Raw genomic sequence first — 113,257 nt, forward strand, 5'->3', positions numbered from 1 at the left:
CCGGCAGACCGTGGCGTGCTCGCTGCGGCCGGCCGAGACCCCGGACTGGAGGTGCGCCACCGCCCGCCGCGCCTCCGGCCGCTCGGCGCGGAGCAGCTCGCCCGCCGCGTGGATGCTGTGGAAGGTGGTGCGCTCCACCTCGACCGCGTCGACGAGCCGCGAGACGCGCGAGTGGGTGGGCGCGGGCCAGACCCGCGCGTCGAGCTGGATCTCGCTCGCGGCGCGCCGGCGGCGGGCGACGAGGGAGTGGAAGGCCTCCTCCCCGATGAAGGCGACCAGCTCCTCGTTGCCGAGCCACAGCGCCGGCCGCGCCAGCAGCGCGCCGAAGTCGAAGACCGAGGCCGGCACCGTGTAGGCGAGATCGCCGAGCCGCATCGCCCCGGGGGCGGCGGGGTCGGCGCCCACCCGCATCGAGCGCGCGCCCGCCTGGAGCCGCCCGTCCTCCAGCCGCACCTCGTGCTGGAGCACGCCCATCTCGCGCAGCACCCAGTTCGGGATGCGCAGGAACATCCCGTCCACGGTCAGCGCGAGGTGCTTCTGGACGTACATCCGCTCGACGAGCTCCGACCAGTTGCGCTCGACCACCTCGCGCTTGAACGACAGCTTGTGGGTGAGCTCGCCGTGCGCCTCGTCGAGCGCGCGCGGCAGCACCTGGAACGCCACCACCCGCTCGAAGGGCGCCAGGAAGCGGTTGGCCGAGGCGACGAGCGAGGAGAGGAGCTCGTTGAGGTCGGCCGGGGAGAGGTCGCGCAGCGCCGGCTGGGTGGCGTAGTTCGGCCAGATGAGGAGCGTGTTGTACTCGCGGTGATCGCCGACCAGGAACGCCTGCGCCACCGCGTCGAAGTCGCGGAACAGGTTCTCCACCCGCTGCGGGGCGATCGTCTGCCCGGCGCGGTTCTTGTAGATCTCCTTCTTGCGGCCGACGATCCGGAAGTGGCCGAGCGCGTCCTCTGAGACCAGGTCGCCGGTGCCGAACCAGCCGTCCGCGTCGAGCCCGCGGTCGATCCCGCCGGGTCCCCAGTACCCCTCGCTCACGTACGGCCCGCGGATGAGCAGCTCGCCGTCCTCGGCGCGGCGGCACTCGACGCCCGGCAGCGCGGTCCCGATCGACTGGTCGAAGTACTCCCCGGGCGGCGTCATGGTGACGCCGCCGGTGGCCTCGGTCATGCCGTAGCCGGAGCAGAGCTCGATCCCGGCGCGGTGGAAGGCCTTGAAGACGAGGGGGTCGAGGTAGCCGGCGGCGGAGAGGCCGTAGCGGAGCCGCCCCCCGGTGAGCGCCTTGAGGTGGGCGGCGGTCTCCTCCAGGTCGTCCGAGGCGGCCTCCTGCACCGCGGTGTCGTGCAGCTCGATCCACTTCTTCGGCACGCTGATGAAGAGGGTGGGGCGGACGGCCTTGAAGTCCTCGAGGAGCGAGGCGTGCGAGGTGCTGCGCGCGAAGACGTAGGTGGCGCCCCACCACAGCGAGGCGCACAGCTCCAGGTACCGGCCGAACGTGTGGTAGAGCGGCAGGTAGCTGAGGAAGACGTCGCCCTCGCCCACCTGCGGCAGCGCGAAGCCGCGGCAGAGGCGCTTCGAGACCACGTTGAGCTGCGAGAAGGCGATGCCCTTCGGCCGCCCGGTGGTGCCGGAGGTGTACATCACGGTCGCGAGGTCGCGGCTCCGCACCTCGGCGGCGCGGGTGACGCGCACCACGTCGTCGAAGGCGCCCCCGCCCTGGCCCACCATCTGCTCCAGGGAGAGGAGCCCGTGCCGGTCGGCGCAGCCCGGCGAGACCACCACCACCTCGCGCAGCTCGGGCAGGCTCGAGAGCGCCGGCAGGACCTTCGCCAGCTGCTCCTCGTCGGAGGCGACGAGGACGCGCGCGCCGGAGTGGCGCAGCATGTACACCACGTGCTCCGCCACCGCGTTGGCGGGGAGCGGGAAGTCGACGATGCCGTTCGTCAGGCACGCCAGATCGCACAGCGCCGTCTCGAGCGAGTTCTCGGACAGGATGGCGACCTTCCCGTCCGGCTCGTCGCGCATGAGCGACAGGATGCCGCGCGCGATGGAGCGGGTCCGGCGCGCCACGTCGGCCACGGTGAGCTCGGTCGCGTCCGCGCCCAGCACGCGCATGGCGACGGTGCGCGGGTCGGTCTCCTCGCGCGAGCGCAGCACCTCGCCGAGCGTGTAGTCGGCGCGGTCGATCACGCCGACGAGGAGGCGGGTCCAGTCGGGCACCTGCTCCGCCGGCAGCGCCTGGGTGAAGAAGCGGCGGCGGCTGGCGTCGAGCAGCGTGAAGAGCGCCCGCCGGGCCGGCAGGCGCGCCTCGGGGGAGCGCGTGCGGCCGAGCAGCGTCTCCACCAGCGCGGCGACGTGGGGGAGCTCGGCCGGGTGCACCCCGGCCAGCGCGTCGCGGGTCTCGGCGAGCAGGTCCTGGGCCACCGGACCGGGCCGGGACCAGTGCGAGGCCAGCCTCGCCAGCGTGGAAGCCTGCTCGTGAGCCATCGTGCGGTGCCTCGATCGTGACGTCGGCGGGGGCCGGAAGCACGAAGAAATCACGCTTCGAGCGCCGAGTCACCCGCGGCGCCACCGGGCGACGAAGAAGGCGTCGGCCCCGTCTCGGTGCGGCCAGGTCCGCCGCCAGGCCTCGCGGGCGAAGGCGGGGTGCGCGCGCTCGAACGCCTCCGCCACCTCCTCGTTCTCCTCGCGGCGGAAGGTGCAGGTGGCGTAGACGAGCCGGCCGCCCGGCCGGACGCGGACGGCGGCGCGCGCGAGCAGCCCGAGCTGCAGCCCGGGCAGCGGCGCGAAGGCCGCGGGGTCGAGGCGGAAGCGCTGGTCGGGGCCGCGCCGCAGCGCGCCGAGCTCGGAGCAGGGCGCGTCCACGAGCGCGGCGTCGTAGGTGGCGCCGGCCGGCGGCGCCGCGCCGGCCACGCGCACGAGCTCCCCCGCGCCCGCCCTTCGCGCGCGCTCGGAGAGCCGGCGCAGCCGCTCCGGGTCGAGGTCGCAGGCGTCCACGGCGCCGCCCGGCGCGACCGCCGCGGCGAGCAGGAGCGTCTTCCCGCCCGCGCCGGCGCACAGGTCGAGGAGCTCCTCGCCCGGCCGCGCCTCTACCAGCGCGCCGGCGAGCTGGCTCGCCTCGTCCTGGACCTCGAGGAGCCCCTCGCGCCAGGCGGCGAGCCCGTAGACGTTCGGGCGCGGCGAGGTGACGAGGAGCGCGGAGGGGGCGAGCCGGCCCGGCGCGGTGGCGACGCCTTCGGCGGCGAGCCGCGCCGCCAGCGCGGCGGGCGTGGTCCGGAGCCCGTTCGGCCGCAGGCACACCGGCCCCGGGAGGTCGAGCGCGTCGGCGAGCCGCGGCGCCTCCGGGCCGAGCTCGCGCTCCATCGCCGCCCACAGCCAGTCCGGGAAGGAGAAGCGGATCGCCGGGTCGTCCGGCGGCGGGCGCGGCGGCGGGAGCGTCCCGGGGCGCAGCTCCAGCAGCTCCTCCGCGCCGGCGACGCCGCCCAGGTCGCGCACGAGCGCGGCGAGGAGCAGGCGGGACGGCCCCCTCTCCCTGCCCTTTCCCCCGGTGGGGCAGAGGGGCTGCGACGCCTCGGGCACTTCGGCCCCCGCGTGCCACCCGAGCCGCCTCCGCCACACCGCCACCCCGTAGATCGCCTCCTTGGCAGCGGCGCGCGCCTCGGCCGGAAGCTCGCGGTGCGCGCGCAGGAAGCGGTCCACCACCCGCTCCGCCGGCTCGCTCGCCAGCACGGCCGCGAGCGGCGCGTCGAGCGCGGGGGCGAGGCCCTGGAGCGCGCGCCACGGCACCGCGGCGAGGCGCGCCTCGGAGGCGAAGGTCACAGGAGCACGAGCCCCGCCGGCAGGCTCTCGCCGAAGACGCGCTGCTCGTCCGCCACCTCGAGCGCCACCGGCTCCTCCACCGTCCGGAGCAGCGCCGGCGAGGCCCCAGCGCGCCGCAGCGCCGCGAGCGCCTCGTCGCGCGCCTCGGGCGCGAGGTCGCGCGCGCGGTCGCCCGACATGCGCGCCAGCTGCGCGACGGGGAAGACCAGATCCGCCGGCCGCGCCGGCACTGCGAGGAGCCGCGCCAGCCACGCCTCGGCCACCTCGGGGGCGACGCAGGCGTGGCCGCTGCCGTGGAAGGGGACCCGCGCCCCCAGCCGGCCCACCGCCCACAGGAGGTGCGGCGCCGGTCCCTCGCGGTCGAGCCGCTCCAGCACCGCCTCGCCCGCGGCGCGCTTGCGGGCGGGCGCGACGCGCTCGAGGCTGGCGGCGAGCCGCACCATCTCGTCCACCGCCTCCGGGCGCACCCCGGCCACCTTGGGCTTGGCGCGGCGCGGGTCGGGCGGCGCGAGGAACGGCAGGACGGCCTCGAGGACGCGCTCCTGCGCCGCCTCGTCGAGGCCGCCCGCGATGCGCCGCCACAGGATCCACCAGGCCTGCCAGTTGTGGGGCTCGGCCTGGAACTGGAGCCCCTCGCCGAAGGCGGCGAAGGTGCGGGCGGCGCGCCAGGCGTCGAGCGGCGCGCCGAAGCCGGGGCGGAGCGCGTAGCCGGTGAGCGTGAGCCACTGCCGCTCGTGGTCGGCGCTGCGCCGGCGCCGCGCCATGCCGGCGTGGAGCGCGGCCCACAGCTCGCGCAGGAGCGGCAGGCCCCACTGCTCGCGCGGCCCGAGCGCCTTCTCGAGCGCGCGCGCCAGGCCCTTCACCTCGCGCCGGTCCACCGGCGCCGCCTTCTTGCCATAGCAGCGGTCCACGAGCTCCCGCGCCTCCTCGAAGCGCCGGGGGAGCGCCGCCACCTCCGAGGGGGCCTCGTCGCCCGCGCCGCCGCGCAGCCCGAACTCGAGCTTCCACCGCGCGTCGCGGTCCTCCGCCACGCAGAACACCTCCAGCGTGCCGATCTCGGTCAGCGCCGCCCGCAGCCGCACCGGCAGGTGGGCTGGCGCGCCCGGCCTGGCGCCGCCGGGGCCGCCGGCCACGTCCGAGCGCAGCACCGTCTCGACCGGCGGCAGCGGCTGCAGCCCGGCGCCCTCCACCGCCACCGCGTCCCCGGGGCGCTCGAAGCGGGCGCGGGTGGTGGCGTAGAGTGGGAAGCGCACCGGCTGGTCGAGGCGCAGCGCGAAGGTGCGCGGCACCTCGATCTCCGCGCCCTCCTCGGCGTGGCGCGGGACGAGGCAGATCGCCTGCGCCTGCTCGCCGGCCGTGTCCACCCCGACGTAGTAGGCGCGCGGGGCGCCGCCGCCGATGCGCAGGCCGAGCCCGCGCCGCACCAGCGCGAAGGCGGCGGCGCCGCGCGCCACCGCCAGGTCGAGCGCCTCCGCGTCGAGCAGGTCCACCGGCGGCGCGCCCGGGAACCAGCTCGACACCACCTCGCGCAGCCGCTCGCGGACGGCCGGCGGCGTGAAGACGCCGCCGTTGAGGAGCAGCGCGTCGGGGCGGGGGAGGGCGGCGGCGCGGCCGGTGGCGGCGGCCACCTCCTCGGCGTGGTCGCGGAGGAAGGCGAGCGCGTGGCGCGTCACCGCCGGCTCGGCCTCGTAGGGGAGGCCGAGCTCGAGCAGCCCCCCCCGCCCGCGCTGCCGCGGCAGCTCGTCCGGCCCGGTGCGCGGGAAGAACCCGTCCAGGAGGACCGCCAGGACCTCGGGGCGGGTGAGCTCCGCCGAGAGCGTCCCGCCCACGAGCCGGCTGCCGCGCCCGGGGATCGCGATCGTGAGGGCCTCCGGCGGCGCCCCCTCCGCGGCGGCTCGACCCTCTCCCCCGCCGGTCTCCCGGAACGGTAGGGCGGGGGCTCGTCGCCCGCCTCCGGGCGAGAGGAGCCTCTCCTTCGCCTCCCGGCACGCCTGCACCAGCAGGGACCACTGCACCGCGTCGAGGCGCGCCCCGAGCCGCGCCTCGACCTGCCGCGCCAGGGTGACGTCCACGTTGTCGCCGCCGAGGAGGAGGTGGTCGCCGACCGCCAGGCGCGTCAGCCGCGGGGCCGCGCCCTCGCCCGGCGCGGCGTGGATGAGCGTGAGATCGGTCGTCCCGCCCCCGACGTCGCAGACGAGCACCAGCCGCCGCCCGCCCAGCGCGCCCGCCAGATCGGCGCGGTGCCGGGTGGCGAAGTCGTAGAACGCCGCCTGCGGCTCCTCGAGCAGCGTCACGCGGTCGAGCCCCGCCTCGCGGGCCGCGCGCAGGGTGAGCTCCCGGGCCACCTCGTCGAACGAGGCGGGCACCGTGAGCACCACCTCCTGCTCGGGCAGCGGGTGCTCCGGGAAGCTCCACGCCCAGGCGTCGCGCAGGTGGCCGAGGTAGAGCGCCGAGGCGGCCACCGGCGAGAGCCGCGGGACGCCCTCGGGCGCGCCCCAGGGCAGGATGGCGGCGGTGCGGTCCACCCGCGGGTGGCTGAGCCAGCTCTTGGCGGAGGCGACGAGCCGCCCGGGGACGCGCGCCCCCTGCGCCCGCGCCAGCTCCCCCACCACCACGTCCGGCTCGCCCCAGGGCAGGCGGCGCGCGCCGGGCGGCAGCTCGTGCTCACCGGGGAGGTACGCGCTCGAGGGCAGGAGGCGCCGCTCGCCCACCTCGCCCGGCGCCACGAGCTGCGGGACGGCCAGCACGCGCAGCGCCTCGGCCGGATCCCCCTCGGCGGCGAGGTCGACGTAGGCGAGCGCGGTGTGGATGGTCCCGAGGTCGATGCCGACGAGAAAGCGCGATGGCGTGGCGGACACGGCCCCTCTTCCCCGCCCTCGCCGGCGCCGCCGGCGGAGGGGGCGGACATCCTAAGCCTGCGGCTGCTCCGCCGCGCGGAGGTTGAACTCCACCCTCCAGGCGCGGCCCTGCGCGTCGGCGGCCTCGAGCTCGAGCGTGCCGAGCTCGGTGACGTGCGCCCGCAGCGCGACCGGCACCACCTGCCCCGCCTCGCCGCTGGCGGCGGGCAGCGTCGTCTCGATGGGCGGCAGCTCCTCCAGCTCCGCCTCGCGCTCCACCACCGCGCCCACCCGGTCGTCGCGCCGCAGGGACGACGCGAAGAAGCGGAAGCGGGCCGGCTCGCCCACCACGAGCCCCAGCTCGCGCCGCGGCAGCTCGGCGGCCGTGCCCTCCTCCATGCCCATGGGCGCGACGCAGAGCGCCTCGACCGGCGGCGGGAGCCCGGGCACGGCCGGCGCCGCGGTCTCGACGCCCACGTAGTAGGCGCGGGCGGTGCCGCCGCGGATGCGGATGCCGCGGCCGCCGCGGACCCGGCCGTAGCTGGCGGCCCCCTTCGCCACCGCCAGGTCGAGGTCCACGCCCGGCAGCGCGCGCGGCGCCGCGCCGCCCTCGGCCGCCACCCAGCCGGCGACCACCTCACGCACGCGCTCCTCGAGCTCGGCCGCCTTCATGACGCCGCCGTTGAAGAGGAGCGCGGTGGGGTGGAGGAACGCCTTCCCGGAGAGCCGCGGCACCGGCGCGGACGAGGCGTCGAGCGCCTCGCGCTGCCGCGACAGGAAGGCCGCCAGCTGGCGGGTGATGGCCGGGTCCGAGGCGTAGGGGAGCCCGAGGGTGGTGAGCGCGGCCCGGCGCTGGGCCGCGGGCCGGGCGGTGACGTCGACCCGTGGCAGGAAGCCGTCCACCAGCGTGGAGTTGAGCTCGCCGCGGGTGAGCTCCACCCGCAGCGCGCCGCCCATGAGGCTCGAGCCGCGCCCGGGGATGGTCACCGGGACGCTCATCCTGGCGCGGTCGGCGAAGAGCAGCTCCTTCGCCTGCCGCGCGCCGTGGGTGAGGGCGAGGAGCTGCCAGCGGTCGATGGTCTTCCCGGCGTCGGCCAGCTTCTGCTGCAGCCGGTGGGCGAGCGCGAGGTCCATGTTGTCGCCGCCGAGCAGGAGGTGGTCCCCCACCGCCACCCGCTCCAGCCCCAGCTCGCCGTCGCGGTCCACCACCGCGATGAGGCTGAAGTCGGTGGTGCCGCCGCCGACGTCGACGACCAGGATGAGGTCGCCGACCTGGACCAGCTTGCGCCAGCCGTCCCCCATCGCCTCGACCCAGGCGTAGAGCGCCGCCTGCGGCTCCTCCAGCAGCACCGGCTCGGAGAGGCCCGCCTGCCGCGCCGCCTCCACCGTGAGCTCGCGCGCCACCGCGTCGAACGAGGCGGGCACGGTGAGCGTCACCGCCTGCCGGTCGAGCGCCAGCGCCGGGTCGCCCTTCGCCACCTCGGCGTCCCAGGCCGCCCGCAGGTGGGCGAGGTAGCGGGCCGACGCGTCCAGCGGGGAGATGCGCGGCACCTCCTCCGGGCTGCCGACCGGGAGCGACGCCGCGCGCCGGTCGAGGGTGGGGTGGCAGAGCCAGCTCTTCGCGGAGGAGACGAGGCGGATGGGGGTGAGCGCGCCCTGGGCGCGGGCGAGCTCGCCCACCACCTCGCGCGGCGCGGGGCCGGGCGGGGTCCAGGGGAGCCGCAGCGCCTCGTCGGCCAGCTCGGCGGCGTGCGGCAGGTAGAGGTAGGAGGGCAGGAGGGGGCGGTCCGCCACCTCGCCGGGGTGGACGAGCTGCGGGATGCCGAGCACCCGCGGGGCGGCGCGCTCCTCGCCGAGGGGGAGGTAGGCGAGCGCGGAGTGGGTCGTGCCGAGGTCGATCCCGACCGCGTAGGCCGCCCCTCGCTTCACAGCTCGACCTCGGCCGCGGCCAGGATGCGCGGGTCGTGGCCGGGCAGCGGCGGGAAGCTGGTGCGGGCGGCGCGCCAGCCGTGGTGGCGCAGGGCGCCCTTGAAGGGCGGCTGGCCGACCACGTTCCCGGTGAGCCGCACCGCCGCCGGATCGAACCCGGCCGCCACCGTCACGCGCGCGCCCTCCGGCTCGCGCAGCACCGGCTCGAGCTCGAGGTAGGCCGCGAGCGCCTTCTTGCACCCCGCGTGCACGGTGCGCGCGGCCGCGCCGATCTCGGAGTCGGAGAAGCCCTCCAGCGACTCCTCCAGGAAGTCGAGGAGGCGGCCGTCGCGCTGCAGGAGCGCGATGACCTGCAAGGACTCGGCGTGTTCGGGCGCCGCCTTTGCGGCCGGCTTCGGCGCGGGGATGGGCGGAGGAGCGGCGGCGGCTGGCGGCGCCGCCGCGGGCGCGGCGCTGGGGGCGGGCGCGGTCCGTCCCGCCTCGCTCGCGCCGGCGCGCGGGGCGGGGACGGCCGGGGAGGGGGGCTGCGCCTCGGGGAGAGGGGGCGCCCCCGGCGGCAGCGCGCGCTGGCGCTCCCTGAGCAGGTGGACCTCCTCCGCGAAGCGCCGGTTGAACAGCACGGCGAAGAAGGCGACGAAGGCGAGGAAGAACCGCTGCAGCGGCGTGAGGGTCCCGTCCATGGCGGGGAGAGTTAGTCGCGCCGGCCCCTCGCCGCATCGCTCGAGGGTCGCAGCCCAAACGAAAGCCCCTCCCCCGGGGCGCGGGGGAGGGGCCGAGAGCCTTCAGCAGCGCGGCGCGGACGCTAGTTGAACGTCCACTGCACCATCGCCTGCGGCGCGCTCACCGTGTGCGCCTCGTGCACGCCGCCGTGGGCGAAGCCGCTCGGGTACTTGTGGACGATCCACTCGACGCCGGCGTAGAGGCGGTTGCTCTTCCCGCCGAACGGCGCCAGCACGTCCACGAGGAGCTCGGGCTCCGCGAGGATGTCGATGGCGTTGTCGCCGTTGAGGTCCTTGGTGCCGGCGATGTCGACGAAGCCGGTGAAGAGGAACGGCACCGGGCCGATGGCGAACGGGATGGTCCAGGACGGGCTGATCTGCCACACGTGCGTGTCGAACTTGTCGTACCGGTAGTAGATGTTGCAGCTCACCGTGTACGGCTGGGGGAGCGCGAGGTCGAACCCGACGCCGCCCAGGTACGCGTAGAACGCCGGCCCGACGTTGACCTCACCGGCGAGGCCCCAGTTCTGGAAGATGCCGAACAGCGGCCCCTTCTGCCCGAGGACCTTGTTGAGGAACAGGCGCGGGTGCCACTCGGTGTAGGCCTGCGCGCCCGTGCCGAAGCGGCCGGCCTGCGAGCCGAACTCGGGGGCGCCGGTCGCGTCGCGGAAGTCGCCGATGTACATGTCGACGAAGGCGAAGTTGTCGCCGTACTCCCACGTCGAGTAGTGGTTCAGCGTGATGGTCGTCATCGCGCCGTCCTTCGTGTTGTAGCCGTACTTCTTGTCGTCGAAGTCCCAGCCCTGCAGGAGCTGGATGTTCGTGGTCGAGAAGCCGTCGGCGTGGGCGACCGACGGGAGCGCGGACGCGACGAGCGCGGCGCCGGCGACGAGCGAGGCGAAGAGTCGAGAGCTGCGGTGCATGGGCCTTGTTCCCTCCCTGAGAGGTGAGGGGGGGCACCCTACCCGGGTGGGCTGACAGCGAGCAGTCGCTTGGTCACGGGAGAGGTGCGACAAGAAGCCACACGGTGCCCCGTCCTTCGGGTGGCGGTCCGGCGCCGACCCAGGGTGGCGGGGGACGTAACCAGCATCTACGCTGGAGCGGCAATTTGTCACGGTACGTCACATGCATACAGCGAAAATCATGTTTCGGATCAAGACACGGGATCGGGTGCTCGCCTTCGCGGCGTTCGCGCTCGCGGTGACGCTCGCGGTGGGGGCGGTGGCGCGGCACGCCCTGGCGCAGGTCGCGGATCAGTTCCAGTCGGTCGCCGACGTCCAGTTCGCCGGCGCGCTGGCGCTCGACGCAGTGGAGAACGGTCACCAGCTCGCCATGCGGGCGTTCAACGCGCTCCTCATCGAGCGGGGGGACGAGGGCGTCCGCCAGCGGTCCTACCAGCGGATCGCCGAGGCCACCGCGTCCGCCGAGCAGGCCCGGAGCGCCTTCGAGGCGCTGCCGCTCGACGCCGGCACGCGGCAGCTCTACGCCGAGACCGGCGGCCCCTGGCACGGGTGGCGCGAGAGCGGGGAGCGCTTCGTCCAGCTGGCGCGGCAGCGCGACGGCCTGCTCGCGGCCGGCCGCTCCCCGACCGACCCCGAGGTGAAGGCCGCCGCGGACGCCGCGTACACGACCTGGCAGGCGACGACGAAGCTCGAGCGCACGCTCACCCCGGCCCTCGCTGCGGTGACCCGGCGGAACACGGAGCAGGTGGCCGAGGCCAAGGTGAAGGCCGCCGCCGCCGTCCGCGCGGGCGACCGCGCGGCGCTGGCGGTCCTCGTCGCGGGCGCCGCGCTCCTGGCGCTGCTCGCGCTCGTCATCGCCCGCTCGCTCCAGCGCGCCATCACGACCTTCCAGCAGGAGACCGCGGCCCTGTGCGACGCGGTCCACCGCGGCGACCTGCACCACCGGGCGGACGCGGACCGCGTGCACTTCGAGCTCCGGGGCGCGATCGTGGGCCTGCAGGCGGCCGTCGACGCCTTCGGCGTGCCGTTCCAGGCCGCGGTCCGGTGCGCGGAGCGCCTGGCCGACGGCGAGGCGGTGGCGCCGATCGAGGCCGAGTACCAGGGCGAGTTCGCGGCGCTCAAGCGCAGCCTCAACCACCTCATCGAGGTGACCGGCCGCCGCGAGCGCGACATGGAGGCGCTCATCGAGGCGGCGGTGCGGGGGCGGCTCGACGCCCGCGGCGACCCGAGCGCGTACCGGGGGCGCGACGCGCACCTCATCGCCGGGATGAACCAGGTGCTGGACGCGGTGGCCGCTCCCATCGCCGAGGTGTCCGCCGCGCTGGACCGGCTGGCGCGGCGCGACCTGGCGGTGCGCGTGACCGGCAGCTACCAGGGCGAGCACGCCCGGATCAAGGACGCCCTCAACGCGACCACCGAGGCGCTGCACGACGCCATGGGGCAGGTGTCGCTGGCGGTGACCCAGGTGGCGGCGGCCGCGGGCCAGATCGCCTCGTCCAGCCAGGCCGTCGCGGCGGGCGCGTCCGAGCAGGCGTCGAGCCTGGAGGAGACGTCGTCGAGCCTGAGCTCGATGTCCAGCATGACGAAGGGCACGGCGGACAGCGCGCACGAGGCGGAGCGCCTCGCCCAGCGCGCCCAGAGCGCCGCGGCCGACGGCGGCAGCGCGACCGCGCAGATGAGCCGCGCCATGGAGCGGATCAAGGCGGCCGCCGAGGGCACCTCGGAGATCATCAAGGTCATCAACGAGATCGCCTTCCAGACCAACCTGCTCGCCCTGAACGCGGCGGTGGAGGCGGCGCGCGCGGGCGAGGCGGGGCGGGGGTTTGCGGTGGTGGCGGAGGAGGTGCGCTCGCTGGCGCTCCGCTCGAAGGAGGCCGCCGCCAAGACCGAGGAGCTCATCCGCGGCTCGGTCCAGCAGGCGCAGGCGGGAGAGGTCACCGCGAAGCACGTGGCCGAGGTGCTGGGCGAGATCACCGCCTCGGTCACCGGCGTCACCGGCCTCCTCGGCGAGATCGCCGCCTCGTCGCGCGAGCAGGCCGCCGGCATCGACCAGGTGGAGCAGGCCGTCACCCAGGTGAGCCAGGTCACCCAGCAGAACGCGGCCAGCTCCGAGGAGTCCTCCTCGGCGGCGGTCGAGCTGCTCCGCCAATCGGAGGACCTGGCGGCGGTGGTGGGGTCGTTCGAGCTGGGCGGCGGCGGCCCGGCGACCGGCGCCGGCCACGCCGCTCACCTGCCGAAGAACTCGAGGGCCGGCGCCGCGGCGCGGGCCTGACGGCGGGGGACAGGGCCGAACCAGCGGTCCCTCCACCCTCGCCCCGCGCAGCGGGGAGGCTGGGGAGAGGGGCCGCGCAACCACGCTCGGCCGCCCCGTCTACTCGAGCTTCCCCGGGTACACCGGCAGGCTCTCCCGCCCCTCGGCGTCCACCGTCGCGACGGCGAAGACGAAGTTGTCCGGCACCACGTCCGGGAGCACCAGCTCGGCCTGGCGCGGGTAGCGCGTCGCGCGCTGCCAGGTGACGCCGTCCGCCCGGCGGCGGTAGAGCACGAGCGCGGCCGCGCGCGGATCCGCCGGCAGGGCGAGCCGGAGGTGCGTGTCCGGGCTCACCGCGCCCCCGAGGCGCACCTCCGCCGGCGGCGCCGGCGCCGCGGCCAGCTCGGCCACCGCGGCGAGGAGCGCGCGCCCGAGCCGCGCGGCGTAGGCGAAGTCGACGTGTGCGAGCACGTCCCCGTAGGCGCGCCCGCCCACCGCCCGCAGGTCCTGGTGCTGGCGATCCCAGTGCTCGTGCGCCTCGACGAGGCGGATGGCCGGGAACCCCTCCTTCGAGAAGGCCAGGTGATCCGAGCCGCGCGCGATGCGGTCGCGCCGCAGCATGAGCCACAGGTCCAGGTTCTCCACGTACCGCTCGCCGACGCGCTTCACGTAGCGCGCCCACTCGCGCGCCGCGCCGTCGTTCTCGCCGCCCAGCGCCTCCCGGAGCTTCCGCTGCGGCTCGGTCTCGGCGGCGGGCACCCCCTCGCTGAAGAGGCGCGCCGAGACGTCGTCGTGCACGCCGTCCTGGCCCGCGCTGCTGCCGATCATGTCGACGGCGGTCATCGCGACCACCCGCACCCCCTCCTGCTTCAGGCGCTGCGCGAGGTGCGTCGAGCCGTTCAGCCCCTGCTCCTCGCCGGCGACCGCCACGAAGTAGACGGCGATGGCCGGCTGCTCGCGCGAGAGCACCCGCGCCAGCTCCAGCATGAGCGCGGTGCCGCTGCCGTCGTCGTCGGCGCCGGGGGCGTCCACCTCCGCGTTCGCGACGTCCGAGCCGCGCGAGTCGTAGTGGCCGGTGAGGACGATGGCCTCCTTCGCGCGGGCCGGGTCGGTGCCGGGCAGCACCGCCCCGACGTTCCAGATCTCGACCGCCCGCGGGATGCGCGGGGCCGGGGGCTGGGTGAAGCGGTCCTCGAACGGCTGGAGCCGCGCCCCGGGCTGCCGCGCCAAGGCCGCGAACTCGCCGGCGAGCCAGCGCCGCGCGGCGCCGATGCCGCGCACCGGCGACTGCGCCTCGGAGAGCGTGTGGCGGGTGCCGAAGGAGACGAGCTTCGCCACCGTGGCCTGCATGCGCGCCGGGTCGACGGCGGCGGCGAGCTGGGTGACGTGGGGATCGACCGAGGTGGCCGACAGCGCGGCCGCGAGCGCGAGCGGGGCGATGGGCGTCATGGGCCGCCATCCTATCGAAAGCGCGGGAGCCGAGGTCGAAGTCGAAGTCACATGTCGCGGTCGCGGTCGAAGTCGCGGTCGAAGTCGCGGTCGAGGTCGCGGTCGAGGTCGCGGTCGCGGTCGCGGTCGCGGTCGCGGTCGGGGTCGGGGTCGGGGTCGGGGTCGGGGTCGGGGTCGGGGTCGGGGTCGGGGTCGCGGTCGGGGTCGCGGTCGGCTTTCGCCCGCCTGCGCGGGGGCCCTCTGCGCTAGAGTCCCCCGCGTGGGATCCCCCGCGCTCGCCCTCGCCTGCGCGCTCGCCGCCGCCTCGCCGGCGCTCGCGCGCGAGGCGCGGGAGCCCGCCCCGGCGCGCCGTTACGCGCTCACCATCAGCGGCGGGGCGAGCCTCGGCGCCTACGAGGCCGGGGCCACCTGGGCCTTCGTCCGTTACCTGCGGCAGCTCGAGGCGCAGGCGCCGGCCGGCGTCGCGCCGCGCCTGGCGGTCGCCACCGGCGCCTCGGCCGGCAGCCTCAACGCGGCCCTGGCGGCGGTGGGCTGGTGCGCCGCGACCGAGGGCTCGACGGTGGACGACAACCCGTTCCGGCGCGCCTGGCGCGGCCTCGACCTCGACGCGCTCCTGCCCGCGGTGCCGACCTCGTACCAGCGGGACGACGCGCTCCTGGCGCGGGCGGCGCTCGGGCCGGCCGAGCGCGAGCTGCGGGAGGCGCTCACCGCGCCCGGCGCGCGGGGGTGCCGCGTCGCGCTCGGCATGACCGCCACCGCGGAGCAGCCGCTCGTGACCTACGTCGCCGGGCTCCCGGCGCGCGACCAGACGGTGGCGCTGCCGCTGCAGATCGTGGCGGAGCCGGGCGGGGCGCCCGAGGTGCGGAGCCAGCGGCTGCCGCACCAGCGCGTCGCCGGCGACCGCGTGCTGCACCTGTCGGGCCGCGCCGCGGCGCCCGGCGGGGAGGTGCAGGTGGAGCCGGAGGTGGTCATCACCGCCATGAAGGCCTCCGGCGCCTTCCCGTTCGCCTTCGGCGCCGTCGCGCTGCCCATGTGCGTCGAGGCCTGCCCGGCGGCGAGCGCGGCGCCCCTCCGGCTGTGCCCGGCGCCGGACGGACCGCCCGTGCCGGGCCGCGCCTGCGCGGGCGCCTACCGCGACGGCGGGGTCTTCGACAACACGCCGCTCCAGCTGGCGGTGGCGCTCTCGGAGGCGCAGCCGGGCGCGGCGCAGGAGCCCACCGCCTACCTCTACGTCGACCCCGACCTGCGGCGGACCCAGACCCGGGAGGCGCGGCGCGAGCTCGCGCCCGCCGCGGGCGCCGCGCGCGAGCTGGCCTTCCTCGCCGGCGCCGCCACCTTCGCCCGCGAGCGGTCGCTGTACGAGGCGCTGCACGGCTCGCGCTGGGGGGAGGCGGCGGGGCCGCAGCCGGAGGGCGCCTCCGCCGCGGCCGGCGGCCAGGCGCCGGCGCGGGCGCTCATCCTGTCCCGCCGCTTCGCGCCGCTCACCGCCAGCCTCTTCCTCAACTTCGGCGCCTTCATCGAGGCCCCCTTCGCCGAGGCCGACTACCTGGTCGGCGTGTACGACGCCGGCTACGGGCTCGCCTCGTTCCGCTGCGGGCAGGGGAGCGTGGCGGCGGGCGCCACCGCCTTCGCGCGCGACGGGGCGGTCGACCTGCGCTGCCTCGGCGCGGAGCTGGAGCGCGCGGGGCGCGCCCTGGAGCTGCCGGGCTCGCCGGTGGCGTGGGCGGTGTATCGGCGGCTCGCCCGCGCCGAGGCGCGCGCGCTGGCGGGCGCGGAGCCGGGGGCGGGCTGGGCCTGGACGGCGGACGGGGCCCCCGGGCCGCTCGCCCCGGCGGCGCAGGTGGTGGAGGCGCTCCTGTCGCAGCCGCGCCGCTGCGACCCGGCCGACGCGGAGCCGTGGTGCTTCGCCGATCCCACCGCCGACCAGTTCGTCGAGGCGCTCCGGGCGCGGGGGTACGCCAGCGACTTCGCCGACAGCCCCGAGCGCTGGGCCGACGAGCGGCTGGTCCGGCTCGCCAACCGCGGCCTGGCGCTGGAGCGAGAGCCGGGGTTCGGCCGGGTGGCCTGGGCCGGGACGCAGCTCCTCGTGCGCAGCGCCTACCGCGGGCCGGGGCTGCACGATCCCTCGACCCTGCCGGCGCTGTCGGAGGTGGGCCTCACCCCGGCGCGCCTCGCCGCCGCGGCGCTCCCGCACCGCCTCTCCGTCTCGGTCACCACCACCCAGCTCGCCGCCGCCTGGTGGGAGCCGGTGCTCGACCTCGACGCCCGGTTCGCGCTGGAGCTCCGCGGCGACCTCGCCACCGACTTCGTGCACGGGCCGATGGTGTCCTTGCGGCCCGGGGTGGTGGTGAATCGGACCGGCCTCCTCTCGGCGTCGCTGGGCCCCGCGGCCGGGCGCACCTGGCCGTGGTGGCCGGCCGCCGCCAGCACCACGCGCCTCGGGGTGGAGCTCGGGGTGGGGGTGGCGCGCGACCGGCTGCGGCTCGTCCTCACCTCGCTCTCCGGACCGGGCGAGCGCGCGGGGGCGGGCTGGGACGTGCGCCTCGACGTGAGCGACGTCGCGGGCATCGTCTACTGGCTGACGCGCATGTGACCGGCGGACTAGGATGCGCCTCCATGGCCCTCCACCTGGCTCGTGCAACCCGCGCCGCGCTCGCCGCCGCGCTGGCGCTCCTGGCGCTCCCCGCCGCCGCCGCCCCGTCCTTCACCCCGGCCGAGCAGGCCGCTGCTGCGCGCGTGCGCGCCGACGAGATCTCCGGCCACCTCCGCTTCCTGGCCGACGATCTGCTCGAGGGGCGCGCGCCGGGCGAGCGCGGGGACGACCTCGCCGTCCGCTACCTGGCCGCGCAGCTCGAGGCGGCCGGGCTCGAGCCGGGCGTGCCGGCCGAGGGCGGGAAGCCCGCCTCGTGGTTCCAGAGCGTGCCGCTGGTGAAGCTCACCGGCGCGGTGCCGCCCGAGGTCGAGGTGCGCGGCGCCCGCGGCGCGCTGGCGCTCTCGACCCGCCCGTCGAAGGAGATGGACCTCATCGTCGCGCCGAGCGCCGAGGTGGACCGGGTGAAGCTCGCGGGCGCCGGGCTGGTCTTCGTGGGCTACGGCATCACCGCGCCCGAGCACGGCTGGGACGACTACCGGGGCGCCGACGTCCGGGGCAAGGTGGTGGTGATCCTCAACTTCAACCCGCCCTTCGCCGGGGAGGGCGTGCGCCTCTGGTACGGGCGCTGGGACTACAAGTACGAGAACGCCGCCCGCCACGGCGCCGCCGGGGCCATCATCGTCCACACCACGCCCTCGGCCAGCTACCCGTGGCAGGTGCTCACCGCCTCCGCGGACGGGACCGAGATGGCGCTGCCGCAGGAGCCCGGCGAGGCGCGGCTCCTCGCCAAGATGTGGGTGAGCGAGGCCGCCGCGCGGCGCGTGTTCGCGCTCGCCGGCCAGGACCTCGACGAGCGCACCCGCGCCGCGCAGGACCCGCAGCGGCGGGGCCTGGGCGCCGCGCCGCTCGGGCTCGGGCTCTCGCTCGACATGCCGGTCGCGCGCGCCGTGACGCCGAGCGCGAACGTGGTGGGCCTGCTCCGCGGGACCGACGCGAAGCTCGCGCAGGAGTACGTCCTCTACAGCGCGCACCACGACCACCTGGGGCAGCGGGCGCCCGTGCCGCCCGCGACCGACGGCATCTACAACGGCGCGCTCGACAACGCCTCCGGCTGCGCCACCGTGCTCGCCATCGCCCGCGCGGCCGCCCCCGCGCCGGCCCGGCGCTCCCTCCTGTTCGTCTTCTTCACCGCCGAGGAGAAGGGGCTCCTCGGCGCCCGCTGGTTCGCGCAGCACCCGCCGGCGCCGGCCGGGCGCCTCGCCGCCACCATCAACCTCGACGCGGTGAACATCCTCGGCCGGACGAGCGATCTCGCCATGCTCGGGCTCGGCAAGTCGTCGGTCTCCGAGGTCGTCCGCGAGGTGGCGGCGGCGCAGGGCCGCACCGTGCACGGCGACGCGTTCCCCGACCGTGGCTCCTACTACCGGTCCGATCACTTCGAGCTGGCGCGGGTGGGCGTCCCCGACGTCTCCGTGAAGGGCGGCCCGCACTACCTCGGCCGGCCCGAGGCCTGGGGCCGCGAGCAGCAGACCGCCTACGAGCAGCGGAACTACCACCAGCCGTCGGACGAGTACCCGCCCGCGCCGGGCCGGTGGGACCTGTCCGGCGCGGTCGAGGACGCGCAGCTGCAGCTCGTGGTGGGCCTGCGGCTCGCCGACGCGCCCGGGCTGCCGCGCTGGAACGCGGGCGACGAGTTCGAGCCGGCGCGGAGCGCGGCGCTCCGGGCGCTCACTTCACGGTGAACGGGATGGCGACCGTGCCGAACGCCTCGCCGGTGTTGCCGTCCACCAGCGCCGCGTAGAACGTGAGCGCGGTCCCGGGCGGCTGGTCCTTGAAGTAGAGGAACCCGCTCACCTTCCCGCCGGCCTGGAGCACGCCCTCGGGGAGGGCGTGGCGGAGGACCTCGTCGTTCGGGAGGTTGGTGGGCCACGCCCCGTACCACCGGTCGTAGTAGAGGGGGTCGTACGGGAAGGGCCCGTACCAGGGCGCCACGCCGCGGTAGAAGCGGGCCGCCCACGGCGCGACGAAGTAGTTCTGGCCGACGAAGCCGGGCGGCACCGCGGCGCCGCTCGCGGCGACGTCCTGCGCCACCACCTGGTATGGCGGCAGGGCGGCCAGCCGGAAGCCGGAGGGTCCACCCAGCGTGAACTGACCGTAGGAGACGCGGAGCGCCCGCGCGCTGCCGTTCTCGAGCGTGACGCGGACCGGCGAGAGGACCTCGCGCACCGGGCTCGAGCGCCAGGCGTCCGAGTCCACCTGGACGTGCACGCCCTCGACCGTCTCCTCGGCGGTGCGGGGGCGGCCGGGGGCGGTCTGAGCACCGGGGCCGGGGACGAGCTCGCGCGGATGCGTGCAGGCGAGCGCGGCCACGGCCAGCGCGAGCGACAGGAGGCGCCCCACGCGCTGACGGTGAGGGCGCCCGCGGCTCCCCGCAAGGGGCACGCCCTCGCTCCCAGGCCTGCTTCTCCGGGCGTACGAAAACACGCTCAGTCTGTGCCAACTTGACGCACCTGGTTCCAAAAATCCCCCGCAAAGTCGCGCCCCAGCGCCCCAAGTTGGTGCCGGCTTCGCTGCTGGCGCTCGCCCGCTCGCTCCTGCTAGGTGAGGAAGCTGCCTACCTCGGGGGACACACGCCCCCCTGGCTGCCGTCCTACCGGCTTCACCAGGAGGAGTCATGCGCCGATCAGCTCTCGCCGTACTCACCGTCGCGGCCGCGGCCGCGGCGAGCTCGGTCGCAGCCGCCGACCGCTCGAGCCGCCTCACGCTCACGCCGATCCAGGGCGAGTTCCAGCCGGCCTACGTCCCGATCCCGCTCGGCGGCGGTCCGCTCGTCACCGTCGTGGTGGAGGTCGGCGGCGACTCGGTCGCGGCCGCCCAGGCGGCGGCCGGGAAGAAGCTCGACGACGCCACGAAGCAGCGCATCGCCGGCGATCTCGCGACGCGGCAGGCGCCGGTGGCGGATCACATCCGCGCCCACGGCGGCCGGGTGCTGGCGCAGTTCCAGCACGCCCTCAACGGCGTCAAGGCGCGCGTCCCGCTGGCGGAGGTGGCGAAGCTCGCGGGCCTCCCCGGCGTCGTCGCGGTCCGCCCGGTCTCGGTGGTGAAGCCGGACGTCGACGGCCCCGCCAACACGGTCGGCGTGCCCTTCATCGGCGCGCCCCAGGCCTGGAGCGGCGTGGACGGCGTCCACGGCGAGAAGATCAAGGTGGCGGTCATCGACACCGGCATCGACTTCACGCACGCCAACTTCGGCGGCCCCGGCACGCCCGCCGCCTACCAGGCCGCGTTCGCCGCCAACACCGCGCCGGCCGATCCGAAGCTGTTCGGCCCCGGGGCGCCCAAGGTGAAGGGCGGCATCGACCTCGTCGGCGACGCGTACGACGCGTCCGCGCCCGCGACGCTGCCCGACGGCACCCCCAACCCGGCCCTCACGCCGGTCCCCGACCCGAACCCGCTCGACTGCTACCTGGCCGGCCACGGCAGCCACGTCTCCGGCACCATCGCCGGCTTCGGCGTGACCGCCGCCGGGGCGACGTACCGCGGCGCCTACGACGCGAGCACCATCGGCTCGCAGAGCTGGAACGTCGGCCCGGGCGTGGCGCCCAAGGCCGACCTCTACGCGGTGCGCGTGTTCGGCTGCGAGGGCTCGACGGACGTGGTGGTCGACGCCATCGACTGGGCGGTGAAGCACGACATGGACGTCATCAACATGTCGCTCGGCTCGTCCTTCGGGACGCCCGACAGCGCCGACGCCATCGCCGCCGAGAACGCCGCCAGAGCCGGCGTCATCGTGGTGGCCTCGGCCGGCAACTCCGGGTTCGCGCCCTACATCACCGGCTCCCCCGCCACCGGCAACCGGGTCATCTCGGTGGCCGCGCTCGACGCGATCGCGTCCTTCCCCGGCGCGGTGCTGGGCCTCTCCACCGGCGCCACCGTGGACGCCATCGACGCCAACGGGGCGACGCTGCCCGGGGGCGCGCTCGGGCTCTACGTGCTGCGCAACGCCGACGGGACCGTCTCGCTCGGCTGCAACGACGCCGAGTACGCGGCGGTCGAGCCGCAGCTCGCCGGCAAGATCGTGGTCTCGGTGCGCGGCCTCTGCCCGCGCGTGGACCGCGCCATCCTGGCCGGCAAGCACGGCGCCGCGGCGGCGCTCATGATCAACACCTCCGACGCCTTCCCGCCCTTCGAGGGCGCCATCCCGGGCGCCACCATCCCGTTCCTGGGCGTCAAGTCGAGCAGCCGGGCGGCGGTGCTGGCCGCCAGCTCGACCACGCTGACCGCCGCCTCGATCGCGAACCCCGGCTTCTCGCAGTTCGCGAGCTTCAGCTCGGGCGGCCCGCGCATGAACGACTCGGCCCTGAAGCCGAGCGTCACCGCGCCCGGCGTCTCGGTGCTCTCGACCTGGGTGGGGACCGGCGACCAGGGTGAGCGGATGAGCGGCACGTCGATGGCCTCGCCCCACGTCGCCGGCGTGGCGGCGCTCACGCTGCAGGCGCACCGCGGGTGGAGCGCGGAGGAGATCCGGGCCGCCATCCTCGGGACCGCCGACGCGACGAAGGTGCTCGACTACGAGGCGCGGATCGGCGGCGCCGGCCTGGTGCAGGCGGCGCCGGCCGTGAAGACCCAGGTGGTCCCGCTGGCCCAGCCGTTCGGGCCGATGAACCTCTCCTACGGCTTCGCCGAGCTCACCCGCGACCTCGATCGCGGCCAGATCGTGCTCGTGAAGAACAACGGCAAGGAGTGGGCGACGTTCGACGTGACCACCACCCCGACCGGCGGCAGCCCGCACACCGCCACCGCCTTCCCGTCGCGGGTGCGGGTGCCGCCGCACGGCGTGTTCCCGGTGGCGGTGCGGCTGCAGGTCGCCGCCGGCGCCGCCGGCAACACCGACCTGTTCCGGGACGCGGCCGGCCTGGTGACGCTCACGCCGGTGTCGGGCTCGAACGGCGGCATCGGCCTCGCCGTCCCGTACTACCTCGTCGCGTACTCGCGCGCCGAGCTCGAGGCCCGGGCGACCGGGCTGAACGGGTCCAGCACCTCCGCCACCGTGGCGCTCGCGAACGAGGAGGGCGCCATCCCGGTCAACGCCGACTTCTACGCCTGGGGCGCCTCCGGGACGCCGAACGGCAAGGGCTCGATCGACCTGCGCGCGGCGGGCGTGCAGGCCTTCACCTCGGGCGGCCGCCGCTACCTGGTGTTCGCGGTGAACACCTTCAACCGCTTCTCGAGCGCGGCCGTGAACGAGTACGACGTCCTCGTCGACACGAACGGCGACGGGGCGCCGGACTACGCGGTGAGCGCCATCGACTACGGCCTCGTCACGGCGGGATCCTTCAGCGGCGACGTGGCGGTGGTGGTCCAGAACCTCGCCACCGGCGCGGCGTCCATCCGCTTCTTCGCCAACGCGCCCACCGACGGCTCCACGCTGGAGCTGCCGGTCCGCGCCTCGGACCTGGGGCTCACCCCGGCCGCGCCGCGCTTCACCTACAGCGTCCAGGCGTTCGACCTCTTCACCGGGGACTCGGACGCGACCAGCGACGCCGGTGCGTTCAACGCCTTCGCGAGCGCGGTCGCCACCGGCGACTACGTGACCGTCGCCCCGGCCGGGAACGCCTCCGTGTCCGTGGCGGTGGATCCGGCTGAGTGGGCGCAGACCGCGCCCAAGGGGCTCATGATCGTGAACCTGGACGGCAAGGCCGGGCGAGACCAGGCGGTCCTCGTCCCCGCCCGGTAGCGCGGGGCGCAGCGTCGGAGGGGCCGGCCTCGCGCTCGCGGGGCCGGCCCCCACGAGCTCCGCGTCTTCACGCCGGCCCGCGCGCCGGCCTGCGCGTGATCGTCACCGCGGCGCTGCGCGCGAAGCGGAGCGAGCCCGGCTTCTCCACGACGACGTCGACGCGCCGCACGCCCGCGTGTCCGAGGCAGAGCGCGGCGACGCGCTCGGCGAGCGCCTCGACGAGCCGGTGGCGCGAGCCCTCCGCCGCGCCCAGGATCTCCTTCTTGATGGACCGGTAGTCGATGGCGTCCTCGAGGCGATCGCTCGCCCCGGCCTTGCGGAGGTCGGCGTGGAGCGTCACGCTGATGAGGACGTCCTGCAGCTCCCGGCGCTCCTCGTCGTCGACGCCGAGGACGCAGCGGACCAGCAGCTCGTTGATCGCGATCCGATCCATGGTGCTCCCCTCAGCTCCTCCTCACAGGTGCCGCCGGCCGATGAGCGTCAGGAACTCGGCCCTGGTCGCCGTCGAGCGGCGGAAGCTGCCCAGCACCGCCGAGGTGGTCATCATCGAGTTCTGCTTCTCGACCCCGCGCATCATCATGCACAGGTGCTGCGCCTCGACGACGACGCCCACGCCGTCCGCCTTCACCGCTTCCTGCACCGCGCCGGCGACCTCCTCCGTCAGGCGCTCCTGGATCTGGAGCCGCCGCGCGAAGTGGTCGACGAGGCGCGCCAGCTTGGAGACGCCGATGACCCGCCCCTGGGCGACGTAGCCGATGTGGGCGCGGCCGAAGAAGGGCAGCAGGTGGTGCTCGCACAAGCTGTAGAGCTCGATGTCGCGGGCGATCACCATGTGGTTCGTCGGCTGCGCGAAGACCGCCCGGTGCACGACCTCCGCGGCGTCGCCGCGGTAGCCCGAGGTGAGGAACGCGAGCGCGCGGGCCACGCGGGCCGGCGTCTGGAGGAGCCCCTCGCGCGCGGGGTCCTCCCCGATCTCCCGGAGCAGCTCGCGCACGAGGCCCTCAACCTTCGCCGCGTCCATGGGCGAACCTCCTTCCGAGCTGGCGGGTGAGCTCCGGGGCCGGCGCCATGGGGTGGGGCGGGAGCGCCGGCGCCACCGCCGAGAGGCGCTTCCCGGCGCCGGGGAGCACCAGGTCGGGCGCGAGCTCGAGCAGGGGCAGCGCGACGAACCGGCGGCGGGTGACGTCGGGGTGGGGCAGGGGGAGGTCCGGCGCGCACGACACCGCCTCGCCGTGGAGGAGGAGGTCGAGGTCGATGGGACGCGGCGCGAAGCGATCGCCGTCCCGCCGGCGGCCCTCGCCCTCCTCGATCCGCCCGAGCAGCGCCTTCAGCGGGGCCGGCGCGAGGAGGTCGCGCACCTCGACCACGCCGTTCACGAACGGCGGATCGGCCGGCCGCTCCAGGGCGGGCGTGGCGTAGAAGGTCGAGACGGCGAGGAGGCCGACCGCCTCGTCGAGGCGCGCCAGCGCCCGCGGGACGTGCACCTCCGGCGCGACGCTCGACCCGACGCCGACGAAGACGCGCGCCATCAGGGGACGGTCTCCAGGAGGTCGATCGGCACGGATCCAGGGTAGGTCCTCGCCGGCGCCGCGATAAGGGCGGCTGCGCGCCGCCGCCCGATGCGCATCTTCAGGCCTGCCGCTTCTTGTCCGCCAGGGCGTCGAGCGCGACCACCGCGTGCGCGAACGCCCCGCCGGCGCGCATCTCGGCGGCGACCCAGATGGCCTCCATGATCTCGCGCTCGCTCGCCCCGTCGCGGAGGGCGCCGAGCGTGTGCCCGCGGATGCAGTAGGGGCACTGGGTGGTGTGGGCGACGGCGACCGCGATGAGCTGCTTCACCTTGCGCGCCAGAGCCCCCTCGGCGAACGCGGCCTTGCTGAACGCGTGGAACGCGTCGTCGATCTCCGGCGCCAGCTCGTGCCGGTGCCGCGACAGCTCCGCGCTGGGGACGGGATAGACCTGATCGTGATCGTGATCGTGCATGCGCTCCTCCTCGGGTGGTCCTACTCGGCGTCCAGCGGCGGGGCACCGCGGCTCGGCGCGGGAGCCCCCAGCGTGAGCGCCCGGCCGGACGAGGCGCTCATCGTGCGATCGAGCACGGGGAAGAGGACCTCCTCCTCCAGCTCGAAATGAGCGAGGACGACGCCCAGCAGGTTGTCGGCGCGCCGCGAGAAGGCGACGGCGGCCGAAGCCTCGCCCGCCTGACGTCCGAGCTCCGCGAGCCAGCGGTAGATGATGACGTGCTCGTACCGCATGGAGGCGCTGAACGCGGCCGGACCCTCGCAGGCGAACTTGTCCACCACCGGGTGGATGGTGCGCTCCTCGAACTCGAGGTGCGGGCGGAGGCGCTCGTCGAGCTCGGCGACCACCCGCCCCATGGCGGCGGCGCGCTGCTCGAGCGGCAGGGAGGGCAAGGCGCCCACGCGCTCGGCCAGCGCGGCGAGCGCCTGCCGGAGCTGAGCGCGCGCTGCGCGCAGCGGAGCGGTGACCGGCGGCGCGCTCGGCCGGGGCGCTCCGCTCTGGGCGATGAGGTCGGCCCCTCGCGGGCTGAAGCTCGTGGTCTCGGACCTTGGCACGACGTGCCTCCTGAGATGGCCGGGCCGTGCAGCCAGCGTGCCGGCGGGCGCGCCTGCACGCCGACGTGCGCCGCAGACGATTGGAGATCCCATGAGGCGGAGGTCCAACCAGGATTGGGTGCGCCCCACCGCGATGTGGGTGGCGCACCGGCATTTGGGTCGCGGAGCCGCCCTACGGGGCGTGCGCGCCCGCACCCGCCTCCGACGCCCGCCGCGCCTCGATGGTGGCCAGCAGCTTGGCGAACGGCTCCGCGAACAGCCGCACGCCGTCCGCGAGCAGGCGGTCGGTGACGTCGTCGATCGAGATCCCGAGGTCGGCGAGCTCGGTCATCGCCTGCCGCGCCGCTCCGACGTCGGCCTCGAGCGTCGGCCGCACCCGGCCGTGGTCGCGGAAGGCGTCGAAGGTGGCGGGCGGCATGGTGTCGATGGTCTCGGGGCCGATCAGCTCCTCCACGTACATGACGTCGCGGTAGCGGGCGTTCTTGGTGCTGGTGCTCGCCCAGAGGAGCCGCTGCGGCCGCGCGCCGAGCGAACGGAGCCGCGCCCACCGCGGCGAGGCCGTGAGCGCGCGCCAGTCCTGGTAGACCAGCTTGGCGTTGGCGATGCCCACCCGGCCCCGCAGCGCCTCGGCGCGCACCTGGACCTCGCGCCGGGAGCTGCTGGCGCACTGCTCCTCGAGCAGGCCGTCCACGAGCGTGTCGACGCGCGACACGAAGAAGCTCGCCACGCTCGCCAGCCGCGACAGATCCTCGCCGCGCGCCGCCCGATCCTCCAGCGCGGTGAGGTAGGCCTCGGCGACGCGGGCGTACGTCGCGCGCGAGAAGAGCAGCGTCACGTTGACGTTGACGCCCTCCGAGAGGAGCTGGCGGATGGCCGGGAGGGCCTCGGGCGTCCCCGGCACCTTGATCAGGACGTTCTCGCGCCCGAGCGCGCGCCACAGCCGCCGCGCCTCGGCCTGCGTCGCGGCGGCGTTGCGCGCGACCACCGGCGAGACCTCGAGGCTCACGAAGCCGTCGCCCCGCGCGGTCCGCGCGTAGACGGGGCGCAGGAGATCGGCGGCGGCCCGGATGTCGTGGAGCGCCAGCTCCTCGTAGATGGCCTTGGCGTCGAGGTCGCGCCGCGGCAGGAGCCGCAGCAGCTCGGCGTCGTAGTCGCGGCTCTGCCCGATGGCCTTCTCGTAGATGGCGGGGTTGGTGGTGAGCCCGGTGAGCCCATCCTCCGCGATGAAGCGCGCCAGCTCCCCCGAGGCGAGGATCCCCCGCCGCAGGCTGTCGTACCAGACGCTCTGCCCGAAGCGGGCCAGCTCACGCAGTGGGTTCGCCATCGCCGGATCCTCCGGGAGGAGGATAACCGCGGCCGGCGAGAGGAGCCGCGGGGCCGCGCGGAGGGGACGGCGAGCGGGCCTCCCAGCTGCCGGGAGGTGGGCAGGGGGCTGCCGCCGGCGGCGCGGCGAACGCTGCCGCGCGGGTGGGCAGGCACTACCGTCAGGCAGCAACGCTCACGCTCGGCTGGAAGACGATGGGCGCCGCGAGGAGGCCGCGGATGGCGAGCACTTCCGACAGGTGGCGAGCGCTGGCGACCCGGCTCCGCGCCGACAGCATCCGCGCCACGACCGCGGCCGGCTCGGGGCACCCCACCTCCAGCATGTCGGCGGCGGATCTGATGGCCGTCCTGCTGTCGGATCACCTCCACTACGACTGGAAGGCCCCCCACGGCCCGGACAACGACCGGCTCGTCTTCTCGAAGGGCCACGCCGCGCCGCTCCTCTACGCCATGTTCAAGGCGGCCGGTGCCATCGCCGACGAGGAGCTGCTCACGCTGCGCAAGCGCGGCAGCCGGCTCGAGGGACACCCGACGCCAGGCCTGCCCTGGGTCGACGTGGCGACGGGGTCGCTCGGGCAGGGGATCCCGGCGGCGGTGGGGATGGCCCTGGCCGCGCGCCTGCTGGACCTCGACCTGCGCTGCTGGGTGCTCCTCGGCGACAGCGAGATGGCCGAGGGGAGCGTGTACGAGGCCTTCGAGCTGGCGGGGTTCTACAGGCTGAGCTCGATCATCGCGATCGTCGACATGAACCGCCTCGGGCAGCGCGGCCCCACGATGGCGCAGTGGGACGGGGAGCCGTACGCCGCGCGAGCGCGCGCCTTCGGCTGGAACGCCCAGATCCTGGACGGCCACGACCGGGAGGCCATCCACCGTGCGTACCAGGAGGCGGAGGCCTCGTCGCGGCCGACGTGCCTCGTGGCGCGCACGAGGAAGGGCGCCGGAGTCTCCTTCCTGGAGGACAAGGAGGGCTGGCACGGCAAGGCGCTCTCCGCGGACGAGGCGAAGCGGGCGCTGGCCGAGCTGGGCGACCCCGCGGGCGACCTCGTCGTCGAGACGCGGAGGCCGCGGCAGGCCTCGGCGCCGCGCACGCCTTCCGCCGGCGCGTTCACGCCGCCTCGCTACGAGGTCGGGACGAAGGTGGCGACGCGCGAGGCGTTCGGCGACGCGCTCCGGGCGCTCGGCGCGGCGCGCGGGGACGTGGTGGTGCTGGACGGGGAGGTGAGCAACTCCACCTTCTCGGAGAGGTTCCTGAAGGCGGACGCCGCCCGCTTCTTCGAGATCTACATCGCGGAGCAGCAGCTGGTGAGCGCGGCGGTGGGCATGCAGGTGCTCGGCCTCAGGCCCTTCGCGGCCACCTTCGCCGCGTTCTTCTCGCGCGCCTACGACCAGGTCCGCATGGCCGCGATCTCGCGGGCCCACCTCGGCCTGGTGGGCTCGCACGCGGGCGTCTCGATCGGCGAGGACGGGCCCTCGCAGATGGCCCTCGAGGACCTCGCCATGATGCGCGCCGTGCACGGCAGCACCGTCCTCTACCCGTCGTGCGCCACCACCGCCGCGGAGCTGACGCGGCAGATGGCGAGCCGCGACGGGATCACCTACCTGCGCACGACGCGGGAGAAGACGCCGGTCCTCTACGGGAGCGAGGAGCGCTTCGCCATCGGCGGGAGCAAGGTCCTGCGCCAGTCCCCGCGCGACGTGGCGGCCGTCCTCGCCGCCGGCGTCACGCTCCACGAGGCGCTCCGGGCCCACGCGCTGCTCGAGGGCGAGGGGCTGGCGGTCCGCGTCGTCGACCTCTACTCGGTGAAGCCGATCGACGCGGTGACGGTCGAGGCCTGCGCCCGCGAGTGCGGCGGCCAGCTCGTCGTCGTGGAGGATCACTGGCCGCAGGGCGGGCTGGGCGACGCGGTCTGCGAGGTGTTCGCGGGCCGCCCCTCGCCGCCGTCCGTCGCGCGGCTGGGGGTGCGGGACATGCCCGGCTCGGGGACCCCGGCGCAGCTGCTCGACGCCGCGGGCATCAGCGCCGAGCACATCGCGGCGGCGGTGCGGCGCATCGGCCGAGGGGGCACGGGTCCCGGCGGCGGGTGACGCGCCCCCTGGAGCGGCCTCGCCAGGCCAGGTGCGCCACCCCCACGCCCGCGGGGACGGCCCGCTCGCCTTCAGCGGCGCAGCGGCGGCAGGTCGGCGTAGTCGGCCGCGCGCGGCGCCGCGCGCAGCACCTCGAGCAGCGACGGCGGGGCGACCACCAGCCGCCGCGCCTCGAGGTCGATCCAGCCGCCCAGCACCACGAGCTGCGCCGCCACCTCGCCGTCCTCCTTGCGGACGGTGTGGCGCAGCTTCCAGCGGCCGCCGTCGGGCGAGAGGCCCACCGCCTCGTTGTCGATCTCGACCGAGCCGTTGAGGCCCACCTCGCGCCGGTAGTCGATCTCCTCGCGCAGCAGCACCGGGCCGATGCGCTCCCGCTCGAAGCGCTTCCAGTCCCAGCCCGCCTCCGCCAGCCAGGCGAGCCGCACCTCGGCGCCGAGCTCGGGGTAGACGGTGTGGCGGACGTGCCCGTTGGCGTCGGCGTCCGACCAGCGCACGACGTAGCGGCGAGAGAAGGCCATGCGGTCCCGATATCACGCCTTCGGGCCGAGCCACTCCGGATTCTGGAACGTGCCGTCGAACTCGCGGGCGGTCTTGTACTTCTCCCATTTCCCGCCCTGCGCGGCCGCGGCGGTGCGCGCGAGCAGCGCGGCGCGCTCGGTGGCGCCGAGCGGCTGGAAGCCGCGCGCCAGGCGAAGATCCTGCTCGAGCACCCGGCGCGAGTCGATGCCGGTGATGGTGACGCTCACCCCGGGCACGCTCATCGCGTAGCGCAGGCACTCCTCGGCGCCGGCGGCCCGCGACTCGAGGATGAGCCCGTCCGCCATCGGCTTCATGCCGAGGACGCCCATCCCCTTCGCCACCGCCACCGGCAGCACCTTCCGCTCGAAGCTGTCGTGGTGCGCGTCGAGCACGTTGAGCGGCAGCTGCACCGTGTCGAAGGCGAAGCCGTGCGCGTCGGCCGCCCGGAGCATGGCGAGGTGGAGGTCGGGCGACTTGTGCCCGGTGAAGCCCAGGAACCGCGCCTTGCCCGCCTGGCGCGCCGCGGCGAGCGCCTCCATCGCGCCCCCCTCCGCGAACGCGCGCCCCGGGTCCTCGGAGTAGATGACCTCGTGGAGCTGCAGGAGGTCCAGGTGATCGGTCTGCAGCCGCCGCAGGGACTCGTCGAGCTGCTTCGCGGCGGTGGCGCGATCCCGGCCGTCGATCTTGCTCATGAGGAAGACGCGGGCGCGGTAGCCGTCCCTTAGCGCCTTCCCCATCCGCAGCTCGCTCTCGCCGCCGTTGTAGTCCCAGCAGTTGTCGAGGAAGGTGATCCCGCCGTCGATCGCCGCGCGCACGAGGCGCACGCTCTCCTGGGGGTCCTCCTGCTTCCCGATGTGGAACCCGCCCAGCCCCACGATCGAGACCTCGGCGCCGGTGCGGCCCAGCGTGCGGTGGGGCAGGGGGCCCGCGGCCGCCGCCCTGCCGCCCGGCAGCGCGGGCGTCACGCCTGCCGCCACCGTCACCTGGAGGAACTCGCGCCGGGTCATGGGATCTCCTCGCCTCGAGCCAGGGTGTGCATCGCCCGACCAGGCCGCGACGCCTTCCGCAGGCCGCGCGCGGGCCGCAACGTGAGGGCATGGCGCGCGCCAGGCCGCCCGGGCAGGAGGAGCCCCCGCGCGCCGGGCGGCGCCCGCTGCTCGTGGTCGTCGCCGCCCACCCGGACGACGAGACCCTGGGCGCGGCCGGCCTCCTCGTCCGGCGCGGCCGGGCGGCGCTCGTGCACCTCACCGACGGGGCGCCGGACGACCGGCGCTGGTGGCCCGCCGCGTGGTCCGGCCCCGCGCCCGCGACCCGCGCCGCTTACGCCGCCCTTCGCCGGCGCGAGCTGGAGCGCGCGCTGGCGGTGGCCGGCCTCGCGCCCGGGGCGGCGCGCGCGCTGGGGGCGGGCGATCAGGAGGCGGCGCTCCACCTCGCCCCGCTGGCGCTCGCGGTGCGCGATGTGCTCCTCGAGGAGGCCCCCGCCGCCGTGCTCACCCATCCGTACGAGGGCGGTCACCCCGACCACGACGCCGCAGCCTTCGCCGCGCGCGCCGCGGTGGCGCTCGTCGCCCGGGCGGGCCGCCGCCCGCCGCGGCTGTGCGAGATGACGAGCTACCACGCCGAAGGCGGCGAGCTCACCACCGGCCGGTTCCTGCCGGCGCCCGGCGTCCCCGAGCTGGTCCACCGGCTCTCGCCGCGCGAGCGCGAGGCGAAGCTCCGGATGCTCGCCGCCTTCGAGAGCCAGCGGGCGGTGCTGGCGAGCTTCCGGGCGGACGAGGAGCGCTTCCGGCGCGCTCCGCCCGCCGACGTCGGGCGGCCGCCGCACCCCGGCCCGCTCTGGTACGAGCGCCTCGGGTTCACCATGACGGGGGCGCGCTTCCAGGAGCTGGCGCGGCGGGCGATGGCCGAGCTGCGGCTCGCGGGGTGAGGACGAGCCGCCAGGTGGTACGGGGCTGCGCGCCCCAGCGCCGCTTGTAGGGCTCCCGCCCGCGCAGGAAGTCGAGCTCCCGGGCGCCCTCCGCGATCGCCTCCTCGGCCGCGTGCGCGAAGAGCACGCTCCCCGGGCTGCGCGGGGCCGCCTCCGGCGCGAAGCCGGTGAGGTAGGCGTAGGCGCGGCCGCGCGCGGTGAAGCCGTGGAGCACGCCCAGCGTGCGGCCGGCGAGGCGCAGCGCGTGCAGCCGGAGGACGCCGGCGGCGAGGAGCCCGCGCGCCGCCGCCGCGTGGAACGCCTCCAGCCGGCCGGAGGCGAGGAGCCCCGGGCGCCCTCGCGAGGCCCAGCGCGCGCGGTGCAGCCGGAACAGGTCGGCGAGCAGGTCGGGCAGCGAGGCCGCGTCGGCCCGGACGAACGCGACGTCCCCGTCGCGCCCCAGCCGGCGGAGCTGGTAGCGAGCGCCGGCGAGGAGGCCGGGCGAGACGCCGGCGGCGGCGAGGCCGGCGGCGCGCGAGGGCAGGGCGAGCACCGAGCAGAGGTCGTCCTCGGCGCGCGCCGCGGCGAGCGGCGCGGCCTCGGCCGCCGGGAGCAGCAGCGACGAGCGGGGCAGGGCGCGGAGGTCGCAGCGGTCGAAGGCCGCGCCCTGCCGGTCGGCGAGCCAGCCCAGCGCCGCCTCCGCCGCGGCGCCGTCCTCCGCCACGAGGTCCTGGTAGTCGGAGACCCCGCCGCCGAGGAGCCCCAGCACCCGCGCCGCGCCGTCGCGGTAGGTGAAAACGGGGAGGAGCGCGGCGAGATCCCGCCCCCGCCAGGCGAGCAGCGCGCGCGGCGGGCCGGTGGCGAGGTGCTCGCACCAGGGGAGGAGCCAGGCCGGCGAGGAGAACGGCGTCGCGCCCGGGGCGCGCGCCCAGAGCTCCTCCCACGCGCCGCGCGCCGCCGCGAGCTGTTCGAAACGCCCGACCTCCTCCAGGCGCAGGGCGGCCCGCGGCGCGGCGGGGGGCGCGGGGACCGCGCGGCGCGGCGAGGCCGGCGCGCCGTCCCGCCCCGCGAGCCGGTCGTAGAGCGCCAGATAGCGGCGGACCGTCTCGGCGAGCGGGAAGCGCTCCTCCGCGGCGCGGCGGCAGTCGGCGGGCGAGAGCGCCGACGCCTGCAGGATGGCGGCGGCCAGCTCCTCGGGCCGGTCGACCAGGAACCCCGTCCGCCCGTGCTCCACCACCTCCCGCAGCGCCCCGCGGCCGAGCGCCACCACCGGCGTGCCCGAGGCGAGCGCCTCCAGCGCCACGAGGGAGGTCGTCTCCGCGACCTGGCTCGCCACCACCAGGCACCGGGCGCGCGCGAGCAGGGCGCGCTTGCGCGCGCCGCCGACCGGCCCGACGAAGCGCCGCCGGCGGTCGAGCCGGGGGCGCACCTCCTCCTCGAAGTACCGGAGGTGCTCGGGGAAGGGGTGCACCGCGCCCGCGACCACGAGGTCCACCCCCGCCCGCGCCGCCGCGTCGAGCGCCAGGTGGACCCCCTTGTCCGGGCAGACGCGCCCGAGCGCGAGCGCGTAGGACCCCTTGCCCAGGGCGGGGTGGAACGCCCCCAGGTCCACGCCGTTCGGCACGTCGTCGAGGAGCGCCGTGCCGGGCGGGAAGGCCGCGCGCTGGGAGGCCGAGACGCAGTGCAGGAACGTGCGCGGCCGGGCCGGGTGCAGCGCGTGGCCGGGGTAGGAGGCGGCGGGCAGGTGCAGCGTCGCCAGCGCGGGCGGGCCGGGCGGCGGCAGGTAGGCGTGGAAGTCGACCCCGTGGAGGTGGACGACGTCGATCGGCTCGCGCGCCAGCGCGGCGCGCAGCGCCGCCCGGTGCGCCTCGTGCGCGCGGTGCCACGCCGCGACGTCCAGCGGCGGCGCCTGGAGCGGGACGGTCAGCAGCTCCCCCGCCACCCGCGAGCCCTCCGGCGCGAGGACGAGCGAGCGGTGGCCGGCCGCCGCGAGGGCGCGATCGAGCTGCCACAGCACCTGCTCGGCGCCGCCCACGGCGTCGGGGCCGACCCGGGCGAGCGGAAATCCCACGTTGAGGACGGTGAGCGGCATGCGGGGGGAGCGGGGCCGGCGCGACCCGGGAAAAGTACGGGGCGCCGCGCGGCCATGCCGAGGCGACCGCACGCTCTCCGGCCGAGCAGCGCGGCGCGGGAGGCCCGCGAGGCACACCTTCGCGTGAGGCTCGAGGAGGAGCGGCGCCATGCTGAAGGGGATGCTGGTGGGGCTGTGCGTGGCGTTCGCGCTCGACGAGCGCCAGCGGCGCCGCCGCGGCCGCCGGCACCCCGCCGCCGGGCGCACGGCCGAGCCGCCGAGCGCCGCCCGGGCGCTGGCGCAGGCCGGCGCGGGCCCGCTGCTGCCCGGCCCCCGGACCGAGGGCGATCTCTCGGACGAGCAGCTCGTCGCGAGGGTGCAGGCGATGGTCGACATTCCGCCCGGGGTGGAGGTCACCGCGGTCGAGGGGGCGGTGGTCCTCTTCGGGCGCGTGCCGCGGTTCGCCTTCGCGGCGCTCCTCTCCCGCGTGGCGCGCGTGCCCGGGGTGGCCGACGTCGAGGACCGGCTGACGCCGGTGGACGATCTGGGCGGGGGCGCCGGCGAGCAGCTCTGACGAGGGCCCCAATTCGGGCCTCCGCGCCGGGCGAGGACGTGCCAGGATCGCGCCGCATGCCTCATCCGCTCGCAGGAAAGCCGGCGCCCCCCTCCCTGCTGGTGAACGTCGCGCGCCTCCTGGCGGCGTACCAGGACGAGCGGCCGGATCCCGCCCGGCCGGAGGAGCGGGTCGCCTTCGGGACCTCCGGCCACCGCGGCTCCTCCTTGCGGCGCAGCTTCAACGAGGCGCACGTGCTGGCGGTGGTGCAGGCGATCTGCGAGCACCGCGCGGCGCAGGGGGTGTCCGGCCCGCTGTTCCTGGGCAAGGACACCCACGCCCTCTCCGAGCCGGCCCAGCGCACCGCACTCGAGGTGCTGGCCGCGAATGGCGCCGACGTCTTCCTGGCGGCGGGCGACGCGGCCACGCCGACGCCGGTCGTCTCGCACGCCATCCTGGCGCACAACCGCGGGCGCACCACCGGCCTCGCCGACGGCATCGTCATCACCCCGTCGCACAATCCCCCGGAGGACGGCGGCATCAAGTACAACCCGCCCGACGGGGGCCCCGCCGGCACGGAGGTGACCGGCGCCATCGAGCGGCGCGCGAACGAGCTGCTCGCCGCCGGCAACGCCGCCGTGAGGCGGCTCCCGTACCCGGCGGCCCTCCGCGCCCCCACCACCCACGCGCGCGACTTCGTGACGCCCTACGTCGAGGACCTCGAGTCCGTCGTCGACCTCGCGGCCGTGAAGCGCGCCGGGCTGCGGCTCGGCGCCGATCCCCTCGGCGGCTCCAACCTCCGCTACTGGGAGCCGATCGCCAGCCGGTACGGGCTCTCCGTCGAGGTGGTGAACCCGAGGCTCGATCCCACCTTCGGCTTCATGACGGTGGACCACGACGGCAAGATCCGGATGGACTGCTCCTCGCCGTACGCCATGGCGGGCCTGGTCGGCCTCAAGGACCGGTTCGACGTGGCCTTCGGCAACGACGCCGACTCCGACCGGCACGGGATCGTGACGCCGGCGGGCGGGCTCATGAACCCGAACCACTTCCTCTGCGTGGCCATCGACTGGCTCTTCGCCCACCGCCCCGGCTGGCGGGCCTCGGCGGGGGTGGGGAAGACGCTCGTCTCGTCGGCGCTCGTGGACCGCGTGGCGGCGCGCCTGGGCCGGCCGCTGCTCGAGGTGCCGGTCGGCTTCAAGTGGTTCGTCCCGGGGCTCCTCGACGGCTCGCTCGGCTTCGGGGGCGAGGAGAGCGCCGGCGCCTCGTTCCTCCGGCGCGACGGCACCGCCTGGTCCACGGACAAGGACGGGATCATCATGGACCTGCTGGCGGCCGAGATCCGCGCCGTCTCCGGCCGCGATCCCGCCGCCCGCTACGAGGAGCTGGCGGCGGCCCTCGGCCGCCCGGTCTACGCGCGCGTCGACGCCCCCGCCACGCCGGCCGAGAAGGCGCGCCTCAAGCGGCTCTCCCCCGCCGCGGTGCGCGCCGACCGGCTGGCGGGCGAGCCGATCCTGGCGAAGCTGACGCGCGCCCCCGGAAACGGGGCGGAGGTGGGCGGCCTCAAGGTGGTGGCGGAGGGCGGCTGGTTCGCGGCCCGGCCGTCGGGCACGGAGGACGTCTACAAGATCTACGCGGAGAGCTTCCAGGGCGAGGCGCACCTGGCGCGCATCCTCGACGAGGCGCGCGCCATCGTGACCGAGGCGCTGGCCGCCTGATGCACGTGCTCGTGGCCGGCGCAGGGTGGCTCGGGGCGGCGCTCTGCGAGGCGCTCGTCGCCCGCGGCGACCGCGTGACCGCGGTGCGGCGCGACCCGGCCCGCGCCGCCGAGCTCTCCCGGCTCGGCGCCTCGCCGCTGGCGCTCGACCTGGCGGCGCCGGGCGCGGCGGCGCGGCTCCCCGCCGGCCTCGACGCGGTGCTGGCCTGCCAGGCGGCGTCCGGCGACGGCGAGGCGCCCTACCGCCGCGCCTACCTCGACGCGAACCGGACCCTGCTGGAGGCGGCCGCGCGCTGCGGCGCCCGCGCCTTCGTCTACACCGGGTCGACGGGGGTGTTCGGCCAGCGGGACGGGAGCGACGTCGACGAGGCGACGCCCCCCGCGCCCGCCTCGGCCGCGGCGGAGGTGCTGGTGGCGGCCGAGGCGCTGGTCCGCTCGCTGGGCGCGGCCGCGCGGGTGGTGCGCCTCTCCGGCCTCTACGGCCCAGGCCGGACAGGCCTCGTCGAGCGGGTGCGCGCGGGCGCGCTCGCCCTCGGCCCGGACGACGGCGCCTGGATGAACTTCTGCCACCGGGCGGACGCGGTGAGCGCGGTGCTGGCCGCCCTCGACCGCGGGGCGCCGGGGGCCGTGTACCACGCCAGCGACGCCGGCCCGGCGCCCCGGCGCGAGGTCGTGCGCTTCGTCGCGGAGCGGCTCGGGATCGAGCCCGCTCGCCGCGACGCCCCCGCGGCCGGGGCGAACCGCCGGGTGCTGGCCGAGCGGACCCGCGCCGCGCTCGGCCTCGCGCTCGCCTTCCCCACCTTTCGCGAGGGGCTCGCGCCGCTCCTCGCCCAGGCAGGCGGGCGATGACGGCGCGCGTCCGGGCGCTCCTCGAGCACCTGCGCACCCACGCGGCGGCCTACCTCGTGCTCGCCGTCGCGCTCTCCGCGGCGATGGCGGTGCGGATGTACGTGGCGAGCGCCATCGCGCACCAGGTCCGCTCCCGCTTCGACGAGCGGGTCACCGCCGCGGTGGAGGCGGTGAGGGACCGGATGGACGCCTACGTCGCCACGCTCCGCGCGACCCGCGGGCTGTTCGTGAGCGGGCGGCGGCCGTCGCGCGAGGAGTTCCGCCTCTTCGTGCAGAACCTGCGGCTCGAGCGGCACTACCCCGGGATCCAGGGCATCGGCTTCGCGGAGCTCCTCGCTCCCCAGGAGGTCGCGCGCCACGAGGAGGCGGTGCGCCGGGAGGGCTTCCCCGGCTACAGCCTCTGGCCGGGCGGGGGGCGCGAGGCGTACACGGCCATCGTCTACCTGGAGCCGTTCGACGCCCGCAACCAGCGCGCGTTCGGCTTCGACATGCTCTCCGAGCCGACGCGGCGCGAGGCCATGCTGCGGGCCCTCGCCACGGGGAAGGCCGCCTGCTCGGCGCGCGTCGAGCTGGTCCAGGAGACGGACCAGGATCGCCAGCCCGGGTTCCTCATCTACCTGCCGGTCTCGGCGAGCGCGCGCGGCGGGCTCGAGCAGCGCACGGGCGGCTTCGTCTACGCGCCGTTCCGCGCCGGCGACCTTTTCGCGGCCACCCTCCCGCCCGAGAGCCTGGCCGAGATCCACCTCGACCTCCTCGACGGGCCCTCCGGAGATCCGGCCCAGCTCCTGTACGCCTCCGCCGCGCCGGCGGGCGGCACCCTCGAGGCGGTGCGGGGGCTCACGGTGGCGGGCCGGCCCTGGACCGTGCGCTTCCGGAGCTCGCCGGGGTTCGTCGCGCCGTGGGAGCGGTGGCTCCCGCGGTGGGCGGCCCTCGCCGGGGTGATCGTCAGCCTGCTGCTCTTCCAGGTCACGCGGCGCGAGGTGCGCGGGGCGGCCGAGGCGCGCCGGTCGGCGGAGCGCGCCAGCTTCCTGGCCGAGGCGGGCCGCGCGCTGTCCTCCTCGCTCGACTACGTCACCACCCTGGCCGAGGTGGCGCGGCGGGCCGCGGAGGGGCCTTGCGACTGGTGCGTCATCCTGGTGGTCGAGCCGGGCGGACCGGTGCGGCTGGTCGGCCACCGCGACCCCGCGCTCGCGCGCGCCACCGGGCAGGCGCTGGTGGAGGTGACCCTCGACCCGGAGGCGCGCTTCGCCGCGGCGGCCGCCATCCAGTCCAGCGAGCCGTTCGTGACGGACGCGGTGAGCGAGGCGGACCTCGCCCGCGTGGCCCGCGACGCGGAGCACCTGGCCCGGCTCCGGGCGACCGGCGTCCGCGCGCTCGCCACCGTGCCGCTGCGCGCCCGCGGCGAGGCGCTCGGCGCCATCAGCTTCGCCTCCACCACCCGGCGCCGCCTCGACGCGAGCGACGTCCGGCTCATGCAGGACCTGGCGCGGCTGGCGGTGGCGGCCATCGACACGGCGCGCCTCTACCGCAGGGCCCAGGAGGCGGTGAAGCTCCGGGACGAGTTCCTCTCCATCGCCTCGCACGAGCTCAAGACCCCGCTCACCTCGCTCGCGCTGCAGGCGGACAGCCTGCGCCAGGCCGCGGTGCGCGGGTTCGTGCCCGAGCCGCTGGCGCACAAGACGGAGGTGATCCGCCGCAACGTCGAGCGGCTCTCGCGCCTCATCACGAACCTCCTCGACATCTCGCGCATCGGCGAGGGCCGCCTCGCCATCGAGCTCGAGCCGGTGGACCTGTCGGACGTGGTGTGCGAGGTGGCGGGGCGGTTCGAGGACGAGCTGGCGCGCGCCGGCTCCACGCTGCAGCTCGACGTACCGGGCCCGGTGGTGGGCCGCTGGGACCGGCTGCGCCTCGACCAGGTGGTGACGAACCTCGTCGCCAACGCCGTGAAGTACGGCCCGGGCAAGCCCATCGCGGTGGCGCTCCGCGTGGACGGCGACCGGGTCGCGCTCACGGTGCGCGACCAAGGCATCGGCATCCCGCGCGAGGCGCAGCAGCGGATCTTCGAGCGGTTCGAGCGGGCCGTCTCCGACCGCCACTTCGGCGGCTTCGGGCTGGGGCTGTGGATCGCGCGCCGGATCGTGGAGGCGCTGGGCGGGACGATCGCGGTCGAGAGCGAGCCCGGCCAGGGGGCCACCTTCACGGTCGAGCTCCGGCGCGCGCCTCCCCCGGAGCCGCCCGCGGCGCCCGCCCCCGGGGCCCCCCTTTAGGCTACTTTCCCGCTTGAGGGGCCGCCGGCGGTTCGTCTACCGTCGCGCGCCATGCCGACCCCCGCGCTCGCGCTCCTCGTGCTCCTCGCCGCTTCGCCCGCCGCCCCCGCCGCGCCCACCGCCGCCGAGGCGCGGGCGTTCGTCGCGCGCGCGAACGCCGAGGCGAAGGACCTCCTCACCCGGCAGTCGACCGCCGACTGGGTGCGCCAGACGTACATCACGGACGACACCGAGCGGCTGTCCGCCTGGGCGAGCGAGGCGCTCATGGCGTTCCAGTCGCGCGCCGTGCCCGAGGCGAGCCGGCTGGCCCAGGCGAAGGGGCTCGACGCCGAGACGGCGCGGGCGCTCTACCTCGTCCGCACCGCGAGCACGCTCCCGGCGCCGAGCGATCCCGCCAAGCGCGCGGAGCTGGCGACCCTGGCCGCGCGGCTCGACTCCGCCTACGGCAAGGGGAAGTGGTGCGGGAAGGACGGGCACGCCCCCTGCCGCGACCTCGAGCAGCTCTCGGAGGTCATGCGCAAGAGCCGGAGCTGGGACGAGCTCCTCGATGCCTGGTACGGCTGGCACACCATCGCCCCGGCCATGCGCGCCGACTACACGCGCCTGGTGGCGCTGGGCAACGAGGGCGCGCGCGAGATCGGCTTCGGCGACCTGGGGGAGCTGTGGCGGGCCGGCTACGACATGACCCCGGCAGAGTTCGCGCAGGAGACGGACCGGCTGTGGGCCCAGGTGAAGCCGCTCTACGACGAGCTGCACTGCTACGTGCGCGGCAAGCTGCAGGAGCGCTACGGCAAGGACCGCGTCCCCGACGGCAAGCCGATCCCCGCCCACCTGCTCGGCAACATGTGGGCGCAGGAGTGGGGCAACGTGTACGACCTGGCGGCCCCGCCCGGCGCGGCCGCCTCGGTGGCGAAGCTCGACGTCTCCGGCGCGCTCGAGCGCAAGGGGTTCGACCCGGTGAGGATGGTGAAGCTGGGCGAGGGGTTCTACACCTCGCTCGGGCTCGACCCGCTGCCGGCGTCCTTCTGGGAGCGCTCGATGTTCGTGAAGCCGCGCGACCGGGAGGTGGTCTGCCACGCCAGCGCGTGGGACGTCACCTTCTCCGACGACCTGCGCGTGAAGATGTGCATCAAGCCGACCGCCGACGATCTCGTCACCATCCACCACGAGCTCGGCCACGACTATTACTTCCAGTCGTACTGGCGGCTGCCGGTGATCTTCCAGCAGGGCGCGAACGACGGCTTCCACGAGGCCATCGGGGACGCCATCGCGCTCTCCGTCACGCCGGCCTATCTGAAGAGGGTCGGCGTGCTCGACGAGCTGCCGCCCACCGACGAGGCCGGCCTGGTCGCGATCCAGCTGCGGGAGGCGATGGACAAGGTCGCCTTCCTGCCCTTCGGCCTGCTCATCGATCGGTGGCGGTGGGACGTGTTCTCCGGGAAGACGCCGCCCGCGCAGTACGACGCGGCCTGGTGGGCGCTCCGGCGCAAGTACCAGGGCGTGGACGCGCCGGTGGCGCGCAGCGAGGCCGACTTCGACCCTGGCGCGAAGTACCACATCCCGGCCAACGTGCCCTACACGCGCTACTTCCTGGCGCGCATCTATCAGTTCCAGTTCCACCGCGCGCTGTGCCAGGCGGCGGGCCAGCAGGGGCCGCTCCACGCCTGCTCCATCTACGGGAACAAGGCGGCCGGGAAGCGCCTGCACGAGATGCTCGCGCTGGGCGCGTCGAAGCCGTGGCCGGAGGCGATGTACGCGCTCACCGGACAGCGGCAGGCCGACGCGTCCGCCCTCCTCGACTACTTCGCCCCGCTGCGGAGCTGGCTCCAGGCGCAGAACCGCGGGCGAAAGTGCGGGTGGTAGCCGGCCGGGGGTGAGCGGAGGGCCTGCGGCGGGACCGCACGCCCCGCCGCGCGTCGTGGGGCTTCGGGGCTGGTGGTCACGTCCGCGGTGAATGAGCCTCTATCACGTGCCGTCCATGTCGCGTGGAGGACAGGACCTTGCTGGAGCCGGCGACACAGCGCGAGCAGGTGACCCTGGCGGTCTTGCCGCAGGGGGCCTCGCTCGCCGTGGTGGTCCCGCCCGGCCTGGTCGGGGTCCCCATCTACCGGGGGCCGGGCTGGGTGGACTACCTGTGCGGCCAGTGCGGGACGGTGCTGTGTCACGGCGTGAGCCGCGGCATGTTCGTCTCGCTCGCCTTCGCCTGCCGCTGCGGGGCGGTGAACGCGCTGCGCTGAGCTGAGGCTCGGGGCTCAGCCGCCAGTGGCGAGGGCGCGGCGGACCGCCTCCGCCGCCGCCACCACCCGCCAGGCCGGGAGGGCGTCCTCCGGGCGCGCGTCGAAGGCGCCGCGGCCGCGGAGCCGCGCGGGGGTGTCCGCGAAGCGGGGCACGAGGTGCAGGTGGAAGTGGCGGAGCACGTCGCCCAGCGCGAGCGCGTACACGTGCTCGGCGCCGAGCGCCGCCTGCTGGGCCCGCATGACGCGCGCCGCGGCCGGCCCGAGCGCGGCGAGCTCGGCGGGCTGCAGGTCGTAGAGCGCCCGCGCGTGCCGGTCGCTCGTCAGGACCAGCCAGCCCGGGATGGGACAGGCGTCGGCCACGCCGTGGACGGTGAGCCCGTCGCCACGCCAGACGATCCCGCCGGCCGGGCGCGCTTCTCCGGCCACGATCCGGCAGGCCAGGCACGGGTGGTTGGGGTCGGCGGCCACGGGGCCAGCGTACGACAGCCGGCCCCCGGGCGAAACCGGCGCGGCTCCGCCTCAGGGCTGCGGGCCGGGGGGCGGCAGCTTCTGGGCGCTCGACTCGGGCTGGGAGAGCCCCGACTCCTCGCGCTCGTCCTCGAGGTTCCCGTCGGGCGCTCCGCGGCGCTCCGGCGCCTGCTCCACGGTCGGCTCGAGCGGCTCGTTCTTGGGTTCCATGCGCGGCTCCCTCCCGCGGCCTCGAGGCCGCCCGCTGGAACCTTGGCGACGCGCCGGCGGCGGCGGAAGGGGCGCCGGGCCCGCGCTACGCGGCCTCGCCGCGCAGGATGGCGTCGAGCTTGCCCTGCCGGTCGAGCGCGTCCACGTCGGAGAAGCCGCCGAGCGGCCGGCCGTCCACGAAGATCTGCGGCACCGTGCGCTGGCCGCTCGCCTCCACCAGCCAGGCGCGCTTCGCGTCGTCGTGCTCGACGTCGATCTCCTCGTAGGCGACGCCCTTCTTCTGCAGGAGCGCCTTGGCGCGGACGCAGTAGGGGCACTGCTGCTTGCTGTAGACCTGGACCTTGGGCATCGCCCTCACTTAACGTCGGCGGCGTGATCCCGCAAACGGCCGCCGAGAAGCTGCTCGTCCCCGGGGAGGACGCCGGCGAGCGCCTCGACCGATTCCTGGCGCGCGCGCTGTCGGTCCAGGTGGAGCGCGCCCGCGCGCTGGTGGCGCAGGGGCGAGTGCGCATCCGGGGCCGCACCTGCTCGCCCCACCGCAAGCTCTTCGGCGGCGAGGAGGTGGAGGTGACGCGGCCCGCGCCGCGGGCCGCGGCGGCGGCGGCGGACGAGCCGGCGCTGGCGGCGCTCTTCGACGACCCCGACTGCCTGGTGGTGGACAAGCCGGCCGGGCTGCCGGTGGAGCCCGCGCGGCCGGGGGCGCCCTCGGCGGTCGGCGCGGCGAGCCGGCTCGGCCGCTTCGACGTCGCCGGGCGGGCGCTCCCGGGGCTCGCCCACCGGCTCGACCGCGACACGAGCGGCTGCCTCCTGCTCGCCCGGCACGACCGGGCGCTGGCCGCGCTCAAGGGCGCCTTCGAGGCGGGCCGCGTGGAGAAGAGCTACCTCGCGCTGGTGGCGGGGACGCCGCCGGACGAGGGCCGTCTCGACACGCCCTACGCGCGCGACCCCGCCGACCCGCGCCGCTTCACCGGCCGGGTCGCCTCCGCGCGCCGGGCCCGCCTCCGATACCGGGTGCGGGAGCGGCTCCGCGGCGCGGCGCTCGTGGAGGTGCGGCTCGAGACCGGGCGCACGCACCAGATCCGGGTCCAGCTCTCCGAGGCGGGCTACCCGGTGCTGGGGGACGCGGTGTACGGAGTCGCCGCGCCGGGGCTCGCGCGGCAGGCGCTGCACGCCTGGCGGCTGGCGTTCCCGGCGCCCTCCGGAGCGGCGGTGGCGGTGGAGGCGCCCGTCCCGGCGGACCTGGCGCGGGCGGTGGCGGCCTTGCGAGAGGAGCCTCGCGGTTGAGGGCGCCGCCCGGTCACCGGAAGGTGCGCGACCGCGCGGCGTCCGCCAGCGCCACCACCGCCGGGTGGCGCAGCCGCCGCTCCACCGACACCGCGAAGTAGCGCTCGCGCACCTCCTCCGCGCGGCCGACCGGCGCCACCCGGAGCTGCGCGCACACCTCCGCCGCGATCACCGTGGGCGCGGCGAAGAAGCCGAGGCCCCGCCGCCCGAAGGCGGTGAGCAGGGCGGTGTCGTCGAACTCGGCCACCGCCAGCGGCCGCACCCCCTCGCCCTCGAACCAGGCCTCGAGGTCGCGGCGCAGCGCGGTCCCGCGCGCGGGGAGCAGCGCCGGCGCGCCGTCGAGCGAGCGGGGGAAGCGCCGCCGCAGGCCGGCCGCGAGCTGCGGCTCGGCCAGGAAGCTCACCCCCGACTCGCCGAGCGGGTGGCTGAAGGCCTTCACCTGGGTCTCGGCCGCCGGCGTGTCCGAGAGCACCACGTCGAGCTCGTGCAGCGAGAGCGCGGCCATGAGCTGGGGGAGCGGCCCCTCGCGGCAGGCGAGGGTGAGGTCGGGGACGGCCTCCAGCGCGGGGCGCAGCAGCAGCTCGGCCATGATCTTGGGGATGACGTCCGCCACCCCGGCCGCCAGGCGCGGCCGCTGGCCGGTCGGGAGCCCCTTCACCGCCAGCTGCAGCTCGCGGCCGGTGCGGAAGATCTCGTCCGCGTAGCGCTGCACGGTGCGCCCGACGTCGGTGAGCACGAGGCGCCGGCCCTGCCGCTCGAAGAGCTTCACGCCCAGCGTCTCCTCGAGCTTCTTGATCTGGGTCGAGAGCGTCGGCTGCGAGAGCCGCAGCTCCTCCCCGGCGCGGGCGATGCTGCCGTTGCGCGCCACGGTCCAGAAGTAGAGCAGGTGGTGGTAGTTGAGCCACTCCATCCCATCCTTTTAGGAAGCCGAAGGCTGGCACGCGACCCTCCGTTTCGAGAAAGCCAGCCCAGCCGCGCCCGGTCCGCCCGGGGGCGCGCGATCCGGCGCGACGCCGCCCGCCGCGGCGGTTACCCTGCGGCGGCCATGCCCAGCCGCCGCCTCCGCGCCGCCCTGCTCCTCACCGCCCCCCTCGCGCTCCTCGCCCCCGCGCTCGCCGCCGCCGCCGCCGGCGGGGGCGGGCAGGCCGACCCCATCGCGCGCGTCGCGCTCGACCTGGCGCTCATCCTGGTCGGCGCGAAGCTCGGCGGCGAGCTGGCGACCCGGCTCGGCCAGCCCGCGGTGCTGGGCGAGCTCCTCATCGGCGTCGCGCTCGGCAACCTGGGCCTCCTCGGGTACGCGGAGCTCGAGGGGATGAAGCAGGACGCGGCGCTCGACACGCTGTCGCGGCTGGGGGTGCTGCTCCTCCTCTTCGAGGTGGGGCTCGAGTCCACGGTCCGCCAGATGCTCCAGGTCGGGCTCTCGGCGCTGCTGGTGGCGACCCTGGGGGTGGCGGCGCCGTTCGCGCTGGGCTGGGGGGCGGGCGCGCTGCTCGTCCCGGCCGGCGGCCCCTACCTCCACGCCTTCCTCGGCGCCGCGCTGACCGCCACCAGCGTCGGGATCACCGCCCGCGTCCTGCAGGACCTCGGCCGGTCGCGGTCGCCGGAGGCGCGCATCATCCTCGGCGCGGCGGTGATCGACGACGTGCTCGGGCTCATCATCCTGGCGGTGGTGAGCGGGGTCATCGCCGCGGCCGGCCGGGGCGGGGCGGTCTCCGGGCTGGAGATCGCCGCCATCGTGGCCAAGGCGGCCGCCTTCCTCGTCGGGGCGCTCGCGCTCGGCGTCTGGCTCGCGCCGCGCGTCCTGAGGGGCGCCTCGCGGCTGCAGACGCGCGGGGTGCTGCTGGCGGCCGGGCTCGCCTTCTGCTTCTCCCTCTCCTGGCTCTCGGCCGCCCTCGGGCTCGCGCCGATCGTGGGCGCCTTCGCCGCCGGGCTCGTGCTGGAGGACGTCCACTACCGCGACTTCGTCGACCGCGGCGAGCACGGCCTCGAGGAGCTGGTGAAGCCCATCGGCGCCTTCCTGGTGCCCGTGTTCTTCGTGGTGATGGGCCTGCGCACCGACCTGCGCGCCTTCGCCGACCCCTCCGTCCTCGGGCTGGCGGGCGCGCTCACGCTGGCGGCGGTGGTGGGCAAGCAGGTGTGCGCGGCGGGGGTGCTCGGCGGCGCCGATCGGCTCAGCGTCGGCATCGGGATGGTGCCCCGGGGCGAGGTGGGCCTCATCTTCGCCAACATCGGCTTGACGCTCCAGCTCGGGGGCCACCCGGTGCTGTCGCCCGCGCTGTACTCCGCGCTGGTGATCGTGGTGGTGGTGACGACGCTCGTCACCCCGCCCGCGCTGCGGTGGAGCCTGGGCCGGCGGCGCGCGGGATCCATCGAGAAAACCGAAGCCTCGCCCTGAAACGACGTCCTGGTGAAAGCGTCCACCACCGCTTAGGTTCCGTCCCCGACCCGGCCGGCGCCGGACGGAGGGGATCGATGGCACACGGGTGGGCGCACTGGGCGGGTTTCCTGGGGTTCGTGGCGGCCATGCTGGCGCTCGACCTCGGCGTCTTCCACCGCAAGGAGCACGTGGTGCGGGCGCGCGAGGCCCTCGCCTGGTCCGCGGTGTGGGTCGGGCTCGCGCTCGCGTTCGCGGGGCTGGTGTGGAAGGTGGAGGGGCCGGGGCGCGGCCTCGAGTTCCTGACCGGCTACGTGATCGAGAAGTCGCTCTCGGTCGACAACCTGTTCGTCTTCGTGGTGCTGTTCGGCGCGCTCGGGATCCCGCCCGTCCACCAGCACCGGGTCCTGTTCTGGGGCATCCTCTCGGCGCTCGTGCTGCGCGGTGCGATGATCGGGGCCGGCGCGGCGCTCCTGGCGCGCTTCCACTTCGTCGTCTACCTGTTCGGCGGCTTCCTGGTGCTCACCGCGATCCGGCTCGCCCTGGCGGGCCGCGCCGGGCACGACCCCGGCCAGAGCCGGCTGCTGGCGGCGCTGCACCGGGTGGTGCCCGGCACCACCCGCTTCGAGGGGCACCGGTTCTTCACGCGCGAGGGCGGGCGGCGCGTCGCGACGCCGCTCTTCTTCGCGCTGGCGGTGATCGAGCTGTCCGACGTGCTGTTCGCGGTGGACTCGATCCCGGCCATCTTCGCGGTGACGAGCGACCCGTTCATCGTCTTCACCTCCAACGTCTTCGCCATCCTGGGGCTGCGCTCGCTCTACTTCCTGGTGGCGGGGGCGGTGGCGCGCTTCGTCTACCTCAAGCCGTCGCTGGCGGCGGTGCTCGGCTTCGTCGGCGTCAAGATGATCCTCGCCGACGTGGTCCACGTCCCGGCCGCGATCTCGCTGGCGGTGGTGGTCGCGATCCTGGCCGCCGGGGCCGCCGCGTCGGTCGTCCAGGCGCGGCGGCAGGCGGCGCGCCTCAGGCCCAAGAGCGAGGCCGCCGCAGCACCTCGATGAGGCGCGCCTCCTCGCTCCCGGGCGCGGGGTGGTGGTCGTAGGCCCAGCGCACGCGCGGCGGCATCGACATGAGGATCGACTCGGTGCGCCCGCCGGTCTCGAGGCCGAAGACGGTCCCGCGGTCGTGGAGCAGGTTGAACTCGACGTAGCGCCCGCGGCGGAGCTCCTGCCAGGCGCGCTGCGCGGCGCCGTACGGCGTCGCCCGCCGGCGCTCGGCGAGGGGCAGCCAGGCCGGGAGGAACGCCTCGGCCAGGTCCTTCACGAGCGCCAGCGACGGCCCGAGCTCGCCCGCCAGGTCGTCGAAGAAGACGCCGCCCACGCCGCGCGCCTCGCCGCGGTGGGGCAGGAAGAAGTACCGGTCGCAGCGCTCCTTGAACTGCGGGTAGAGCGCGGGGTCATGGCGATCGCAGGCGTCGCGCCAGGTCCGGTGGAAGTGCGCCGCGTCCTCGTCGAAGAGGTAGTAGGGCGTGAGGTCGCTCCCCCCGCCGAACCACGCCTTCGGCCCCTGCGCGATGAAGCGCAGGTTGGCGTGCGTCGCCGGGACCATGGGGCTCAGCGGGTGGAGCACCACGGAGAGCCCGGCGGCCGCGAAGGCGCGCCCCTCGCCCGGGAGACGGCGCGCGAACGCCTCGGGGAGCTCGCCGTGCACGTGCGAGAACGCCACGCCCGCCCGCTCCAGCACGGCCCCGCCCTCCAGCATGCGCGTGAGGCCGCCGCCGCCGCCGGCGCGCTGCCAGGGGTCGCGGCCGAACCGCGCGGCGCCGTCGAGGCGCTCGAGCTCCGCGCAGAGCCGCTCCTGCCACGCCTGCAGGAACGGGACGAGCTCCGCCAGGACGGCGCCGGCGCCGGGGTGGTCCACCGGCGGGACCTAACGCCGCGCCTCGCCCGGCGCCGCCCGGCGCAGCTCGAGCCACGCCCCCTGCGCGCCGACCGCGCTCCACCCCGGGGGCACCGGCCAGCGGCGGTCCCACAGCGAGACGCCGAGCTCCGGCCGCGCCTCCAGCTCCGCCGCGGAGCGCAGCGGGACCGCCTCCAGCCCGGCGTGGTCGGCGAGGATGCCCGCCTCGGCGAGCGCCACCCGGTCCGTGGCGAGCCCCACCCGCGTCCCGGGGGGCGGGCGCGCGGTCGTGAGCAACGGCAGCGCGCCCAGGCCGCACCCCTTCACGAGCAGGCGCGCCGGCCGGAGCGGCAGCGCGAGGGCGAGGACCAGCGCGGCGCCCGCGGCGGCCCGGTGCGCGGCGCGGAAGGCGCGCTCCCCGGGGCCGAGCAGCGCGTCGAGCCCCGCGCCCGCGAGGAGCGCCAGCGGCACGTAGGCGGGCATGGCGTAGTGCCACCAGGCGCGGCCGGCGAGCGCGTAGCCGCCCACCACCACCGCCGCCCAGGCGAGGAGGGCCAGCGCGGCGCGCGCCCGCGGCGCCGGCCACCCGCGCGCGGCGCGGAAGAGCGCCCACGCGGCGAGGAGCGCCCACGGCCCCATGCGCCCGGCGGCCGAGCGGACGAGGAAGAGCAGGCCCACGGCGCCGTCCTGGCGCTGCCCGAGCGCCGAGGCGAGCACCTGGCCGCCGACGTAGCCGCGCCACCAGCTGCCGCCCAGCGCCAGCCGGTCGCAGGCGAGGAAGAGGGCGGGCGGGAGGAGCGCGGCCGCCCCGGCCGCGAGCCAGGCGCGCGCGCTCGCGAGCTCGCCGCGCCGGCCCAGCGCGACCAGCGCCAGGGCTGCGGCGAGCGGCGCGCCCAGCGCGGGCGGGCCCTTCACCAGCGCGCCGAGCCCCGCGCACAGCCCGCCCGCCGCGAGCCAGGCGGTCCGGCCGCGCGCGGCGACGAGCAGGGCCACCGAGGCGGTGAAGAGGAGGGTGAGGGGCGGGTCGAGCCGCGGGCGGGCCTGGTAGCGGAAGAACGACTCGACCGTGGCGAGCGCCACCGCGCCGAGGAAGGCGGCGCGCGCCCCGAGGAGCGTTCGCCCGGCGGCGAACGCGACCGCGACGGTGGCGAGGCCGCAGGCGGCGCCGAGGAGCGGCAGCGCGGGCGGGCCGGCCAGGCGCAGCGCCGCCGCCCAGAGCCAGAAGAAGAACGGCGGGTGCTCGCGGAAGTGCGGGAAGAGCTCGGGCAGGAAGCGGAGGTCGAACAGGCGCCCGTCGGCGGCCAGGTGGCGCGCCACCACCCCGTAGACGACCCCGTCGGCGTCGTCGAGGTGGACGAGCGCGAAGGGCAGGATCAGCCCGGCGGCGAGCGCGAGCGCCGTGAGGAGCAGCCTCCGGTCCGCGGCCGGAGCGGCCGCGGGGCCGCCCCCGGGCGGCGGGCGAAGGCCGAGAGGCGGGAGCGCCATGGGCCGTCTTACCGCGCCCCGCCGGGCCGGTCGAGCGCCCGGCGCCGGGCGGTGGCCGGCGCGCCGCCGCGTGGCGACCTTCCAGCCGGAGGGAGCCCCATGGCCCACGCCGCCCACGTCCGATCATCCGCCGCGCTGCTCGGCGCCGGGCTGCTCGCCGGCCTCGCGCTGGCGAGGCGGCGGCGCCCGGCGTCCTTGCGCGGGGCGTGCGCGCTCGTCACCGGCGGCTCGCGCGGGCTCGGGCTCCTCGTCGCGCGCGAGCTGGCCGCGCGCGGGGCGCGGCTCGTGCTCTGCGCGCGCGACGAGGAGGAGCTGGAGCGGGCGCGGCGCGAGCTCGAGCGGGCGGGCGCCGAGGTGCTGGCGGTGGCCTGCGACGTGTCGGACCCGGCCGCGGTGGAGCGGCTCGTGGCGCGGGCCGAGGCGCGCTTCGGCCCGGTGGACGTGCTCGTGAACGACGCCAGCATCATCCAGGTGGCCCCGGCGGAGGCGCTGTCGCTCGAGGACCTGCGCGCCGCCTTGGCGGTGAACTTCTGGGGCACCGTGCACTGCACGCTGGCGGTGCTGCCGGGCATGCGCGCCCGGCGGGCGGGCCGCATCGTCGACGTGACCTCCATCGGCGGCACCGTGGCGGTGCCCCACCTGCTCGGCTACTCGAGCGCCAAGTTCGCGGCGGTGGGGTTCTCGACCGGGCTGGCCGCGGAGGTGGGCCGGGACGGGGTCCGGGTCACCACGGTCGTCCCGGGGCTCATGCGCACCGGCTCCTTCCTGCACGCGCTCGTGAAGGGGCAGCGGCGGGAGGAGGCGCGCCTGTTCGCGGTCGTCTCGAGCCTGCCCCTCCTCACGCTGGACGCCGGTCGCGCCGCGCGGCGGATCGTGCGGGCCTGCGAGCGGGGCGAGCGGTTCGTGACGCTCGGCTGGCCGTGGAAGGCGCTGCGCGTCGCCCACGCGCTCGCGCCGGGGCTGAGCGTCGTGCTGCTCGCGCTGGTGAGCCGGCTCCTGCCGCGGGCCGGCGGCGAGCGGCCGGAGGCCGCGCCGGACCCCGTGTGGCGCCAGCGCCCGGGCCGCTCGGCGGCGACCGCGCTGGGAGACGCGGCCGCGGCGGAGAACAACGAGCGCCCCGCCCACCCGTAGGCAGGCGGCCGGCGCCGGTCAGCTGAACACGACCGTCTTGTTGCCGTGGACGATGACGCGGTCCTCGCAGTGCCACTTCACGGCGCGCGCGAGCACCCGCCGCTCGAGCTCGCGGCCCATGCGCTTCAGGTCCTCCACCGCGTGGCGGTGCGAGACGCGCGCCACGTCCTGCTCGATGATGGGCCCCGCGTCCAGGTCGGCGGTCACGTAGTGCGCGGTGGCCCCGACGATCTTCACCCCGCGCTGCCAGGCCTGGCGGTACGGGTCGGCGCCGGCGAAGGCGGGCAGGAACGAGTGGTGGATGTTGATGATCCGGTCGGGGAAGCGCGCCACGAACTCGCCCGAGACGATCTGCATGTAGCGGGCGAGCACCACCAGGTCGACCTTCCCCTCGAGCAGCGCCAGCATCTCGCGCTCGGCCTCGGCCCGCCGGTCCCGGTCGTTCGGCACGTGGTGGAACGGGATCCCGAACCCCTCCACCGCGCCGCGCAGGTCGGGGTGGTTCGAGACCACGGCCGCCACGTCGGCGGCGAGGTCGCCGCGCCGCCACGCCCACAGGAGCTCCATGAGCGCGTGATCGTGCCGCGACACGAGCACGGCCACCCGCTTGCGCGCCTGGGCCGCCTCGAGGCGCCAGGTCATGGCGAAGGGGGCGGCCACCTCGGCCGCGAAGGCGCTCCGGAGCTCGGGCAGGGGCACGTCGAGCCGCGCCGTCTGCAGCTCGAGCCGCATGAAGTAGGTGCCGGGCTCGTCGTCCGTCGAGTGCTGATCGAGGTCGGTGATGTTGGCGCCGCGCCGGAAGAGGAAGCTGGAGATGGCCGCCACGATGCCGGGGCGGTCGGGGCAGCGGATGAGGAGGTTGGCGAGGGTGTCTGAGCTCACGAGGCCGCCGAACCTAGCAGACCCGCCCCGTTTCGGTCAGTGGGCGGCGGCGTGAACCCTCGCGCGCACCCCGGATCAGGGTGAGGCGGTTGGTCGCGGCTTGATGCCGCGCAACGATCTGGTCGGCCGGTCTGCTCCAACCTCTCACTCCAGCGCGCGGCTTCACGCTTGGGGGGCGATGGGCGACGCGAGCATCACGTCCAGGGGAGCGCCCGAGCCGGTCGCCAGCGGCGAGCCGGGCGGCCAGCCGTCGCATTCCTCGACGGCTTCGCGCGCGGTGCGCATCCCCCATGTCGAGCGCGTCATCCCGTGGCGCCACCGGATCAAGACGAAGCTGCTGCTCGTCACCGTCGTGATCTGCGTCGGAGGGGTGACGATCTTCGCCCTCGCCGAGGGCCGGATGGCCGACCAGTTCTTCGAGACCCAGGCCGCCGGCGCCGCGCTCTTCAGCAACACCATCGAGCGCGCCACGCTGCGCGCGATGCTGGAGAACCGGCGCGGCGACGTCTTCGACACCATGCGCGACATCGGCCGCCAGGAGGGGGTCGAGGGCGTGCGGCTCCTCGCCAAGGACGGGCGGGTGGCGTACTCCACCGTCGAGCGCGAGGTGGGCACCATCCTCGAGCAGCGCTCCGACGCCTGCCGGCCCTGCCATGCCGCCGGCCGGCCGCGCCTCCACGCCCCGCTGCTCGAGCGCACCCGCGTCTTCGAGCGCGGCGGCCGGCGGGTGCTCGGGCTCGTCACCCCCATCCGCAACGAGCCGCGCTGCGCCACCGCCGAGTGCCACGTCCACCGCGCCGACGAAGACGTGCTGGGGCTGCTCGACGTGAGCCTCTCGCTCGCCTCCTCGGACGCGCGCATCGCCGACTTCCGGCGGGGGAGCCTGGTGCTGACCGGCGTGGGCGTGCTCCTGCTCTGCTCGTTCTTCTTCGCGTTCGCGCGCTTACACGTGGTCCGCCCGGTCCAGGCGCTCGTCGAGGGGACGCGGCGGGTGGCGGGGGACCAGCTCGACACCGAGATCCGCGTCCGCTCCAAGGGCGAGCTGGGGCTCCTGGCCGCCTCCTTCAACGACATGACGCGCTCGCTCCGGCGCACCGAGGGGGAGCTGAAGGACCTGAACCTCGGGCTGGAGCGGCAGGTCGAGGAGCGGACGGCGGACCTCCAGAAGGCGCAGAACGCGCTCGTCCACAACGAGAAGATGTCGTCCCTGGGCCAGCTCGCCGCCTCGATCGCGCACGAGATCAACAACCCGCTGGCGGGCATCCTCACCTTCGCCAAGCTCGTCATCCGCACGCTCGAGCAGGGACCCCCGGACGACGCGACCCGCCGCGACCTCGTGCGCAACCTCGCCCTGGTGCAGCGGGAGACCGAGCGCTGCAGCGCGATCGTGCGCAACCTCCTCGACTTCGCGCGCGACCGCCCGGTGGCGCTGCGCGAGCTGCAGGTGAACGCGGTGGTCGAGGAGGCGCTCCAGCTCATCGCGCACCAGCTCGCCATCCAGGGGCTCACGCTGGAGAGGGACCTGCAGCCGACCGCCGCGGTGCGCGCCGACTTCGGCCAGCTGCGACAGGCGGTGGTGAACGTGGCGCTGAACGCGGTCGAGGCCATGGGCAAGCGCGGCACCCTGTCGGTGCGGACGCGCGCCGCGGCGGACGGCGGCGTGGAGATCGTCCTCGCCGACACCGGCCCGGGCATCACCCCGGAGAACCTGAAGCACGTCTTCGAGCCGTTCTTCACCACCAAGGAGAAGGGGACCGGCCTCGGCCTCTCCGTGGTGTACGGGATCATGCAGCGGCACCAGGGCCGGGTGGACGTGCAGAGCGAGCCCGGGCGCGGGACGACGTTCGTCCTCGCCCTGCCGCCGCTCGGCGCCGGGGAGGGACAGGCGTGAACGGGGCAGGCACGGCAGGCACCATGAACGACGCGGTCCACGTCCTCGTCGTCGACGACGAGGAGATCGTGCGCGAGTCGCTGTCGGGCTGGCTGCGCAAGGACGGGTACACGGTCCAGACGGCGCCCGACGGCCGGGCCGCGGTCGAGGCGCTGCAGCGCGCGCGCTGGTCGGTCGTCCTGCTCGACCTGAAGATGCCCGGGATGGACGGGCTCCAGGTGCTCGAGGAGGCGCGCCGCCTCCGCCCCGAGGCCGCCTACGTGCTCATGACGGCCTACGCCACCGTGGACACGGCGGTCGCCGCCATGAAGCTCGGCGCCTTCGACTACCTGGTGAAGCCGTTCGACCCGGAGGAGCTCTCGGTCCTCGTCCAGCGCATCGTCGCCCAGCAGGAGCTCCTGCAGGAGAACGCGTCGCTGCGGCAGGCGCTCAAGCGCGAGTACGGGTTCCACGACCTCGTCTCGAAGAGCCCCGCCATGCAGCGGGTCTTCGACCTGGCCCGGGTGGCGGCCCGGAGCGCCTCCACCATCCTGGTGCTGGGAGAGAGCGGCAGCGGCAAGGAGGTGCTCGCGAGGGCCGTGCACGCCGAGAGCCCGCGCGCCGGCGGGCCGTTCGTCGCCATCTCCTGCGCCGCCCTGACCGAGACCCTGCTGGAGTCCGAGCTGTTCGGGCACGAGAAGGGGGCCTTCACGGGCGCGGTCGCCCGCCGCAAAGGCAAGTTCGAGGCGGCGGCGGGAGGCACGCTCTTCCTCGACGAGGTGGGCGACATCTCGCCCAAGCTCCAGCTCGACCTCCTGCGGGTGCTGGAGGAGCGCCGGTTCCAGCGGGTGGGCGGCACGGAGAGCCTCGCCGCGGACGTGCGGGTGATCGCGGCCACGAACCGCGACCTCGCCAAGGCGGTGGCGGATGGCAGCTTCCGCGAGGACCTCTTCTACCGGCTGAACGTCATCGCCGTCACGCTGCCGCCGCTCCGCGAGCGCCCGGAGGACATCCCGCTGCTGGTGCAGCATTTCCTCGACCGCCTCACGAAGGACCTGGCGCGCCGGCTCGACGGGGTCTCCCCCGAAGCCATGGCGGCGCTCGTCGCGCACGGCTGGCCCGGGAACGTCCGCGAGCTGCGCAACGTGCTCGAGCGCGGGGCGGTGGTGGCGAAGGGGAACGTGATCCAGCTGGCCGACCTCGGCCTGCCGGCCCCCGACCCGGCGCGCGCCGCGCCGCCCAGCGGCGATCCGCTCCCCCTGGAGGAGGTCGAGCGGCGCCACGTGGCCGACGTCCTCTCCTGGGCCGGCGGCAACGTCACGCACGCCGCGCGCGTCCTCGGCATCGACCGGATGACCCTCTACAACAAGATGAAGCGCTGGGGACTGCAGCGCCCCGAACAGGAAGTGGCCGCCCACGCCCGGCGGTGAGCAGAGCTCCCCCGTCGCACGATCGAGCTGCGCGCCAGCGCGCAGCTCACGCCCTCCCGAGCCCTTCGTTCGACGGTCGCCCTCACCCGAGGGCGCCGACTTCCTCGACAGCCGCCGAGAAACCCAGCGCCGGCCGCTCGGCCGCCGATTCGCTCCGATTTCCGGGCCGTTGAGCCCTGCCGGCCCCTGCGGGGCGCCGAACAACTCGACGACTGGCCGCCGCGGCGCAGCGCCGTCGAGATCCTCGACGTCGACAGAACGTGAAGAGTGGCCGGCGGTTACGCACCCGCTCGCACCTCGGCGGCCCTGGCCCGTTCCTTGGATTGGTGAAGGGCAGGAGGCGCACGATGAGCTGCCCCTACCTCACCGAAGTCACCATGTCGTTCTGCCGGGCCTTCCCGGTGAAGAAGCTGGTCCCGAGCGACCGCGTCGTCACCACCAGCCCTTGCGACGGCGAGTGCTACGGCGAGTGCCCGGTCTACCGCGAGGCGGCGGCGCGGCTGGGCGGCGGCTCCGGCGATCTCGCGAGGGCGTCTCACGCGTCATCCAACAAGGGAGGGCGGCCATGATGCTCGCGTTCGCGCTCAGCTTCTTCGCAGCAGCTTTCCTCGGAGCCGTCAGCCGAGCCGCCCGGTAGCGCAGGTCAACCCACGGTACGGAGAGCCACCATGAAGCTCAGTCGGAGAGGCTTCTTGCAGGTCGCCGGGATCGCCGGAACGGCGGCCGCCGGTCTCGGGGCCAGCACGGCCCGTGCGTCGTTCCACACCTCGCTCGACGCGAAGGGTGAGAACGAGAACGCGATGCTGGTCGACACGACCCTGTGCGCCGGCTGCCGCGGCTGCGAGGCGGCCTGCGCGGAGGCGAACGGCCTGCCGGCGCCCGCCTCGGACGAGGCCGTGAAGGGCGCCCGGCGCGAGACCGCGCCCGAGGTGTTCACGGTGGTGAACGCGTTCGGGCCCATCGGCCACGACGGCGACGACCGGTTCGCGAAGCGCCAGTGCATGCACTGCCTCGAGCCGGCGTGCGCGTCCGTGTGCATGGTCCGCGCGCTCGACAAGACGCCCACGGGCCCGGTCGTCTACCACGGAGAGCGCTGCCTGGGCTGCCGCTACTGCATGGTGGCCTGCCCGTTCGAGGTGCCGAAGTACCAGTACGACAAGCTCGCGCCGCTGGTCCGCAAGTGCACCTTCTGCCCCTCGCGCCAGGCGGAGGGGAAGAAGCCGGCTTGCGCCTCGGTCTGCCCCACCGGCGCGCTCACCTTCGGCAAGCGCCGCGCGCTCATCGAGCTCGCCAAGGGCCGCATCTACCGCAACCCCGAGAAGTACCTCCACCACGTCTACGGCGAGCACGAGGCCGGCGGCACGGACTGGCTGTACATCTCGGACGTCCCCTTCGAGCAGCTCGGCATGAAGGCGGTCCGCGACGAGCCGTATCCGGACAAGGTGCAGGGCGCGCTCTCGGCGCCGCCGTTCGTCATGACGCTCTGGCCGCCGCTGCTCATGGGCCTCTACGCCTTCTCGAAGCGCCGCGACGCGCTGAACGGGAACCACCACGAACCTGGCGGCGCGGCCGCCGAAGCGAAGAAGGAGGACCGCCATGGCTAGCACCGCCCTCACCGCCCCCGCGCGGAGCGACTGGTTCCGCGAGAAGATCCTGCTCGGGATGGACCTGCGCACCTACCTGCGCTCGCTCGCCACCCCGCTCAACGCGCTCGCCGCCGTGCTGATCGGGCTCGGCTTCACGGTGCTGGTGTACCGGTTCGCCGCCGGCCTCGCCTCGGCGACCAACCTGTCGCAGGCGCAGCCGTGGGGGCTCTGGATCGGCTTCGACATGATGAGCGGCATCGTCCTCGCCGCCGGCGGGTTCACGCTCGGCTCGGCCGTCCACCTCTTCGGGATGCACGAGTACCACCCGATCGTGCGCCCGGCGATCCTGACCGCCTTCCTCGGCTACGTGCTGGCGGTGGTGGGCCTCATGGCCGACCTCGGCAAGCCGTGGAACTTCTTCAACATGATGCTCACGCCCGGCTCCACCTCCGCGCTCTTCGAGGTCGCCTGCTGCGTGTTGATGTACACGACCGTGCTGCTGCTCGAGTTCCTGGTGCCGGTCTTCGAGTGGCTCGGCTGGCGCAAGGTGCACGCCCGGCTGGAGCAGGCGATGCTCGCGCTGACCGTGCTGTCGGTCGTCTTCTCGACCATGCACCAGTCGGCGCTCGGCTCGCTCTTCCTCATCGCGCCTGCCAAGCTCCACCCGCTCTGGTACTCGCCCTACATCTTCATCTTCTTCTTCATCTCGGCCATCTGCGCCGGCATCTCGATGGTCATCGTCGAGGGGTCGCTCACGCACCGCATCTTCCAGCACCGCATCACCGGCGCCCACGCCGACATGAACAAGCTGCAGCTCGGCCTGGGCAAGGCCGGCGCCATCGTCCTCTTCGCCTACTTCTTCCTCAAGCTGCAGGGGGTGGCCGAGGGCGAGCACTGGGACCTGCTCCTCACCGGGTGGGGCGCCTGGTTCCTGCTCGAGACGGTCGGGTTCGTGCTGGTGCCCTCGCTCCTCTACGGCTACGGCGCCCGCTACAAGAGGGTGAAGTTCGTCCGCGCCGGCGCGGTGCTGACGGTCATCGGCATCGTCCTCAACCGGCTGAACGTCTCGGTCATCGCCTACAACTGGGACAAGCCCACGCACTACGTCCCGAGCTGGATGGAGGTCTCCGTCTCCATCGGCCTCGTCACCCTGGGTGTGGTCGCCTTCCGCTGGATCGCGAACCGGATGCCCATCATGTCGGAAGACCCGAACTTCGCCGGCAGCGAGTTCTAGGAGGAAAGCCATGGAGAACGAGTTCCTGAGCCTCTACGGAGCGAAGCTGGTCGAGTACGGCCTGGCCGTCGTCTACATGGTCATCTTCGTCAGCTACTGGCGCTGGGTGCAGGGCGAGCCCGCGCCGGGCAAGAACCCCGACCCGAAGCACGCTGGGAGGACGGCATGATCCGGCACGCGAGCGGAGCGGTGAGAGCGGCGCTGGCGGTCGGGGTGCTCCTCGCGGCGGGCCCCGCGCTCGCCGGCAGCAAGCTGCAGAAGCTGCCCACCGACTACGTCTTCCCGCGCGGCGACGGCAGCCCGGGCCCGGTGATGTTCAGCCACGAGAGCCACGTCGACGCGGCGAAGCCCAGCTGCACGACCTGCCACCCGCGGGAGTTCCGGGTGCTGGAGGCGGGGCGGACCGCCAGCCGCGAGCCGATCCGGCACGACCGGATGCAGGCGGGGGCGGCCTGCGGCGCGTGCCACGGCAAGACCGCCTTCGGGTTCGACTCCTGCGACATGTGTCACAAGTAGCCGGCCGCGGAGGCGCGTCATGAGCGCGACGTTCGTCGGCGTCCTGCAGGCGGCCGGGGCCTTCCTGGGCGGACTCCTGGTGAGGCTCGGCGTGGTGCTCCTGGTCGTGCTGGCCTTCCTCGTGCCGGTCGCGCTCGTGCTCGGCGCCGTCCGCCTGTGGCGGGGCCTCGCCCCCGCCGCCCGCGGGCTGCGCCGGGCCGGGCACGTCCTCTACCGCCCGGGCGTGCGCTACGCCGCCGGCCACACCTGGATCGAGCGGGAGCCGGGCCGGGTGAAGGTGGGGATCGACGGGGTGGTGCAGGAGATCCTGCCCTGGGCGCTCTCGGTCGAGCTGCCGAGGCCCGGCCAGCGGCTCTTCGAGGGCGAGGTGGCGGCCACCATCTCCTGCGGCCACGAGGAGGCGCGCATCGCGGCGCCGGTGGCGGGCCGGGTGGTGGCCGTGAACGCCGAGGTCGAGCGCGATCCCTCGCTGGTGAAGGAGGACGGCTACGGGCGCGGCTGGCTCTTCGCGATGGAGCCGCTCGACACGCGCTGGTCGACGTTGCCCGCCGGCGACGTGGCGCGCGACTGGATGCGGCAGGAGTCGGAGCGGCTGGACGACTTCCTGGAGTCGCGGCTGGGCTTCGCCGGCATGGCCGCTCGCGCGGGCCCCGCGCCGCCGCTCCTGTCGCCGGGAGCGTGGCGCGAGCTCACGCGCTCGTTCCTTCACGCCTGATGCGGGGGAGGGCGCGCTCCGGCGCGCCCTTTTTCTTCGTCCTGCCGGCGCCGCACGGGTGCTGCTCCACTCGTGCGGTATTTTGTCATGCCCTGGACGGACGCCACCCCTCGAATCTCCCCGGCGCAGTCCGTGCGGCGGCAGGTTTTGCGCGACACAAGGCGGGGGAGGTGGCCGGTGCGGGGCCTTTCGCCCATGTGCGGCGTCTTGACGCGGAGTATGTGGACGCTGCCAATCCACGATTGATTTTCCTCAGGCAATACGAGCTTGGATTGCCTCAGACCTGGTTGGACAACCCTTCAAAGCAGGCGTAAGAAACTCCCCAGGAGCGTCCGCGGCTCCGTCTGCAAAGGGCGCGAAAGGGCCAGCTCGCGATGAGACGAACGCTACTTTGGGTGATGATGTGGGTGGGTGCCGGCCCAGCCTGGGCGGGGATCCCAGCCGAGCAGGACGATTGCCTCGGCTGTCACGGGGGCGACGCCACCATGTCGATGGACCTGCCCAGCGGTGAGAAGCTGGGCGTGTACGTCGACGCGGCGGTCTTCGGCAAGTCGGTGCACGGCGAGATCCTGCGCTGCACCGACTGCCACACCGAGAAGACCGGGTATCCGCACGAGTCGAAGCCGTTCGCCTCGAAGCGCGACGTGCAGGTCGCCTATTACGAGCAGTGCAAGAGCTGCCACTTCGCGAACTACACGAAGACGCTCGACGGCGTGCACTACGCGGTGATGGCGAAGGGCAACCGCAAGGCGGCGCTCTGCGTCGACTGCCACGGCTCGCACGACATCCAGCGCGCGAGCGAGCCGCGCACTCGCATCTCGCAGACCTGCGCCAAGTGCCACGACGGCGTGTTCAAGGTCTACGCGTCCAGCGTGCACGGCCGCGACGCCGAGGCGGGCAACCAGGACGTCCCGGTCTGCACCGACTGCCACAAGGCGCACGACATCCTCGATCCGAAGAACGGCGCCCTCTCGATGAGGACGCCGGAGATCTGCGGCCGCTGCCACACCAGCGAGAAGATGATGTCGAAGTACAAGCTGTCGACGAAGGTGGTCGACACCTACCTCAAGGACTTCCACGGCATGTCGGCCACGCTCCAGCGCGGCACGAAGGCCGACCGGAAGAGCTTCGCCGCCGTCTGCACCGACTGCCACGGCGTACACGACATCCAGAAGTCGTCCGACCCGACCTCGCACACGATGCGGGCGAACCTGGTCCAGACCTGCCAGAAGTGCCACCCCGGGGCGACCAAGAACTTCCCGGACGCCTGGCTCTCGCACTACGAGCCGACGCCGCAGAAGGCCACCCTGGTGTGGTCCGTCCAGCTCTTCTACAAGCTGATCATCCCCTTCATGGTCGGCGGCCTCGTCCTTCAGATCGCGCTGCACCTCTGGCGCGTCGTGGTGAATCGATGAGCACCAGCACGATGGCGGACTCGAACGTGAGCACCTCGTACCTCGTCCGCTTCACCGGCAAGCAGCGCGCCGAGCACCTCGTCACGATGGTCGTCTTCACCATGCTGTGCCTCACCGGCCTGCCGCAGAAGTTCTACGGGGCCGCCTGGGCGCACCGGATGGTGAACCTGTTCGGCGGGATCGACGCCGCCCGCTGGATCCACCGCTTCTGCGGGTGGACGCTGGCCCTGTCCACCGTGGTCCACTTCGCCAGCGCGCTGGTGACCATCGCCGGGCGCAAGACGCGGCTGACGATGATCCCCACCAAGCACGACTTCGACGACGCGGTCGCGACCCTCAAGTACTACCTGGGCCTGCGCGATCACGGCCCGAAGTACGACCGGTACGACTACAAGCAGAAGTTCGAGTACTGGGGCCTGGTGATGGGCAACGTCATCATGGTGCTCACCGGGATCATCCTCATCTACCCGACGGTCCTGGCGCGCTTCCTGCCCGGGGAGCTCGTCCCGGCGGCCAAGGTGGCGCACTCGAACGAGGGCCTGATGGCCTTCCTCGTCATCACCATCTGGCACATCTACAACGCGCACCTCAACCCGGACGTCTTCCCCTTCGACACCTGCATCTTCACGGGGAAGATCAGCCGCGAGAGAATGGAGCACGAGCACCCGCTCGAGCTGGAGCGCCTCGAGGCCGAGGCGAGCCGGGCGGGAAAGGCCGTGGCTCCGCATGCCGAGCGGGAAGTGGTGGGTTGACTACGCGGCGCAGTCCGTGATGCACGCCTTGGTCGCCGCGCTGGCGATCGAGGCGCTCCTGAGGGTGTGGCGCGCGCGCGCGCCGGGCGACCGGCTGGTCCTGAGGCTCATCGGCCTCGGCCAGCCGCTCGTCGTCACCCCGCTGCTCTTCGCGCTCGCCCCGCTCCGGCGGGGTGAGCGCTTCGCGGACGTCTGGGCGCTCCTCTCGGTGCGACGCTGGCAGGAGCTCTCGCTGCTGGGCGCGTCGGCGTTCCACCTCGCGCTCGGCGCGGCGCTGGCGGCGGGGGTGACGCTCTTCGCGATGGACGCGCTGCCGCTGCTCCCGCGCCGGCGGCGGGCGCTGCCGGCGGGCGCGGTCCCGCCGCCCGCGCTGGAGGCGGCGCTGGCGGACGCGATCGAGGGGACGGCGGGCGCGCTGCGCTCGGCGCGCGCGCGCCGGCCCCGGCTGCGGTTCCTCGCGACCCGCGCCCCGGCGCTCTTCTGCGCGGGCGTGCGCTCCCCGGAGCTGGTGGTGTCCCAGGGGGCGCTCGACCTCCTCGACCCGGAGGAGCTGCGGGCCGCGCTCCGCCACGAGCTGGCGCACCTCGATCGCCACGACCCGGCCGTCTCGTGGGCCGTCATGGCCGCGCGGGCGCTCCTCTTCTTCAACCCCGTGGCGCAGGTGTCGGCGCGCGCGCTGGCGCGCGACGCCGAGTGGCTCGCCGACGAGCGCGCCGGGGGAGACCGCCTGGCGCTGGCGAGCGCGCTCATCAAGCTGCACCGGGCCGGGCTCGCCGGCGGGGCGCCGGTGCGGCGGCCGCTCCCGTTCGCGGGCGCGCTCTCCGAGCCGCTGCGGCGGGTCCGCTCGCACGACGTCGAGGCGCGCTGCCGGCGCCTCCTCGAGCCGGCGCCGCCGCCGGGGCTGGTCTTCCGCGCCCCCCGCCTCGCCGCCACCGCCGCGGCGCTGGCCGCGCTCACCTTCCTCGTCGCGTGACCGCCCCCGCCGCCAGCCACGCCCCGGGGCGTCTCGGCGAGGCCCTCCGCGCCGTCTGCGGCCTGGTGGCCGTCGTCGCGGCCGCCGCGCTGGCGCTGGCCGTCCTCGACGCGGTGCCGTCCTGGGTGGCCGGCGACGCGCGCGACGTCCGGCGCGCGCGGACGGTGGACGAGGTCCAGCGGCGGCTCCGGACGCGGCTCGTGCTCCCCGCGTACTTCCCGGCGCGCCTGGCCTGGCCGCCGCAGCGCATCCGCTACCTCGCCGGGCCGCCCGGCGCCGTGGGGCTGTGGGTGGACGCGCGCGGGGGCGCCCCGGCGCTGCTGCTGGCGCAGACGCTCGGGCGCGGCGAGCTGCCGGAGCGGCTCGTGCCGCCGGCGCAGGAGCTCGATCGCTCGCCCATCCAGGTGGGCGCGGCGCAGGGCCGGCTGGCGCGGGTGGTGGAGGACGGAGAGGTCCGGTGGCAGCTCACGTGGGAGCAGGGTGGCCGTAGCCTCCTCCTGCGCTCGCGCGGTAGCGTGGAGGAGCTCGTCCGCATGGCGCGCAGCGCCCGGGAGACGCCATGACGTCGTCGCGCACGAGGTGGCTCAGGGAGCGCAAGGCGCAGGGCCCCGCGGCGCTGCCGCTCGGGCGCCAGGGCCTGCGCTTCCGCGTCTACCTGCTGGTCTCGATCGGCGTGCTCGCCCCGGCGGCGCTGGTGGCGGGGGCGAGCTGGTCCCGGCTACGCGAGCTGGACGAGGAGATGGTGGCGACCCGGCGCCACGCGGCCTCCGCCGTGGCCGAGCACATCGACGAGGAGGTCACCGGGGATCTGGAGGTGCTGCAGCGCCTCGCCTCCGCTCCCCAGCTCGGGTTCGACGGCGAGCGGAGCGAGGGCGCGCGCGCCCTCCTGCGCGCCACCTACCTGCACGCGCAGTTCAGGGGAGGGATGTTCCTCCTCGACGCGCGCGGCCGGGTGGTGGCGGAGGAGCCTCGCGGCACGCACTCGGCGGCGCCGCCGCCGGAGCTGCCGGAGGTGCAGCAGATCCTGCGCGACGGCAAGCCGCGCATCACCCAGCTCGTGGGCGTGGGAGGCGAGGGGCACGTCTTCGCGCTGGTCTCGGTCATGGACTGGCGCGGGCAGCCCGTGGGCGTCGTGGGCGGGGTGCTCGACGTCGCCGCGCCGGTCCGCGCGCGGGTGCTCCGCCACCTCCTGCGCGGGAAGGGCGGCCACGCCGATCTGGTGGACGGGAACGGCATGGTGCTGGCGAGCACCGACCGCGAGCGCATGCATCGGCCGAGCGAGTGCCGGGAGCGGCTCGGGCGGCTGGTGGCCGGCCGCGAGCGGCAGGGGACGCGCTGCCAGGCGTGCCACCCCGGCGGCGAGCGGTCGGTGACCGCGTTCGCGACGCTGGCGGCGGCGCCCTGGGGCGTGCAGGTGGTGGTGCCGGAGGAGGCGGTGCTCGCCACCTCGGGCGCGCTGCCGACGACGCTGCCGGTGTTCGTCGGGCTCCTGCTGGTCGTCTCGGGCGTCTTCGCCTGGGGGGCGGCGCGCAGCGTCACGCGGCCGGTGGCGGTGCTCACCGAGGCGGCCGAGCGCATCGCCGCCGGCGGCATGGACGAGCCCATCCCGGAGCTCGGGAGCGACGAGCTCGGCCGGCTCGGCCGGTCGGTGGAGCGGATGCGCTCCTCGCTGCGCGACCTCATAGGATACGTCGCGCGGGCCAACGAGCAGCTCGAGCAGCGCGTGGCCGACCGCACCGCCGAGCTCGCCCAGGCGAACGAGCGGCTGCGCCAGCGCGACGCCGAGCGGCAGCGGCTCCTGCGCACGGTCATCACCGCCCAGGAGGACGAGCGCAAGCGCATCGCGCGCGAGCTGCACGACGAGACGACCCAGAGCCTGGCGGTGCTCACGATGGGGATCGAGAGCGCCGCGGCCGCCATCCGGGCCGGGGGCCCCACGCCGCGCCTCGACGAGGTGAAGGCGCTGGCGGTGCGCACGCTGGAGGAGGTGCACCGGCTCATCCTGGACCTCCGCCCGGCGGTGCTCGACGACCTGGGGCTGTTCTCGGCCATCCGCTGGTACGCCGAGCGGTACCTCGCCACGCGCGGCATCGCCGTCCGGTGCGAGATCAGCGAGCTCGAGCGGCGGCTGCCCCCCGAGGTCGAGATCGCGCTCTTCCGCATCGCGCAGGAGGCGATGAACAACATCGCCCGTCACGCCCGCGCCGAGTCGGTGCTCATCCAGCTCGCGCCCGAGGGGCAGGAGCTGCGCATCGAGATCGAGGACGACGGGCAGGGCTTCGACCCGGCCGTGCAGCCGCAGGACCGGCCTCACTACGGCCTCATGGGCATCCGGGAGCGCGCCGAGCTGCTGGGGGGGACCGCGGTGGTCGACTCCTCGCCGGGGCAGGGGACGCGGCTCGAGATCCGGGTGCCGCTGCCCGGCGGCGACGCCGGGCCGGACGACGCTGGCCCCCGCGGCTCGCCGCGGCTAAGCTCGGTGGCCCCGTGAGCAAGATCCGCGTCCTCATCGCCGACGACCACGCCATCCTGCGCGAAGGCGTGCGCGCCCTCCTCGCCGCCACCGATGACATCGAGGTCATCGGGCAGGCGGCGGACGGCCGCGAGGCGGTGGACGCCTGCAAGAAGCTCGATCCGGACGTGGTGCTGATGGACATCGCCATGCCGGGCCTGGGCGGCATCGAGGCCGCGCTCGAGATCCGCAAGGAGGGGCTGCGCGCGAAGGTGCTCGTGCTCTCGCAGTACGAGGATCGCGAGTACGTCCGCCGGCTGCTCAAGGCCGGCGTCTCGGGCTACGTGCTGAAGAAGTCGGCCGGGAGCGAGCTCGTCGGGGCCATCCGGGCCGTCTACCGGGGCGGCCTCGTCCTCGACCCCGAGGTGGCGCGCGCGGCGATGGAGGAGCAGGACCCGCAGCGCGGCGGCGGCGATCCGTACGAGGCGCTCACCGACCGGGAGAAGCAGGTGTTCCGGCTGGTGGCGGAGGGGCGCAGCAACAAGGAGGTCGCGGACGACCTCGGCATCAGCGTGAAGACCGCGATGTCCCACCGCGAGCACGTGATGCAGAAGCTCGACCTGCACAACCGGACCGAGCTCGTCCGCCTGGCCTTGAAGCTCGGCGTGATCCGGATCAGCTAGCCGCCCGCGGCCCGCCCCCTGGCGGGGTGGGGTGAAGATCCCCCGACCATGTAGGGCACCCGCATCCGTTTCGCGAGCCTGCGACACCTGCGCGCGGACGACGCATAAAATGCGGGCGCTATTCTGTAAGTCATGGATTTCACGCTGGTTAGCTCGGCACGCTGATTGCTCGGCTGGCTGCACCATTCCTCAGCAGCTGCGGGAAAGGAGCGCACACGTGCTCATCGCCGTGGGCCTCAATCAGAAGGGTGCGACCGTCGCGGATCGCGAGCGCCTCGCGGTCCGCGCCGAGGAGATGGCGAACGTCATCCAGGGCTACGCCGCGCTGGGAGGCGTGGACGAGCTCGTCCTCCTCTCCACCTGCTACCGCCTCGAGATCTACGCCGCGACCCGCTGCCCCTCCGCCGCCGCGGTCGCGCTGCGGCGGGCGCTCTCGGAGCGGGCCGGCGGCGCCGAGGTCCCGCTCTTCGAGCTGCACGGGGACGACGCGCTCCGGCACATGCTGCGGGTCGCCTCCAGCCTCGAGTCGGCGGTGCTGGGCGAGCCGCAGATCCTGGGGCAGGTGAAGGAGGCGCACGCGCGCGCGACCGAGGCGGGCGTCCTCGGGCGCGAGCTCAACGGCGTGCTCCACCGCGTGTTCGAGGTGGCGAAGCGGGTCCGCACCGAGACCGCCATCGGCCGCGCCGGCGTGTCGTGGGGCAACGCCGCGGCGGCGCTGGCGGAGAAGGTGCTCGGCACCGTGCGCGGCCGGCGCGTGCTCGTCCTCGGCGCCGGCGAGATGGCGCGCCTCTCCGCCCAGCACCTGCGGGAGCAGGGGGCCGAGGTGGTGGTGGTGAACCGCACGCTCGCGAACGCCGAGGCGCTGGCGGCCGAGGTGGGCGGGACGGCCCGGCCGCTCGAGGCGCTCGACGAGGAGCTGCTGCTGGCGGACGTGGTGGTGTCGGCCGCCCCCGCGGCGCCGGCCGCCTTCGCCCCGGCGGCGCTCCGCGCCACCGTGAAGGCGCGCCGCCGGCGCGACCTCGTCATGGTGGACCTGGCCGTGCCGCGCGCCATCCCCGCCGAGTCCGGGGCCATCGACGGGGTGTGGCTGTGCGACGTCGACGACCTGGCGCGGCTCACGCAGCGCGCGCTCGCCGACCGGACCCAGGCCGTCGCCGACGCGGAGCGGGTCATCGAGGAGGAGCTGGCGCGGTTCCGGCGCGATCAGGCGGAGCGGAAGGCGGCGCCCATCATCCAGGCGATGCGCCAGCACGCCGCGAGCATCGCGCGCGAGGAGGTCGACCGCACGGTGAAGCGCCTCGGCGCCGACGCCGAGATCGAGCGCCGGCTGGACGCGATGGCAAACGCGGTCGTGTCGAAGCTCCTGCACGCGCCTAGCACGCGCCTCCGCCGGGCCGGGGTCGACGGGCCGGGCGGCGAGCGCCTCATGGCGGCCGCGGTCGAGATCTTCGGCCTGCCGCTCGACGGCGCGCCCCCCGCGGCGCGCTGAGACCGCGCAACCGTTGCGCGGGGCGGACAGCCCTGGGTGAGAAGACGCAACTTCCTCGCGCCTCGTCCGTCGTGTGTGCGCGGAGGGCCGCCGCGCGTACCCCGGAGTTGCGCCCGGATCGCAGGTTTCTTGGCGTAATGCCCCGGAGCTGGGGGAAGATGCGCAGGCCTGGTCCGCTCCTTGCGAACGGCTGGGTGCGATCACCCAATGCCAGCCCTGATGCGACATGTCGGCGACGTGTGGCGGCGCCTCGACCGGAGCGTGCGCGCGCGCATCCTCCTGCCGACGGCGCTCCTGTTCGCCACCACGCTCGCGCTCATGGTGATGTCGGCGGTCGAGTTCTACGCCTCGGACATGGAGCGCGGGCTCCAGGAGAAGTCCGAGATCTTCGCCGGCATGGTGGTGAACGGCGTCAACGACACCATGCTGCACGGCACGCCCGAGCAGCTCCCCGACGTGCTGGCGCTCGTCATGGCGCACCGCACGGACATCGAGTCGATCAGCCTCATCCGCCCGACCGGCGAGGTGCACAGCTCCTCGCGCCGGGAGCTGGTCGGGACGCGGCCGTGGGGCAACCTCGGGCGCTTCGGCTCCCCGACCGTCGTGAACGCGCCCGGCGGGAACCCGGCGCAGTACGCGGTGCTCCAGCCCATCCCGAACTCGGCCGCCTGCGCCTCCTGCCACGGCACGGCGCAGCGCTACAACGGGTGGCTCGACCTGCGCTTCAACCGCAAGGCGATCATCACGCAGCAGACCCGGCTCACGCACACCCTCGTCACCTCCGCCGCCGTCGCCTTCGTGTGCCTGATGGTCATCGCCTGGTGGCTGGTGGGGCGGGAGGCGGTGGCGCCGCTGAAGCGCCTCGTCGCCTCCATGAAGCGGGCCGAGTCGGGCGACCTGTCGGTCACCGCGGACGAGGGGCGCGCCGACGAGCTCGGCGTGGCCGCCCGCGGCTTCGACGCCATGCTGGCGGCGCTCCGGCGGAGCCAGAACGAGCTCGAGGCGTTCTACCGCGAGCGGATGGTGCGCGCCGATCGCTTCGCCGCGGTGGGCGAGCTCGCGACCGGCCTCGCCCACGAGATCAAGAACCCGCTGGCCGGCCTCTCCGGGGCGCTGGAGCTGCTGGCCGAGGACCTCGCCTCCTCGCCGCGACAGGCCGAGGTGGTGACGGAGATGCGCCACCAGGTGGCGCGGCTCGGCAACACGATGGAGAGCCTCCTCAGCTTCGCCCGCCCGCCCAAGGCGCGCCTGCGCACCACCGACGTCAACGCCACCCTGGAGAAGGTGCTGTTCCTGGTGCGGCAGCAGCGGCGCGGCGCCTCGGTCGCCCTCACCCTGGAGCTCGGCCAGACGCTGCCGCCGGTGCTGGCCGACCCGAACCAGCTGGAGCAGGTCCTGCTCAACATCTGCCTCAACGCCTGCCAGGCCATGGACGGCAAGGGCAAGCTCGTCCTGCGCACGTTCGAGATCGACGGCCGGGTGACGGTCGAGATCGAGGACGACGGCCCGGGCATCCCGGCCGAGGTCCGCCAGCACATGTTCAAGCCCTTCTTCACCACCAAGCGCGAGGGGAACGGCCTCGGCCTCGCCATCTCGGCCCGCATCGTCGCCGAGCACGGCGGCCACATCGGCTACCGCTGCCCGCCCGCGGGCGGCACGATCTTCGCGGTCACCTTGCAGCGCGCGCTTCCGGCGGGGCCGGATCGCAGCCCGGAGCACGCGACATGACGACCAGCACGGCCCGCATCCTGGTGGTGGACGACGAGAAGCTCATCCGCTGGTCGGTGGGCGAGCGGCTGCAGCGCGACGGCTACGAGGTGCTGGCCGCCGAGTCCGGCGAGCAGGCCCTCGACCTGGTCGCGGCCAACGCGCCCGACCTCATGCTCCTCGACGTGCGGCTGCCCGGGATCGACGGGCTCACCACGCTGCAGCGCGCGCTCTCGATCAACCCGGAGGTCACCGTCCTCATGATGTCGGCCCACTCCACGGTCGACATCGCGGTCGAGGCGATGAAGCACGGGGCCATCGACTTCCTGGTGAAGCCGTTCCCGTTCCAGTCGCTCGACGCCGCGGTGCAGCGCGCGCTCCAGACCGCCCGCACCCGCCGCCAGATCGCGGCGCTCACCTCCGAGCGCAAGAGCGGCAACGCGGTGCTGGGGGCGCTGGTGGGGCGCTCGGGCGCGATGGAGTCGATCCGGAGCATGGTCTCGCGGCTGGCCGCCTCCGACGCCACCACCGTCCTCATCGAGGGCGAGAGCGGCGCCGGCAAGGAGGTGGTGGCGCGCGCCGTCCACTTCGAGAGCGCGCGCGCCGAGAAGCCGTTCATGCAGGTGAACTGCGCGGCGCTGCCCGAGCACCTGCTGGAGAGCGAGCTCTTCGGGCACGAGCGCGGGGCCTTCACCGACGCCCACACCCAGAAGCGCGGCTTGTTCGAGAGCGCCGAGGGCGGGTCGGTGATGCTGGACGAGATCGGCGACCTGCCGCCGGGCGGCCAGGCGAAGCTCCTCCGGCTGCTCGAGAACAAGACCTTCCGCCGGGTGGGCGGCGTCCACGAGCTCAGGGCCGACGTGCGGGTGCTGGCCGCCACCAACGTCAACCTGGAGGAGCGGGTGGCCGAGGGGCGCTTCCGGGCCGACCTGTTCTTCCGCCTCAACGTGGTGCGCATCCTCATGCCGTCCCTGCGCGAGCACGTGGAGGACATCTCCATCCTGGCCGCGCACTTCATCGCCAAGTTCAACCAGGAGATGAAGCGCGACGTGAAGGGCGTCTCCCCGGCGGCGCTCGACGTGCTCACCGGGTACCACTGGCCCGGGAACGTCCGCGAGCTGCGCAACGTCATCGAGCGCGCGTTCATCCTGCACGCCAGCGCCGACGAGATCCGCCCCGAGCACCTGCCCCCCGAGCTGCGCAAGCTCCCCCCGCAGAAGAAGCAGGAGAAGCTCGTCCCGCAGGTCGCCGAGCAGGGCATCGTCCTCGAGGACGTGGAGAAGAAGCTCATCACCGAGGCGATGGAGCGCGCGAACGGCAACCAGTCGAAGGCCGCGCGTCTGCTCGGGATCAGCCGCGACACGCTCCGCTACCGGCTGAAGAAGCACGGGATGGCGTGATCGGCGGAGTTTCGCTCGCCCCGCGCGGACGGCAGCGTTCGCGGAGGGGCGGAGGGGTGGCCCTCCGCCGGAGCGCAGGCCCGACCTGCGGGAGATCCCCGTTCGACGCACGGTGCGCTGCACCGCCGGTGCCGCGCCGGCGCGCGAGCAGCGAGCGAACTCCGCGGCGCGGCACGATGCGGTGCAAGCCGCCGAGCGTTTCTGCACCGGCCGCCGTAGCAGCCCGGTAGGTCGCTTGGCCGAGCACCGCCGGAGGGCCACTCCGCAGCCCCGACTCGGCCCCGTCCGCGCGGCAGAGGGAATCACTCGTGGCGCAAAAAGCGACGCCCACCGGGGGAGACGGTGGGCGCCGCACGCAGCAGGTCGCCGGAAAGGCGGCCTTATCCGAGAGGTGTCGTCACGCCACGGCGCGGTCATCGACGTCGACCGGCGTGCCGTCGGTCGGCCAGTCGATCTCGACCGCCAGCGCGTGCAGCTCCTGCTTCAGCTTCTCCTTGGCGCGGATCTCGAGCTGGCGGGCGCGCTCGCGGCTGAACCCGAAGTGCTCGCCCAGCTCCTTGAGCGTCATCGGCTTGTCGCTCATGACGCGCTGCTCGATGATGTAGCGCTCGCGCTGGTCGAGCCGGGCGAGGGCGTCGCCGATCCGGCTCTGGACCATCGTCTGCTCCTGGGCCGAGGACAGCTCGTGGTCCTGCGTCGGGCCGGAGCCGACCACGAAGTCGACGTGGGAGTAGCCGCCGTCGTCGCCCATCGGCGCGTCGAGGGAGAGGTCGCGCCCCTCCATCCGCTGCGTCATCTCCTCGACCTCGCCCGGCTTCACCTTCAGCTTCTTGGCGATCTTGGCGGCGTTCTCGCCGTCGGAGTCGAAGCCGTGCTCGGCGCTCATCTTGTCGAGCTCGCGCTTGGTGCGGGCGAGCGAGAAGAACAGCTTGCGCTGCGCCTGGGTCGTCCCGAGCTTCACCAGGGACCAGGACTTGAGGATGTAGTTCTGGATGTAGGCGCGGATCCACCACACCGCGTAGGAGATGAGGCGGATGCCCTTGTCGGGATCGAACTTCTGGACCGCCTTCATGAGGCCGATGTTGCCCTCCTGGATGAGGTCCGCCATCTTGAAACCGTAGGACCGGTACTCGTACGCGACCTTCACCACGAAGCGCAGGTTGGCCGTGACGAGCCGGTGCGCGGAGCGGGAGTCGCCCTTCCGGCGGTACAGCCGCGCCAGGCTCTGCTCCTCCTCCACCGTCAGCAGGGGGAACTGGTTGATCTCAGAGAGGTAGAGCTCGAGGGAGCTGGCCGCGTTGGGAAGGGTGTCTCGCTTCATCTCGCCTCCGGTGAAACGCCGCCTCCGCGACGACGCTGACCCGAGGCGATATAGCAACGGTGGTGCCAACAGGGGTCGAGGTGAGTATTCGAGTAAGTACGGCAGCTTGGCGTTCGAGGGCCACAGCTTCAACCCAGGCGGTACAGCAACACTTACAGCCTCGGGGGTGCCAGCAGCGTCCCCCTTGGGCTTTTTGCCAGTAAGATTTTCAGCGAGGCCTTGCGGCGGGGTGCCTGCGTGCCCATCTGTTTCAGTTTGGGGCCTGCAGCCGGTTTTCGTTGTCGCTCCCCGCGGTTCGTGGCTGAATCTCGCCACTCCTGACCTCACCGGGTGATGATCGTGTCCGACCGGCAGCAACCTCGCGGAGCCGAGGGCGGGGGCGCAGGTGCCTCGCCCGGGGAAAAGTCCGCGGACCGCGGGAGCTTTCTCGGGTTCGTCGCCCACGAGATGCGCAATCCGCTCTCCACGGCGCTATGGAGCGCCGAGCTGCTCGCGCGGCTCGCTCCGGAGGACCGCGCCGGCCCCCGAGGCGAGAAGCTCTCGAACATGTGCCTCCGGGCGCTGCAGCGGCTCCGGCTGCTCGTCGAGGACCACTTCCTGGCAGAGCGGCTGGGGGTGGACGGTATTCCTTTCAGGTCGGACGCGGTCCCGGTCCGGGAGATGCTGGAGCAGGTGGCTGGGAAGCTGGGAGTGGAGGCGAAGCTCGCCGTGGACGAGACGCTCGCGGTGCGGGCGGATCGCGGCCTGCTGGAGCGCGTGCTCGACGCGCTCCTGGCGGTCGCGTCGCACGGCAAGTCGCCCGTCCACATCGACGCCCAGCGCTCCGGGGAGACCGTCACCCTGACGCTCCGGGGCGCGCCGCCGGCGCCGGGAGCGCTGGAGATGCCCCATAAGGGTACGCCCTCGGATCCGACCGGCCGGGCGCTGGCGCTGCACATGGCGGTACAGGTCGCCCAGGCGCTCGGAGGGACGCTGACCGCGCCGGCGGAGGCGTACCTGCTCACGTTGCCGCTCGCCCCGGCGCCGGGCGGCCCGTGAAAGGGCCCCACGCCGCGCTGCGCGGGAGGGCTCCGCCCGTCCTGGTGGTGGACGACGACCCCGACATCTTGGAGGCGGTCTGCGACATCCTCGAGGGCGAGGGGTATCGCGTCGCGCGCGCCCGCAACGGGCGCGAGGCGCTGGGGCAGGTCGAGGAGGAGCGGCCGCTCCTCATCCTGCTCGACCTCATGATGCCGGTGATGGATGGGAGCGCCTTCGCCCAGGCGCTGCGCGGCCGCGAGCGCGATCGCTCCATCCCCATCGTCGTCATCTCCGCCGACGGCGACCCGCAGAAGGCCGCGGCGCTCGGCGCGCGCGGCTTCCTGGCGAAGCCCTTCGACATCGACGCCCTGCTGGCCGAGGTGGCGGCGCTCGCGCCCTCCGCCTGAGGGGCGCCGCCGAGGAGCCCGCGCGTCGCCGGCTGAAAACCGCCGTCTCCGCGCGGCCTTCCATTCTTGACAGGCCCCGCGGGCTCGGCTAGAAGCAGCGCTCCCCGGGCTGCCGCCGCCTCGCGGCGCGGCCCTTTCCCACAGGCACGTCCTCCCCGGCCGAACGGCGCGCGGCGGACCAATGCGAGGTTCTCATGGCAACGGGTCTCTTGGCGAAGAAGGTCGGCATGACGCAGATCTTCGACGCCGCCGGTGACTGCATCCCCGTCACCGTCCTGGAGTGCGGTCCCTGCACCGTCGTCCGCCGCAAGACGGCCGAGAAGGACGGGTACGACGCGGTCGTGATCGGCTTCGCGCCGGTGGACGAGAAGCACGCGTACCGGCTCTCGAAGCCCGAGCTCGGGGTCTTCAAGAAGGCGGGCACGCCCGTCTTCCGGCACCTCCAGGAGGTCCGGGTCAAGGACGCGAAGCTGCTCGGCGAGCTCAAGGCCGGCGACGTGCTCACCGTCGACAAGGTCTTCAAGTCGAACCAGCGCATCGACGTGACCGGCGTGACCAAGGGGCGCGGCTTCCAGGGCGTCTTCAAGAAGTGGGGCATGAAGGGCGCGGCGCGCGACAGCTCGACGGCGCACGAGCACCACCGGCACATCGGCGCGGTCGGCCAGCGCAAGACGCCGGGCAAGGTGTGGAAGGGCAAGCACCTCCCCGGCCACTACGGCACCGACCAGGTGACGATCCAGAACCTCTTCGTCGCCGGCATCGAGGCGGACAAGAACCTCCTGCTCGTCACCGGCGCGATCCCCGGCCACAACGACGGGCTGGTCTTCGTGAACACGGCCGCCAAGGGCCAGCCGAAGCCGAAGCAGAAGCAGGAGGAGCGTCAGCGCGCGAAGCCGAAGGTCTAGCGCCTTCGCTCCAGCCGTGATTTCCGCGCGCCGCTCCTCGCACCGGGGGGCGGCGCGTCTCGTTTGGAGGAGGTCGGGACGTGGCGAGGATCGGGTGGTGCCTCGTGGGGGCCGCGGCGCTGCTGCTGGCCGGCGCCGCGCGCGCGGAGCCGTCCGAGCCGCCCGCGCCCGAGCTGCCGTCGCCCGCCGGCGTCCTCCCCGAGGCGGCGGTGGACGCGCTGCCGCCGGAGGACCCGCGCCGCCCGGACCTCCTCCTCGACCTCGCCCTGGCGCGCCACGCCGAGGCGGAGGCGACGGAGGCCGAGGAGCGGCGCGCCCGCGACGAGGACCTGGCGCGCTGGCGCGCCGGGCCACCGCAGCGCCCCGCGCCGGCGAACGCCACGCCGCGCGGCGACGTGCGCCGCGCCGAGGCGGTGCGGCTGGCCGAGCGGGCGCTGGAGGCCGGGCAGGAGCTCCCGTTCGCGCGCGCGCCGGAGGCGCTCCTCGTGGCGGGCGGCGACGCCGACCGGATCGGCCGGGGCCGCGACGCGCTGCGCTGGCTCGGCCGCCTGGTGCGCCGCTACCCGGAGAGCCCGCTCGCGGCGGAGGGCTGGCTCGCGCTCGGCGAGCACCACCTGCGCGAGGGCGACCTCACCCGGGCCCGGGCCGCGTTCGAGGTGGCGGCCCGGGCGCCGCGGCCCGCGCTGCGCGCCTGGGCGGAGGCGCGGCTGGCCGAGGTCGCCCTGGGCGCGACCGACGCCGAGGGCGCGCTGGCCGCGCTCCGGCGGGGCCTCGCGGCCCGCTCCGCGGCGTCGCTCGCCACGCTCGACCGCCTGGCGGGGGCGCCCGAGCGCCTGCTGTCCTTCGGCCCCGGCGCGCTGCTCGCGCTGGCGGACCTGCTCGACGCCACCGGCGCGCCCGGGCGCGCCCTGGCGCTGCGCGAGCGCGCGCTCCGCGCCGCCGGCGCGGCCGCCCCGCCGCGCGCCCGCGCCGAGCTGGAGCGCGCGCGCCGGCTCACCGCCGCCGCGCCGCTGCGCGCGCCGCCGGCCGCGCAGCTCGAAGGCCGGGTGGCGCCGCTCCGGCCGAGCGCGGCGCCGGAGGGGGCGCCGCCCGCGCAGCGGCTGGCCGCGTTCGCCGGCGACGCCTCGGCGCTGGGCGCGCTCGCGCGGGAGGCGCTGGCGGGGGGGAGGGCAGGGGAGGCGCGGCTCCTCCTCGAGCGGGCGCTCGCCGCGGGCGCCCCGGAGGGCCCGGAGGCGGCCGGCCTCCACGACGACCTGGCGGCGGCGCTGTGGGCGCTGGGGGACGCGGCGGGGGCCCGGGCCGAGCTGGAGCGGGCGCTGGCGCTCGCCCCCGCGCTCCCCGCGGCGCTCGAGAACGCCGGCCTGGTCGCGCTCGCGGCGCGCGATCCGGCGCGCGCCGTGCCGCTGCTCGAGCGCGCGGTGGCGGCGGAGCCGGGCCGGTGGCGCGCGCGGCTCCTGCACGCGCGGGCGCTGGCCGCGCTGGGTCGGCCGGCGGAGGCGCTGGCCGAGGCGGAGCGCGTGCTGGCCGTCGCGCGCGGGCAGGCGGACGCGCTGCAGCTCGCGGCCGGGCTGCGCGAGGCTCAGGCCGAGACGGGCGACGCCGACCCGCGCTTGCGATCGCGCTCGAGCTTGTAGCGGGTGGTCGGGTCGAGGAACTTCTTCCGGAGCCGGATGCTCTGCGGGGTCACCTCGACCAGCTCGTCCTCCGCGATCCACTCCAGGGCCTTCTCGAGCGACATCTCCCGGGGCGGCGTGAGGAGGATGTTGTCGTCGCGGCCGGCGGCGCGGATGTTGGTGAGCTTCTTTTCCTTGCAGATGTTGAAGTCGAGGTCGTTCTCGTGGCTGTGCTCGCCCACGATCATCCCGGTGTAGACCGGGTCGCCCGGCTTCACGAACAGCGCGCCGCGCTCCTGGCCGTAGAAGCAGGCGTAGGCCACCACCTCGCCGACGCGGTCGGAGACGATGGCGCCGGTCTTGCGCTTCTCGATGCGCCCCTGCCACGGCTCGTACCCGTCGAACTGCGAGGACATGATGCCCTCGCCGCGGGTGAGGGTGAGGAACTCGCCGCGGAAGCCGATGAGGCCGCGCGCCGGGACGCGGAACTGCAGGCGGGTGCGGCCGGAGCCGAGCGGCTGCATGTCCACCATGCGGCCCTTGCGCGGCCCGAGGTTGTTGGTGATGGCGCCGACCGCGTCGTCCGGGACGTCGCACACGAGCAGCTCCATCGGCTCGTGGGTCTCGCCGTCGAGGGTCTTGAGGATGGGCTCCGGGTTCGAGACGGTGACCTCGTACCCCTCGCGCCGCATGTTCTCGACGATGACCGCCAGCTGCAGCTCGCCGCGGCCGACCACCTTGAACGAGTCGGGCGTCTCGGTGTCCTCGACGCGAATGGAGACGTTCTTGTACGCCTCGCGGTAGAGCCGCTCGCGGATGTTGCGGCTCGTGACGTACTTGCCCTCCTTGCCGGCGAAGGGCCCGTCGTTGACCTTGAAGATCATCGACATGGTGGGCTCCTCCACGCTGATGCGGGGGAGCGCCACCGGGAAGGCGGGGTCGCTGAAGGTGTCGCCGATCCCGATCTCCTCGGCGCCGGCGATGCAGACGATCTCGCCCGGCCCGGCGTCCTTCACCTCGACGCGCTTCAGCCCGTCGTAGGCGTAGAGGCGCACGATCTTCGCGGGGACGATCTTGCCCTCCTCGCGCATGACCGCGATGGCGTCGCCCTCGTGCGCCACGCCGGACGAGATGCGCCCGATGGCGAGGCGGCCGACGTAGTCGTCGTAGTCGAGGTTGTCGACCAGCATCTGCAGCGCCTCGCGCTCGGGGCGGGGCGGCGGCGGGATGTGGGTGAGGATGGCGTCGAAGAGCGGCTTCAGGCTCTCGGCGTGCATGGCGTCGGCGACCGTGTGCGCGGCGCGCCCCTCGCGCGCGATGGTGTAGATGACCGGGAAGTCGATCTGGTGCTCGTTGGCGCCGAGGTCGATGTAGAGCGAGTAGACGAGGTCGAGGACCTCCTTCGCCCGCGCGTCCTGCCGGTCGATCTTGTTGACGACGAGGACGCTCGGGAGGCCCATCGCGAGCGCCTTGGAGAGCACGAAGCGGGTCTGGGGCAGCGGCCCCTCCGCGGCGTCCACGAGCAGGAGCACGCCGTCGACGAGCCGCAGCGCGCGCTCCACCTCGCCGCCGAAGTCGGCGTGGCCGGGGGTGTCGACGATGTTGATCTTGACGCCGTTCCAGGTGACGGCGGTGTTCTTGGCGAGGATGGTGATGCCCTTCTCGCGCTCGAGGTCGTTCGAGTCCATCACCCGCTCGACCACCTGCTCGTTGGCGCGGAAGACGCCGGCCTGGCGGAGCATGAAGTCGACCAGGGTGGTCTTGCCGTGGTCGACGTGGGCGACGATGGCGACGTTGCGGATCTTCTCGCGGGCGATCATGGGGCTCGTTTCGGGGTTCGGCAGAAAAGGCCGGACTGTATATGCCCGCGGGTGCACCGCCGGCAAGCCGAACCCTCGGTGACGGTGCGCGCCGGGCCTACATGAAGCCGATGCGGCGGGTGCCCGCCAGCACCCGGCTCACCTCGTCCACGAGGCCCAGGTCGCGGCAGCCCTGCAGGAAGGCGAGCGTGTCGCGCTCGGGCGCGCGCGCCAGGAGCACCAGGTCCCGGACCGTCTTCGTCCCGTCGGCGTGGGTGAGCAGCGAGGCCTCCGCCGCGGAGAGGTCGAGCTCGTGGAGCGGGAAGGGGCCATCGGCGCGGGGGGCGAGCGCCAGCCGCCCGGGCAGCCCGGCGCGGAGCGCCTCGAGCCGGCTCGCGCGGCGGTGCCCCTCCAGCACGAGGTCGCCCAGCGCGACGTCGATGGGGACGCGGCGCCTCCGCGGCAGGGCCCCCGTCACCACCCGGTAGGCGCCGTCGCTCCAGCCGAAGGTGCTCCAGACGATCTCGCGCACCTGCTCGGTCACCCGGTGCGCCCGCCCGGCCTCGTCGAGCCGCCCCTGCGCGACCAGCGCCTCGCCCAGCGAGGCGTCCGGGGGGAGCTCCGCCATCAGGGCGGCGTGCTCCTCGCGCGTGAGCAGCCCCTCGGCGACGCAGCGGGCGCCGAACCGCTCCGCGGCCAGGTTCGAGGTGGCGAACACGGGGTGCCCGCCGTCGAGCAGGACGACCTTCTTCACCGCCCCGCGCCCGAGGGTGAGCGCCCCGGTGAACCGCGCGGCGTACAGCGTCACGAGGAGCTTCGGGACGGTGGTGCGCTCGAGCGAGCCCTCCGGCAGCGCCGGTGCGTCCCGCGGCAGCGCGATGGGCACCGGGGTGACGGAGGGGAGCGGCAGCTCCAGCCCCTGCGCCGGCGGGCGCACGAGCGGGACGCCCGGCAGCGTGTCGTCGAGCGCCGGCCGGGCGGGGGAGAAGATGAGGCTGTCGAGCTCCGTCAGGTCCGGCTCCGGCTCGACCTGAAGCTGCTCGGGCGCGGCCGGGATCGGGAGCGGGGGCGGCGAGGACGCGATCGGGGTCGGAGTCGGGGTCGGGGACGCGGTCGCGGTCGCGCTCGCGGTCGCCGTCGGGGTCGAGGTCGAGGTCGCCGTCGCCGTCGCCGTCGGGGTCGGAGCTGGGACCTCGGTCGGGCTCGGAGCCGGGCTCGGAACCGGGCTCGGAACCGGGCTCGGAACCGGGCTCGGAACCGGGCTCGGGGCCGCGGTCGCGGTCGGGATCGCGGTCGGGATCGGGGTCGGCGCCCGCTGCGCCGCCGGCGCCGCCACCCCGTACGCCGGCTCGGTATCCGGATCGAACGCCCCCGGCATCGCCTGCGCCAGCGTCGCCAGGGCCCGCTCCATCCGGAACGGCTTCTCCAGATAGGCGAGCACCCCGAACTGCCGCGCCAGGACCTCGTACCGGCTCCCCCGCAGCACGCCCGAGACCGCGACGCAGGGCAGCCCGCGATCGCGCAGCGCCACCAGGAACACGTCCCCGCGCACGTCGGCGAGCGGCAGGTCCACCAGGACCGCGTCCACCCCGCCGGCGTCGATCCGCGCCAGCGCCTCGCGCCCGCCGCGGCAGGGGACGACCTCGGCGCCCTGCGGCACGGCCGCCGCCGCCGCGGCCTGCGCCAGGTCCTCGTCCTCGCCGACGACGAGCACGCGCTTTCCTTCGAGCAGCACCCTCGGAATCTACCAGCGGCGGGGAGGGTGGTCGAGGCGCCGGGCCCGCCCGAGCCCTGGCGCGAGCCCCGCCCGGCCGCTACCCTGCGCGCGTGCGCCTCGCCTTCCACCACCTCGCCGTGCAGTGCGCCGATCTCGCCGCCTGCGAGCGGTTCTACCGCGAGGTGCTGGAGCTCGAGGTGGTGCGCCGCTGGCCGCGCGAGGACGGCCAGGACCGCGCCGTCTGGCTCGGGGTGGGGGACGGGTTCTTGGCGCTGGAGCGCGCCGACGAGCCGCCGCCGCCGAGCGGCTTCCGGAGCGGCCGGGGCGGGCTGCACCTCCTCGCGCTCCGCATCGCGCCCGCCGAGCGCGCCCGCTGGGAGGCGCGGCTCGCCGAGCTGCGCGTCCCGGTCGTCCACCGCACGCGCTGGACGCTCTACCTGCGCGACCCGGAGGGCAACCGCATCGGTCTCTCCCACCACCCGGACGACGCGCCGTGATCTTCGACCGCCGCCGCTACGGGAAGGACAACTACGTCTACCTGCTCGCGGACGGCGCCGACGCGGCCCTGGTCGACCCCGGCGACGCGGCGGCGGCGCTGGCGCTGGCGAGCGCGCACGGGCTCCGCCCCCGCTTCGTCCTGCACACCCACGGCCACCCCGACCACACCGGTGGCACGGCGGAGGTGGTGCGGCAGCTCGGCGCGCGCGTGCTGGGCGGCGGCGGCGACGCGCGGTGGTACCGGCCCGACGAGGATCTGGCGGGCGCGGGGGAGCTCGCGCTCGGGGCGCTGCGGCTGCGGGTCCACCCTGCGCCCGGCCACACGCCCGGCTCGGTGCTGTACGCCTGGGAGGGCCGCCTCCTCACCGGCGACACCTTGTTCTGGGGCGGCGCGGGGAACTGCCGCCACGGCGGCGATCCGGCCCGCCTGGCCGAGACGTTCCTCGGGGTGGTGGCGCCGCTCGACGGCGGACTTCGAGTGTACCCCGGCCACGACTACGCCGAGGCGAACCTGCCCTTCGCGCTCGACCTCGAGCCCGGCAACGCCGCCGCCCGGGCGCAGCTCGAGGCCGCCCGGGCGGCGCGCGCGCGCGGCGAGGAGCCCGCCGCCACGACCCTCGCCGACGAGCGGGCCGCGAACCCGTTCTTGCGGGCGGAGGAGCTCCGGCCGGAGCTCCTCCGGCGGGGCCTGCCGTGCCGCGACGCGCGCGAAGCGTTCGTGGCGCTGCGCGGGCTGCGCGACGCCTGGCGGGGGTGACCGCGTGCGCCTCCTCCTCCGCGCCGCGCTCCGCGCGCCCCTCGCCGCCGCGCTGCTCCACCCCGCGCCGTCGCCGGGCGCCGGGAGCGCGCCGCCCGCCTCCGTCCGCTGCGCCGCCACCGGCGCGCCGTCGCTGCGGGACGCCGCCTCCAACCTGTCGGTCGTGCGCGCCGCCACCCGGCGGGCGGCGCGGCGCGAGGCGCTGCGGCGCTGCCGGGCGGCGGTGGCCGCGTTGCCCCTGGCCGCCGGGGGCACGGTGGGGGAGGGGCTGAAGCGCGACCGGGCGCTCGCGGGCGCGGTGGACGCCGCCCTCCACGGCGCGCGGCTCGCCTCGGCGCTGCGCTACTTCGCGGACGGCGGCGTGGCGCTCGAGTACGAGGTGCGGCTCGACGGCGCCCTCGGGCAGGCGCTCGCCCGGGGCGGGGCGCCCTGATGCCGCGGCGCCTCACGCTGCCGAACGCGCTCACCGCCTCGCGCATCGTCCTCGCGCCGGTCTTCCTCGTCCTCTACGCGCGGGGCGACACGGTGCGGGCGCTGGCCGCCTTCGCCGCCGCGGCGGCCACCGACGTGCTCGACGGGCTCGCCGCCCGGGTGCTCCGGCAGCACTCGCGGCTGGGCGCGTTCCTCGACCCCATCGCGGACAAGTTCCTGGCCGCGTGCGCGCTCTTCGCGCTCTGGCAGCGCGGCCGGCTGCCGCTCTGGCTGCCGCTGCTCGTCATCTCGCGCGACGCGGCGCAGCTCGCCGGGGCGGCGGCGCTGCGCTGGCTGCGCCGCGAGATCCCGGTCGCCCCCACCCGGATCGGCAAGTACGCCACCTTCGGCATCGCGGCGACCGTGGTCCTCTCGCTCGCGGCCGAGTTCCTCGCCTGGCCGCCCCGGCAGGTCGCGCCGGTGGTGGCCGCGCTGGGCCTCGTCGCGGCCGAGTGCGTCACGGTGAGCTGGTTCCAGTATTTCCTGTACTTCGTGCGCAGCGCGCGGGTGCCGGCCGACACGCCCTGATCGCGCGGCCCCACCCTCGAGTGGCGCCCGCTTACCAGGCGGCCGGGCGGGCCTTATGCTCTCCCCAGGATGGGGCGCAAGCTCAAGCTGGTCATCTCGGACTTCCACCTGGGGAAGGGGCCGTACCGCGAGGACGGCTCCGTGAACGTCTTCGAGGACTTCCGGGCCGACGGCAAGTTCACCGAGTTCCTCGACTACCACCGCTCGGGCGACCACGCCGACGACGAGGTCGAGCTCGTGGTCAACGGCGACTTCTTCAACCTGCTCTCGGTGGATCTCGACGGGCGGCTCAACGACGCCATCACCGAGCGGGTGGCGGTGGAGAAGACCGAGGCCATCATCCGCGGCCACCCGCTGGTGTTCGAGGCGTTGCGCCGGTTCGCGGCGGCGCCGGGCCACGCGGTGGTCTTCATGATGGGGAACCACGACCCCGGCATCCTCTTCGCCGGCGTGCGCGAGGCGGTGAGCGCCGCGGTGGGCGGCAAGCACGCCTACCTCCTCGACACCTACGACTTCGACGGCGTCCACATCGAGCACGGCATGCAGCACGAGCCGATGAACGCCTTCAACACCCAGCGTTACTTCGTGGAGCGGGGCGGGGAGCTCTCGCTCAACCTGCCGCTCGGCTCCCGCTACATCATCGAGGTGCTGAACCGGGAGAAGGCGCTCCGGCCGTACATCGACAAGGTGGCGCCGTTCCGGCGCTACTTCGCCTGGGCGCTCCTCAACGACCCGGCGGTCGTGTTCAAGATCTCGGCCAAGAGCGTCGACTTCGCGCTGCGCGCGATGCTGAAGAAGATCCCTTACGTCGACGAGGTGTCGCCGACGGAGATCCTGCAGCGGCTGGTGCTGTACACCGCCTTCCCCACGCTGGAGCGGGAGGCGAAGCACCTCCTCGGCCGGCGGGGCTTCCACACCGTCATCATGGGCCACACCCACGTCCCGCTTTACCGTGAGTACGCGCGGGACCGGGTCTACATCAACACCGGCACCTGGAACGCGATGACCTCGCTCGACATGGGCAGCCTCGGGCGGACGACGCAGCTCACCTACGCGCACGTCGAGTGGGTGGAGGGGCGGCCGCGGGCCCGCCTGCGCGAGTGGCGCGGCCTGCAGCGGCCGGCGGAGGATGTCTTCTTTTAGATCGGGGGCTGCGCCCCCGCCCGCGTGGGCGCCCTCGCGGTGCGCCGGGCGCGCGCGACACGCGTTGACACCCCGGCCCGCGGCGGGTAGAAACGCTGCGCTGCAGGCCCGTAGCTCAGTGGTAGAGCATCACCTTGACACGGTGGGGGTCGTCGGTTCGATACCGACCGGGCCTACCAAGAGACGGACGAGGGGCTGGCGGAGACGCCGGCCCCTCTCTTTTTTTTCGGCCGGCGGCTCAGGCGCAGCGCGTCAGCTCGGAGACGAGCTGCATCGGCTCGTCCGGCTCGGGCGGCAGCTCGATGGGGCAGAGCGCCGCGCGCTGCGGCCCGGTGACGCCGTGCCGCGCCAGCGCGCAGGCGAGGTCCTCCTCGGTGGCGAGCACCGGGTCGACCGGGAGCCCGGCCGCGAACGCGACCTCGTCCACGAGCGCCAGGTCGTCCGCCGCCGCGAAGGCGACCACGAGCCGCCCGGCCCGGCCGCCCGGGACGTGCTCCAGCGGCAGGACGCGGCGGCGCGCCATGAAGGCCCGGGGGAGCCGCTGGAGCACGGCCGCCGGCACCCAGCGGTCGCCGAGGGTGATGGGCGGCACGCCGGCCTGGCGCGCCGCCACCGCGAGGAGCTCGCCCGCCGTCACCATCCGTAGCCGGAGGAGCGACTCGCCCAGGCGGCAGCCCCACTGGCGCTGGTGCGCGAGCGCGCTCGCGAGCTGGTCGTCCGCCACCAGCCCCGCCTGCTTCAGCATCTGGCCGATCAGGACTCGCCCCATGGCCGCCTCGCCGTCGAACCTCGACGTGGACCCATGATGTCCAGATTGCGATCCGCGCACCATCCCAGGGTCCACCGACAGCCTCGGTCGCGGCGGCCGGCGGCGGACGCGCCAGCTCCCGCTGGCGTTTTTCCCGCGCCGAGGGTACGGAAGGCGCATGTCCGACCTCGTCCGCGTCACGCTCCCCGACGGCTCGTCCAAGGAGGCGCCCCGGGGCACCCGCATCGCCGACTTCGTGAAGGAGCAGATCGGGCCGGGGCTCGCCAAGGCGGCCTACTTCGCCAAGCTCGACGGGCAGCCGGTGGACCTGGCGCGGCCCATCGAGCGCGACGCCCGGCTCGAGGTGGTGACCACGAAGAGCCCGGAGGCGCTGGAGGTGGCGCGCCACGACGCCGCCCACGTCCTGGCGAGCGTGGTGCAGCGGCTCTACCCCGACACCCAGGTCACCATCGGCCCGGCGGTCGAGGACGGCTTCTACTACGACTTCGCCCGCGAGAAGCCCTTCACGCCGGAAGATCTGGAGAAGATCGAGCAGGGCATCGCCGCGGAGATCAAGGCGGACCACCCGTTCGTCCGGGACGAGATCTCCATGGACGCCGCCCTCGGGCTCTTCGAGGGGAAGGGCGAGAAGTTCAAGGTCGAGATCGTGAAGGACATCGCCCAGAAGGGCGCGAAGACCCTCACCCTCTACCGGCACGGCGACTGGGTCGACTTCTGCCTCGGGCCGCACGGGCCGTCCACCGGCCGGCTGGGCGCGGTGAAGCTCATGAGCGTCGCCGGCGCCTACTGGCGCGGCGATCCGAAGAACCCGATGCTGCAGCGCATCTACGGCACCCAGTTCTTCGACAAGAAGCAGCTGGACGCGCACCTGGCGCGGCTCGAGGAGGCGAAGAAGCGCGACCACCGCAAGCTCGGCCCCGCGCTCGGCCTCTTCACCTTCCACGAGTACGCGCCCGGCGCCGCCTTCTGGCTGCCGCACGGCACCACCGTCTTCAACGTGCTGCGCGACGCCATGAACCGCCTGGTGAAGAAGAACGGCTACCAGGAGGTGAAGACGCCGCTCCTCTTCAACAAGCGGCTCTGGGAGACCTCCGGGCACTGGGGCAAGTACCGCGAGAACATGTTCCTCGTCCTCGACACCGAGGCCGACCCGAGCCTGCCGCTCGAGGAGCGCTTCACCCAGTCGCTGAAGCCCATGAACTGCCCGTCGCACCACCTCATCTACAAGATGGGCAAGCGCAGTTACCGCGAGCTGCCGCTCCGCTACTTCACCTCCGACGTGCTCCACCGCAACGAGGCGTCGGGCTCGCTGGGCGGCCTCACCCGCGTGCGGCAGTTCCAGCAGGACGACTCGCACATCTACCTGATGGAGTCGCAGGTCCAGGCCGAGGTGGCGCGCATCGTCGGGCTCATGAAGCAGGTGTACGGCGCGTTCGATCTCCCGTTCAGCGCGCGCTTCGCCACCCGGCCCGCCCAGCGCATCGGCGACGACGCGCTGTGGGACCGGGCGGAGGGCGCGCTCGAGCAGGCGCTGAAGAGCCTCGACCTGCCGTACACCGTGAACGCCGGCGACGGCGCCTTCTACGGCCCGAAGATCGACTTCGCGGTGACCGACTCGCTCGGCCGCACCTGGCAGCTCTGCACCATCCAGCTCGACTACGCCGCCCCGGAGCGCTTCGACCTCACCTACGTGGGCGACGACAACCGGGAGCACCGGCCGGTGGTGATCCACCGCGCCATCTACGGCTCCTTCGAGCGCTTCATCGCCATCCTCACCGAGCACTACGCCGGCGCCTTCCCGGCCTGGGTGGCGCCGGTGCAGGCGCGGGTGGTGACGGTCTCGGACCGGTTCGAGGAGTGGGGGGCGACGGTGGTGGAGCGGCTCGAGGCGGCCGGCTACCGCGCCGAGCTCGACCGGAGCAGCGACACGCTCGGCGGCAAGATCCGCAACGCCCAGCTCGCCAAGATCCCGTTCTCGCTCATCGTGGGCGAGAAGGAGGTCCAGGCGCAGGGCGTCGCGCCGCGCCGCCACGGCGGCGAGGACCTGAAGACGATGTCGCTCGACGCGTTCGTGGACCTGCTGAAGCGCGAGGCGACGCCGCCGTTCTGACCCTCGTACCCGGGGCGCGGTCCGAACCGTCCGCGCGGGAGTCGGGGTGGCCACTCGCCGGAGCGCAGCCGGCCTGCGGGCGGATTCCGCTCTCCGTACGGCCGGCCAGCAAGGCCGGTGCCACGCCGGCGTTGGAGCTCGACGTGCCGAGGCGGCGTGGCACGTTGCCTTGCTTGGCGGAGAGCGCTTCCCCGACCGATCGACAGTCCCAGCCCGGAAGGCCGTTGGCGAGCACCGCCGAGTGGCCGCCCCGACGCACGCAGCACGCGAACGATCTGCGGCCCGACCGTGCGTCCACCCACCGTGCCGGCGGAACCGCTCTTCTCGCTATTGACGGGTCGCATGGTTGCCGCTAGGCTCGCCGGACGATGTCATTCCGTGGCAGCGAGCTGCGACTTCTTAGCCGGGCGGTAGGGGCCCGGCGAGTAGCCTAGTTCGCGCCGCGACCTCTTCCGCCGACCCCGGCTGAAGAGGTCCCTCGACAGGCGAGACCACTCTTCAGCCCCTTCACAGGAGCTGGAGCGCCATGTCGAACCGAAGCGTCGTCCCCCCGTCCATCTGTGCTGTAGGCAGTCCGGTTACAGCGACCGGCAACTCTGGTAAGGTCGATGGTTCACCGCAACGCAACGGCGCCCCCGCGCCCGACCGGAAAGGAGCAGGCCCCGTGAGCGAGCCTGGCCAGGATCGCGTCGTCGTCTTCGACACCACGCTGCGCGACGGAGAGCAGTCGCCCGGGGCGTCGATGAACCTCTCCCAGAAGCTCCGGGTGGGGAAGGCGCTGGCCGAGCTGGGGGTGGACGTCATCGAGGCCGGCTTCGCCGCCGCCTCCCCGGGCGACTTCGAGGCCATCCAGGCCATCGCGCGCCAGGTCGAGGGCCCGGCCATCTGCAGCCTGTCGCGGTCGAGCAAGGGCGACATCGAGGCCTCCTGGAACGCGCTCAAGGACGCGCCCCGGAAGCGCATCCACGTCTTCCTGGCCACGAGCCCCATCCACCGCGACTTCAAGCTCAAGATGGCGAAGGAGGAGATCATCCGCCGCGCCGTCGACGGCGTGAAGCTCGCCCGCGAGAAGTGCGAGGACATCGAGTTCTCCACCGAGGACGCCGCCCGCACCGAGCTCGAGTTCCTGGCCGAGGTGGTGGAGCGGGTCATCGAGGCGGGCGCGACCACCCTCAACATCCCGGACACGGTGGGCTACGCGCTGCCGCAGACCTACGCGGAGACGCTCTCGTACCTCAAGAAGCACGTCCGCGGCATCGACCGCGTCATCCTGTCGGTCCACTGCCACAACGACCTCGGCCTGGCGGTGGCGAACAGCCTGGCCGGCGTCATGGTGGGCGCCCGCCAGGTCGAGTGCACCATCAACGGCATCGGCGAGCGGGCCGGGAACGCCTCGCTGGAAGAGATCGTCATGGCCATCAAGACGCGCGCCGACGTGCTGCGCGTCGCGACCGGCGTGAAGACCGAGCGGCTCTACCCGACGAGCCGGCTGGTGGCGCAGGTGACCGGCCTCCAGGTCCAGCGGAACAAGGCCATCGTGGGCCAGAACGCCTTCGCGCACGAGGCGGGCATCCACCAGCACGGCATGCTCACCCACCGCGAGACCTACGAGATCATGCGCCCGGAGGAGGTCGGCTTCAGCCGCAGCTCGCTCGTGCTGGGCAAGCACTCCGGGCGACACGCGCTGAAGGAGCGGCTCTCCGCCCTCGGCTACAAGCTCGAGGACGCGCAGCTCGACAAGGTGTTCGGCGAGTTCAAGGTGCTGTGCGACAAGAAGAAGGAGATCTACGACGCCGACCTGGAGGCGCTCGTGATCCACGGCCAGATCCTGGCCCCCGGCCAGCGCGCCTGGGAGCTCGAGGCGCTCTCCACCACCAGCGGCACCGGCACCCTGCCGGCCGCCTCCATCGCGCTGCGCAACCGCGCGGGCGAGCGCTTCCAGGAGGCGTGCGGCGGCGACGGCCCGGTCGACGCGGTGTTCAAGGCCATCGAGCGCATCACCGGCATCTCCGGCAAGCTCAGCGACTACCAGATCCAGAGCGTCACGGTGGGCGAGGACGCGCAGGGCGAGGTGGTGCTCGAGGTGGAGCACGAGACCGGCGTCTACCGCGGCCGGGCGCTCTCCACCGACGTCATCGAGGGCTCGGCGCGCGCCTACCTCGACGTCGTGAACCGCATCGCGCTCAAGCAGCCCGCCGTCCCGGCCGAGGCCGCGGCGGTACGGGAGCTCGGCACCGTGTAGCGGCGCGCGAGAGGGACACGCACCCGTCCGCGCCGCGCGCAGGCCCGGGCCGCCCCACGGCCCGGGCCGAGCCGGAGCGCCACCCAACGACGAGAGGATCGACACCGATGTCGCCGACGCAGCCCCAACCCCGCACCCTCTTCGAGAAGGTCTGGGACGCCCACGTCGTGAAGCCCGAGACCGGCGACACGCCGGCCGTGCTCTACGTCGACCTGCACCTCGTCCACGAGGTGACCACCCCGCAGGCGTTCTCCTTGCTCGCGGCGCGCGGGCTGCCGCTCCGGCGGCCCGACCGCACGCTCGGCACCATGGACCACTCGACGCCCACCACGCCGCGCGGCGCGGACGGGCGGTGGGTGTACGGCGACGCGCAGGCCGAGGCGCAGGTGCAGCGGCTGGTCGAGAACTGCCGCGCCTTCGGCGTCGAGCTGCACGGGCTGGGCGACCCGGCGCAGGGCATCGTCCACGTCATCGGGCCGGAGCTGGGCGCGACCCAGCCCGGCATGACGGTGGTCTGCGGCGACAGCCACACCGCCACCCACGGCGCGTTCGGCGCCCTGGCCTTCGGCATCGGCACCTCCGAGGTGGGGCACGTCCTCGCCACCCAGTGTCTCCTGCAGCGGCGCCCGAAGACGCTCCGCGTCCACGTCGAGGGCCGGCTCGCGCCGGGCGTCTCGGCCAAGGACCTCATCCTCGCCGTCATCGCCAAGCTCGGCGTCGGCGGCGGCACCGGCCACGTCGCCGAGTACGCCGGCCCGGCCATCCGCGCGCTCGGGATGGACGAGCGGATGACGCTCTCCAACATGTCGATCGAGATGGGGGCGCGGGCCGGCATGATCGCGCCCGACGACACGACCTTCCAGTACCTCGCCGGACGGCCCAAGGCGCCGCAGGGCGCCGCCTTCGACGCGGCGGTCGCGCGGTGGCGCGGGCTCCCCACCGACGCGGGCGCGCGCTTCGACCGCGAGGTGTCGATCGACGCCGCGGCGCTCGAGCCGATGATCACCTGGGGGACGAACCCGGCGCAGGCGGCCCCGGTGACGGGCGCCGTCCCCGACCCGGCGCAGGCGCCGGACGCCGCCGCGCGGGCCTCGCTCGAGGGCGCGCTCCGCTACATGGGGCTCCGCCCCGGCCAGGCGCTGCTCGGCCAGAAGGTGGACGTGGTCTTCATCGGGAGCTGCACCAACTCGCGCCTGCCCGACCTGCGCGAGGCGGCCCGGGTCATGAGGGGCCGCAAGGTGAAGCTCCGCACGCTGGTGGTCCCCGGCTCGGCGGCGGTGAAGCGCCAGGCCGAGGCGGAGGGGCTCGACCGCGTCTTCCGCGACGCGGGCGCCGAGTGGCGCGAGCCGGGCTGCTCGATGTGCATCGCCATGAACGGCGACCGCATCGAGCGGGGCCAGTACTGCGTCTCGACCTCGAACCGGAACTTCGAGGGGCGCCAGGGCGCCGGCGGCCGCACGCTGCTCGCCAGCCCCGCCACCGCCGCCGCGGCTGCCGTGGCCGGCGCGGTGGCCGACCCCCGCCGCCTGGAGGTGCTCTAGTGGAACCGCTGCGCGCGATCCGGAGCCGGACGGTGGTGCTCCCCCGCGAGAACGTCGACACCGATCAGATCATCCCGGCCCGCTTCCTCAAGGTCACCGACAAGGTCGGCCTGGGGAAGGCGCTCTTCAGCGACTGGCGCTACGACGAGGCGGGCGCGCCCCGCCCCGACTTCGCCCTCAACCGCCCCGAGGCGCGGGGCTGCCGCATCCTGGTGGCCGGCGACAACTTCGGCTGCGGCAGCTCGCGCGAGCACGCGCCGTGGGCGCTCGTCGACGCCGGCTTCCAGGCGGTGATCTCGACCTCCATCGCGGACATCTTCCGCAACAACGCGCTCAAGAACGGGCTGGTGCCGGTGGTGGTCGACCGCGCGGCGCACGCCGCGCTCCTGGCCGCCCCCGGCGCCGAGGTGACCGTCAGCCTCGAGGACCGCACCGTCGCGCTGCCCGGCGGCGGGACCGCCAGCTTCCCCATCGACGCCTTCGCCCGCTACTGCCTCATGAACGGGGTGGACGAGCTCGGGTACCTGCTCGGCGAGGGCGAGGCCATCTCCGCCTTCGAGCGCGCGCGGGGTGAGCGGTGAGCGCGCTCGCCCACGGCAGCCCGCGGGTGAGCGCCCACCTGGCGGTCCTGGCCGGCGACGGCATCGGGCCGGAGGTGACCGCGCAGGCCGTCCGGGTGCTGCGCGCCGTCGCCGAGGCGTACGGCCACATCTTCGAGCTCGAGCCGGCGCTGGTGGGCGGCGCCGCCATCGACGCCACCGGCGCGCCGCTCCCGCCGGAGACGCTCGCGCTCTGCCAGCGCGCCGACGCGGTGCTCTTCGGCGCCATCGGCGGCCCGCGCTGGGGCCCGTCCGACAAGGTCCGGCCGGAGCAGGGGCTGCTCGCCCTGCGCAAGGGGCTGGGGCTCTTCGCGAACCTGCGGCCGGTGACGGTGAACCCGCGCCTGGCCGCCGCGTCGCCGCTCAAGCCGGAGCTGCTGGCCGGGGTGGACCTGGTCGTGGTGCGCGAGCTCACGGGCGGGCTGTACTTCGGCGAGAAGCGGCGCGACGCGGCCTCCGCCTTCGACGCCTGCGTCTACACGGTGCCGGAGATCGAGCGGGTGGTGCGGGTGGCGGCGCGGCTGGCGCAGCGGCGCAAGAAGCGCCTCACCAGCGTCGACAAGGCGAACGTCCTCGAGACCTCGCGCCTGTGGCGCGAGACCGCCGAGCGGGTGGTGCGGACCGAGTTCCCGGACGTCGCCCTCGAGCACCAGCTCGTCGACTCGTGCGCCATGCTGCTCGTCACGCGCCCGGCCGCCTTCGACGTGATCGTGACCGAGAACATGTTCGGCGACATCCTCACCGACGAGGCCTCGGTGCTGGCGGGGTCGATCGGCCTGTTGCCGTCGGCCTCGCTGGGGGAGGGGCCGCGCGGCCTCTACGAGCCCATCCACGGCTCGGCGCCCGACATCGCGGGGAAGGGGATCGCGAACCCGTACGGCACCATCCTCAGCGCGGCCATGCTCCTCCGCCTCTCGCTCGGCCTCGCGCCGGAGGCGGCGGTGGTGGAGGCGGCGGTGGCGGACGCGCTCGCGCGCGGCGTGCTCACCGCCGATCTCACCCGGGAGCGGCCGGTCGGCACCGAGGAGGCCGGCACCGCCGTCATCCACGCCCTGAAGAGGCTCGCCGTCTAGCCGCCGCGGACGAGGACCCAGCGCCGTGAGCGACTTCGATCCCCGCCACCAGAGCCGCCACCTCTACGACGGCTACGATCGCGCGCCGGCGCGGGCGATGATGCACGCCATCGGCTTCAGCCGGGCGGACCTCCAGAAGCCCTGCATCCTGGTGGCCAACACCTGGATCGAGACGATGCCCTGCAACTACCACCTGCGCCGGCTGGCGGAGGTGGTGAAGGAGGGCATCCGCGCCGCGGGCGGGACGCCCATGGAGATGAACACCGTCGCCATCAGCGACGGGGTCGCCATGGGCACCGAGGGGATGAAGGCCTCGCTGGTGAGCCGGGAGGTGATCGCCGACTCGATCGAGCTGGTCGGGCGCGGGCACTGGTTCGACGGCGTGGTGGCGCTGGTCGGCTGCGACAAGACCATCCCGGGCGCGGCGCTGGCGCTCCTGCGGCTGAACCTCCCCGGCCTCGTGCTCTACGGCGGGTCGATCGCGCCCGGCCGCCTCGACGGGCAGGACATCACCATCCAGCACGTCTTCGAGGCGGTCGGCGCCTTCGCGGCAGGCAGGATCGACGCCCGCCAGCTGGAGCGGGTGGAGGACGCGGCCTGCCCGGGCGCGGGCGCCTGCGGCGGGCAGTACACCGCCAACACCATGGCGCTCGGGCTCGAGTTCCTGGGGCTGTCGCCGGTCGGCTACAACACCATCCCGGCCACGGATCCGCGCAAGGAGCCGGCCACCCGCGAGGCGGGGCGGCTCGTCATGGACGTGCTGGCGAAGGGGCTCCGCCCGCGCGAGGTCGTGACCCGCGCCTCGCTCGAGAACGCCATCGCCGGGGTCGCCACCACCGGCGGCTCCACCAACGCGGTGCTGCACCTCTCGGCCATCGCGCGGGAGACGGGCCTGCCGCTCGAGCTCGCCGACTTCGATCGCGTCTCGCGGCGGACGCCCATCTACACCAGCCTCATGCCGGGCGGCGAGTTCGCCGCGCCGCACCTCGACGCCGCGGGCGGCACGCGGCTCGTCTGGAAGCGGCTGCAGGACGAGGGGCTCGTCGACGGCGCGCAGCGCGCCGCCGACGGGAGGCCCTGGAGCGAGCACGCCGCCACGGCCCAGGAGACTCCCGGGCAGCGGGTGGTGGCCCCGGCCGGCCAGCCGTTCAAGGCGACGGGCGGCCTCGTCATCCTTACGGGCAACCTCGCGCCCGAGGGCGCGGTGGTGAAGATGGCCGGTCACGAGCGCCCGCGGCACGAGGGCCCGGCGCGCGTCTTCGATCGCGAGGAGGACGCGATGGCGGCGGTGAAGGCGAACGCCATCCGCCCCGGCGACGTGGTGGTCATCCGCTACGAGGGCCCGAAGGGCGGGCCCGGCATGCGCGAGATGCTGGGCGTCACCGCCGCGCTGGTGGGGCAGGGCCTCGGCGACTCGGTGGCGCTCCTCACCGACGGCCGGTTCAGCGGCGCCACCCGCGGGCTCATGATCGGGCACGTGGCGCCCGAGGCGGCGGTGGGCGGCCCCATCGCGGCGCTGCGGGACGGCGACCGGGTGGTCATCGACGCCGACGCGCGCTCGCTCTCGGTGAAGCTGGGCGCGGCCGAGCTGGCGCGGCGGATGAGGCGCTGGCGGCCGCCGGCGCCGCGCTACGGGCTCGGCGTGTTCGCGAAGTACGCCGCCCTCGTCTCGTCCGCCGCCGACGGGGCGGTGACGCGCGCCGCCCCCGCCGCGGCGCGCCCGGCCCAGGCGAAGGGGAAGGGGAAGGCCCCCGCCCGGAAGACCGCCGCGGCGGCGAAGCGGCGCCCGAGGCCCAAGGTGGCGGTACGCGGGCGGCGCGCCCGCTCGCGGTAGCCCGCAGCGGACGTGGCCGCCCACCCGAGGTCGAAGCCGACGCCAACCAACCTTTTTCGAAGCAGCACGCCGTGGAGGTTCGATGCCGAGCGAGAAGATGACGGGGGCCCAGGCCGTGATCCGGGCCCTCGAGCTGGAAGAGGTGGACTGGATCTTCGGGATGCCGGGCGGGACCATCCTGCCCATCTACGACGCGCTGTTCGCCTCCGAGAAGCTGAAGCACGTGCTCATCCGCCACGAGCAGGTGGGCGGGCACGCCGCGGAGGGCTACGCCCACGCCACCGGCAAGGTGGGCGTGTGCATGGGGACGAGCGGCCCGGGGTCGACGAACCTCGTCACCCCCATCGCCGACGCCTACATGGACTCGGTGCCGCTGGTGGTCATCACCGCCAACGTCGCCACCTCGCTCATCGGCTCCGACGCCTTCCAGGAGGCGGACATCACCGGCATCACCATGCCGGTGACCAAGCACAACTACCTCGTGACCGAGCCGGGCGACATCCCGCGGGTGATGAAGGAGGCGTTCCACCTGGCGCGTACCGGCCGTCCGGGCCCGGTGCACGTGGACATCCCGAAGGACGTCCTCAACCTGACCCTGGACTTCGAGTACCCGTCGGAGGTCCGGATCCCCGGCTACATGCCGCGGCTCAAGGAGGAGCCCAAGGTGGCCGAGGCGGCCACCCTGATCCGCTCGGCCACCCGCCCGGTCATCTACCTCGGCGGCGGCGTCCGCACCGGCAACGCCTTCGCCGAGGTGTTCGAGTTCTGCGAGCTCGTCGGCGCGCCGGTGGTCACGACGCTGCACGGGAAGGGCGCCTTCCCCGAGACGCACCCGTCCTGCCTCGGCATGTTCGGGATGCACGGCTCGCGGTACGCGAACTACACGGTCCAGGGCGCCGACCTGCTCATCGCCCTCGGCGCGCGCTTCGACGACCGCGTGACCGGCAAGCTCTCCACCTTCGCGCCCGAGGCCAAGATCGTCCACCTCGACATCGACCCGGCGGAGATCTCCAAGCTCGTCACGGCCACGGTGCCGCTCGTCGGCGACGTGAAGGAGCTCCTGCCCAAGCTCGGGGCGGCGGTGCGCAAGGCGTTCGACGAGCGCGGCCGGCCCGACCTCGCGCCCTGGTGGAAGAAGATCTCCGACTGGCGCGAGAAGCACCCGCTGCGCATCCGGCAGGAGGGCGAGAAGTACATCCTCCCGCAGACCGCGGTGCACCGCATCTGGCAGAAGTGCGACGGGCGCGCCATCGTCACCACCGGCGTGGGCGAGCACCAGATGTGGGCGGCGCAGTTCTGGAAGGTGTCGAAGCCGCGCGAGTTCATCACCTCGGGCGGCCTCGGCACCATGGGCGTCTGCCTGCCGTTCGCCATCGGCATCCAGCTCGCGCGCCCGGACGCGCTGGTGGTCGGCATCGACGGCGACGGCAGCTTCCAGATGACGCTGCAGGACCTCGCCACCGCGGTCGAGCACGAGCTGCCGATCAAGATCTTCGTCCTCAACAACCTGTTCCTGGGGATGGTCCGGCAGTGGCAGGAGCTGTTCTACGACCGGCGCTTCAGCGAGACGCCGCTCGCGGACCTGCCCGACCTGGTGAAGCTGGCCGAGGCGTACAAGTGCCTCGGGCTGCGCGCGCGCACGCTGGAGGAGCTCGACCCGGTCATCGACCAGGCGCTCGCCCATCAGGGCGGCCCCTGCATCGTGGACATCCGGGTCAAGCGGCAGGAGAAGGTGTATCCGATGGTGCCGGCCGGCGCGCCGCTGAACGACATGATCGGAGGGGAGTAGCCATGGTCGAGAAGATCGAGCAGCTCCCGAGCGGGAACATCCACACGCTCTCGCTGCTGGTGGAGAACAAGCCCGCCGTGCTGCAGCGCATCGCCGGCCTCTTCGCGCGGCGCGGCTACAACATCGAGTCGCTGGCGGTCGGCCCGACCGAGCGGCCCGAGTACTCCCGCATGACGGTGGTGGTGCGGCTCACCCAGCGGCCGGTGGAGCAGGCCATCCGGCAGCTGCAGAAGCTCATCCCCGTCATCGAGGTGAAGGAGCTCTCGCCCAACGACAAGATCGAGCGCGAGCTCGTGCTCATCAAGATCAAGACCCCCGAGAAGAACCACGCCGAGCTGCGCGCCATCGCCGACACCTACGAGGCGCAGATCGTCGACGTGTCCCCCGACGCCCTCATGATCGAGGCCACCGGGACCGCCGCCAAGCTGGACGCCCTGGAGGAGCGGCTGGCGGTGTTCGGCATCACCGAGCTGTGCCGCTCGGGCGCCATCGCGCTCGAGCGCGGCTTCAAGACCCTCGCTCCCCCGCACCTCAAGGAAGGATGAACCGCACCATGGCCACCATCTACTACGACAAGGACGCGAACCTCGACCTCGTGAAGGGGAAGAAGGTCGCCATCATCGGCTACGGCAGCCAGGGGCACGCGCACGCCCTCAACCTGCGCGACTCGGGCGTCGACGTGCGCATCGGGCTCCAGGCCGGCTCCAAGAGCAAGGCCAAGGCCGAGGCGGCCGGGCTGCGCGTGCTCTCGGTGAAGGAGGCGGCGAAGGAGGCCGACCTCGTCATGGTGCTCGCCCCCGACCAGACGCAGAAGAAGCTCTGGGACGAGGAGATCGCGCCCGGCATGACGAAGGGGAAGGCGCTCTTCTTCGCGCACGGCTTCAACGTGCACTTCAAGCAGATCAAGGCGCCGGAGGGCGTCGACGTGGTGCTGGTGGCGCCGAAGGGCCCCGGCCACCTCGTCCGCCGGCAGTTCCAGGACGGCCGCGGCATCCCCTGCCTCATCGCCGTCCACCAGGACGGGACCGGGCAGGCGAAGCAGCTCGGGCTCGCCTACGCGCGCGGCATCGGCGGGACCCGCGCCGGTGTGCTCGAGACGACGTTCAAGGAGGAGACCGAGACCGACCTCTTCGGCGAGCAGGCCGTGCTGTGCGGCGGCGCCGCGGCGCTGGTGAAGGCGGGCTTCGAGACGCTCACCGAGGCCGGCTACCAGCCGGAGAGCGCCTACTTCGAGTGCCTCCACGAGCTGAAGCTCATCGTGGACCTCATGTACGAAGGCGGCCTGGCCTGGATGCGCCACTCCATCTCGGACACCGCCGAGTACGGCGACTACACGCGCGGCCCGCGGGTGGTGAACGACCAGACGAAGCTCGAGATGAAGCGGATCTTGAAGGAGATCCAGTCCGGTCAGTTCGCGAAGGAGTTCATCCTCGAGAACCAGGTCGGGCGCCCGACGCTCGAGATGTTCCGCGAGCACGAGCAGGAGCACCCCATCGAGCAGGTGGGCAAGCGCCTGCGCGACATGATGAGCTGGATCCGCGAGGCCAAGAAGGATTCCAGCGAAGGACGTTGACTTTCTTCGCGATTTCCTTATTCTTCGCAGTCCTTGGTCGGCCGGGGACGGCCAGGGCTTTCCCGAAACACCCGTGATTCCGGGGCGTTCCTTCACAGGGCGCCCCACTGACGGAGGCATCGAGCCATCGCACTTCAGCCACGAGACCCTCGCGACCGCGGGGGCAACCGCGACGCCCGCACCAACCGCCGCATCAAGGCGCGCGAGGTGCGCGCCGTCGGGCCCGAGGGCGAGCAGCTCGGGATCCTGCCCATCGAGCAGGCGCTGGCGCGTGCCCAGGAACTCGGGATGGACCTCGTCGAGGTCAGCCCGATGGCCAAGCCTCCCGTCTGCAAGATCATGGATTACGGGAAGTTCAAGTACACCGAGAAGAAGAAGCAGAACGAGGCCAAGAAGAAGCAGGTGGTCGTGCAGCTCAAGGAGGTGAAGCTCCGCCCCCGCACCGAGGAGCACGACTACAACGTCAAGATCGGGAAGATCCGCGAGTTCCTCCACGAGGCGAACAAGGCCCGCGTGACGGTGATGTTCCGCGGCCGCGAGATCACCCACCGCGAGCTCGGCCAGAAGGTCCTCCAGCGCGTCATCGAGGACATGAAGGAGGTCGCGGTGATCGAGGCCGTGCCGCGCATGGAAGGGCGGCAGATGTTCATGATCCTCGCCCCGAACCCGAAGATGCTGCAGCGGCAGCGCGACCAGGCCAAGGCGGCCGCCGCCCCGAGCGGCGCCGCGCCCCGGCCCCCGCCGCCCGCCGCCGCGCCCCCGGCCCCCGCCGCCCCGGCGGCCGAGCCGGCGCCGGGCACCCCGGCCGAGCCGACCACCAGGTAGCGCAGGACGCGGCTCCCGACCGGGGCCGCCATCACGGAGAGTCACCGACATGCCGAAGCTGAAGACGAAGAGCGGCGCGAAGAAGCGCTTCCAGGTGAAGAAGAGCGGCGCCGTGAAGTTCCGCCGCGCCGGCGTCCGTCACCTCGCGACGTTCGGGAAGACGAAGAAGCAGAAGGTGGAGCTGCGCGGGACCGGGCACCTCAAGGACGAGGACGCCAAGAAGATCAAGGAGTGCTTCCCGTACGCTCGGTAGCGTCGCGGGGTTCCGCGGCGTCGTAGGGCGGGGGCTCGCCCCCCGCCGAACATCAGAAGCCCAAGCGGGGTTTCGAAGCGCGGCCCTGAGGCCGCCTCCCGCCGGCAAGGAGAAGTGAGATGCGCGTCAAGAAGGGATTCAAGGCTCGCCGTCGTCGCAACCGCGTCCTCAAGCTCGCCAAGGGGTTCCGCGGCCGCCGCAAGAACTGCTACAAGCGCGCGAACCAGGCGGTCGAGCGCGCCCTCAACTACAGCACCGCGCACCGCCGCCGCCGCCGCCGCGACTTCCGCAGCCTGTGGATCGTGCGCATCAACGCCGCCGCGCGGCAGAACGGCACGACCTACTCGCGCCTCATCGCCGGCCTGACCAAGGCGGGCGTCGCGCTCGACCGCAAGGTGCTGGCCGACCTCGCGCTCTTCGTCCCGGGCGACTTCGCGGCGGTGGTGAAGGCGGCGCAGGCTTAGGTCGGCGCTGATGGCCGACCTGCTCTCGCAGCTCGAGGCGCTCGCGGCGGCTGCCCGGCGGGACGTCGCCGGCGCCGCCGACGAGCGCGCGCTGGAGGACCTCCGGGTCCGCTTCCTCGGCAAGCGCGGCGAGCTGTCGGCGGCGCTCCGCGGCATGGGCCAGCTCCCGGCCGAGGAGCGCCCGCGCGTGGGCGAGGTGGCGAACCGCGTCCGCGACGAGATCGAGGCGCTGCTCGCCGAGGGCCGCGCCCGGCTGGCGCGCGCCGAGCTCGAGGCGGAGCTGTCCGGGCCGCCGCTCGATCCCACCTTGCCCGGCCGCCGGCTCCTGCCGCGCGGCCACCGGCACCCGATCACCCAGGCGGCGGAGGAGATCGCCGCCATCTTCGGGCGGCTCGGCTACGAGGTCGCGAACGGGCCGGAGATCGAGCTCGACTGGTACAACTTCGAGGCGCTCCGCATCGCCGCCGACCACCCCGCGCGCGACATGCAGGACACCTTCTACGTCGACGCGGCGACGCTCGGCGGGGCCGCCGCGCCGCGCTCGGTCGTGCTGCGCACGCACACCTCGCCGGTGCAGATCCGCGCCATGAAGCGCCGCGGCCGGCCGCCCATCCGCGTCATCTGCCCGGGGCGCGTCTACCGCTCCGACTACGACCAGACCCACTCGCCCATGTTCCACCAGGTGGAGGGGCTGTGCGTCGACGAGGGCATCACCTTCGCCGACCTCAAGGGCACGCTGGCCGCCTTCGCCCGCGCCTACTTCGGGCCCGGCACCAGGACCCGCTTCCGGCCCAGCTACTTCCCGTTCGTCGAGCCCGGCGCCGAGGTCGACGTCTCGTGCTCGATCTGCGGCGGGACCGGCAAGAAGGACGGGAAGCGCTGCGGGACGTGCAAGGAAACGGGCTGGGTGGAGGTGCTCGGCTCCGGCATGGTCCACCCGGAGGTGCTCGCGAACGGCGGCATGCCGGCGGGCGTCACCGGCTTCGCCTTCGGCTTCGGGGTGGAGCGGATGGCGATGCTCCGCTACCGCGTCGACGATCTGCGGCTCTTCTTCGAGAACGACCTGCGCTTCCTCGAGCAGTTCTGAGGCGCGCGGCGTCCGCGCGCCCCCAGACCCCTCACGGCTTGGAAGTCACCGATGCGCATCTCCTACCAGTGGCTGTCGGAATACGTCGACGGGCTCCCCGCGCCGGAGGAGCTGGCGCGGCGGCTCACCGCGGTCGGGCTGGAGGTCGAGGCGGTCGAGCGCCGCGGCGGGGAGCTCGGCGGGGTGATCGCCGCGCGCATCGTCGCCTCGGAGAAGCACCCCAACGCCGAGAAGCTGTCGGTCACCCGCGTCGACGCGGGGCAGGGCGAGCCGCTGCAGGTGGTGTGCGGCGCGAAGAACTACCAGGTGGGCGACGTGGTCCCGCTCGCCACGGTGGGCGCGACGCTCCCGGGCGGGGTGACGATCGGCAAGGCCAAGCTGCGCGGCGTCGAGTCGTCCGGGATGCTGTGCTCGGCCAAGGAGCTCGGGATCGACGCCGACGCCTCGGGCCTGCTCATCCTCCCGCGCGAGGTCCAGCCCGGCACCCCCATCGCGAAGGCGCTCGGCCTCGACGACGTGCTGCTCGAGGTGAACGTCACGCCGAACCGGCCCGACGCGCTCTCCCACCTCGGGATCGCGCGCGAGGTGGCGGCCTTCCTGGGCCGCCCGGTGAAGCCGCCCGCGCCGCGGCTCGTCGAGGGGGGCGGGCCGGCCGGCGACGCGGTCCGCGTCCGCGTCGAGGCGCCCGACCGGTGCCACCGGTACGCGGCCCGCGTCATCGAGGGGGTGAAGATCGGCCCCTCGCCGGCGTGGCTGGCGCGGCGGCTCGAGGCGTGCGGGGTGCGCTCCATCTCCAACGCCGTGGACGCCACCAACTACGTCCTGCTCGAGCTCGGGCACCCGCTGCACGCCTTCGACCTCGACCAGGTGGCCGGGCACGAGATCGTCGCGCGCACCGCCCGCCCGGGCGAGAAGCTCACCACGCTCGACGGCAAGGAGCGCGCGCTCGACCCGGAGGACCTGCTCATCGCCGACCGCGACCGCGGCAGCGCGCTCGCCGGGGTCATGGGCGGCGGCCACTCGGAGATCACGCCCGGCACCACCCGGCTGCTGCTCGAGTCGGCCTGGTTCGCGCCGGCCGGGATCCGGCGCACCGCGCGGCGCCACGGCCTCAAGACCGAGGCCTCGTACCGGTTCGAGCGCGGGGCCGATCCGGGCATGGTGCTGCCGGCGCTGGACCGCTGCGCCGCGCTCATCGCCGAGCTGACCGGAGGGCAGGTCCGGGCCGGCGTGGTCGACGCGCACCCGCGGCCGGCGCGCCGGCTCGAGGTGCCGATGCGCTGGGCGCGCCCAGCCGAGGTGCTCGGGGCGCCAGTGCCCCCCAGCGAGGCGCGGTCGATCCTGGCCGGCCTCGGCTTCGCCGTGCTGCGCGAGGACGGGGAGGGGGCCACCTTCGCCGTCCCGAGCTGGCGCCAGGACGTCGCGCTGGAGGAGGACCTCATCGAGGAGATCGTCCGGAGCCGCGGCTTCGAAAGCATCCCGGAGACCCTGCCGCGCCTGGCGCTCGACACCCCCGGGCTCCCCGAGGAGGCGCGGGTCACCGCCCGGGTCCGGGAGGCGCTCGAGGCGGCCGGCTTCAGCGAGGCGGTGAGCTTCAGCTTCGTGCCGCCCGCCGACCTCGCCGCCTACGATCCGGCGGGGCGCCCGGTGCTGCTCGAGAACCCCATCAGCGCCGAGCTGTCGGCCATGCGGACGGGCGTGCTGCCGTCGCTGCTCCGCGCCGCCGAGCGCAACCTCCGCCAGCGCGTGGAGGACGTGCGGCTGTACGAGGTCGCGCGCGCCTATGGCCGCGGCCCGGGCGAGGGCGACGCCCCGGCCGACGAGTGGACCGAGGTGGCCGGCGTGCTGCTCGGGCGCCGCAGCCCCACCGGCTGGGCCGCGCCGGCCGACCGGGTGGACCTCTACGACGCCAAGGCCGCGCTGGAGGGCGTGCTCGAGGCGCTCGGGATGGCGGTGCCGCGCTGGGCGGCGCGCCCGGAGCCGTGGTCCCACCCGCGGGCGAGCGCCGCCCTGGTCGGCATGCGGGAGGCGGTGCTCGGCACCGCCGGGGAGCTGCACCCCCGGGTGGCCCAGGCCTTCGGCCTGCCGCGCGGGACCTTCGCCTTCCGGCTCGACCTGGCCGCGCTGCAGGCGCACGCCGAGCTCGTGCCGCGGTACCGCGGCGTGCCGCGCTTCCCGGCGGTGCTGCGCGACCTCGCGGTGGTGGTGGCGGACGAGGTGAAGGCGGGGGCGGTGGTGGCCGCGGTCGAGGAGGAGGAGCTGGTGGAGGACGTCACGCTCTTCGACGTCTACACCGGCGCCCCCTTGCCCGCCGGCAAGAAGAACCTCGCGCTGGCGCTGCGGTACCGGGTGCCGGACCGGACCCTCACCGACGCCGAGGTCGACGCCGCGCACGGGCGGATCGTGGCGCGGCTGCGCGAGGACCCCATCATCCGCGCCGAGCTGCGCGGGTAGGGCAGGGGCATGGGCGCGCCAGAGGCCGAGCCGGCCGCCGCAGCGCGGGTGCCAGGCGCCCGGGCGGCGCTCGGCTTCGCGCTCGCCGCCGCCGCCGCCTCGTGGAACCCCTTCGCCGCGCCGTTCGGGCTCGTGGTCGGGATCGCCGCGTCCGTCCTGGCCTGGCGCGCCTTGCGGCGAGCGGGCGCGCGGCGGCGGATCCCGGCGGCGGCGCTGGGGCTCGGGCTGGTCGCGGCGATCGCCAGCGCCGCCGTGCTGGCGGTCACCGCCGGCAGCGTGGGCGCGGACCTGCCCGGCCAGCCGGTGCTGAAGGCGCGCACCACCGAGGAGCTCGATCGCACGCTCGCCGAGGCGGCGGCGCGGACGCGGGCCGAGCGGGAGCGGGCGCGGGCGGAGCTCCAGCGCTTCGGCGGGACCGCGCGCGAGGGCGGCGGCGCCCCGCCCGCCGCGCCGGACGGGGGCCCGGAGGCCCTCGCTCCGGACGCACGGTGAACTCGCGCGGCGGGGTGTTTGACAGGTCCTGGTGATTCAGCTAACAATCGTCGGTACTTAGGCGCATCACCACCCGAAGGGTCCGCGAGAGGGCGATCGTGACCAAGGCCGACATCATCGAGAGCGTCTACGAGAAGGTGGGCTTCTCCAAGAAGGAAGCCGCCGAGATCGTCGAGATGGTCTTCGACACCATCAAGGAGACCCTCGAGCGAGGCGAGAAGATCAAGATCTCCGGCTTCGGCAACTTCATCGTGCGCGACAAGAAGAGCCGCGTGGGCCGGAACCCGCAGACGGGCGAGGAGATCGAGATCAGCGCCCGCCGCGTGCTCACCTTCCGGCCGAGCCAGGTGCTGAAGAACGCGCTCAACGCCAGCGCGGAGGCGGCCGAGGCCGCGCAGCAGGCCGCCGCCGCCGCCGCCGCCACGTCGGCGGGCGGGGGCTCCGGCACCACCGGGCAGGGCTGACGGGCCCGCGGCCCGTCGCCGGGCCGTGCGGGGGCCCTGCGACCGGCGCGACCGCCGGTCACTCCTTCTCGTCGCCGAGCAGGCGGTAGAGCGTCTTCCGGTCGATCCCGAGCACCTCGGCGGCGCGGGTCTTGTTGCCGCCGGTCTCCTGCAGCACCTGGGCCGCGTAGCGCCGCTCCAGCTCGGCGAGGGTGGGGCGCTCCTGCGCCGCGCCCGCCACCACCGCCAGGCTGGCGGCCGCCGGGCGCGCGCCGCGGACGTGCTCCGCCAGGTCCTCCGGCGTCACCACGCCGGAGGGGTTCAGGGCCAGCGCCCGCGCGATGACGTTCTCGAGCTCGCGGACGTTCCCCGGCCAGTCGTAGGCGACGAGCAGGTCGCGCGCGGCCGGCGAGATGGCCGCCCCCTCGGACCGGCCGTGCTTGGCGGCGAAGTGCTCGGCCAGGAGCGGGATGTCCTCGCGCCGGTCGCGGAGCGGGGGGATGCGGATGGTGACGACGTTGAGCCGGTAGAAGAGGTCCTCGCGGAAGCGCCCCTCCTTCACCGCCTGCTCGAGGTCGCGGTTCGAGGCCGCCACCACCCGGACGTCCACGGCCAGGGTCTCGTTGGTGCCGACCCGCCGGATGGTGCCCTCCTGCAGCGCCCGGAGGAGGCGCGCTTGCAGGTTCTGGCCCACGTCGCCGATCTCGTCCAGGAAGAGCGTGCCCTGGTTCGCCTCCTCGAAGAGCCCCCGCCGCATGGCCTGGGCGCCGGTGAAGGCGCCGCGAGCGTGGCCGAACAGCTCGGACTCGAGCACCCCCTCGGCGATGGCTCCGCAGTCCACCGCCACGAACGGGCGCTGCGCGCGCGGCGAGGCGGCGTGGATGGCGCGCGCGACCAGCTCCTTGCCGGTGCCGCTCTCGCCCTGGATGAGCACGGTGGCGTCGGTGGCGGCGACCCGGGCGGCGGTCTTGTAGACCTGGAGCATCGCCTCGCTGCGCCCGACGACGTTCTCGAGCCGGTACTTGTCCCGCAGGTCGCGCCGGAGCGCGCGGTTCTCGAGCGCCAGCCGCCGCTGCTCCAGCGCGCGCGCCACGACCACCTTGATGCCGTCCACGTCGTAGGGCTTCGAGATGTAGTCGAAGGCCCCGCGGCGGATGGCCTCCACCGCGCCGTCGATGTTGCCGAAGGCGGTGACGAGGAGCACCGGCGTGTCGGGCGCGCGCTCGCGCAGGGCGTCGGTGAGCTGGAGCCCGTCCACCTCGCCCATGCGGATGTCCGAGACCACCAGGTCCGGCGGGCCGTCGGCGCCGAGGCGGGCCAGCGCCTCGTGGCCGTCGGCGAGGGCGGTCACCCGGTGGCCTTCCCCGGAGAGGATGCGGGTCAGGAGCTCGCGGCTCGAGGTGTCGTCGTCGACGACGAAGACGTGCGCAGGTCCCATGCGATCGCTCATCGGCCTCTCCCCGGCGCGGCCGCGGCCGGCGTGAGGGTGGGGGCGCGGTCCGCCTTCCAGGCCGGCACCGGCACGTACAGCGTGAACGCCGCGCCCTGACCGGGCGCGCTCTCCACCTCGATGCGCCCCTTGAGCGCCGCCGCGATCTCGCGGCAGATGGCGAGGCCGAGGCCGGTGCCCTTGCCCTTGGGCTTGGTGGACCAGAACGGCTCGAAGATGTGCTTGCGGTCCTCGGCGCCGATGCCCGGGCCGGTGTCCTGCACGGTGAGCGCGACCTGCTCGCCCGCCCGCCTGGCCCGGACGGTCAGCCGGCCGCCGTGGGCCATCGCGTCCACCGCGTTGGCGATGAAGTTCGTGAGCACGTGCCGCACCAGCGAGGGGTCGAGCGCGACGGTGCCCATCTCGGCCGGCACGTCGCGCTGCACCTCCAGCCGGCCGCGCGCCTCGGCGGAGACGGTGAGCGAGAGCGCCTCGTCGAAGAGGGCGACGAGCTCGACCGGCTCGGGGGCGGGGGTGAGGGCGCGCGCCGAGTCGAGGAAGCGGCGGATGATGGAGGTCATCCGCCGCACCTCGCCCTCGATGACGAGGAGCTGCTCGCGCATGTCGGGCGGGCAGGCGGGCGCGCGCGCCAGGAGCTGGACGTGGCCGCTGATGGCGTTGAGCGGGTTGCCGAGCTCGTGGGCGATGGTGCCCGAGAGCTGCCCCAGCGCCGCCAGCTGCTCCTTGGCGGTGAGGTCGCGCCGCGCCTCGACGAGCAGGTCGTTCAGCTCGGCCAGCGCGCGGTTCTTCCGCGCCAGGTCGGCGGTGGCGTCGTCCACCTTCTCCTGGAGCTCCCGGCTGAAGCCGCGGACGCGCACCAGCATCGCGTCGAGGCCGCGCGCCACCGTGCCGATCTCGTCGTGCCGCTCGGCGCCGGGGATGGCGGGCGGCACGCCGGCGCCCGACTCCACCTGCGCCATCGCGGCGGCGAGCCGCGAGAGCGGGCGCGCCAGCATCCGGCTCAGGATGAGCGTGAAGGCGACCACCAGCACCAGCGCGCTGCCGAAGGTGACCCAGAGGAAGACGGTCCGCTCGCGGCCGGCGATGTGCTCCGCGTCCGCCACCAGCGCCTCGATCCGCACGCTGGCGATGGGACGGCCGAAGGGGTCGTTCACCGGCTGATCCACCTGCGCCACCCGGCCGTCCTCGGTCTCGAGCAGCCGCGCCTGCGGCTGGGCCGAGAAGACGACGTCGCGCTGGTCGAAGGTGGTCTCCGGGCCGTTCTTGCCGAAGGTGATGCGGACCACGTCGTCCTTGCCCGGCCGCCGGATGGCGAGCTCGGCCAGCCGGAGGCCGCGGTGGCGCGCCAGCGCGGCGGCGAGGCGGGCGGCGATGCGGGTGCGATCGGTCTCGCGCAGCTCGCGCCCGAGGTCGATCTCGGAGACCACCGACCGCGCCACCTCCACCGTGCGCTCGCGGATGCCCTCCTCCACCGCCCGCGCCGCGATCGACTCGCCCAGGTAGGCGGCGACGGCCAGGGTGACGACCAGGATGGCGCCGAAGAGGGCGGTGATCTGGAGGCGCAGGGACACGGTCGGGTTAGAGTAACAGGGGTGCGCCTCACCGTCTGCCGCCTCGCCGATCTCCCCGCGCACCAGGGTTACCTGGTGGAGGTCGCCGGCGAGGCGATCGCGCTCTTCCGCGTCGGGGACGAGGTGCACGCGGTCGAGAACGGCTGCCCGCACCGCGGCGGCCCGCTGGCCTTCGGCGACCTGCGCGGCGGCACCGTCTTCTGCCCGCTGCACGCCTGGGGCTTCGACGTGCGGACCGGCCGCTGCGACGAGTTCCCGGAGGCCTCGCTGCGCACGTTCGCCGTCCACGTCGAGGGCGACGAGGTGCAGATCGAGTTATGAAGGGGTCCACCGCATGAGCCTCCCCATCGACTACGCCGACGCGCGGCGGGCCCGCCTCGACGTCGAGTTCTACTTCGCCGCCGCCCACCGGCTGCCCCGCTACGACGGGCCGTGCTTCCGGATGCACGGCCACAACTACCGGCTGTTCGTGGCGGTGGAGGGCGCCGTGGACCCGGCGAGCGGGATGGTGGCCGACTTCGGCCGCATCCAGGCGGTGGTGCAGGAGCAGGTGCTCGCGCGCGTCGACCACCGCACGCTCAACGACCTGCTCGAGAACCCCACCGCCGAGAACATCGCGCGCTGGGTGTACGAGCTGCTCGCGCCGCATCTGCCTGGCCTGTGCGAGGTGCGCCTCTACGAGATCCCCGGCTGCTGCGTCACCTACCGGGGTGAGCGTGCCGGGTAGGGCGCGGCGCGCGCGCCGCCCGGCGGGCCGCGCGGAGCGCGGTGGCCCGCGGGCGCGCGCCGCGGGCGCGGTGGGCGCCTTCCTCGACGCCGTCCTCCCGGCCGAGGTCCGTGCCGATTCCGACCTCGATGGCACGCCCGCGCGCGTGGCCGAGGCCTGGCTCGAGGACCTCGTCGACGGGTACCGGCAGGACCCGGCGGCCCTGCTCGCCGGCGCCATGCCGGCCCGCGGGCGCGACCTCGTGGCGGTGACCGGCATCGACTACCACTCGATGTGCCCGCACCACCTGCTCCCCTCGCGCGGCGTGGCGCACGTCGCCTACCTGCCGGGTGGCCGCGTGATCGGGTTCGGCCAGCTGGCGCGGCTGGTGGACTGCTACGCGCACCGGCTCGTCCTCCAGGAGGACCTGGCGCGCCAGGTGGCGGAGGCGCTGGTGCTGCACCTCGGCGCGCGCGGCGCCGCCTGCGTGCTCGACGCCGAGCAGTCCTGCCTCACCGTGCGCGGCGAGCGGCGCCGGGGGGCGCGCGCGCACGCGCAGTGCTTCCTGGGCGAGCTCGCCGACGACGCGCGGCTGCAGGCGCGGTTCAGGAGCCTGGTGGAAGGCGGGGCGCGGCGGCGGGGGGCGAGCCCCCGCCCTACCGGCGCGGCAGCCGGGTCGAGGTCGCGGTCGGGGTCGAGATCGGGGTCGCGGTCGTGAGCGCCCTCGCCGGCAAGACCGCCGTCGTCACCGGCGGCGGCCGCGGGATCGGCCTCGCCACCGCCCGGGCGCTCACCGCGCTCGGGGCGCGGGTGACCGTGTTCGCCCGCACCGCCCGCGAGCTGGAGGCGGCCGTCCAGGAGGGCGCGGCGGCGCTGGCGGTGGCGGGCGACGTCTCCCGCGAGGAGGACGTGGCGCGCCTCGCCGCCCGGCACGAGGGCGCGCTCGGGCCGTGCGACGTGCTCGTGAACTGCGCCGGGATCCTGGAGCGCGGCCTGGTCGAGGAGCTCTCGCCCGCGGCCTGGCGGGCCCAGCTCGAGGTGAACCTGACCGGCGCCTTCCTGTGCGCGCGGGCGGTGGTCCCGGGCATGAAGCGGCGCCGCGCCGGCCGCATCGTCAACGTCGCCTCCATCTCCGGCACGATCGGCGGGGATCGCGCCAGCGCCTACCACGCCTCGAAGTGGGGCCTCGTCGGGCTCACGAAGTGCCTGGCCGAGGAGCTGCGCGAGCACGGCGTGCAGTGCCTGGCGGTCTCCCCCGGCTCGGTCGACACGGACATGCTGAAGCAGACGCCCTTCCCGCCGCAGCTGCGGCCGGAGGAGGTGGCGAAGGTCATCGCCTGGTGCGCCGGCGAGGCGCCCGCAGGGATGACCGGCGCCAACGTGGAGGTGTTCGGATGAGGGACGCGAAGATCCTGGCCGCCGCGGCGGCCGCGCTGCGGGAGCCGGCGGGCCCGGGCGCGGCGCTGGCACCGCAGCGGGTGCAGGCGGAGCCGGAGCAGCTCGAGCCCTACGGGCGCGACGAGTCGGATCTCGGCACCCACCTGCCCGACCTCGTCGTCCTGCCGGAGAGCGCGGCCGAGGTGCAGCGGGTCCTGGCGGTGGCGGCGCGGCACCGGCTGCCGGTCACGCCCATCGGCGCGCGCAGCGGCCGCTCCGGCGGGGCGCTGCCGCTCGCGGGCGGGATCGCGCTCTCCCTGGAGCGGATGAACCGCATCCTCGACATCCGGCCGGAGGACCTCACCGCGCGGGTCCAGCCCGGCGTCGTGACGGGCGTGTTCCAGGCCGAGGTGGAGAAGCACGGCCTCTTCTACCCGCCCGACCCGAACTCGCTCGACATGTGCTTCCTCGGCGGCAACGTGGCCGAGAACGCCGGCGGCCCCCGCGCGCTCAAGTACGGCGTCACCCGCGAGTACGTGCTCGGCCTGGAGGTGGCGCTGCCCACCGGCGAGCTCCTCCGCACCGGCAAGCAGACCATCAAGGGCGTCGCCGGGTACGACCTCACCGCGCTCTTCGTGGGCAGCGAGGGGACGCTCGGCGTCGTCACCGAGATCACCTTCAAGCTCCTGCCGCGGCCCCGGCACGTCTCGACGGCGCTGGTGGTGTTCCGCTCGGTGGAGGACGCGGCGCGCGCCATCTCGCGCGTGCTGGCGGCCGGGGTCATCCCGCGGGTCCTGGAGCTGCTCGACGACACCGCGCTCGCGGCCTGCGCCCGCACCGCCCCGTACAAGTTCCCCGCCGACGCGGGCGCGGCGGTGCTCATCGAGACCGACGGCAACGACGAGGAGCAGGTCTTCGGGGAGATCGTGCGGGTGGCGGAGCTGGTGCAGGCCGACGCCTCGGGCGAGGTGATCGTCGCCCAGAACGAGGCGCAGCGCCGCGACATCTGGGAGACGCGCAAGAAGCTGTCGGTGAACCTGCGCGCGCTCCACCCGCTCAAGCTGTCCGAGGACATCGCCGTCCCGCGCTCGCGCATCCCGGAGATGGTGCGCCGGACGCGCGAGATCGGCGCCCGGCACGGGTTCCTCGTCGCCACCTACGGCCACGCCGGGGACGGCAACCTGCACGCGAACGTGCTCTTCGACCGCGAGGAGGATCGGCCGCGCGTCGAGGCGGCGGTGGGCGAGATCCTGCACGCCGCGGTCGACATGGGGGGCACCATCACCGGCGAGCACGGCGTCGGCCTCGCCAAGCGCGACTACCTCGTCTACGAGCAGGGCGAGGCGCAGGTCGCGCTGCAGCGGCGCCTCAAGGCGGTGTTCGACCCGCTCGGCATCATGAACCCGGGGAAGATCTTCCCCGAGCCGGAGGGCGCGAAGGGCGCCGCGGGAAAGGGCGTCGAGTGAATCCTGCGCGATCTCGCGCAGATCCCAAAAAGGCGCCTCCTGACGAGAGTTTGACCTGCGCCAATTCGTCCGCCCCACCTTGACACACTGCGCGTCGAGGTGGATAAGGGCTACCCGTTTCAGTCAGCGTGTTCGTTGCCCGGCTCAGGTCCTCGCCGGGAGTGGGCGCGCCGGGCCAGCTCGCGGGCCCTGCGCCGACAGGTGCGCCCGTCCGAACGTCGGTCGGCTCTAATTTCCCGAAGGAGAACAAGGGCGACATGTCCACGCAAACCGCCGCGGCGCGCAAGCGCCAGAAGATCGATACGGTCACCATCCGGTTCGTCGGCGACTCCGGCGACGGGATGCAGCTCACGGGCACGGAGTTCACGAAGGCCTCGGCGCTGGCGGGCAACGACCTCGCCACCTTCCCCGACTACCCCGCCGAGATCCGCGCCCCCGCCGGGTCGCTCTTCGGCGTTTCGGGGTACCAGGTCCACTTCTCCTCGAAGGACGTCCACACCCCGGGCGATCAGCCCGACGTCCTCGTGGCCATGAACCCGGCCGCGTTCAAGACGAACCTGGCGGACCTCCGCGTGGGCGGGATGCTGCTGGTGAACTCGGGCGCCTTCACCGCGGCCAACCTCGAGAAGGCCGGCTACAAGTCGAACCCGCTGGAGGACCCGGCGCTGAAGCAGAACTACCGGGTGGTCCAGGTCGACATGAACCAGGCGACCGAGGCCGCGCTGCAGGGCTCGGGCCTCTCCTCGAAGGACGCCGCGCGCTGCAAGAACTACTACGCGCTCGGCCTCATGTACTGGCTCTACAGCCGGAACGAGGAGCAGCAGGTCGGCGCCATCCAGAAGAAGTTCGCCAAGAAGCCGGAGATCGCCAAGGCGAACGTGGCCGTGTTCAAGGCCGGCTACGACTTCGGCGAGACGAGCGAGATCTTCCACGAGCAGTACGAGGTGCCCGCCTCCAAGCTCCGCCCCGGCACCTACCGCAACATCACCGGCAACGCGGCCACCGCCCTCGGCTTCGCCGCGGTCGCCAAGCAGACCGGCCGGACGGTGTTCCTGGGCAGCTACCCCATCACGCCCGCCACCGAGATCCTTCACGAGATGTCGTACATGAAGGCGCACGGCGTGGTGACGTACCAGGCCGAGGACGAGATCGCCGGCATCGGCTCGGCCATCGGCGCCTCGTTCGGCGGCTCGCTGGGGGTGACGAGCACCTCCGGCCCGGGCCTCGCCCTCAAGGCGGAGATGCTCGGCCTCGCCGTCATCGCCGAGCTGCCCCTCGTCGTGGTGAACGTGCAGCGCGGCGGCCCGTCGACGGGCATGCCCACCAAGACCGAGCAGGCCGACCTCTACATCGCCCTCTTCGGCCGCCACGGCGAGGCGCCGCTGCCGGTGATCGCCGCGCAGAGCCCGACCGACTGCTTCTACGCCGCCATGGAGGCGATGAAGATCGCGGTGAAGTGGATGACCCCCGTCATCCTCCTCACCGACGGCTACCTCGCCAACGGCTCGGAGCCCTTCCGCATCCCGGACGAGTCCGAGCTGCCGAAGGTCGAGCCGAAGTACCAGACCGAGAAGAACGGTCCCGACGGCTCGTACCTGCCGTACATGCGCGACGCGAAGCTCATCCGTCCCTGGGCCATCCCCGGCACGCCGGGCCTCGAGCACCGCATCGGCGGCCTGGAGAAGGACTCGCTGTCGGGCATGGTCTCGTACGACGGCATGAACCACGAGAAGATGGTCAAGACGCGGGCGCAGAAGATCCGCAACGTGGTCGAGGACGTCCCCGATCTCGTCGTGGACGGCCCGCAGCAGGGCGAGGTGCTCCTGCTCTCCTGGGGCGGCACCTACGGCTCGGTCCGCACGACCGCCGAGGCGCTCCGCGCCGAGGGGAAGAGCGTCGCGCACGCCCACCTGCGCTGGCTCAACCCCATGCCGAAGAACCTGGGCGCGGTGCTGAAGAGCTTCAAGAAGGTGGTCATCCCGGAGGTGAACGACGGGCAGCTGGCGTTCGTCATCCGCGGCCGGTTCCCGGGGGTGGATCCCATCCAGTACAACCGCATCAACGGGAAGGCGCTCAAGGTGTCCGAGCTGAAGAAGCGCGTCCTGGAGCTGCTCTAAGCCGCTCGGAAAGGAGAACACGACATGAGCACGACGAACGGCACGAACGGCGCCCAGGCAGCGGCGGTCCCCGCGTACACCAAGAAGGACTTCGAGTCCGGAGTCGATCCCCGGTGGTGCCCGGGCTGCGGCGACTGGTCCATCATCAACCAGGTGCAGAAGGTGATGCCGACGGTCGGGGTGAAGCGCGAGAACATCGTCTTCATCTCCGGCATCGGCTGCAGCTCGCGGTTCCCGTACTACATGAACAACTACGGGATGCACACGCTGCACGGGCGCGCGCCCTCCTTCGCCTCCGGGCTGAAGGTCTCGCGGCCCGAGCTGCAGGTGTGGGTGATGACCGGTGACGGCGACGCGCTCGCCATCGGCGGCAACCACTTCATCCACTGCATGCGGCGGAACCTGGACATCAAGGTGGTGATGTTCAACAACCGCATCTACGGCCTCACCAAGGGCCAGGTCTCCCCGACCTCCGAGCTCGGCAAGAAGACGAAGACGACGCCGTTCGGCTCGCCCGACCAGCCCTTCAACCCGCCCGCGCTCGCGCTCGGCGCCGGCGCCACCTTCGTGGCGCGCAGCGTGGACGTCGAGGGCGCGCACATGGGCGGCGTGCTGAAGTCGGCCGCCGGTCACAAGGGCTCGGCGTTCATCGAGGTCCTGCAGAACTGCCCCATCTTCAACGACGGCGCCTACCTCTCGCTGACCGAGAAGTCGGTGAAGGCCGATCAGCTCCTCCGCATGGAGCAGGGCAAGCCGCTCGTCTTCGGCAAGGACGGCAAGAAGGGCATCCGCCTGAACCGGGAGACGATCCAGCTCGAGGTCGTCACGATCGGCGAGGGCGGCGTCACGGAGAAGGACCTCGTCGTCCACGACGCGACGCGCGAGGACCCGACGTACTCCACGATGATGGCGAACCTCAACCAGAAGCCGGGGTTCCCGACGCCCATCGGCGTGTTCCGCGACGTGCAGCGGCCGACCGCCGAGGACCTGAACGCGCAGCAGGTCCAGGAGCAGAAGGCGAAGTCGGGCAAGGCGGACATGAAGACCATGCTCGCCGGCAGCGACACCTGGGTGGTGAGCTAGCCCCCGCCGCCGCGCGCCGGCGCTCCGCCGCCGGCCGCTCCTCTCACGGCGCCGCCCATTCCCCGGGCGGCGCCGTTCCGTTTTCCAGGGCGGCCGCGCACGCCTCGGCGCCGCGCAGGCTCAGCTGGCACCGCTCCGCCCCGGGCGCCGCGTCGAGGCAGCGCCGGCAGGCGCGGACGCCCTCCGCGCAGCGGCCCAGACGGACGAGCGAGATGCACCAACCGTGGAGCGCCTCGGCGTAGGCCGGCGCCAGCTCGGCCGCGCGCCGGTACTCCTCCTCGGCGCGGGCGTGCCGCCCGGCGGCGAGGTCGAGGAAGCCGAGGTCGTGCCAGGCCTCGGCCGCGTCCGGCTGCGCCTCGAGCAGGTGCAGGTACTCCCTCCGCGCGGCCTCGAAGAGCTGCTCCTGGCGCGCGGGGTCGCCGCGCCCCCGGTGGAGGAGCGCGCGCGCGAGATCGAGCCGGGCGGGGAGGAGGTCCGGGTCCACCGCCAGCGCCGCCCGGAAGTGCGCTTCGGCTTCGCCCGCGTCACCTTGCGTCAAGGAGAGCTCCCCCAGGTTCACCCGCGCCTCCGCGAAGTCAGGGGCCGCGCGCGCGGCGTGCTCGAACCGGCGCCGCGCCTCCTCGAGCCGCCCCCGGCGCCGCTCCACCACCCCCGCGCCGTTCAGCGCCTCGGGGATTTCCCCGTTGAACTCGAGCGCGTGCGCGAAGGCGATCTCCGCCCGCTCGAGGTCGTCCTGCGCCAGGTACCGGTAGCCGCGCGAGATCTCCTCCGCCGCGCGCGGGTGGACGCGAGGGGAGGGGAGGCACGCGACCGCGCAAGCAGCGAGGGCGAGGAGGAGCGGCGGAGCGCCCGCCGCCGCTCTCGCGGTCGCGGTCGCAGTCGCGGTCGAGGTCGCGGTCGAGGTCGTCACGCTGGCCCGTCCTTCGCAACCGACGTGCCGCATGCGCCTCCCCGCCCTCGCCCTCGTCGCCGCGTGTCTCCCCGCCCTCGCGCGCGCGCAGCTCGCGCCGCGCTCCCTCGCCCTCGAGCTCGGTTTCTCCAGCGATTCCGCTCCCGCCCTGGGTTCCCGCGCGCCGGTCGGCCTGGTCGCCTCGTGGTGGCTCGCCGGCGAACTCGACGCCACCGCGCGCGCCTCCTGGGCGTCCGCCGCCCGGACCGACGGCCGCGCGGCGGACGGCGCCTACGAGGCGGGCGCCGGGCTTCGGTACCGACTCGCGCGCTGGGGCTCCCTCCGGCCCCACCTCGCGGCCGAGGTAGCGGCGGTCGGCGTGCTCCCCGGCTCGGGCTTCTCGGCGGAGACCGGCGTCAGGTTGGGCGGCGGGGTGGGGCTCGAGGCGTTCCTCGGCCGTGAGGTGTTCCTCGCGCTCGCCCTCCAGGGGAGCGAGCTCTGGCTGCCCCACGGAGGGGGGCTCGGCCTGGGGGCCGCGCTGCGAGCCGGAGCCTACTTCTGACTTCGTGCCGTATTTGACACTCGACGTATCGTCACATACCTTCACTCGCGGCATGGCGCGCAAGAAGATCTCGACGACGATCTACATCACGCCCGAGCAGAACGAGCGCCTCAAGGTGTTGAACGATCGGACGAAGGTGCCGGTGGCCGAGTACATCCGGCAAGGCATCGACCTCGTCCTCGACAAGTACAAGGGCGCCCTTCCTGGGCAGCTTTCACTTGATGACGTGGGGGAGAGGAAGTAGTCCTCCCGCATGGCAGAGCAGCGAGCCGTCGTCCTCGGCGCCGCGGGGTTCATCGGTAGCCACCTGTGCGACCGGTTCCTGGGCGAGGGGTGGCGGGTCACCGGCGTCGACAGCCTCATCACGGGAACCCTCCGCAACCTCGAGCATCTCCGGCGCGAGCCGCGCTTCGACTTCCTCCGCGCCGACATCTGCGACCCGCTCGACGCCCTCGCCGGGCCCGTGGACGCGGTGCTCGACTTCGCCTCGCCCGCCTCCCCCGTCGACTACCTGAAGCACCCCTTCGAGACGCTGCACGTGGGCTCCATCGGGGTCGAGAACGCGCTCAAGCTCGCCAAGCGCAGCGGCGCGCGCTTCCTGCTCTCCTCCACCTCCGAGGTGTACGGCGATCCCCTGGAGCACCCGCAGCGCGAGTCGTACTGGGGCAACGTGAACCCCATCGGCCCGCGCGCCGTGTACGACGAGGCGAAGCGCTTCGCCGAGGCCATCACCATGGCGTACCGGCGGTACGAGCGGGTCGACACCCGCATCGCCCGGATCTTCAACACCTACGGCCCGCGGATGCGGCTCGACGACGGCCGCGTGGTCCCCACCTTCGCGGGCCAGGCGCTGCGCGGCGAGCCGATCACCGTCTACGGGGACGGCTCCCAGACGCGCAGCTTCTGCTACGTGGACGACAACGTCGAGTGCATCTTCCGCCTCCTGCACGCCAGCACCGGCGAGCCCGTCAACGTCGGGACGCCCCACGAGATGTCGATGCTCGAGCTCGCGAAGTGGGTCCGCGAGGCGGTGGGCTCCAAGGTGGAGCTGGTCTTCCAGCCGCTGCCGCAGGACGACCCGCGCGTCCGGCGGCCGGACATCAGCCGCGCCCGCGAGCTGCTCGGGTGGGAGCCGCGGGTGCCGTTCGACGAAGGGATGCGCCGGACCATCGCCTGGTTCAAGGAGCGCATCGAGCGCGGAGACCTCGCCGCCGCCGCGGGCTGAGCGCGCGGCCGGAGCCCCTCACATGGACAAGAAGATCCTCATCACCGGTGGAGCCGGGTTCATCGGCTCGACCATCGCCGACCTCTTCCTCGCCGCCGGGTGGGAGGTGGCCGTCCTCGACGACCTCTCCTCGGGGAAGCGCGAGAACGTTCCGTCCCGGGCGCGCTTCTACCCCTGCGATGTGCGGAGCGCCGCCGCCACCGAGGCGATCCTGAAGGAGCGGCCGACGGTGATCGCGCACGAGGCGGCGCAGATCGACGTCCGGAAGTCGATGGCCGACCCGCGCCACGACGCCGACGTGAACGTGGGTGGGCTGCTCAACGTCATGCAGGCCGCGGTGAAGGCGGGCTCGGTGAAGCAGGTGCTGTTCGCGAGCTCCGGCGGCGCCATGTACGGGGAGACCGAGCGCATCCCGACCCGCGAGGATCACCCGGCGCGGCCGGTGTCGCACTACGGGGCGGCGAAGAGCGCGAGCGAGCTCTACCTCGGGGTCTACCAGGCGAACCACGGCATCCCCTACGCCGCGCTCCGCTACGCGAACGTGTACGGGCCCCGCCAGGATCCGCACGGCGAGGCGGGGGTGGTGGCGATCTTCTCCGGCAAGCTGCTCCAGGGGAAGCCTTGCACCATCTACGGCGACGGCCGGCAGACGCGCGACTACGTGTTCGTGGGCGACGTGGCGCGGGCGAACCTGCTCGCCGCGGAGCGCGGGTTCACGGGCGCGCTCAACGTGGGC

General features: G+C 74.4%; 100 protein-coding genes and 1 tRNA gene (2 of these 101 running past the window's edge). 70 read left to right on the forward strand and 31 right to left on the reverse strand.

All coding sequences use genetic code 11. The features are described from left to right. From HWY08_RS14720 to HWY08_RS14745, 6 genes are all read right to left on the reverse strand, one after another. Positions 1–2,484, reverse strand: the 5' portion of a protein-coding gene (locus HWY08_RS14720; RefSeq protein ID WP_176066516.1) for a GNAT family N-acetyltransferase. 2,208 nt of this gene lie to the left of the window's left edge; the window shows 2,484 of its 4,692 coding nt (coding positions 1–2,484); the start codon lies at positions 2,482–2,484; the stop codon falls past the left edge of the window. Positions 2,485–2,553: 69 nt separating this feature from the next. Next, on the reverse strand, positions 2,554–3,816 hold the full coding sequence (locus HWY08_RS14725; protein ID WP_176066518.1) for an RsmB/NOP family class I SAM-dependent RNA methyltransferase: 1,263 nt from the start codon (positions 3,814–3,816) through the stop codon (positions 2,554–2,556). Then, entirely contained in the window at positions 3,813–6,674 is a 2,862-nt protein-coding gene (locus tag HWY08_RS14730; protein WP_176066520.1) for an Hsp70 family protein, read from the reverse strand. The genes HWY08_RS14725 and HWY08_RS14730 overlap by 4 nt, the downstream gene beginning before the upstream one ends. Positions 6,675–6,725: 51 nt before the next feature. Continuing rightward, positions 6,726–8,582, reverse strand: a complete 1,857-nt coding sequence (locus HWY08_RS14735; RefSeq protein WP_176066522.1) for an Hsp70 family protein — start codon at positions 8,580–8,582, stop codon at positions 6,726–6,728. After that, complete coding sequence (locus HWY08_RS14740; protein WP_176066524.1) at positions 8,579–9,262, reverse strand: DUF2760 domain-containing protein; 684 nt, start codon at positions 9,260–9,262, stop codon at positions 8,579–8,581. The genes HWY08_RS14735 and HWY08_RS14740 overlap by 4 nt, the downstream gene beginning before the upstream one ends. A gap of 122 nt (positions 9,263–9,384) precedes the next feature. Continuing rightward, positions 9,385–10,224, reverse strand: coding sequence for an ion channel protein Tsx (locus HWY08_RS14745; RefSeq protein WP_176066526.1), 840 nt, complete (start codon positions 10,222–10,224; stop codon positions 9,385–9,387). A 220-nt stretch (positions 10,225–10,444) separates the two neighbouring features. Between HWY08_RS14745 and HWY08_RS14750 the strand changes: the two genes are divergently transcribed. After that, the gene (locus HWY08_RS14750) at positions 10,445–12,535 is read left to right on the forward strand and encodes a methyl-accepting chemotaxis protein (protein WP_176066527.1); all 2,091 of its coding nucleotides are present in this window, start codon (positions 10,445–10,447) and stop codon (positions 12,533–12,535) included. Between the two features lie 99 nt (positions 12,536–12,634). Here HWY08_RS14750 and HWY08_RS14755 read toward each other — a convergent pair whose 3' ends face one another. Then, positions 12,635–13,963 (reverse strand): M20/M25/M40 family metallo-hydrolase, encoded by a 1,329-nt coding sequence (locus HWY08_RS14755; RefSeq protein WP_176066529.1) that lies wholly within the window; start codon positions 13,961–13,963, stop codon positions 12,635–12,637. A gap of 259 nt (positions 13,964–14,222) precedes the next feature. Between HWY08_RS14755 and HWY08_RS14760 the strand changes: the two genes are divergently transcribed. Both HWY08_RS14760 and HWY08_RS14765 read left to right on the forward strand, forming a co-directional pair. Beyond that, the gene (locus HWY08_RS14760) at positions 14,223–16,556 is read left to right on the forward strand and encodes a patatin-like phospholipase family protein (protein ID WP_176066531.1); all 2,334 of its coding nucleotides are present in this window, start codon (positions 14,223–14,225) and stop codon (positions 16,554–16,556) included. 23 nt (positions 16,557–16,579) lie between these two features. Then, positions 16,580–18,298, forward strand: coding sequence for a M28 family peptidase (locus HWY08_RS14765; protein WP_176066533.1), 1,719 nt, complete (start codon positions 16,580–16,582; stop codon positions 18,296–18,298). On the opposite strand, the gene HWY08_RS14770 is transcribed toward HWY08_RS14765, so the two are convergent. Next, positions 18,285–18,956: a hypothetical protein gene (locus HWY08_RS14770; RefSeq protein WP_176066535.1), complete on the reverse strand. Its 672-nt coding sequence runs from the start codon at positions 18,954–18,956 to the stop codon at positions 18,285–18,287. The two genes, HWY08_RS14765 and HWY08_RS14770, sit on opposite strands and share 14 nt — an antisense overlap. A gap of 274 nt (positions 18,957–19,230) precedes the next feature. Here HWY08_RS14770 and HWY08_RS14775 point away from each other — a divergent pair, with 274 nt between their 5' ends. Then, positions 19,231–22,293: a S8 family serine peptidase gene (locus tag HWY08_RS14775; protein WP_176066537.1), complete on the forward strand. Its 3,063-nt coding sequence runs from the start codon at positions 19,231–19,233 to the stop codon at positions 22,291–22,293. A 67-nt stretch (positions 22,294–22,360) separates the two neighbouring features. Here the strand turns inward: HWY08_RS14775 and HWY08_RS14780 are convergent, their stop codons facing one another. The 6 genes from HWY08_RS14780 to tal all read right to left on the reverse strand — a co-directional run bounded on the left by HWY08_RS14780 (position 22,361) and on the right by tal (position 26,193). Then, positions 22,361–22,726, reverse strand: a complete 366-nt coding sequence (locus HWY08_RS14780; protein ID WP_176066538.1) for a dihydroneopterin aldolase — start codon at positions 22,724–22,726, stop codon at positions 22,361–22,363. 21 nt (positions 22,727–22,747) lie between these two features. After that, the gene (gene folE, locus HWY08_RS14785; protein ID WP_176066540.1) at positions 22,748–23,314 is read right to left on the reverse strand and encodes a GTP cyclohydrolase I FolE; all 567 of its coding nucleotides are present in this window, start codon (positions 23,312–23,314) and stop codon (positions 22,748–22,750) included. Then, entirely contained in the window at positions 23,295–23,822 is a 528-nt protein-coding gene (gene folK / locus HWY08_RS14790; RefSeq protein ID WP_176066542.1) for a 2-amino-4-hydroxy-6-hydroxymethyldihydropteridine diphosphokinase, read from the reverse strand. Before folK ends, folE (HWY08_RS14785) begins: the two co-directional genes overlap by 20 nt. Positions 23,823–23,922: 100 nt before the next feature. Further along, positions 23,923–24,276 (reverse strand): carboxymuconolactone decarboxylase family protein, encoded by a 354-nt coding sequence (locus HWY08_RS14795; RefSeq protein WP_176066544.1) that lies wholly within the window; start codon positions 24,274–24,276, stop codon positions 23,923–23,925. A 20-nt stretch (positions 24,277–24,296) separates the two neighbouring features. Further along, a complete protein-coding gene (locus HWY08_RS14800; RefSeq protein WP_235969643.1) occupies positions 24,297–24,869 on the reverse strand; it encodes a hemerythrin domain-containing protein in 573 nt (190 codons plus the stop codon). Between the two features lie 172 nt (positions 24,870–25,041). Further along, entirely contained in the window at positions 25,042–26,193 is a 1,152-nt protein-coding gene (tal, locus tag HWY08_RS14805) for a transaldolase (protein WP_176066548.1), read from the reverse strand. Positions 26,194–26,411: 218 nt separating this feature from the next. On the opposite strand from tal, the gene HWY08_RS14810 reads away from it, so the two are divergent. Beyond that, complete coding sequence (locus HWY08_RS14810; RefSeq protein ID WP_176066549.1) at positions 26,412–28,277, forward strand: transketolase; 1,866 nt, start codon at positions 26,412–26,414, stop codon at positions 28,275–28,277. 71 nt (positions 28,278–28,348) lie between these two features. Here the strand turns inward: HWY08_RS14810 and HWY08_RS14815 are convergent, their stop codons facing one another. Next, on the reverse strand, positions 28,349–28,795 hold the full coding sequence (locus HWY08_RS14815) for an acyl-CoA thioesterase (RefSeq protein WP_176066551.1): 447 nt from the start codon (positions 28,793–28,795) through the stop codon (positions 28,349–28,351). A gap of 12 nt (positions 28,796–28,807) precedes the next feature. After that, the gene (locus tag HWY08_RS14820; protein ID WP_176066553.1) at positions 28,808–29,803 is read right to left on the reverse strand and encodes an aldo/keto reductase; all 996 of its coding nucleotides are present in this window, start codon (positions 29,801–29,803) and stop codon (positions 28,808–28,810) included. 89 nt (positions 29,804–29,892) lie between these two features. Here HWY08_RS14820 and HWY08_RS14825 point away from each other — a divergent pair, with 89 nt between their 5' ends. After that, complete coding sequence (locus HWY08_RS14825; RefSeq protein WP_176066555.1) at positions 29,893–30,723, forward strand: PIG-L deacetylase family protein; 831 nt, start codon at positions 29,893–29,895, stop codon at positions 30,721–30,723. Here HWY08_RS14825 and HWY08_RS14830 read toward each other — a convergent pair. Next, on the reverse strand, positions 30,653–32,794 hold the full coding sequence (locus HWY08_RS14830; protein WP_176066557.1) for a GNAT family N-acetyltransferase: 2,142 nt from the start codon (positions 32,792–32,794) through the stop codon (positions 30,653–30,655). The genes HWY08_RS14825 and HWY08_RS14830 overlap by 71 nt on opposite strands. Positions 32,795–32,942: 148 nt before the next feature. Here HWY08_RS14830 and HWY08_RS14835 point away from each other — a divergent pair, with 148 nt between their 5' ends. From HWY08_RS14835 to HWY08_RS14860, 6 genes are all read left to right on the forward strand, one after another. Beyond that, a complete protein-coding gene (locus HWY08_RS14835; RefSeq protein WP_176066560.1) occupies positions 32,943–33,347 on the forward strand; it encodes a BON domain-containing protein in 405 nt (134 codons plus the stop codon). Between the two features lie 56 nt (positions 33,348–33,403). Beyond that, positions 33,404–35,044: a phosphoglucomutase (alpha-D-glucose-1,6-bisphosphate-dependent) gene (pgm, locus tag HWY08_RS14840; protein ID WP_176066562.1), complete on the forward strand. Its 1,641-nt coding sequence runs from the start codon at positions 33,404–33,406 to the stop codon at positions 35,042–35,044. Beyond that, positions 35,044–35,892, forward strand: coding sequence for an NAD-dependent epimerase/dehydratase family protein (locus HWY08_RS14845; RefSeq protein ID WP_176066564.1), 849 nt, complete (start codon positions 35,044–35,046; stop codon positions 35,890–35,892). Before pgm ends, HWY08_RS14845 begins: the two co-directional genes overlap by 1 nt. Continuing rightward, positions 35,889–38,159, forward strand: a complete 2,271-nt coding sequence (locus HWY08_RS14850; RefSeq protein ID WP_176066566.1) for a CHASE domain-containing sensor histidine kinase — start codon at positions 35,889–35,891, stop codon at positions 38,157–38,159. The genes HWY08_RS14845 and HWY08_RS14850 overlap by 4 nt, the downstream gene beginning before the upstream one ends. A 51-nt stretch (positions 38,160–38,210) precedes the next feature. Next, positions 38,211–40,022, forward strand: coding sequence for a M2 family metallopeptidase (locus HWY08_RS14855; RefSeq protein WP_176066568.1), 1,812 nt, complete (start codon positions 38,211–38,213; stop codon positions 40,020–40,022). 137 nt (positions 40,023–40,159) lie between these two features. After that, on the forward strand, positions 40,160–40,396 hold the full coding sequence (locus tag HWY08_RS14860) for a hypothetical protein (RefSeq protein WP_176066570.1): 237 nt from the start codon (positions 40,160–40,162) through the stop codon (positions 40,394–40,396). Positions 40,397–40,411: 15 nt separating this feature from the next. On the opposite strand, the gene HWY08_RS14865 is transcribed toward HWY08_RS14860, so the two are convergent. The 3 genes from HWY08_RS14865 to grxC form a co-directional block, all read right to left on the reverse strand. Then, complete coding sequence (locus HWY08_RS14865; RefSeq protein ID WP_235969644.1) at positions 40,412–40,864, reverse strand: HIT family protein; 453 nt, start codon at positions 40,862–40,864, stop codon at positions 40,412–40,414. 51 nt (positions 40,865–40,915) lie between these two features. Continuing rightward, positions 40,916–41,074 carry a hypothetical protein gene (locus HWY08_RS14870; RefSeq protein WP_176066572.1) on the reverse strand — a complete coding sequence of 53 codons (159 nt, stop codon included), beginning with the start codon at positions 41,072–41,074 and terminating at the stop codon, positions 40,916–40,918. Between the two features lie 85 nt (positions 41,075–41,159). Beyond that, positions 41,160–41,423 carry a glutaredoxin 3 gene (gene grxC / locus HWY08_RS14875; protein ID WP_176066574.1) on the reverse strand — a complete coding sequence of 88 codons (264 nt, stop codon included), beginning with the start codon at positions 41,421–41,423 and terminating at the stop codon, positions 41,160–41,162. 23 nt (positions 41,424–41,446) lie between these two features. Between grxC and HWY08_RS14880 the strand changes: the two genes are divergently transcribed. Further along, positions 41,447–42,358, forward strand: a complete 912-nt coding sequence (locus HWY08_RS14880; RefSeq protein WP_235969645.1) for an RluA family pseudouridine synthase — start codon at positions 41,447–41,449, stop codon at positions 42,356–42,358. A gap of 13 nt (positions 42,359–42,371) precedes the next feature. Here the strand turns inward: HWY08_RS14880 and HWY08_RS14885 are convergent, their stop codons facing one another. Beyond that, entirely contained in the window at positions 42,372–43,268 is an 897-nt protein-coding gene (locus HWY08_RS14885; protein ID WP_176066576.1) for a LysR family transcriptional regulator, read from the reverse strand. Between the two features lie 135 nt (positions 43,269–43,403). On the opposite strand from HWY08_RS14885, the gene HWY08_RS14890 reads away from it, so the two are divergent. Then, positions 43,404–44,753 (forward strand): cation:proton antiporter, encoded by a 1,350-nt coding sequence (locus tag HWY08_RS14890; protein WP_176066579.1) that lies wholly within the window; start codon positions 43,404–43,406, stop codon positions 44,751–44,753. Between the two features lie 77 nt (positions 44,754–44,830). After that, a complete protein-coding gene (locus tag HWY08_RS14895) occupies positions 44,831–45,790 on the forward strand; it encodes a TerC family protein (protein WP_176066581.1) in 960 nt (319 codons plus the stop codon). On the opposite strand, the gene hemF is transcribed toward HWY08_RS14895, so the two are convergent. Together hemF and HWY08_RS14905 are read right to left on the reverse strand one after the other, a co-directional pair. Next, positions 45,753–46,622, reverse strand: coding sequence for an oxygen-dependent coproporphyrinogen oxidase (gene hemF / locus HWY08_RS14900; RefSeq protein WP_371869342.1), 870 nt, complete (start codon positions 46,620–46,622; stop codon positions 45,753–45,755). The two genes, HWY08_RS14895 and hemF, sit on opposite strands and share 38 nt — an antisense overlap. 36 nt (positions 46,623–46,658) lie before the next feature. After that, complete coding sequence (locus HWY08_RS14905; protein WP_176066585.1) at positions 46,659–48,113, reverse strand: ArnT family glycosyltransferase; 1,455 nt, start codon at positions 48,111–48,113, stop codon at positions 46,659–46,661. Between the two features lie 99 nt (positions 48,114–48,212). Here HWY08_RS14905 and HWY08_RS14910 point away from each other — a divergent pair, with 99 nt between their 5' ends. Then, on the forward strand, positions 48,213–49,244 hold the full coding sequence (locus HWY08_RS14910) for an SDR family NAD(P)-dependent oxidoreductase (RefSeq protein WP_176066587.1): 1,032 nt from the start codon (positions 48,213–48,215) through the stop codon (positions 49,242–49,244). Positions 49,245–49,262: 18 nt separating this feature from the next. Here HWY08_RS14910 and purU read toward each other — a convergent pair whose 3' ends face one another. After that, complete coding sequence (gene purU, locus HWY08_RS14915; protein WP_176066589.1) at positions 49,263–50,126, reverse strand: formyltetrahydrofolate deformylase; 864 nt, start codon at positions 50,124–50,126, stop codon at positions 49,263–49,265. Between the two features lie 277 nt (positions 50,127–50,403). On the opposite strand from purU, the gene HWY08_RS14920 reads away from it, so the two are divergent. The 17 genes from HWY08_RS14920 (at position 50,404) to HWY08_RS15000 (ending at position 68,348) form a co-directional block, all read left to right on the forward strand. Further along, positions 50,404–52,017, forward strand: coding sequence for a sensor histidine kinase (locus tag HWY08_RS14920; protein ID WP_176066591.1), 1,614 nt, complete (start codon positions 50,404–50,406; stop codon positions 52,015–52,017). Beyond that, positions 52,014–53,426 carry a sigma-54-dependent transcriptional regulator gene (locus HWY08_RS14925; RefSeq protein ID WP_235969646.1) on the forward strand — a complete coding sequence of 471 codons (1,413 nt, stop codon included), beginning with the start codon at positions 52,014–52,016 and terminating at the stop codon, positions 53,424–53,426. The genes HWY08_RS14920 and HWY08_RS14925 overlap by 4 nt, the downstream gene beginning before the upstream one ends. A 347-nt stretch (positions 53,427–53,773) precedes the next feature. Further along, positions 53,774–53,995, forward strand: a complete 222-nt coding sequence (locus HWY08_RS14930; RefSeq protein ID WP_176066593.1) for a hypothetical protein — start codon at positions 53,774–53,776, stop codon at positions 53,993–53,995. 99 nt (positions 53,996–54,094) lie between these two features. Then, positions 54,095–55,030, forward strand: coding sequence for a 4Fe-4S dicluster domain-containing protein (locus tag HWY08_RS14935; protein ID WP_176066595.1), 936 nt, complete (start codon positions 54,095–54,097; stop codon positions 55,028–55,030). Continuing rightward, positions 55,023–56,246 carry an NrfD/PsrC family molybdoenzyme membrane anchor subunit gene (gene nrfD, locus HWY08_RS14940; RefSeq protein WP_176066597.1) on the forward strand — a complete coding sequence of 408 codons (1,224 nt, stop codon included), beginning with the start codon at positions 55,023–55,025 and terminating at the stop codon, positions 56,244–56,246. The genes HWY08_RS14935 and nrfD overlap by 8 nt, the downstream gene beginning before the upstream one ends. Before the next feature lie 10 nt (positions 56,247–56,256). Then, positions 56,257–56,415 carry a hypothetical protein gene (locus HWY08_RS14945; RefSeq protein WP_176066598.1) on the forward strand — a complete coding sequence of 53 codons (159 nt, stop codon included), beginning with the start codon at positions 56,257–56,259 and terminating at the stop codon, positions 56,413–56,415. Then, positions 56,412–56,762, forward strand: a complete 351-nt coding sequence (locus HWY08_RS14950) for a c(7)-type cytochrome triheme domain-containing protein (RefSeq protein ID WP_176066600.1) — start codon at positions 56,412–56,414, stop codon at positions 56,760–56,762. The genes HWY08_RS14945 and HWY08_RS14950 overlap by 4 nt, the downstream gene beginning before the upstream one ends. Positions 56,763–56,781: 19 nt before the next feature. Further along, complete coding sequence (locus tag HWY08_RS14955) at positions 56,782–57,477, forward strand: glycine cleavage system protein H (protein ID WP_176066603.1); 696 nt, start codon at positions 56,782–56,784, stop codon at positions 57,475–57,477. A gap of 398 nt (positions 57,478–57,875) precedes the next feature. Next, the gene (locus tag HWY08_RS14960; RefSeq protein ID WP_235969647.1) at positions 57,876–58,892 is read left to right on the forward strand and encodes a cytochrome c3 family protein; all 1,017 of its coding nucleotides are present in this window, start codon (positions 57,876–57,878) and stop codon (positions 58,890–58,892) included. Beyond that, entirely contained in the window at positions 58,889–59,644 is a 756-nt protein-coding gene (locus HWY08_RS14965) for a formate dehydrogenase subunit gamma (protein ID WP_176066607.1), read from the forward strand. Before HWY08_RS14960 ends, HWY08_RS14965 begins: the two co-directional genes overlap by 4 nt. Further along, positions 59,619–60,617: a M56 family metallopeptidase gene (locus HWY08_RS14970; RefSeq protein ID WP_176066609.1), complete on the forward strand. Its 999-nt coding sequence runs from the start codon at positions 59,619–59,621 to the stop codon at positions 60,615–60,617. Before HWY08_RS14965 ends, HWY08_RS14970 begins: the two co-directional genes overlap by 26 nt. Then, positions 60,614–61,180, forward strand: coding sequence for a hypothetical protein (locus tag HWY08_RS14975; protein WP_176066611.1), 567 nt, complete (start codon positions 60,614–60,616; stop codon positions 61,178–61,180). The genes HWY08_RS14970 and HWY08_RS14975 overlap by 4 nt, the downstream gene beginning before the upstream one ends. After that, positions 61,177–63,108, forward strand: coding sequence for a HAMP domain-containing protein (locus HWY08_RS14980; protein ID WP_176066613.1), 1,932 nt, complete (start codon positions 61,177–61,179; stop codon positions 63,106–63,108). Before HWY08_RS14975 ends, HWY08_RS14980 begins: the two co-directional genes overlap by 4 nt. Then, positions 63,105–63,752 carry a response regulator gene (locus HWY08_RS14985; protein WP_176066615.1) on the forward strand — a complete coding sequence of 216 codons (648 nt, stop codon included), beginning with the start codon at positions 63,105–63,107 and terminating at the stop codon, positions 63,750–63,752. The genes HWY08_RS14980 and HWY08_RS14985 overlap by 4 nt, the downstream gene beginning before the upstream one ends. Positions 63,753–63,969: 217 nt before the next feature. Next, positions 63,970–65,241 carry a glutamyl-tRNA reductase gene (hemA, locus tag HWY08_RS14990; protein ID WP_176066616.1) on the forward strand — a complete coding sequence of 424 codons (1,272 nt, stop codon included), beginning with the start codon at positions 63,970–63,972 and terminating at the stop codon, positions 65,239–65,241. Between the two features lie 219 nt (positions 65,242–65,460). Then, positions 65,461–66,969: a sensor histidine kinase gene (locus HWY08_RS14995; RefSeq protein WP_176066618.1), complete on the forward strand. Its 1,509-nt coding sequence runs from the start codon at positions 65,461–65,463 to the stop codon at positions 66,967–66,969. After that, complete coding sequence (locus tag HWY08_RS15000) at positions 66,966–68,348, forward strand: sigma-54-dependent transcriptional regulator (RefSeq protein WP_176066621.1); 1,383 nt, start codon at positions 66,966–66,968, stop codon at positions 68,346–68,348. The genes HWY08_RS14995 and HWY08_RS15000 overlap by 4 nt, the downstream gene beginning before the upstream one ends. Positions 68,349–68,745: 397 nt before the next feature. Here HWY08_RS15000 and rpoH read toward each other — a convergent pair whose 3' ends face one another. Continuing rightward, a complete protein-coding gene (rpoH, locus tag HWY08_RS15005; RefSeq protein WP_176066623.1) occupies positions 68,746–69,669 on the reverse strand; it encodes an RNA polymerase sigma factor RpoH in 924 nt (307 codons plus the stop codon). Between the two features lie 333 nt (positions 69,670–70,002). On the opposite strand from rpoH, the gene HWY08_RS15010 reads away from it, so the two are divergent. The 4 genes from HWY08_RS15010 (at position 70,003) to HWY08_RS15025 (ending at position 73,635) form a co-directional block, all read left to right on the forward strand. Beyond that, positions 70,003–70,707, forward strand: a complete 705-nt coding sequence (locus tag HWY08_RS15010; protein ID WP_176066625.1) for a sensor histidine kinase — start codon at positions 70,003–70,005, stop codon at positions 70,705–70,707. Then, on the forward strand, positions 70,704–71,096 hold the full coding sequence (locus HWY08_RS15015; protein ID WP_235969649.1) for a response regulator: 393 nt from the start codon (positions 70,704–70,706) through the stop codon (positions 71,094–71,096). Before HWY08_RS15010 ends, HWY08_RS15015 begins: the two co-directional genes overlap by 4 nt. Positions 71,097–71,290: 194 nt before the next feature. Continuing rightward, positions 71,291–72,001: a 50S ribosomal protein L3 gene (gene rplC, locus HWY08_RS15020; protein ID WP_176066627.1), complete on the forward strand. Its 711-nt coding sequence runs from the start codon at positions 71,291–71,293 to the stop codon at positions 71,999–72,001. An 80-nt stretch (positions 72,002–72,081) separates the two neighbouring features. Further along, positions 72,082–73,635, forward strand: coding sequence for a tetratricopeptide repeat protein (locus tag HWY08_RS15025; protein WP_176066628.1), 1,554 nt, complete (start codon positions 72,082–72,084; stop codon positions 73,633–73,635). Here the strand turns inward: HWY08_RS15025 and typA are convergent. Beyond that, on the reverse strand, positions 73,581–75,434 hold the full coding sequence (gene typA / locus HWY08_RS15030) for a translational GTPase TypA (protein ID WP_176066630.1): 1,854 nt from the start codon (positions 75,432–75,434) through the stop codon (positions 73,581–73,583). The genes HWY08_RS15025 and typA overlap by 55 nt on opposite strands. Before the next feature lie 97 nt (positions 75,435–75,531). Beyond that, entirely contained in the window at positions 75,532–77,148 is a 1,617-nt protein-coding gene (locus HWY08_RS15035) for a response regulator (RefSeq protein WP_176066632.1), read from the reverse strand. A gap of 92 nt (positions 77,149–77,240) precedes the next feature. Between HWY08_RS15035 and HWY08_RS15040 the strand changes: the two genes are divergently transcribed. From HWY08_RS15040 to HWY08_RS15065, 6 genes are all read left to right on the forward strand, one after another. After that, the gene (locus HWY08_RS15040) at positions 77,241–77,627 is read left to right on the forward strand and encodes a VOC family protein (protein WP_176066634.1); all 387 of its coding nucleotides are present in this window, start codon (positions 77,241–77,243) and stop codon (positions 77,625–77,627) included. Then, complete coding sequence (locus tag HWY08_RS15045) at positions 77,624–78,385, forward strand: MBL fold metallo-hydrolase (RefSeq protein WP_176066636.1); 762 nt, start codon at positions 77,624–77,626, stop codon at positions 78,383–78,385. The genes HWY08_RS15040 and HWY08_RS15045 overlap by 4 nt, the downstream gene beginning before the upstream one ends. A gap of 4 nt (positions 78,386–78,389) precedes the next feature. Continuing rightward, a complete protein-coding gene (locus tag HWY08_RS15050) occupies positions 78,390–78,818 on the forward strand; it encodes a hypothetical protein (protein WP_176066638.1) in 429 nt (142 codons plus the stop codon). Next, positions 78,818–79,384 (forward strand): CDP-alcohol phosphatidyltransferase family protein, encoded by a 567-nt coding sequence (locus HWY08_RS15055; protein ID WP_176066640.1) that lies wholly within the window; start codon positions 78,818–78,820, stop codon positions 79,382–79,384. The genes HWY08_RS15050 and HWY08_RS15055 overlap by 1 nt, the downstream gene beginning before the upstream one ends. Before the next feature lie 69 nt (positions 79,385–79,453). After that, the gene (locus HWY08_RS15060) at positions 79,454–80,527 is read left to right on the forward strand and encodes a metallophosphoesterase (RefSeq protein ID WP_176066642.1); all 1,074 of its coding nucleotides are present in this window, start codon (positions 79,454–79,456) and stop codon (positions 80,525–80,527) included. A gap of 104 nt (positions 80,528–80,631) precedes the next feature. Further along, positions 80,632–80,706 (forward strand) — tRNA-Val (locus tag HWY08_RS15065). Between the two features lie 59 nt (positions 80,707–80,765). On the opposite strand, the gene HWY08_RS15070 is transcribed toward HWY08_RS15065, so the two are convergent. Beyond that, positions 80,766–81,296, reverse strand: a complete 531-nt coding sequence (locus HWY08_RS15070) for a GspE/PulE/PilB domain-containing protein (RefSeq protein ID WP_176066644.1) — start codon at positions 81,294–81,296, stop codon at positions 80,766–80,768. A gap of 157 nt (positions 81,297–81,453) precedes the next feature. Here HWY08_RS15070 and thrS point away from each other — a divergent pair, with 157 nt between their 5' ends. The 16 genes from thrS to HWY08_RS15150 all read left to right on the forward strand — a co-directional run bounded on the left by thrS (position 81,454) and on the right by HWY08_RS15150 (position 100,096). Further along, entirely contained in the window at positions 81,454–83,406 is a 1,953-nt protein-coding gene (gene thrS, locus HWY08_RS15075) for a threonine--tRNA ligase (RefSeq protein ID WP_176066646.1), read from the forward strand. A gap of 664 nt (positions 83,407–84,070) precedes the next feature. Next, positions 84,071–85,648, forward strand: coding sequence for a 2-isopropylmalate synthase (locus tag HWY08_RS15080; protein ID WP_176066648.1), 1,578 nt, complete (start codon positions 84,071–84,073; stop codon positions 85,646–85,648). Between the two features lie 107 nt (positions 85,649–85,755). Then, positions 85,756–87,189, forward strand: a complete 1,434-nt coding sequence (leuC, locus tag HWY08_RS15085; protein ID WP_176066650.1) for a 3-isopropylmalate dehydratase large subunit — start codon at positions 85,756–85,758, stop codon at positions 87,187–87,189. Continuing rightward, positions 87,189–87,770, forward strand: coding sequence for a 3-isopropylmalate dehydratase small subunit (gene leuD / locus HWY08_RS15090; RefSeq protein ID WP_176066652.1), 582 nt, complete (start codon positions 87,189–87,191; stop codon positions 87,768–87,770). The genes leuC and leuD overlap by 1 nt, the downstream gene beginning before the upstream one ends. Continuing rightward, positions 87,767–88,861 carry a 3-isopropylmalate dehydrogenase gene (leuB, locus tag HWY08_RS15095; RefSeq protein ID WP_308469074.1) on the forward strand — a complete coding sequence of 365 codons (1,095 nt, stop codon included), beginning with the start codon at positions 87,767–87,769 and terminating at the stop codon, positions 88,859–88,861. The genes leuD and leuB overlap by 4 nt, the downstream gene beginning before the upstream one ends. A gap of 25 nt (positions 88,862–88,886) precedes the next feature. Further along, a complete protein-coding gene (gene ilvD / locus HWY08_RS15100; RefSeq protein ID WP_176066654.1) occupies positions 88,887–90,695 on the forward strand; it encodes a dihydroxy-acid dehydratase in 1,809 nt (602 codons plus the stop codon). 82 nt (positions 90,696–90,777) lie between these two features. Next, positions 90,778–92,484 carry a biosynthetic-type acetolactate synthase large subunit gene (ilvB, locus tag HWY08_RS15105; RefSeq protein ID WP_176066655.1) on the forward strand — a complete coding sequence of 569 codons (1,707 nt, stop codon included), beginning with the start codon at positions 90,778–90,780 and terminating at the stop codon, positions 92,482–92,484. Between the two features lie 2 nt (positions 92,485–92,486). Continuing rightward, complete coding sequence (gene ilvN, locus HWY08_RS15110) at positions 92,487–93,029, forward strand: acetolactate synthase small subunit (RefSeq protein ID WP_176066658.1); 543 nt, start codon at positions 92,487–92,489, stop codon at positions 93,027–93,029. A gap of 8 nt (positions 93,030–93,037) precedes the next feature. Further along, positions 93,038–94,057, forward strand: coding sequence for a ketol-acid reductoisomerase (gene ilvC / locus HWY08_RS15115; RefSeq protein WP_176067003.1), 1,020 nt, complete (start codon positions 93,038–93,040; stop codon positions 94,055–94,057). Between the two features lie 126 nt (positions 94,058–94,183). Beyond that, positions 94,184–94,882, forward strand: coding sequence for a translation initiation factor IF-3 (gene infC / locus HWY08_RS15120; RefSeq protein ID WP_176067005.1), 699 nt, complete (start codon positions 94,184–94,186; stop codon positions 94,880–94,882). Between the two features lie 49 nt (positions 94,883–94,931). Next, positions 94,932–95,135 carry a 50S ribosomal protein L35 gene (gene rpmI, locus HWY08_RS15125; RefSeq protein WP_176066659.1) on the forward strand — a complete coding sequence of 68 codons (204 nt, stop codon included), beginning with the start codon at positions 94,932–94,934 and terminating at the stop codon, positions 95,133–95,135. A gap of 119 nt (positions 95,136–95,254) precedes the next feature. Next, positions 95,255–95,599 (forward strand): 50S ribosomal protein L20, encoded by a 345-nt coding sequence (gene rplT / locus HWY08_RS15130; RefSeq protein ID WP_176066661.1) that lies wholly within the window; start codon positions 95,255–95,257, stop codon positions 95,597–95,599. Between the two features lie 10 nt (positions 95,600–95,609). Next, entirely contained in the window at positions 95,610–96,686 is a 1,077-nt protein-coding gene (gene pheS, locus HWY08_RS15135; protein ID WP_176066663.1) for a phenylalanine--tRNA ligase subunit alpha, read from the forward strand. Between the two features lie 51 nt (positions 96,687–96,737). Next, on the forward strand, positions 96,738–99,140 hold the full coding sequence (gene pheT / locus HWY08_RS15140) for a phenylalanine--tRNA ligase subunit beta (protein ID WP_176066665.1): 2,403 nt from the start codon (positions 96,738–96,740) through the stop codon (positions 99,138–99,140). Positions 99,141–99,149: 9 nt separating this feature from the next. Continuing rightward, positions 99,150–99,632, forward strand: coding sequence for a hypothetical protein (locus tag HWY08_RS15145; protein ID WP_176066667.1), 483 nt, complete (start codon positions 99,150–99,152; stop codon positions 99,630–99,632). A gap of 98 nt (positions 99,633–99,730) precedes the next feature. After that, positions 99,731–100,096, forward strand: a complete 366-nt coding sequence (locus HWY08_RS15150) for an integration host factor subunit alpha (RefSeq protein ID WP_176066669.1) — start codon at positions 99,731–99,733, stop codon at positions 100,094–100,096. Positions 100,097–100,154: 58 nt separating this feature from the next. Here the strand turns inward: HWY08_RS15150 and HWY08_RS15155 are convergent, their stop codons facing one another. Together HWY08_RS15155 and HWY08_RS15160 are read right to left on the reverse strand one after the other, a co-directional pair. Beyond that, positions 100,155–101,525 carry a sigma-54-dependent transcriptional regulator gene (locus HWY08_RS15155; protein ID WP_235969650.1) on the reverse strand — a complete coding sequence of 457 codons (1,371 nt, stop codon included), beginning with the start codon at positions 101,523–101,525 and terminating at the stop codon, positions 100,155–100,157. Beyond that, positions 101,522–103,096, reverse strand: coding sequence for a sensor histidine kinase (locus HWY08_RS15160; protein WP_176066672.1), 1,575 nt, complete (start codon positions 103,094–103,096; stop codon positions 101,522–101,524). The genes HWY08_RS15155 and HWY08_RS15160 overlap by 4 nt, the downstream gene beginning before the upstream one ends. Positions 103,097–103,117: 21 nt before the next feature. Between HWY08_RS15160 and HWY08_RS15165 the strand changes: the two genes are divergently transcribed. The 7 genes from HWY08_RS15165 (at position 103,118) to HWY08_RS15195 (ending at position 109,845) form a co-directional block, all read left to right on the forward strand. Next, entirely contained in the window at positions 103,118–103,417 is a 300-nt protein-coding gene (locus tag HWY08_RS15165; protein ID WP_176066674.1) for a Rieske (2Fe-2S) protein, read from the forward strand. A 13-nt stretch (positions 103,418–103,430) separates the two neighbouring features. Further along, on the forward strand, positions 103,431–103,823 hold the full coding sequence (queD, locus tag HWY08_RS15170) for a 6-carboxytetrahydropterin synthase QueD (protein ID WP_176066676.1): 393 nt from the start codon (positions 103,431–103,433) through the stop codon (positions 103,821–103,823). Next, positions 103,813–104,520 (forward strand): GTP cyclohydrolase I FolE, encoded by a 708-nt coding sequence (folE, locus tag HWY08_RS15175; protein ID WP_176066678.1) that lies wholly within the window; start codon positions 103,813–103,815, stop codon positions 104,518–104,520. The genes queD and folE (HWY08_RS15175) overlap by 11 nt, the downstream gene beginning before the upstream one ends. Then, positions 104,517–105,200, forward strand: coding sequence for an SDR family NAD(P)-dependent oxidoreductase (locus HWY08_RS15180; RefSeq protein ID WP_176066680.1), 684 nt, complete (start codon positions 104,517–104,519; stop codon positions 105,198–105,200). Before folE (HWY08_RS15175) ends, HWY08_RS15180 begins: the two co-directional genes overlap by 4 nt. Further along, positions 105,197–106,645 carry an FAD-binding oxidoreductase gene (locus HWY08_RS15185; protein ID WP_176066682.1) on the forward strand — a complete coding sequence of 483 codons (1,449 nt, stop codon included), beginning with the start codon at positions 105,197–105,199 and terminating at the stop codon, positions 106,643–106,645. The genes HWY08_RS15180 and HWY08_RS15185 overlap by 4 nt, the downstream gene beginning before the upstream one ends. Before the next feature lie 257 nt (positions 106,646–106,902). Continuing rightward, a complete protein-coding gene (locus HWY08_RS15190) occupies positions 106,903–108,762 on the forward strand; it encodes a 2-oxoacid:acceptor oxidoreductase subunit alpha (protein WP_176066684.1) in 1,860 nt (619 codons plus the stop codon). 24 nt (positions 108,763–108,786) lie between these two features. After that, positions 108,787–109,845 carry a 2-oxoacid:ferredoxin oxidoreductase subunit beta gene (locus tag HWY08_RS15195; protein WP_176066687.1) on the forward strand — a complete coding sequence of 353 codons (1,059 nt, stop codon included), beginning with the start codon at positions 108,787–108,789 and terminating at the stop codon, positions 109,843–109,845. A 43-nt stretch (positions 109,846–109,888) separates the two neighbouring features. On the opposite strand, the gene HWY08_RS15200 is transcribed toward HWY08_RS15195, so the two are convergent. Continuing rightward, complete coding sequence (locus HWY08_RS15200; RefSeq protein WP_235969651.1) at positions 109,889–110,755, reverse strand: tetratricopeptide repeat protein; 867 nt, start codon at positions 110,753–110,755, stop codon at positions 109,889–109,891. Between the two features lie 31 nt (positions 110,756–110,786). Between HWY08_RS15200 and HWY08_RS15205 the strand changes: the two genes are divergently transcribed. The 4 genes in view from HWY08_RS15205 to HWY08_RS15220 are tightly spaced (at most 52 nt apart) and all read left to right on the forward strand, a layout consistent with a single transcriptional unit that may run on beyond the window. Beyond that, a complete protein-coding gene (locus HWY08_RS15205) occupies positions 110,787–111,296 on the forward strand; it encodes a hypothetical protein (protein ID WP_176066691.1) in 510 nt (169 codons plus the stop codon). Positions 111,297–111,348: 52 nt separating this feature from the next. Further along, the gene (locus HWY08_RS15210; RefSeq protein ID WP_176066693.1) at positions 111,349–111,540 is read left to right on the forward strand and encodes a ribbon-helix-helix domain-containing protein; all 192 of its coding nucleotides are present in this window, start codon (positions 111,349–111,351) and stop codon (positions 111,538–111,540) included. Positions 111,541–111,549: 9 nt separating this feature from the next. Continuing rightward, positions 111,550–112,521: a UDP-glucuronic acid decarboxylase family protein gene (locus HWY08_RS15215; RefSeq protein WP_176066695.1), complete on the forward strand. Its 972-nt coding sequence runs from the start codon at positions 111,550–111,552 to the stop codon at positions 112,519–112,521. Between the two features lie 22 nt (positions 112,522–112,543). Further along, positions 112,544–113,257 carry the 5' portion of an NAD-dependent epimerase/dehydratase family protein gene (locus HWY08_RS15220; protein WP_176066697.1) on the forward strand. 219 nt of this gene lie beyond the right edge of the window, so 714 of the gene's 933 nt are visible here — the first part of the coding sequence; its start codon is at positions 112,544–112,546; its stop codon lies beyond the right edge, outside the window.

The organism is Anaeromyxobacter diazotrophicus (genome assembly GCF_013340205.1).
Taxonomy (GTDB): Bacteria; Myxococcota; Myxococcia; order Myxococcales; family Anaeromyxobacteraceae; genus Anaeromyxobacter_A; species Anaeromyxobacter_A diazotrophicus.

What these genes read in the sequence shown, in the direction of transcription:
- tal (WP_176066548.1), bottom strand. Translation starts at nt 26,193, where the DNA reads ATGGCGAACCCACTGCGTGAGCTGGCCCGCTTCGGGCAGAGCGTCTGG.
- HWY08_RS14780 (WP_176066538.1), bottom strand. Translation starts at nt 22,726, where the DNA reads ATGGATCGGATCGCGATCAACGAGCTGCTGGTCCGCTGCGTCCTCGGC.
- HWY08_RS14950 (WP_176066600.1), top strand. Translation starts at nt 56,412, where the DNA reads ATGATCCGGCACGCGAGCGGAGCGGTGAGAGCGGCGCTGGCGGTCGGG.
- HWY08_RS14910 (WP_176066587.1), top strand. Translation starts at nt 48,213, where the DNA reads ATGGCCCACGCCGCCCACGTCCGATCATCCGCCGCGCTGCTCGGCGCC.
- HWY08_RS15205 (WP_176066691.1), top strand. Translation starts at nt 110,787, where the DNA reads ATGCGCCTCCCCGCCCTCGCCCTCGTCGCCGCGTGTCTCCCCGCCCTC.
- HWY08_RS14970 (WP_176066609.1), top strand. Translation starts at nt 59,619, where the DNA reads ATGCCGAGCGGGAAGTGGTGGGTTGACTACGCGGCGCAGTCCGTGATG.
- HWY08_RS15145 (WP_176066667.1), top strand. Translation starts at nt 99,150, where the DNA reads ATGGGCGCGCCAGAGGCCGAGCCGGCCGCCGCAGCGCGGGTGCCAGGC.
- HWY08_RS14755 (WP_176066529.1), bottom strand. Translation starts at nt 13,963, where the DNA reads ATGACGCCCATCGCCCCGCTCGCGCTCGCGGCCGCGCTGTCGGCCACC.
- HWY08_RS14820 (WP_176066553.1), bottom strand. Translation starts at nt 29,803, where the DNA reads ATGACCCGGCGCGAGTTCCTCCAGGTGACGGTGGCGGCAGGCGTGACG.
- HWY08_RS15195 (WP_176066687.1), top strand. Translation starts at nt 108,787, where the DNA reads ATGAGCACGACGAACGGCACGAACGGCGCCCAGGCAGCGGCGGTCCCC.
- ilvC (WP_176067003.1), top strand. Translation starts at nt 93,038, where the DNA reads ATGGCCACCATCTACTACGACAAGGACGCGAACCTCGACCTCGTGAAG.
- HWY08_RS14745 (WP_176066526.1), bottom strand. Translation starts at nt 10,224, where the DNA reads ATGCACCGCAGCTCTCGACTCTTCGCCTCGCTCGTCGCCGGCGCCGCG.
- HWY08_RS14945 (WP_176066598.1), top strand. Translation starts at nt 56,257, where the DNA reads ATGGAGAACGAGTTCCTGAGCCTCTACGGAGCGAAGCTGGTCGAGTAC.
- pheT (WP_176066665.1), top strand. Translation starts at nt 96,738, where the DNA reads ATGCGCATCTCCTACCAGTGGCTGTCGGAATACGTCGACGGGCTCCCC.
- HWY08_RS14845 (WP_176066564.1), top strand. Translation starts at nt 35,044, where the DNA reads ATGCACGTGCTCGTGGCCGGCGCAGGGTGGCTCGGGGCGGCGCTCTGC.
- ilvB (WP_176066655.1), top strand. Translation starts at nt 90,778, where the DNA reads ATGCCGAGCGAGAAGATGACGGGGGCCCAGGCCGTGATCCGGGCCCTC.
- HWY08_RS15185 (WP_176066682.1), top strand. Translation starts at nt 105,197, where the DNA reads ATGAGGGACGCGAAGATCCTGGCCGCCGCGGCGGCCGCGCTGCGGGAG.
- HWY08_RS14890 (WP_176066579.1), top strand. Translation starts at nt 43,404, where the DNA reads ATGCCCAGCCGCCGCCTCCGCGCCGCCCTGCTCCTCACCGCCCCCCTC.
- HWY08_RS14830 (WP_176066557.1), bottom strand. Translation starts at nt 32,794, where the DNA reads ATGCCGCTCACCGTCCTCAACGTGGGATTTCCGCTCGCCCGGGTCGGC.
- folK (WP_176066542.1), bottom strand. Translation starts at nt 23,822, where the DNA reads ATGGCGCGCGTCTTCGTCGGCGTCGGGTCGAGCGTCGCGCCGGAGGTG.
- HWY08_RS15055 (WP_176066640.1), top strand. Translation starts at nt 78,818, where the DNA reads ATGCCGCGGCGCCTCACGCTGCCGAACGCGCTCACCGCCTCGCGCATC.
- HWY08_RS15070 (WP_176066644.1), bottom strand. Translation starts at nt 81,296, where the DNA reads ATGGGGCGAGTCCTGATCGGCCAGATGCTGAAGCAGGCGGGGCTGGTG.
- leuC (WP_176066650.1), top strand. Translation starts at nt 85,756, where the DNA reads ATGTCGCCGACGCAGCCCCAACCCCGCACCCTCTTCGAGAAGGTCTGG.
- pheS (WP_176066663.1), top strand. Translation starts at nt 95,610, where the DNA reads ATGGCCGACCTGCTCTCGCAGCTCGAGGCGCTCGCGGCGGCTGCCCGG.
- HWY08_RS15155 (WP_235969650.1), bottom strand. Translation starts at nt 101,525, where the DNA reads ATGAGCGATCGCATGGGACCTGCGCACGTCTTCGTCGTCGACGACGAC.
- HWY08_RS15190 (WP_176066684.1), top strand. Translation starts at nt 106,903, where the DNA reads ATGTCCACGCAAACCGCCGCGGCGCGCAAGCGCCAGAAGATCGATACG.
- HWY08_RS14855 (WP_176066568.1), top strand. Translation starts at nt 38,211, where the DNA reads ATGCCGACCCCCGCGCTCGCGCTCCTCGTGCTCCTCGCCGCTTCGCCC.
- HWY08_RS14795 (WP_176066544.1), bottom strand. Translation starts at nt 24,276, where the DNA reads ATGCACGATCACGATCACGATCAGGTCTATCCCGTCCCCAGCGCGGAG.
- HWY08_RS14740 (WP_176066524.1), bottom strand. Translation starts at nt 9,262, where the DNA reads ATGGACGGGACCCTCACGCCGCTGCAGCGGTTCTTCCTCGCCTTCGTC.
- rpoH (WP_176066623.1), bottom strand. Translation starts at nt 69,669, where the DNA reads ATGAAGCGAGACACCCTTCCCAACGCGGCCAGCTCCCTCGAGCTCTAC.
- HWY08_RS14905 (WP_176066585.1), bottom strand. Translation starts at nt 48,113, where the DNA reads ATGGCGCTCCCGCCTCTCGGCCTTCGCCCGCCGCCCGGGGGCGGCCCC.
- HWY08_RS15060 (WP_176066642.1), top strand. Translation starts at nt 79,454, where the DNA reads ATGGGGCGCAAGCTCAAGCTGGTCATCTCGGACTTCCACCTGGGGAAG.
- HWY08_RS14895 (WP_176066581.1), top strand. Translation starts at nt 44,831, where the DNA reads ATGGCACACGGGTGGGCGCACTGGGCGGGTTTCCTGGGGTTCGTGGCG.
- HWY08_RS14935 (WP_176066595.1), top strand. Translation starts at nt 54,095, where the DNA reads ATGAAGCTCAGTCGGAGAGGCTTCTTGCAGGTCGCCGGGATCGCCGGA.
- HWY08_RS15010 (WP_176066625.1), top strand. Translation starts at nt 70,003, where the DNA reads ATGATCGTGTCCGACCGGCAGCAACCTCGCGGAGCCGAGGGCGGGGGC.
- thrS (WP_176066646.1), top strand. Translation starts at nt 81,454, where the DNA reads ATGTCCGACCTCGTCCGCGTCACGCTCCCCGACGGCTCGTCCAAGGAG.
- HWY08_RS14750 (WP_176066527.1), top strand. Translation starts at nt 10,445, where the DNA reads ATGTTTCGGATCAAGACACGGGATCGGGTGCTCGCCTTCGCGGCGTTC.
- HWY08_RS14810 (WP_176066549.1), top strand. Translation starts at nt 26,412, where the DNA reads ATGGCGAGCACTTCCGACAGGTGGCGAGCGCTGGCGACCCGGCTCCGC.
- grxC (WP_176066574.1), bottom strand. Translation starts at nt 41,423, where the DNA reads ATGCCCAAGGTCCAGGTCTACAGCAAGCAGCAGTGCCCCTACTGCGTC.
- rplC (WP_176066627.1), top strand. Translation starts at nt 71,291, where the DNA reads ATGGCAACGGGTCTCTTGGCGAAGAAGGTCGGCATGACGCAGATCTTC.
- HWY08_RS14775 (WP_176066537.1), top strand. Translation starts at nt 19,231, where the DNA reads ATGCGCCGATCAGCTCTCGCCGTACTCACCGTCGCGGCCGCGGCCGCG.
- typA (WP_176066630.1), bottom strand. Translation starts at nt 75,434, where the DNA reads ATGATCGCCCGCGAGAAGATCCGCAACGTCGCCATCGTCGCCCACGTC.
- rplT (WP_176066661.1), top strand. Translation starts at nt 95,255, where the DNA reads ATGCGCGTCAAGAAGGGATTCAAGGCTCGCCGTCGTCGCAACCGCGTC.
- pgm (WP_176066562.1), top strand. Translation starts at nt 33,404, where the DNA reads ATGCCTCATCCGCTCGCAGGAAAGCCGGCGCCCCCCTCCCTGCTGGTG.
- folE (WP_176066540.1), bottom strand. Translation starts at nt 23,314, where the DNA reads ATGGACGCGGCGAAGGTTGAGGGCCTCGTGCGCGAGCTGCTCCGGGAG.
- ilvN (WP_176066658.1), top strand. Translation starts at nt 92,487, where the DNA reads ATGGTCGAGAAGATCGAGCAGCTCCCGAGCGGGAACATCCACACGCTC.
- HWY08_RS14960 (WP_235969647.1), top strand. Translation starts at nt 57,876, where the DNA reads ATGATGTGGGTGGGTGCCGGCCCAGCCTGGGCGGGGATCCCAGCCGAG.
- HWY08_RS14825 (WP_176066555.1), top strand. Translation starts at nt 29,893, where the DNA reads ATGGCGCGCGCCAGGCCGCCCGGGCAGGAGGAGCCCCCGCGCGCCGGG.
- HWY08_RS14870 (WP_176066572.1), bottom strand. Translation starts at nt 41,074, where the DNA reads ATGGAACCCAAGAACGAGCCGCTCGAGCCGACCGTGGAGCAGGCGCCG.
- HWY08_RS14765 (WP_176066533.1), top strand. Translation starts at nt 16,580, where the DNA reads ATGGCCCTCCACCTGGCTCGTGCAACCCGCGCCGCGCTCGCCGCCGCG.
- HWY08_RS15000 (WP_176066621.1), top strand. Translation starts at nt 66,966, where the DNA reads ATGACGACCAGCACGGCCCGCATCCTGGTGGTGGACGACGAGAAGCTC.
- HWY08_RS14885 (WP_176066576.1), bottom strand. Translation starts at nt 43,268, where the DNA reads ATGGAGTGGCTCAACTACCACCACCTGCTCTACTTCTGGACCGTGGCG.
- HWY08_RS14930 (WP_176066593.1), top strand. Translation starts at nt 53,774, where the DNA reads ATGAGCTGCCCCTACCTCACCGAAGTCACCATGTCGTTCTGCCGGGCC.
- HWY08_RS14955 (WP_176066603.1), top strand. Translation starts at nt 56,782, where the DNA reads ATGAGCGCGACGTTCGTCGGCGTCCTGCAGGCGGCCGGGGCCTTCCTG.
- HWY08_RS14980 (WP_176066613.1), top strand. Translation starts at nt 61,177, where the DNA reads ATGACGTCGTCGCGCACGAGGTGGCTCAGGGAGCGCAAGGCGCAGGGC.
- queD (WP_176066676.1), top strand. Translation starts at nt 103,431, where the DNA reads ATGAGCCTCCCCATCGACTACGCCGACGCGCGGCGGGCCCGCCTCGAC.
- HWY08_RS14995 (WP_176066618.1), top strand. Translation starts at nt 65,461, where the DNA reads ATGCGACATGTCGGCGACGTGTGGCGGCGCCTCGACCGGAGCGTGCGC.
- HWY08_RS14815 (WP_176066551.1), bottom strand. Translation starts at nt 28,795, where the DNA reads ATGGCCTTCTCTCGCCGCTACGTCGTGCGCTGGTCGGACGCCGACGCC.
- HWY08_RS14965 (WP_176066607.1), top strand. Translation starts at nt 58,889, where the DNA reads ATGAGCACCAGCACGATGGCGGACTCGAACGTGAGCACCTCGTACCTC.
- HWY08_RS15215 (WP_176066695.1), top strand. Translation starts at nt 111,550, where the DNA reads ATGGCAGAGCAGCGAGCCGTCGTCCTCGGCGCCGCGGGGTTCATCGGT.
- HWY08_RS14850 (WP_176066566.1), top strand. Translation starts at nt 35,889, where the DNA reads ATGACGGCGCGCGTCCGGGCGCTCCTCGAGCACCTGCGCACCCACGCG.
- nrfD (WP_176066597.1), top strand. Translation starts at nt 55,023, where the DNA reads ATGGCTAGCACCGCCCTCACCGCCCCCGCGCGGAGCGACTGGTTCCGC.
- HWY08_RS15210 (WP_176066693.1), top strand. Translation starts at nt 111,349, where the DNA reads ATGGCGCGCAAGAAGATCTCGACGACGATCTACATCACGCCCGAGCAG.
- HWY08_RS14835 (WP_176066560.1), top strand. Translation starts at nt 32,943, where the DNA reads ATGCTGAAGGGGATGCTGGTGGGGCTGTGCGTGGCGTTCGCGCTCGAC.
- rpmI (WP_176066659.1), top strand. Translation starts at nt 94,932, where the DNA reads ATGCCGAAGCTGAAGACGAAGAGCGGCGCGAAGAAGCGCTTCCAGGTG.